The organism is Pseudomonas sp. C321 (assembly GCF_055407105.1).
In genome coordinates, this window is record NZ_JBUZRB010000001.1 from 1,080,505 (window position 1) to 1,193,536 (window position 113,032).

General features: G+C 58.4%; 110 protein-coding genes and 3 pseudogenes (2 of these 113 running past the window's edge). 53 read left to right on the forward strand and 60 right to left on the reverse strand.

Going from position 1 to position 113,032, the window contains the following annotated elements; genetic code table 11:
* The 4 genes in view from ACZRJ6_RS05115 to lnt are tightly spaced (at most 43 nt apart) and all read left to right on the forward strand, a layout consistent with a single transcriptional unit that may run on beyond the window.
* Window positions 1-677, forward strand: partial view of a PhoH family protein gene (locus ACZRJ6_RS05115; protein ID WP_463967316.1) — the 3' portion only. 325 nt of this gene lie to the left of the window's left edge; the window shows 677 of its 1,002 coding nt (coding positions 326-1,002); the start codon falls outside the window, past its left edge; the stop codon is at window positions 675-677.
* On the forward strand, window positions 670-1,128 hold the full coding sequence (gene ybeY, locus ACZRJ6_RS05120) for an rRNA maturation RNase YbeY (protein ID WP_463967317.1): 459 nt from the start codon (window positions 670-672) through the stop codon (window positions 1,126-1,128). Before ACZRJ6_RS05115 ends, ybeY begins: the two co-directional genes overlap by 8 nt.
* A 43-nt stretch (window positions 1,129-1,171) precedes the next feature.
* The gene (locus ACZRJ6_RS05125; RefSeq protein ID WP_005791724.1) at window positions 1,172-2,011 is read left to right on the forward strand and encodes an HlyC/CorC family transporter; all 840 of its coding nucleotides are present in this window, start codon (window positions 1,172-1,174) and stop codon (window positions 2,009-2,011) included.
* Window positions 2,012-2,019: 8 nt separating this feature from the next.
* On the forward strand, window positions 2,020-3,543 hold the full coding sequence (gene lnt / locus ACZRJ6_RS05130; RefSeq protein ID WP_463967318.1) for an apolipoprotein N-acyltransferase: 1,524 nt from the start codon (window positions 2,020-2,022) through the stop codon (window positions 3,541-3,543).
* A 104-nt stretch (window positions 3,544-3,647) separates the two neighbouring features.
* On the opposite strand, the gene ACZRJ6_RS05135 is transcribed toward lnt, so the two are convergent.
* Both ACZRJ6_RS05135 and ACZRJ6_RS05140 read right to left on the reverse strand, forming a co-directional pair.
* Window positions 3,648-4,409 (reverse strand): YdcF family protein, encoded by a 762-nt coding sequence (locus ACZRJ6_RS05135; RefSeq protein ID WP_463967319.1) that lies wholly within the window; start codon window positions 4,407-4,409, stop codon window positions 3,648-3,650.
* A 120-nt stretch (window positions 4,410-4,529) separates the two neighbouring features.
* Entirely contained in the window at window positions 4,530-4,847 is a 318-nt protein-coding gene (locus ACZRJ6_RS05140) for a hypothetical protein (RefSeq protein WP_463967320.1), read from the reverse strand.
* A 261-nt stretch (window positions 4,848-5,108) separates the two neighbouring features.
* On the opposite strand from ACZRJ6_RS05140, the gene leuS reads away from it, so the two are divergent.
* The 5 genes from leuS to ACZRJ6_RS05165 all read left to right on the forward strand — a co-directional run bounded on the left by leuS (window position 5,109) and on the right by ACZRJ6_RS05165 (window position 11,173).
* The gene (gene leuS, locus ACZRJ6_RS05145) at window positions 5,109-7,715 is read left to right on the forward strand and encodes a leucine--tRNA ligase (RefSeq protein WP_463967321.1); all 2,607 of its coding nucleotides are present in this window, start codon (window positions 5,109-5,111) and stop codon (window positions 7,713-7,715) included.
* Between the two features lie 89 nt (window positions 7,716-7,804).
* Complete coding sequence (locus ACZRJ6_RS05150) at window positions 7,805-8,410, forward strand: LPS-assembly lipoprotein LptE (protein ID WP_133100057.1); 606 nt, start codon at window positions 7,805-7,807, stop codon at window positions 8,408-8,410.
* 39 nt (window positions 8,411-8,449) lie between these two features.
* Entirely contained in the window at window positions 8,450-9,487 is a 1,038-nt protein-coding gene (holA, locus tag ACZRJ6_RS05155; RefSeq protein ID WP_463967322.1) for a DNA polymerase III subunit delta, read from the forward strand.
* Between the two features lie 134 nt (window positions 9,488-9,621).
* Window positions 9,622-9,786, forward strand: a complete 165-nt coding sequence (gene arfA / locus ACZRJ6_RS05160) for an alternative ribosome rescue factor ArfA (protein WP_056744572.1) — start codon at window positions 9,622-9,624, stop codon at window positions 9,784-9,786.
* Window positions 9,787-9,847: 61 nt separating this feature from the next.
* Complete coding sequence (locus ACZRJ6_RS05165; RefSeq protein ID WP_463967323.1) at window positions 9,848-11,173, forward strand: lytic murein transglycosylase; 1,326 nt, start codon at window positions 9,848-9,850, stop codon at window positions 11,171-11,173.
* A gap of 76 nt (window positions 11,174-11,249) precedes the next feature.
* Here the strand turns inward: ACZRJ6_RS05165 and ACZRJ6_RS05170 are convergent, their stop codons facing one another.
* From ACZRJ6_RS05170 to ACZRJ6_RS05230, 13 genes are all read right to left on the reverse strand, one after another.
* The gene (locus ACZRJ6_RS05170) at window positions 11,250-12,170 is read right to left on the reverse strand and encodes a S66 peptidase family protein (protein ID WP_463967324.1); all 921 of its coding nucleotides are present in this window, start codon (window positions 12,168-12,170) and stop codon (window positions 11,250-11,252) included.
* 2 nt (window positions 12,171-12,172) lie between these two features.
* On the reverse strand, window positions 12,173-13,192 hold the full coding sequence (gene lipA, locus ACZRJ6_RS05175) for a lipoyl synthase (RefSeq protein WP_463967325.1): 1,020 nt from the start codon (window positions 13,190-13,192) through the stop codon (window positions 12,173-12,175).
* 2 nt (window positions 13,193-13,194) lie between these two features.
* A complete protein-coding gene (gene lipB / locus ACZRJ6_RS05180) occupies window positions 13,195-13,842 on the reverse strand; it encodes a lipoyl(octanoyl) transferase LipB (RefSeq protein ID WP_463967326.1) in 648 nt (215 codons plus the stop codon).
* Complete coding sequence (locus ACZRJ6_RS05185) at window positions 13,842-14,117, reverse strand: DUF493 domain-containing protein (RefSeq protein WP_133100063.1); 276 nt, start codon at window positions 14,115-14,117, stop codon at window positions 13,842-13,844. The genes lipB and ACZRJ6_RS05185 overlap by 1 nt, the downstream gene beginning before the upstream one ends.
* Window positions 14,118-14,202: 85 nt before the next feature.
* The gene (locus ACZRJ6_RS05190; protein ID WP_463967327.1) at window positions 14,203-15,360 is read right to left on the reverse strand and encodes a D-alanyl-D-alanine carboxypeptidase family protein; all 1,158 of its coding nucleotides are present in this window, start codon (window positions 15,358-15,360) and stop codon (window positions 14,203-14,205) included.
* Between the two features lie 183 nt (window positions 15,361-15,543).
* A complete protein-coding gene (locus ACZRJ6_RS05195) occupies window positions 15,544-16,545 on the reverse strand; it encodes a septal ring lytic transglycosylase RlpA family protein (RefSeq protein WP_463967328.1) in 1,002 nt (333 codons plus the stop codon).
* Entirely contained in the window at window positions 16,545-17,555 is a 1,011-nt protein-coding gene (gene mltB, locus ACZRJ6_RS05200; RefSeq protein WP_463967329.1) for a lytic murein transglycosylase B, read from the reverse strand. The genes ACZRJ6_RS05195 and mltB overlap by 1 nt, the downstream gene beginning before the upstream one ends.
* A gap of 17 nt (window positions 17,556-17,572) precedes the next feature.
* Window positions 17,573-18,676 carry a rod shape-determining protein RodA gene (gene rodA / locus ACZRJ6_RS05205; RefSeq protein ID WP_463967422.1) on the reverse strand — a complete coding sequence of 368 codons (1,104 nt, stop codon included), beginning with the start codon at window positions 18,674-18,676 and terminating at the stop codon, window positions 17,573-17,575.
* 31 nt (window positions 18,677-18,707) lie between these two features.
* Window positions 18,708-20,603, reverse strand: coding sequence for a penicillin-binding protein 2 (mrdA, locus tag ACZRJ6_RS05210; RefSeq protein ID WP_463967330.1), 1,896 nt, complete (start codon window positions 20,601-20,603; stop codon window positions 18,708-18,710).
* Window positions 20,604-20,618: 15 nt separating this feature from the next.
* On the reverse strand, window positions 20,619-21,086 hold the full coding sequence (gene rlmH, locus ACZRJ6_RS05215) for a 23S rRNA (pseudouridine(1915)-N(3))-methyltransferase RlmH (protein ID WP_463967331.1): 468 nt from the start codon (window positions 21,084-21,086) through the stop codon (window positions 20,619-20,621).
* A gap of 9 nt (window positions 21,087-21,095) precedes the next feature.
* Window positions 21,096-21,590, reverse strand: a complete 495-nt coding sequence (gene rsfS / locus ACZRJ6_RS05220; protein ID WP_463967332.1) for a ribosome silencing factor — start codon at window positions 21,588-21,590, stop codon at window positions 21,096-21,098.
* Window positions 21,591-21,660: 70 nt separating this feature from the next.
* Window positions 21,661-22,305, reverse strand: a complete 645-nt coding sequence (nadD, locus tag ACZRJ6_RS05225; RefSeq protein ID WP_149414753.1) for a nicotinate-nucleotide adenylyltransferase — start codon at window positions 22,303-22,305, stop codon at window positions 21,661-21,663.
* On the reverse strand, window positions 22,305-23,570 hold the full coding sequence (locus ACZRJ6_RS05230) for a glutamate-5-semialdehyde dehydrogenase (RefSeq protein WP_463967333.1): 1,266 nt from the start codon (window positions 23,568-23,570) through the stop codon (window positions 22,305-22,307). The genes nadD and ACZRJ6_RS05230 overlap by 1 nt, the downstream gene beginning before the upstream one ends.
* Before the next feature lie 176 nt (window positions 23,571-23,746).
* On the opposite strand from ACZRJ6_RS05230, the gene ACZRJ6_RS05235 reads away from it, so the two are divergent.
* Both ACZRJ6_RS05235 and ACZRJ6_RS05240 read left to right on the forward strand, forming a co-directional pair.
* Window positions 23,747-24,430 carry a DNA-3-methyladenine glycosylase gene (locus ACZRJ6_RS05235; protein WP_463967334.1) on the forward strand — a complete coding sequence of 228 codons (684 nt, stop codon included), beginning with the start codon at window positions 23,747-23,749 and terminating at the stop codon, window positions 24,428-24,430.
* Between the two features lie 74 nt (window positions 24,431-24,504).
* Entirely contained in the window at window positions 24,505-25,821 is a 1,317-nt protein-coding gene (locus ACZRJ6_RS05240) for a bifunctional DedA family/phosphatase PAP2 family protein (RefSeq protein WP_463967335.1), read from the forward strand.
* Window positions 25,822-25,879: 58 nt separating this feature from the next.
* Here the strand turns inward: ACZRJ6_RS05240 and ACZRJ6_RS05245 are convergent, their stop codons facing one another.
* The 3 genes from ACZRJ6_RS05245 to ACZRJ6_RS05255 are packed head-to-tail and all read right to left on the reverse strand — an operon-like array spanning window position 25,880 to window position 27,567.
* A complete protein-coding gene (locus ACZRJ6_RS05245; protein ID WP_463967336.1) occupies window positions 25,880-26,470 on the reverse strand; it encodes an LON peptidase substrate-binding domain-containing protein in 591 nt (196 codons plus the stop codon).
* A gap of 21 nt (window positions 26,471-26,491) precedes the next feature.
* Window positions 26,492-27,208, reverse strand: coding sequence for an LrgB family protein (locus ACZRJ6_RS05250; RefSeq protein ID WP_463967337.1), 717 nt, complete (start codon window positions 27,206-27,208; stop codon window positions 26,492-26,494).
* A complete protein-coding gene (locus tag ACZRJ6_RS05255) occupies window positions 27,205-27,567 on the reverse strand; it encodes a CidA/LrgA family protein (protein WP_133100077.1) in 363 nt (120 codons plus the stop codon). The genes ACZRJ6_RS05250 and ACZRJ6_RS05255 overlap by 4 nt, the downstream gene beginning before the upstream one ends.
* 177 nt (window positions 27,568-27,744) lie before the next feature.
* Here ACZRJ6_RS05255 and ACZRJ6_RS05260 point away from each other — a divergent pair, with 177 nt between their 5' ends.
* The 3 genes from ACZRJ6_RS05260 (at window position 27,745) to ACZRJ6_RS05270 (ending at window position 30,813) form a co-directional block, all read left to right on the forward strand.
* Complete coding sequence (locus tag ACZRJ6_RS05260) at window positions 27,745-28,200, forward strand: MaoC family dehydratase (RefSeq protein ID WP_463967338.1); 456 nt, start codon at window positions 27,745-27,747, stop codon at window positions 28,198-28,200.
* 218 nt (window positions 28,201-28,418) lie between these two features.
* Window positions 28,419-30,143 carry a C13 family peptidase gene (locus tag ACZRJ6_RS05265; RefSeq protein WP_463967339.1) on the forward strand — a complete coding sequence of 575 codons (1,725 nt, stop codon included), beginning with the start codon at window positions 28,419-28,421 and terminating at the stop codon, window positions 30,141-30,143.
* 28 nt (window positions 30,144-30,171) lie between these two features.
* On the forward strand, window positions 30,172-30,813 hold the full coding sequence (locus ACZRJ6_RS05270) for an oxidoreductase (RefSeq protein ID WP_463967340.1): 642 nt from the start codon (window positions 30,172-30,174) through the stop codon (window positions 30,811-30,813).
* Between the two features lie 61 nt (window positions 30,814-30,874).
* Here ACZRJ6_RS05270 and ACZRJ6_RS05275 read toward each other — a convergent pair whose 3' ends face one another.
* From ACZRJ6_RS05275 to ACZRJ6_RS05290, 4 genes are all read right to left on the reverse strand, one after another.
* Window positions 30,875-31,159 (reverse strand): YceK/YidQ family lipoprotein, encoded by a 285-nt coding sequence (locus ACZRJ6_RS05275; protein WP_463967341.1) that lies wholly within the window; start codon window positions 31,157-31,159, stop codon window positions 30,875-30,877.
* A complete protein-coding gene (gene ubiX, locus ACZRJ6_RS05280) occupies window positions 31,152-31,781 on the reverse strand; it encodes a flavin prenyltransferase UbiX (RefSeq protein ID WP_149413579.1) in 630 nt (209 codons plus the stop codon). The genes ACZRJ6_RS05275 and ubiX overlap by 8 nt, the downstream gene beginning before the upstream one ends.
* Window positions 31,778-33,127, reverse strand: a complete 1,350-nt coding sequence (gene mpl / locus ACZRJ6_RS05285) for a UDP-N-acetylmuramate:L-alanyl-gamma-D-glutamyl-meso-diaminopimelate ligase (protein ID WP_463967342.1) — start codon at window positions 33,125-33,127, stop codon at window positions 31,778-31,780. Before mpl ends, ubiX begins: the two co-directional genes overlap by 4 nt.
* Window positions 33,128-33,198: 71 nt before the next feature.
* Window positions 33,199-35,109, reverse strand: a complete 1,911-nt coding sequence (locus ACZRJ6_RS05290) for a sigma-54-dependent Fis family transcriptional regulator (protein WP_463967343.1) — start codon at window positions 35,107-35,109, stop codon at window positions 33,199-33,201.
* Window positions 35,110-35,415: 306 nt separating this feature from the next.
* On the opposite strand from ACZRJ6_RS05290, the gene exaC reads away from it, so the two are divergent.
* From exaC to ACZRJ6_RS05340, 10 genes are all read left to right on the forward strand, one after another.
* Window positions 35,416-36,936, forward strand: coding sequence for an acetaldehyde dehydrogenase ExaC (exaC, locus tag ACZRJ6_RS05295; protein WP_463967344.1), 1,521 nt, complete (start codon window positions 35,416-35,418; stop codon window positions 36,934-36,936).
* A 213-nt stretch (window positions 36,937-37,149) separates the two neighbouring features.
* Window positions 37,150-38,592 carry an ethanolamine permease gene (eat, locus tag ACZRJ6_RS05300; RefSeq protein WP_463967345.1) on the forward strand — a complete coding sequence of 481 codons (1,443 nt, stop codon included), beginning with the start codon at window positions 37,150-37,152 and terminating at the stop codon, window positions 38,590-38,592.
* 51 nt (window positions 38,593-38,643) lie between these two features.
* Window positions 38,644-40,038, forward strand: coding sequence for an ethanolamine ammonia-lyase subunit EutB (locus tag ACZRJ6_RS05305; RefSeq protein WP_463967346.1), 1,395 nt, complete (start codon window positions 38,644-38,646; stop codon window positions 40,036-40,038).
* Window positions 40,035-40,889: an ethanolamine ammonia-lyase subunit EutC gene (gene eutC, locus ACZRJ6_RS05310; protein WP_463967347.1), complete on the forward strand. Its 855-nt coding sequence runs from the start codon at window positions 40,035-40,037 to the stop codon at window positions 40,887-40,889. The genes ACZRJ6_RS05305 and eutC overlap by 4 nt, the downstream gene beginning before the upstream one ends.
* Before the next feature lie 91 nt (window positions 40,890-40,980).
* Window positions 40,981-41,439: a GNAT family N-acetyltransferase gene (locus ACZRJ6_RS05315; protein WP_463967348.1), complete on the forward strand. Its 459-nt coding sequence runs from the start codon at window positions 40,981-40,983 to the stop codon at window positions 41,437-41,439.
* 246 nt (window positions 41,440-41,685) lie between these two features.
* Entirely contained in the window at window positions 41,686-42,342 is a 657-nt protein-coding gene (locus tag ACZRJ6_RS05320; RefSeq protein WP_463967349.1) for a DedA family protein, read from the forward strand.
* A 6-nt stretch (window positions 42,343-42,348) separates the two neighbouring features.
* Window positions 42,349-43,161 (forward strand): M90 family metallopeptidase, encoded by an 813-nt coding sequence (locus ACZRJ6_RS05325; RefSeq protein ID WP_463967350.1) that lies wholly within the window; start codon window positions 42,349-42,351, stop codon window positions 43,159-43,161.
* Between the two features lie 111 nt (window positions 43,162-43,272).
* Window positions 43,273-43,800 carry an inorganic diphosphatase gene (gene ppa, locus ACZRJ6_RS05330; protein ID WP_048724712.1) on the forward strand — a complete coding sequence of 176 codons (528 nt, stop codon included), beginning with the start codon at window positions 43,273-43,275 and terminating at the stop codon, window positions 43,798-43,800.
* Window positions 43,801-44,629: 829 nt separating this feature from the next.
* The gene (locus tag ACZRJ6_RS05335) at window positions 44,630-45,799 is read left to right on the forward strand and encodes a DNA methyltransferase (protein ID WP_463967351.1); all 1,170 of its coding nucleotides are present in this window, start codon (window positions 44,630-44,632) and stop codon (window positions 45,797-45,799) included.
* A 12-nt stretch (window positions 45,800-45,811) separates the two neighbouring features.
* Window positions 45,812-46,735 (forward strand): Bpu10I family restriction endonuclease, encoded by a 924-nt coding sequence (locus ACZRJ6_RS05340; protein WP_463967352.1) that lies wholly within the window; start codon window positions 45,812-45,814, stop codon window positions 46,733-46,735.
* Between the two features lie 458 nt (window positions 46,736-47,193).
* On the opposite strand, the gene ACZRJ6_RS05345 is transcribed toward ACZRJ6_RS05340, so the two are convergent.
* The 7 genes from ACZRJ6_RS05345 to ACZRJ6_RS05375 form a co-directional block, all read right to left on the reverse strand.
* On the reverse strand, window positions 47,194-48,030 hold the full coding sequence (locus tag ACZRJ6_RS05345; protein WP_463967353.1) for a hypothetical protein: 837 nt from the start codon (window positions 48,028-48,030) through the stop codon (window positions 47,194-47,196).
* Between the two features lie 113 nt (window positions 48,031-48,143).
* Window positions 48,144-48,800, reverse strand: coding sequence for a helix-turn-helix domain-containing protein (locus tag ACZRJ6_RS05350; RefSeq protein WP_463967354.1), 657 nt, complete (start codon window positions 48,798-48,800; stop codon window positions 48,144-48,146).
* A 2-nt stretch (window positions 48,801-48,802) separates the two neighbouring features.
* On the reverse strand, window positions 48,803-49,384 hold the full coding sequence (locus ACZRJ6_RS05355) for a recombinase family protein (RefSeq protein WP_338574860.1): 582 nt from the start codon (window positions 49,382-49,384) through the stop codon (window positions 48,803-48,805).
* 203 nt (window positions 49,385-49,587) lie between these two features.
* Window positions 49,588-49,938: a recombinase family protein gene (locus tag ACZRJ6_RS05360; RefSeq protein ID WP_463967355.1), complete on the reverse strand. Its 351-nt coding sequence runs from the start codon at window positions 49,936-49,938 to the stop codon at window positions 49,588-49,590.
* A complete protein-coding gene (locus tag ACZRJ6_RS05365; RefSeq protein ID WP_122210010.1) occupies window positions 49,935-50,201 on the reverse strand; it encodes an AlpA family transcriptional regulator in 267 nt (88 codons plus the stop codon). Before ACZRJ6_RS05365 ends, ACZRJ6_RS05360 begins: the two co-directional genes overlap by 4 nt.
* Before the next feature lie 106 nt (window positions 50,202-50,307).
* Window positions 50,308-50,955 (reverse strand): hypothetical protein, encoded by a 648-nt coding sequence (locus tag ACZRJ6_RS05370; protein ID WP_463967356.1) that lies wholly within the window; start codon window positions 50,953-50,955, stop codon window positions 50,308-50,310.
* Window positions 50,956-51,004: 49 nt separating this feature from the next.
* On the reverse strand, window positions 51,005-52,222 hold the full coding sequence (locus ACZRJ6_RS05375; RefSeq protein WP_289140245.1) for a tyrosine-type recombinase/integrase: 1,218 nt from the start codon (window positions 52,220-52,222) through the stop codon (window positions 51,005-51,007).
* Window positions 52,223-52,576: 354 nt separating this feature from the next.
* On the opposite strand from ACZRJ6_RS05375, the gene ACZRJ6_RS05380 reads away from it, so the two are divergent.
* Window positions 52,577-53,806: a tyrosine-type recombinase/integrase gene (locus tag ACZRJ6_RS05380; RefSeq protein WP_463967357.1), complete on the forward strand. Its 1,230-nt coding sequence runs from the start codon at window positions 52,577-52,579 to the stop codon at window positions 53,804-53,806.
* Between the two features lie 60 nt (window positions 53,807-53,866).
* Window positions 53,867-54,727: a hypothetical protein gene (locus ACZRJ6_RS05385; RefSeq protein WP_463967358.1), complete on the forward strand. Its 861-nt coding sequence runs from the start codon at window positions 53,867-53,869 to the stop codon at window positions 54,725-54,727.
* 2 nt (window positions 54,728-54,729) lie between these two features.
* On the opposite strand, the gene ACZRJ6_RS05390 is transcribed toward ACZRJ6_RS05385, so the two are convergent.
* Window positions 54,730-55,827 (reverse strand): YagK/YfjJ domain-containing protein, encoded by a 1,098-nt coding sequence (locus ACZRJ6_RS05390; RefSeq protein ID WP_463967359.1) that lies wholly within the window; start codon window positions 55,825-55,827, stop codon window positions 54,730-54,732.
* A gap of 285 nt (window positions 55,828-56,112) precedes the next feature.
* Window positions 56,113-56,343, reverse strand: a complete 231-nt coding sequence (locus ACZRJ6_RS05395) for a helix-turn-helix transcriptional regulator (protein ID WP_463967360.1) — start codon at window positions 56,341-56,343, stop codon at window positions 56,113-56,115.
* Window positions 56,344-56,873: 530 nt separating this feature from the next.
* On the opposite strand from ACZRJ6_RS05395, the gene ACZRJ6_RS05400 reads away from it, so the two are divergent.
* The 3 genes from ACZRJ6_RS05400 (at window position 56,874) to ACZRJ6_RS05410 (ending at window position 58,946) form a co-directional block, all read left to right on the forward strand.
* Window positions 56,874-57,209 (forward strand): hypothetical protein, encoded by a 336-nt coding sequence (locus ACZRJ6_RS05400; RefSeq protein WP_463967361.1) that lies wholly within the window; start codon window positions 56,874-56,876, stop codon window positions 57,207-57,209.
* Window positions 57,210-57,351: 142 nt separating this feature from the next.
* Complete coding sequence (locus ACZRJ6_RS05405) at window positions 57,352-58,320, forward strand: DUF932 domain-containing protein (RefSeq protein WP_463967362.1); 969 nt, start codon at window positions 57,352-57,354, stop codon at window positions 58,318-58,320.
* Between the two features lie 128 nt (window positions 58,321-58,448).
* On the forward strand, window positions 58,449-58,946 hold the full coding sequence (locus tag ACZRJ6_RS05410) for a JAB domain-containing protein (RefSeq protein WP_073452050.1): 498 nt from the start codon (window positions 58,449-58,451) through the stop codon (window positions 58,944-58,946).
* 188 nt (window positions 58,947-59,134) lie between these two features.
* Here ACZRJ6_RS05410 and ACZRJ6_RS05415 read toward each other — a convergent pair whose 3' ends face one another.
* The 5 genes and pseudogenes from ACZRJ6_RS05415 to ACZRJ6_RS05435 form a co-directional block, all read right to left on the reverse strand.
* Window positions 59,135-60,643, reverse strand: coding sequence for an Hsp70 family protein (locus tag ACZRJ6_RS05415; protein WP_463967363.1), 1,509 nt, complete (start codon window positions 60,641-60,643; stop codon window positions 59,135-59,137).
* A 333-nt stretch (window positions 60,644-60,976) separates the two neighbouring features.
* A complete protein-coding gene (locus ACZRJ6_RS05420) occupies window positions 60,977-62,158 on the reverse strand; it encodes a GIY-YIG nuclease family protein (protein ID WP_463967364.1) in 1,182 nt (393 codons plus the stop codon).
* The gene (locus tag ACZRJ6_RS05425; RefSeq protein ID WP_073452048.1) at window positions 62,151-64,268 is read right to left on the reverse strand and encodes a DEAD/DEAH box helicase; all 2,118 of its coding nucleotides are present in this window, start codon (window positions 64,266-64,268) and stop codon (window positions 62,151-62,153) included. The genes ACZRJ6_RS05420 and ACZRJ6_RS05425 overlap by 8 nt, the downstream gene beginning before the upstream one ends.
* Window positions 64,265-64,529: pseudogene (locus tag ACZRJ6_RS05430) on the reverse strand (PDDEXK nuclease domain-containing protein); the annotation flags it as partial. The pseudogene ACZRJ6_RS05430 and the gene ACZRJ6_RS05425, both read right to left, overlap by 4 nt.
* A 27-nt stretch (window positions 64,530-64,556) precedes the next feature.
* A complete protein-coding gene (locus tag ACZRJ6_RS05435) occupies window positions 64,557-67,349 on the reverse strand; it encodes a class I SAM-dependent DNA methyltransferase (RefSeq protein WP_073452044.1) in 2,793 nt (930 codons plus the stop codon).
* A 916-nt stretch (window positions 67,350-68,265) separates the two neighbouring features.
* Here ACZRJ6_RS05435 and ACZRJ6_RS05440 point away from each other — a divergent pair.
* The 11 genes and pseudogenes from ACZRJ6_RS05440 to ACZRJ6_RS05490 all read left to right on the forward strand — a co-directional run bounded on the left by ACZRJ6_RS05440 (window position 68,266) and on the right by ACZRJ6_RS05490 (window position 79,081).
* Entirely contained in the window at window positions 68,266-68,988 is a 723-nt protein-coding gene (locus ACZRJ6_RS05440) for a hypothetical protein (protein ID WP_463967365.1), read from the forward strand.
* Window positions 68,989-69,234: 246 nt separating this feature from the next.
* Complete coding sequence (locus ACZRJ6_RS05445) at window positions 69,235-69,879, forward strand: NAD(P)H-dependent oxidoreductase (protein ID WP_463967366.1); 645 nt, start codon at window positions 69,235-69,237, stop codon at window positions 69,877-69,879.
* Window positions 69,818-70,210 (forward strand): MerR family transcriptional regulator, encoded by a 393-nt coding sequence (locus ACZRJ6_RS05450; RefSeq protein WP_463967367.1) that lies wholly within the window; start codon window positions 69,818-69,820, stop codon window positions 70,208-70,210. The genes ACZRJ6_RS05445 and ACZRJ6_RS05450 overlap by 62 nt, the downstream gene beginning before the upstream one ends.
* A 146-nt stretch (window positions 70,211-70,356) precedes the next feature.
* Window positions 70,357-72,177, forward strand: a pseudogene (locus tag ACZRJ6_RS05455) (DUF6531 domain-containing protein); the annotation flags it as partial.
* Between the two features lie 29 nt (window positions 72,178-72,206).
* A complete protein-coding gene (locus ACZRJ6_RS05460) occupies window positions 72,207-72,275 on the forward strand; it encodes a hypothetical protein (RefSeq protein ID WP_463967423.1) in 69 nt (22 codons plus the stop codon).
* Complete coding sequence (locus ACZRJ6_RS05465; protein WP_463967368.1) at window positions 72,272-72,682, forward strand: Imm50 family immunity protein; 411 nt, start codon at window positions 72,272-72,274, stop codon at window positions 72,680-72,682. Before ACZRJ6_RS05460 ends, ACZRJ6_RS05465 begins: the two co-directional genes overlap by 4 nt.
* A 675-nt stretch (window positions 72,683-73,357) precedes the next feature.
* On the forward strand, window positions 73,358-73,831 hold the full coding sequence (locus tag ACZRJ6_RS05470) for an RNA polymerase sigma factor (protein WP_463967369.1): 474 nt from the start codon (window positions 73,358-73,360) through the stop codon (window positions 73,829-73,831).
* A gap of 36 nt (window positions 73,832-73,867) precedes the next feature.
* A complete protein-coding gene (locus ACZRJ6_RS05475; RefSeq protein ID WP_003176346.1) occupies window positions 73,868-74,110 on the forward strand; it encodes an exodeoxyribonuclease VII small subunit in 243 nt (80 codons plus the stop codon).
* The gene (gene ispA, locus ACZRJ6_RS05480; protein WP_463967370.1) at window positions 74,107-74,994 is read left to right on the forward strand and encodes a (2E,6E)-farnesyl diphosphate synthase; all 888 of its coding nucleotides are present in this window, start codon (window positions 74,107-74,109) and stop codon (window positions 74,992-74,994) included. Before ACZRJ6_RS05475 ends, ispA begins: the two co-directional genes overlap by 4 nt.
* A 110-nt stretch (window positions 74,995-75,104) precedes the next feature.
* Window positions 75,105-77,003, forward strand: coding sequence for a 1-deoxy-D-xylulose-5-phosphate synthase (gene dxs, locus ACZRJ6_RS05485; RefSeq protein ID WP_463967371.1), 1,899 nt, complete (start codon window positions 75,105-75,107; stop codon window positions 77,001-77,003).
* A gap of 155 nt (window positions 77,004-77,158) precedes the next feature.
* Window positions 77,159-79,081: a TonB-dependent receptor plug domain-containing protein gene (locus tag ACZRJ6_RS05490; protein ID WP_463967372.1), complete on the forward strand. Its 1,923-nt coding sequence runs from the start codon at window positions 77,159-77,161 to the stop codon at window positions 79,079-79,081.
* Here the strand turns inward: ACZRJ6_RS05490 and ACZRJ6_RS05495 are convergent.
* The 12 genes and pseudogenes from ACZRJ6_RS05495 to nrdR form a co-directional block, all read right to left on the reverse strand.
* Window positions 79,078-79,878, reverse strand: a complete 801-nt coding sequence (locus ACZRJ6_RS05495; protein WP_463967373.1) for a cobalamin-binding protein — start codon at window positions 79,876-79,878, stop codon at window positions 79,078-79,080. The genes ACZRJ6_RS05490 and ACZRJ6_RS05495 overlap by 4 nt on opposite strands.
* A complete protein-coding gene (locus ACZRJ6_RS05500) occupies window positions 79,878-80,297 on the reverse strand; it encodes an MFS transporter (RefSeq protein ID WP_149413600.1) in 420 nt (139 codons plus the stop codon). The genes ACZRJ6_RS05495 and ACZRJ6_RS05500 overlap by 1 nt, the downstream gene beginning before the upstream one ends.
* Window positions 80,294-80,911, reverse strand: coding sequence for a GTP cyclohydrolase II (ribA, locus tag ACZRJ6_RS05505; protein WP_463967374.1), 618 nt, complete (start codon window positions 80,909-80,911; stop codon window positions 80,294-80,296). Before ribA ends, ACZRJ6_RS05500 begins: the two co-directional genes overlap by 4 nt.
* Window positions 80,912-81,059: 148 nt before the next feature.
* Window positions 81,060-81,788, reverse strand: coding sequence for a substrate-binding periplasmic protein (locus ACZRJ6_RS05510; protein WP_463967375.1), 729 nt, complete (start codon window positions 81,786-81,788; stop codon window positions 81,060-81,062).
* A 61-nt stretch (window positions 81,789-81,849) separates the two neighbouring features.
* Window positions 81,850-82,023: pseudogene (locus tag ACZRJ6_RS05515) on the reverse strand (phosphatidylglycerophosphatase A); the annotation flags it as partial.
* Window positions 82,020-82,985 carry a thiamine-phosphate kinase gene (gene thiL, locus ACZRJ6_RS05520; RefSeq protein ID WP_463967376.1) on the reverse strand — a complete coding sequence of 322 codons (966 nt, stop codon included), beginning with the start codon at window positions 82,983-82,985 and terminating at the stop codon, window positions 82,020-82,022. The gene thiL and the pseudogene ACZRJ6_RS05515, both read right to left, overlap by 4 nt.
* 18 nt (window positions 82,986-83,003) lie before the next feature.
* Entirely contained in the window at window positions 83,004-83,504 is a 501-nt protein-coding gene (gene nusB / locus ACZRJ6_RS05525) for a transcription antitermination factor NusB (RefSeq protein WP_133103443.1), read from the reverse strand.
* Window positions 83,501-83,977 carry a 6,7-dimethyl-8-ribityllumazine synthase gene (gene ribH / locus ACZRJ6_RS05530; RefSeq protein ID WP_133103444.1) on the reverse strand — a complete coding sequence of 159 codons (477 nt, stop codon included), beginning with the start codon at window positions 83,975-83,977 and terminating at the stop codon, window positions 83,501-83,503. Before ribH ends, nusB begins: the two co-directional genes overlap by 4 nt.
* 90 nt (window positions 83,978-84,067) lie before the next feature.
* Window positions 84,068-85,159 carry a bifunctional 3,4-dihydroxy-2-butanone-4-phosphate synthase/GTP cyclohydrolase II gene (ribBA, locus tag ACZRJ6_RS05535; RefSeq protein ID WP_463967377.1) on the reverse strand — a complete coding sequence of 364 codons (1,092 nt, stop codon included), beginning with the start codon at window positions 85,157-85,159 and terminating at the stop codon, window positions 84,068-84,070.
* Between the two features lie 15 nt (window positions 85,160-85,174).
* Window positions 85,175-85,837 carry a riboflavin synthase gene (locus ACZRJ6_RS05540; protein ID WP_463967378.1) on the reverse strand — a complete coding sequence of 221 codons (663 nt, stop codon included), beginning with the start codon at window positions 85,835-85,837 and terminating at the stop codon, window positions 85,175-85,177.
* 34 nt (window positions 85,838-85,871) lie between these two features.
* The gene (gene ribD / locus ACZRJ6_RS05545) at window positions 85,872-87,008 is read right to left on the reverse strand and encodes a bifunctional diaminohydroxyphosphoribosylaminopyrimidine deaminase/5-amino-6-(5-phosphoribosylamino)uracil reductase RibD (protein WP_463967379.1); all 1,137 of its coding nucleotides are present in this window, start codon (window positions 87,006-87,008) and stop codon (window positions 85,872-85,874) included.
* Window positions 87,005-87,475 (reverse strand): transcriptional regulator NrdR, encoded by a 471-nt coding sequence (nrdR, locus tag ACZRJ6_RS05550; protein WP_178114500.1) that lies wholly within the window; start codon window positions 87,473-87,475, stop codon window positions 87,005-87,007. The genes ribD and nrdR overlap by 4 nt, the downstream gene beginning before the upstream one ends.
* A gap of 139 nt (window positions 87,476-87,614) precedes the next feature.
* On the opposite strand from nrdR, the gene ACZRJ6_RS05555 reads away from it, so the two are divergent.
* The 3 genes from ACZRJ6_RS05555 to trxA are packed head-to-tail and all read left to right on the forward strand — an operon-like array spanning window position 87,615 to window position 89,654.
* The gene (locus ACZRJ6_RS05555; RefSeq protein ID WP_463967380.1) at window positions 87,615-88,070 is read left to right on the forward strand and encodes a hypothetical protein; all 456 of its coding nucleotides are present in this window, start codon (window positions 87,615-87,617) and stop codon (window positions 88,068-88,070) included.
* Window positions 88,067-88,747 carry a class I SAM-dependent methyltransferase gene (locus ACZRJ6_RS05560; RefSeq protein ID WP_463967381.1) on the forward strand — a complete coding sequence of 227 codons (681 nt, stop codon included), beginning with the start codon at window positions 88,067-88,069 and terminating at the stop codon, window positions 88,745-88,747. The genes ACZRJ6_RS05555 and ACZRJ6_RS05560 overlap by 4 nt, the downstream gene beginning before the upstream one ends.
* A 34-nt stretch (window positions 88,748-88,781) precedes the next feature.
* Window positions 88,782-89,654, forward strand: a complete 873-nt coding sequence (gene trxA / locus ACZRJ6_RS05565) for a thioredoxin (RefSeq protein ID WP_463967382.1) — start codon at window positions 88,782-88,784, stop codon at window positions 89,652-89,654.
* A gap of 4 nt (window positions 89,655-89,658) precedes the next feature.
* Here trxA and ACZRJ6_RS05570 read toward each other — a convergent pair whose 3' ends face one another.
* Window positions 89,659-90,006 (reverse strand): hypothetical protein, encoded by a 348-nt coding sequence (locus tag ACZRJ6_RS05570; RefSeq protein WP_463967383.1) that lies wholly within the window; start codon window positions 90,004-90,006, stop codon window positions 89,659-89,661.
* A gap of 133 nt (window positions 90,007-90,139) precedes the next feature.
* On the opposite strand from ACZRJ6_RS05570, the gene ACZRJ6_RS05575 reads away from it, so the two are divergent.
* From ACZRJ6_RS05575 to ACZRJ6_RS05595, 5 genes are all read left to right on the forward strand, one after another.
* Window positions 90,140-90,754, forward strand: coding sequence for a DUF2796 domain-containing protein (locus tag ACZRJ6_RS05575; protein ID WP_463967384.1), 615 nt, complete (start codon window positions 90,140-90,142; stop codon window positions 90,752-90,754).
* A gap of 6 nt (window positions 90,755-90,760) precedes the next feature.
* Entirely contained in the window at window positions 90,761-91,471 is a 711-nt protein-coding gene (locus ACZRJ6_RS05580) for an ABC transporter ATP-binding protein (RefSeq protein WP_463967385.1), read from the forward strand.
* Window position 91,472: 1 nt separating this feature from the next.
* The gene (locus ACZRJ6_RS05585; RefSeq protein ID WP_463967386.1) at window positions 91,473-92,738 is read left to right on the forward strand and encodes an ABC transporter permease; all 1,266 of its coding nucleotides are present in this window, start codon (window positions 91,473-91,475) and stop codon (window positions 92,736-92,738) included.
* Between the two features lie 11 nt (window positions 92,739-92,749).
* Window positions 92,750-93,268: a DUF3299 domain-containing protein gene (locus ACZRJ6_RS05590; RefSeq protein ID WP_463967387.1), complete on the forward strand. Its 519-nt coding sequence runs from the start codon at window positions 92,750-92,752 to the stop codon at window positions 93,266-93,268.
* A gap of 114 nt (window positions 93,269-93,382) precedes the next feature.
* Window positions 93,383-94,081, forward strand: coding sequence for an OmpW/AlkL family protein (locus ACZRJ6_RS05595; protein WP_463967388.1), 699 nt, complete (start codon window positions 93,383-93,385; stop codon window positions 94,079-94,081).
* A gap of 54 nt (window positions 94,082-94,135) precedes the next feature.
* On the opposite strand, the gene ACZRJ6_RS05600 is transcribed toward ACZRJ6_RS05595, so the two are convergent.
* Both ACZRJ6_RS05600 and ACZRJ6_RS05605 read right to left on the reverse strand, forming a co-directional pair.
* On the reverse strand, window positions 94,136-95,020 hold the full coding sequence (locus ACZRJ6_RS05600) for a sugar nucleotide-binding protein (RefSeq protein WP_463967389.1): 885 nt from the start codon (window positions 95,018-95,020) through the stop codon (window positions 94,136-94,138).
* A 162-nt stretch (window positions 95,021-95,182) separates the two neighbouring features.
* A complete protein-coding gene (locus ACZRJ6_RS05605) occupies window positions 95,183-97,285 on the reverse strand; it encodes a mechanosensitive ion channel family protein (protein WP_463967390.1) in 2,103 nt (700 codons plus the stop codon).
* A gap of 371 nt (window positions 97,286-97,656) precedes the next feature.
* Between ACZRJ6_RS05605 and ACZRJ6_RS05610 the strand changes: the two genes are divergently transcribed.
* Genes ACZRJ6_RS05610 through ACZRJ6_RS05620 form a run of 3 tightly spaced genes read left to right on the forward strand, consistent with a single transcriptional unit; the run spans window position 97,657 to window position 100,686 of the window.
* Entirely contained in the window at window positions 97,657-98,436 is a 780-nt protein-coding gene (locus ACZRJ6_RS05610; protein ID WP_463967391.1) for an endonuclease/exonuclease/phosphatase family protein, read from the forward strand.
* Window positions 98,433-99,740 carry a cardiolipin synthase ClsB gene (gene clsB, locus ACZRJ6_RS05615; RefSeq protein ID WP_463967392.1) on the forward strand — a complete coding sequence of 436 codons (1,308 nt, stop codon included), beginning with the start codon at window positions 98,433-98,435 and terminating at the stop codon, window positions 99,738-99,740. The genes ACZRJ6_RS05610 and clsB overlap by 4 nt, the downstream gene beginning before the upstream one ends.
* Window positions 99,718-100,686 (forward strand): lysylphosphatidylglycerol synthase domain-containing protein, encoded by a 969-nt coding sequence (locus ACZRJ6_RS05620; RefSeq protein WP_463967393.1) that lies wholly within the window; start codon window positions 99,718-99,720, stop codon window positions 100,684-100,686. Before clsB ends, ACZRJ6_RS05620 begins: the two co-directional genes overlap by 23 nt.
* Before the next feature lie 2 nt (window positions 100,687-100,688).
* On the opposite strand, the gene ACZRJ6_RS05625 is transcribed toward ACZRJ6_RS05620, so the two are convergent.
* The 3 genes from ACZRJ6_RS05625 to ACZRJ6_RS05635 form a co-directional block, all read right to left on the reverse strand.
* Complete coding sequence (locus ACZRJ6_RS05625) at window positions 100,689-101,444, reverse strand: alpha/beta hydrolase family protein (protein ID WP_463967394.1); 756 nt, start codon at window positions 101,442-101,444, stop codon at window positions 100,689-100,691.
* Window positions 101,434-102,543, reverse strand: a complete 1,110-nt coding sequence (locus ACZRJ6_RS05630) for a DUF3182 family protein (protein ID WP_463967395.1) — start codon at window positions 102,541-102,543, stop codon at window positions 101,434-101,436. The genes ACZRJ6_RS05625 and ACZRJ6_RS05630 overlap by 11 nt, the downstream gene beginning before the upstream one ends.
* Before the next feature lie 273 nt (window positions 102,544-102,816).
* Window positions 102,817-103,809: a GlxA family transcriptional regulator gene (locus tag ACZRJ6_RS05635; RefSeq protein WP_463967396.1), complete on the reverse strand. Its 993-nt coding sequence runs from the start codon at window positions 103,807-103,809 to the stop codon at window positions 102,817-102,819.
* A 96-nt stretch (window positions 103,810-103,905) separates the two neighbouring features.
* On the opposite strand from ACZRJ6_RS05635, the gene ACZRJ6_RS05640 reads away from it, so the two are divergent.
* A complete protein-coding gene (locus ACZRJ6_RS05640) occupies window positions 103,906-104,466 on the forward strand; it encodes a cysteine hydrolase family protein (RefSeq protein WP_463967397.1) in 561 nt (186 codons plus the stop codon).
* A 23-nt stretch (window positions 104,467-104,489) separates the two neighbouring features.
* Here ACZRJ6_RS05640 and tam read toward each other — a convergent pair whose 3' ends face one another.
* From tam to ACZRJ6_RS05655, 3 genes are all read right to left on the reverse strand, one after another.
* Window positions 104,490-105,254 (reverse strand): trans-aconitate 2-methyltransferase, encoded by a 765-nt coding sequence (gene tam, locus ACZRJ6_RS05645; RefSeq protein WP_463967398.1) that lies wholly within the window; start codon window positions 105,252-105,254, stop codon window positions 104,490-104,492.
* A gap of 146 nt (window positions 105,255-105,400) precedes the next feature.
* Complete coding sequence (locus ACZRJ6_RS05650) at window positions 105,401-105,925, reverse strand: single-stranded DNA-binding protein (protein WP_133103468.1); 525 nt, start codon at window positions 105,923-105,925, stop codon at window positions 105,401-105,403.
* A gap of 9 nt (window positions 105,926-105,934) precedes the next feature.
* Complete coding sequence (locus tag ACZRJ6_RS05655; RefSeq protein WP_463967399.1) at window positions 105,935-107,329, reverse strand: MFS transporter; 1,395 nt, start codon at window positions 107,327-107,329, stop codon at window positions 105,935-105,937.
* Window positions 107,330-107,504: 175 nt separating this feature from the next.
* Between ACZRJ6_RS05655 and uvrA the strand changes: the two genes are divergently transcribed.
* Window positions 107,505-110,339: an excinuclease ABC subunit UvrA gene (uvrA, locus tag ACZRJ6_RS05660; RefSeq protein ID WP_463967400.1), complete on the forward strand. Its 2,835-nt coding sequence runs from the start codon at window positions 107,505-107,507 to the stop codon at window positions 110,337-110,339.
* Between the two features lie 65 nt (window positions 110,340-110,404).
* On the opposite strand, the gene bfr is transcribed toward uvrA, so the two are convergent.
* The 3 genes from bfr to rplQ form a co-directional block, all read right to left on the reverse strand.
* Window positions 110,405-110,869, reverse strand: a complete 465-nt coding sequence (gene bfr, locus ACZRJ6_RS05665) for a bacterioferritin (protein WP_133103471.1) — start codon at window positions 110,867-110,869, stop codon at window positions 110,405-110,407.
* A 149-nt stretch (window positions 110,870-111,018) separates the two neighbouring features.
* Window positions 111,019-112,473 (reverse strand): catalase, encoded by a 1,455-nt coding sequence (locus ACZRJ6_RS05670; protein ID WP_463967401.1) that lies wholly within the window; start codon window positions 112,471-112,473, stop codon window positions 111,019-111,021.
* A 246-nt stretch (window positions 112,474-112,719) separates the two neighbouring features.
* Window positions 112,720-113,032, reverse strand: partial view of a 50S ribosomal protein L17 gene (gene rplQ / locus ACZRJ6_RS05675; RefSeq protein WP_133103473.1) — the 3' portion only. Its footprint extends 74 nt past the window's final position; the window shows 313 of its 387 coding nt (coding positions 75-387); its start codon lies beyond the right edge, outside the window; the stop codon is at window positions 112,720-112,722.

A 113,032-nucleotide genomic window follows, 5' to 3' on the forward strand; every position in this document is an offset into this window, starting at 1 on the left:
AAAAAGGCATGATTCGCCCTCGCGGCTTGAATCAGCAGCGCTACGTCAAAGAGATCCTCGGTAACGACATCAACTTTGGCGTAGGCCCCGCCGGTACCGGCAAGACCTATCTGGCTGTGGCCTGCGCGGTAGATGCCCTGGAGCGCGAACAAGTGCGACGCATCCTGCTGGTGCGCCCGGCGGTGGAAGCCGGCGAGAAACTGGGCTTTCTGCCCGGCGACCTGGCACAGAAAATCGACCCGTACCTGCGCCCGCTCTACGACGCCCTCTACGAAATGCTCGGTTTCGAATACGTGGCCAAGCTGATCGAGCGCCAAGTGATCGAGATCGCTCCGCTGGCATACATGCGCGGGCGCACCTTGACCAACAGCTTCATCATTCTCGACGAAAGCCAGAACACCACCGTCGAACAGATGAAAATGTTCCTGACCCGTATCGGCTTCGGCTCCACGGCGGTGATCACCGGTGACATCACCCAGGTTGACCTGCCCAAGGGCACCAAGTCGGGCCTGAGCCAGGTGATCGAAGTGCTCAAGGACGTGCCAGGTATCAGTTTCACCCACTTCTCGCCCAAAGACGTGGTGCGCCACCCACTGGTCCAGCGCATCGTCGAAGCCTACGAGCGCTTCGAACACCGCGACGACGCATTGTCCAAGGACACTCGCCACGATGCTTGAGCTTGATCTCCAACTGGCTACCGAAGCGACCGCCCCCAGCGAAGAACAGTTTCGTCAATGGTGCGCACTGGCCCTGCGCCAGCGCACCGCCGACTCGGAACTGACCATTCGCCTGGTGGATGAGCCCGAAGGCCGTGAACTGAATCACACCTGGCGCCAAAAAGACTACGCGACCAACGTGCTGTCGTTTCCCGCCGATGTGCCGGACGAGTTCCTGGATATCCCGCTGCTGGGGGATCTGGTGATCTGCGTCGAAGTGGTAAAGCGTGAAGCGGCGGAACAAGGCAAGGAACTTGAGGCCCACTGGGCCCATCTAGTCATCCACGGCTGCTTGCATCTCTTGGGTTACGACCATATAGATGATGAGGAGGCCGAGGAAATGGAAGCTCTGGAACGAACGTTGCTTGCTGAACTGGGTCATCGTGACCCGTATGCAGACGACGAAAACTGAAACAACACTTAACTGAAACAACAAAGGATTTAGAGTAATCGCTATGAGCGAAGACCGATCGAGCAACGGGCAAAAGTCATGGCTGGGGAAACTCACCCAGGCCTTTGCCCACGAGCCGAAAAACCGCCAGGAGCTGCTGGAGCTGCTGCGCGAGGCCCATCAGAACAAGTTGCTGGACAGCGAAGCGCTGGCCATCGTCGAAGGCGCCATCCAGGTCGCTGACCTGCAAGTACGGGACATCATGGTCCCGCGCTCGCAGATGATCAGCATCAAGGCGACCCAGACCCCCCGGGAATTCCTCCCGGCCGTCATCGATTCGGCGCACTCGCGCTACCCGGTGATCGGCGAAAGCCACGATGACGTCATGGGCGTCCTGCTGGCCAAGGACCTGCTGCCGCTGATCCTCAAGGAGAACGGCGACAGCTTCAACATCAAGGACCTGCTGCGTCCTGCCACTTTCGTTCCCGAATCCAAGCGCCTGAATGTGCTGCTGCGCGAGTTTCGCGCCAACCACAATCACATGGCCATCGTCATTGACGAATACGGCGGCGTCGCAGGTCTTGTGACCATTGAAGACGTGCTGGAACAGATCGTCGGCGACATCGAAGACGAGCACGACGTCGAAGAAGACAGCTACATCAAACCTCTGCCCAGCGGTGATTTCCTGGTCAAGGCCCTGACGCCCATCGAGAACTTCAACGAGTTCTTCGACAGCGAATTCTCCGACGATGAATTCGACACCGTCGGTGGCCTGGTGATGAGTGCGTTCGGGCACCTGCCCAAGCGTAACGAGACCACTGAAATCGGCGCCTATCGCTTTCGCATCCTGAATGCTGACAGCCGCAGGATTCATCTGATTCGCCTGACACCTATTGCCCGCTAAGGAATGACATGCAGCGCCTAACCCGCCCCGGCTGGCCCGGTAATTTGCTGGCCGTGGTGGCCGGTGCTATCACCACACTGGCGCTGGCGCCGTACGATATCTGGCCGCTGGCGCTGCTGGCGGTGGGGTTCTTCTATGCAGGGCTGCGCACACTGACGCCGCGTCAGGCCATGGGCCGAGGCTGGTGCTTCGGTTTTGGCCTGTTCGGCGCGGGCACCAGCTGGATCTACTACAGCATTCATCACTTCGGCGGCGCTTCGGTGCTGTTGGCCGGGCTGCTGATGCTGGCGTTTACCGCCGCAATTGCCTGGTTCTTTGCCTTGCCCGCCTGGCTATGGGCGCGCTGGCTGCGTCGCAACGAAGCGCCGCTGGCCGATGCCCTGGCCTTTGCTGCGCTGTGGGTGGCCCAGGAAGCCTTTCGCGGCTGGTTCCTCACCGGTTTCCCGTGGCTCTATTCCGGTTACAGCCAGCTTGACGGCCCCCTCTCCGGCCTCGCGCCGATGGGTGGGATTTGGCTGATTTCCTTTGCCCTGGCGCTGACTGCGGCGCTGATCTGCAACCTGCCGCGCTTGCTGGTCGCCAAACGTAATGCGTTTATCGGCGCGGGCCTGGTACTGCTGGTGGCTCCGTGGGCGATTGGCCTGGCACTCAAACACCATGCCTGGACCAGCCCGGCAGGCCCGGCGCTGACAGTGGCGGCGCTTCAGGGCAATATCGAACAAAGCATGAAGTGGGACCCCGAGCAGCTCAACGCACAGCTGGCGCTTTACCGCGATATGAGTTTCACCTCCAAGCGTGTCGATCTACTGGTCTGGCCGGAAACCGCAGTCCCGGTGCTCAAGGAATCCGTCGAAGGCTACCTGGGCATGATGGGCAAGTTCGCCGCTGATCGGAATACTGCGCTGATCACTGGCGTACCTATTCGCCAGGAACTGCACGGTGAAAAGCGCTACTTCAATGGCATCACCGTGGTCGGCGAAGGTGATGGCACTTACTTGAAGCAAAAACTGGTGCCCTTTGGCGAATACGTGCCGCTGCAAGACCTGCTGCGAGGCCTGATTGCCTTCTTCGACTTGCCGATGTCAGACTTTGCCCGCGGCCCTGCTGACCAGACGCTGCTGCAAGCCAAGGGCTATCAGATTGCGCCGTACATTTGCTACGAAGTGGTCTACCCAGAGTTCGCCGCCAGCCTCGCGGCCCGCAGCGATCTGTTGCTGACCATCAGCAATGACACCTGGTTCGGCACCTCTATCGGGCCGTTGCAGCACCTGCAAATGGCCCAGATGCGCGCCCTTGAAGCCGGTCGCTGGATGATTCGCGCCACCAACAACGGCGTCACTGGCCTGATCAACCCGTTTGGCCAGATCACCGAGCAGATCCCGCAGTTCGAGCGCGGCATTCTCTATGGCGAAGTGGTGCCGATGCACAACCTGACGCCGTACCTGCAATGGCGGTCGTGGCCGCTGATAATTGTGTGTCTGGGATTGTTTGGCTGGGCGTTGTTGGCTGGTCGGATGTCAAAGACCGTGTAGGAGCGAGCTTGCTCCGGACAGCGTTCCGACGAGAAACCTGAGGGCCCCGCTGGGTGTCAGGTTTCCCGCGTTATCGTTAACGACCATCACGAGCAAGCTCGCTCCTACCGGTAAAACAACCGATAGCCCACTTGCCCCACCGCCTCATTCATCAGTTGCCCGCTCTGCCACACCGACTTGAATTCCGGCATCCAGCCACCCAGCGGCCTGGCATTGTCCACGCCGAGAAAGCCCACTGGCGCGGGCACCACGGTGAAGCCCGCTTTTTCAAAGCTCCAGCGCGAACGGGGCATGTGCCAGGCCTGGGTCACGACCACTACCCGTTTGATCCCCAACGGCAACAACACTTCGGCGCTCATCCGGGCATTTTCCCACGTGGTGCGGCTGCGCTCTTCCTTCCAGTGCACGGTCACGCCAAAGTCATTCAACATCGACTCGGCCATCAACGCCGCTTCGCTGGGCGGCGTGCCGTAATGCAGGCCACCGCTGGTCAGCACCGGCAAGCCCGAAGCCTTGGCCAATCTCGCGGCGTAGCGTTCCCGCTCAAGGCCAATACCGGTCGGCTGATCGGAGCCCCAGGCCGGATCATCCCGTTCACGCCCCGAACCCAATACCACAATGGCATCGGCTCGCTGCGCCAGGGCTGCCCAGCTATCCAGGGCCAACGGCGGCTCGGTTTCCAGGGCTCTCGCGCTCCACTCCACGACTACCGGCAAACTCATCAGCCACATCCCGCCCAGCCCCAAGGCAAAACACGCCCCGGCCAGTCGCGGGCGGCTGCGTCGAAACCACCAGGCAAGCGCCAACAACAGCAAGAGAATGCCGGGCGGCAACAGCAACTGTTTAATGAAATAACGAATAGGCATCGAGCATCTCCAAAGATGCCCGAAGCCTAAGGTGTAACAGGGTTTAACGACAATCTTTACAAGAGCAAAACAGTGACAATTGCGAGGTAACGCTGATCAAACGACACATGACGACGCACGTTACTTGAACCGCACGGACCGGAGTTTTTCCGGGCCACGGCCAGCCGACAAGTCCTTGAGCCACACCACCTTGGCCGATCGCGCGGGTTCCCTGGATGGCGGGGGAGCCACCCATTGCGGGGCCGTACGCTCGCTCAAGTCCAGATAGGCCTTGATCACTTCAAACTCCGCAGGGCTCAAGCCCCGCAGTTCCAACTCCTCGGGCCGTTCATCACGCAACCGAGCTGCTGTCCTTGCCACATCTAGTGCACGACCCAAACGGTCGATCAGTCCTTCATAAACTTCCGGTTTCGTTAACATTCGCTGCGAATCAACCATCCCCTCACCTCATTGAAGATAAGAATCACTCCCCACTAAACAGCGTAGCTGCGCTGGCGAAACCAATCTGGCGCCGCGACCAACGGCCAGCGGGGCGCAATCAGGGTTTCCCTCGATAGAGTGGGGTCATGTATGCTACGGCGCTTCCTGTAACTCCACTTCCAGCAGGGTTTGGGCATGGACGCGCCGTTTTTGGTGTCGATCAACCCGAGCAGTGCATTGAAGAGGATTAGGCCACCCCTATTCAGTTCAAAAGTAGCCATGCACGAACATTACCAGCCCCGTGAAATAGAAAATGCCGCCCAGTCATTCTGGGACGAGCAAAAGTCCTTTGAAGTCAGTGAACAGCCAGGCAAGGAGACTTTCTATTGCCTATCGATGTTCCCTTACCCCAGCGGAAAGCTACACATGGGGCACGTGCGTAACTACACCATCGGCGACGTGATCTCCCGCTACCAGCGCATGCAAGGCAAGAATGTCCTGCAACCCATGGGTTGGGACGCCTTCGGCATGCCGGCGGAAAACGCCGCGATGAAAAATAACGTGGCCCCCGCCAAGTGGACCTACGAAAACATCGCCTACATGAAGACCCAGCTGCGCAGCCTGGGCCTCGCGGTGGACTGGTCCCGCGAAGTGACCACCTGCAAGCCCGATTACTACCGCTGGGAACAATGGCTGTTCACTCGCCTGTTCGAAAAAGGCGTGATCTACCGCAAGAACGGCACCGTCAACTGGGACCCAGTGGACCAGACCGTACTGGCCAACGAACAGGTAATCGACGGTCGCGGCTGGCGTTCCGGCGCGCTGATCGAAAAGCGCGAAATCCCGATGTACTACTTCAAGATCACCGCCTACGCGGATGAACTCTTGTCGAGCCTCGACGACCTGCCGGGTTGGCCCGAGCAAGTCAAAACCATGCAACGTAACTGGATTGGCAAATCCCGTGGCATGGAAGTGCAGTTCCCTTACAACGTCGATTCCATTGGCGAAGCGGGCGTACTGAAAGTCTTCACCACCCGTCCAGACACCCTGATGGGCGCGACCTACGTCGCCGTGGCCGCCGAACACCCGCTGGCCACCCTCGCCGCGCAAAACAACCCTGAGCTGCAGGCGTTCATCGCTGAATGCAAAGGCGGCAGCGTCGCCGAAGCCGACGTCGCCACCCAAGAGAAAAAGGGCCTGCCGACCTCGCTGTTCGTCGAGCACCCGCTGACCGGCGAGAAGCTGCCGGTGTGGGTCGCCAACTACGTGCTGATGCACTACGGCGATGGCGCCGTAATGGCAGTGCCAGCTCACGACGAGCGTGATTTCGAATTCGCCACCAAGTACAGCCTGCCGATCAAGTCGGTGGTGCGCACCAGCTCCGGCGACACCAACCCGGCCCCGTGGCAGGACGCCTATGGTGAACACGGCGAACTGATCAACTCCGGTGAGTTCAACGGCCTGGACTTCGAAGGCGCCTTTGACGCCATGGAAGTCGCGCTGATCAAGAAAAACCTCGGTGCCTCGCGCACCCAGTTCCGCCTGCGCGACTGGGGCATCAGCCGCCAGCGCTACTGGGGCTGCCCGATCCCGATCATCCACTGCGAAACCTGCGGTGACGTGCCGGTGCCGGAAGACCAGTTGCCGGTAATATTGCCGGAAGACGTGGTACCGGATGGCGCCGGTTCGCCGCTGGCGCGCATGCCCGAGTTCTACGAATGTGCTTGCCCGAAATGCGGCGCGCCTGCCAAGCGTGAAACCGACACAATGGACACCTTTGTCGAGTCCTCGTGGTACTACGCCCGCTACGCCTCGCCACATTATGAAGGCGGCCTGGTAGAAAAATCCGCGGCCGACCACTGGTTGCCAGTGGATCAATACATCGGCGGCATCGAACATGCGATTCTGCACCTGCTGTATGCGCGCTTCTTTCACAAGCTGATGCGTGACGAAGGCCTGGTCAGCTCCGACGAGCCGTTCAAGAACCTGCTGACCCAAGGCATGGTGATTGCCGAGACTTACTACCGTCGCGAAGCCAATGGCGCCTACACGTGGTTCAACCCGGCGGACGTCGAGTTGGTGCGTGACAGCAAGGCCAAGGTTATCAGCGCCAAGTTGATCTGCGACGGCCTGCCGGTGGAAATCGGCGGCACCGAGAAGATGGCCAAGTCGAAGAACAATGGCGTCGACCCGCAGTCGATGATCGACCAGTTCGGCGCAGACACCTGCCGCCTGTTCATGATGTTCGCCTCACCGCCTGACATGAGCGCTGAATGGTCCGACTCCGGCGTCGAAGGCTCCCATCGCTTCCTCAAGCGCGTCTGGCGTCTGGCCCATGCCCACGTCAGCCAGGGCTTGCCGGGCAAGCTGGACCTGAACAAGCTCAACGATGAACAGAAAGCCATTCGTCGCAGTACCCACCTGGTCATCAAGCAAGCAAGCCAGGACGTTGGCCAGCACCACAAATTCAACACCGCCATCGCCCAGGTGATGACGCTGATGAACGTGCTGGAAAAAGCACCTCAGGTCACTGCACAAGATCGCGCCCTGATACAGGAAGGCCTGGAAACGGTCACCCTGCTGCTGGCACCGATCACTCCGCACATCAGTCATGAGTTGTGGAGCCAATTGGGCCACAGCGACGTAGTCATCGACGCCGGCTGGCCGGTGCTGGATGACAGCGCGCTGGTGCAAGACACACTGCAGCTGGTAATTCAGGTCAACGGCAAACTGCGCGGCCAGATCGACATGCCTGCCAGCGCCAGCCGTGAAGACGTTGAAGCCGCCGCTCGCAGCAATGAAAACGTGCTGCGCTTTACCGAAGGCCTGACTATCCGCAAAGTGATCGTCGTGCCCGGCAAACTGGTCAACATCGTCGCTAGCTAATCGGATCGGGCGCCAGGGCATGCACCTGGCGCCGAACAAAACCTCCAGGGCCTCGATAAGGCCCACATGGTTTCAAGGGGAGCAACAAAATGATCAAACGCAATCTGCTGGTTATGGGCCTTGCCGTGCTGCTGAGCGCTTGCGGCTTCCAGCTGCGCGGCACCGGCACCACTGAACTGGCGATCAAGGAACTGGACCTCAGCGCCCGCAACGCCTACGGCGATACCGTGACGCAACTGCGCCAGGTGCTGGAAAACAGCGGCGTCAAAGTCTATACCGGTGCGCCTTACAAGCTGGTCCTGGTCAACGAGCAGGAAACCCAGCGCAACCTCAGCTACGCCAGCGCCGGCCGTGCGTCGGACATCGAACTGAGCACCGTGCTCAACTTCGAGATCCAGGGCCACGACAACCTGCCGTTGATGGGTGACAAACTGCAAGTGCAGAAAGTCGTAAGCCACGACGGCAACAACCTGGTGGGTTCGGATTCAGAAACCATCCAGGTTCGTAAGGAAATGCGTCGCGACCTGGTCCAGCGCATGGTTCTGCGCCTGCAACTGCTGAGCCCGGCACAACTGGATGCCCTGCAGCAGACCGCTGACGCCAAGGCCAAGGCTGACGCCGATGCGCTGAAAGCCGCGCAAGAGTACGAAAACAGCACACCGAAGCAGTCGCCAATCGAAATCCCTGCCGAGTAAGCCACACGGGGCGCGTCACGCGCCCCGTTTGCCCCGCCTATGAAACTCGCCCCCGCCCAACTCGCCAAACACCTGCAAGGCAGCCTTGCGCCCGTCTACATTGTCAGCGGTGATGATCCGCTGCTGTGTCAGGAGGCTGCGGACGCCATTCGCGCCGCCGCACGCCAGCAGGGCTTCGACGAGCGCCAGGTGTTCAGCGCCGATGCCAGCTTTGACTGGGGCACGCTGCTGGAAGCCGGTGCGAGCATGTCGCTGTTTGCCGAAAAACGCCTGCTGGAACTGCGCCTCCCTTCGGGCAAGCCCGGCGACAAAGGCGCGGCGGCGTTGATGGAATACTGCGGGCGTCCAGCCGAAGACACGCTGTTGCTGATCAGCTTGCCCAAGCTCGATGGCAGTGCGCAGAAGACCAAGTGGGGCAAGGCATTGGTGGAGGGTCAGCAGACCCAATTCATCCAGATCTGGCCAGTGGACAGCAATCAGCTGCCGCAATGGATTCGCCAGCGCCTGTCGCAATCCGGGCTGTCCGCCAGCCAGGACGCGGTAGAGCTGATCGCTGCTCGGGTCGAAGGCAACCTGCTGGCTGCCGCGCAAGAAATCGAAAAGCTCAAGCTGATGGCCGAAGGTGGGCAGATTACCGTCGAAACCGTGCAAGGTGCGGTGGCTGACAGTGCGCGCTTTGACGTGTTCGGCCTGGTGGACGCAATCCTCAATGGCGAAGCCGCCCACGCTCTGCGCATGCTCGAAGGCCTGCGGGGCGAAGGCGTCGAGCCTCCGGTGATTCTCTGGGCTCTGGCCCGTGAGTTGCGGTTGCTGGCCAATATTGCCCTGCAATACAGCCAGGGCATACCGCTGGACAAGGCCTTCAGCCAGGCCCGACCGCCGGTGTGGGACAAGCGCAAACCCTTGATTAGCAAAGCCCTGCAACGACACTCGGCGCAACGCTGGGCGCAGTTGTTGCTGGAAGCGCAGCGCATTGATGCTCAGATCAAGGGGCAGGCAGCAGGCTCGCCGTGGATGAGCCTGAGTCGTTTGTCACTGCTTATGTCAGGACAACGCCTGACGTTACCCGCCGAATAACACCACTCTTTGTAGGAGCGAGGGGCTCCTACAGGGCACGACGCATTTACTGACACCTCGCCGGGCTGGACAGAATCCAAACTTCGGCCGATGATTCACACCGCATCATCCCACCCTAAACGAGAGTACCCATCATGAGCAAAAAGCCATCCAAGCATGGCCCCAACAAGGCCAAATCCATCATCGCCCAGCCCCTGTTCCGCAGTCGTCAGGAACCCGCCGGCAAGGGCAAAGGCAGCTACCGCCGCGAAGCCTTCCAGTCTAATAGCTGGGAGGCTTCTTACTTTCTGGCTGCCTGAAGGCAACTGCCCCTCTGGCATGATAAGGTCTGCATCTGATTCGTATTTTCTGGACCTGTGCATGCCCTCTAGTCTTTCCCGTCGTTGGCACCTTCGCCAACTGATCGCTGCCTCCAGCCTCATTCTGTTAGTCGCCTGCGCGGAAAAACCTACCGCCGCCGACGCTCAACCCCTGCCCCCGCTCCAGACCGCACCGGTGACCGCCCCTGCCGTGGTTGCGCCGCTGGCGGTGGACAATCTCGATATCCAGCCGACCCAGACCTTCGCCGAATGGCAGGCGGGTTTCCGTGCTGAAGCCTTGAAAGCGGGTATTACCCCTGCGGTATTTGATACTGCGTTTGCCAACGTCAGCCCCGACATGGCGGTGATCCGCGCCGATCGCAGCCAGCCGGAATTTTCCCGACCTGTGTGGGAATACCTCAACGGTGCGCTGTCGCCGCTGCGGGTGCGTAACGGCCAGGCCTTGCTGATCAAGCACGCCGATATCCTGCAAAGTATCGAGCAGCGCTATGGCATCGACCGCCAGGTATTGGTCTCGGTGTGGGGCATGGAAAGCAACTTTGGCCAGTTCCAGGGCAATAACTCGGTGATCCGCTCCCTGGCGACCCTGGCCTATGAAGGCCGCCGGCCAGCGTTCGCACACGCGCAATTGCTGGCGGCCCTGCAAATCATCCAGCACGGCGATATCCAGGCCGACCAGATGCTCGGTTCCTGGGCCGGGGCCATGGGCCAGACCCAGTTCATCCCGACCACCTACAACACCCATGCGGTGGATTTCGACGGCGACGGTCGCCGCGACATCTGGAACAGCTCGGCCGATGCCCTCGCTTCCTCCGCGCACTACCTGCAAAGCTCCGGCTGGCAGAAAGGCCAGCCGTGGGGGTTTGAGGTGCAGCAGTTGCCCGCAACCTTTGACTACGCACTGGCTGATGGCGTAGTGCGCAAACCGGTTGGCGAATGGTTGAAACTGGGGATTCAGGTGCCTGCAGGCGCCAGCGTCCCGCCCAACGTGGACCAGCTTTCCGCCGCGCTGTTGCTGCCGGCAGGCCATCGCGGCCCGGCGTTCCTGCTGCTGGATAACTTCCGCGCGATCCTCAAGTACAACAACTCGTCGTCCTACGCCTTGGCGATCGGCCTGCTGTCCGAGCGGTTTGCGGGGGGCGGGGTGATTCGTGGGGAGTGGCCAAAAGACGAACTGCCGTTGACCCGCTCCCAGCGCATTGAGTTACAGACGGTACTCAGCGCCAATAACTACGCTGCGGGCAACCCGGACGGAATCATTGGCGCCAATACGCGCAAGGCGATTCGGGCCGCACAGCAGGCGCTGGGCTGGCCAGCGGATGGGTATCCGACGGTGAAGCTGCTGGAGACCTTGCGTAACAAATAGACCGTTATGCGGCGACTATCGCTATCGCGGGCAAGCTTGGCTTGCCCGCGATGGACCTTCACTGGCGATAAGAATTTCAGCCCTTAAAGACCACATCCTGCTCCAACACCAACGTCCTCTCCCCCGCATCCAGCCGCACCCACGCGCCCATCGGCAACGTCAGGTTCGGATCGCAATGCCCGCTGCGCCAACCCGACAGTACTGGAATGCGCAACGGTTCAAAGGTTTGCTTGAGCAAGCGTTCGAGCGCAGCGCTTTCGACACCCGCCACATCCCCCACCAACACCCCGGCAACCTGAGCCAGCTTGCCTGCCAACCGCAAATGGGTAAGCAAACGATCAATGCGGTACAGCGGCTCATTGATGTCTTCGATAAACAGGATGATGCCCTTGGCATCAAGTTCGTAGGCCGTGCCCATAGTCGCAGCGATCATTGACAGATTGCCACCCAGCAGACGCCCGCGAGCGATGCCTGGCTCGATTGTCGTCAACGGGAAGGCCACCGGGTGGATCAACGCACTACCGGCCTTCAACTGCCCACGCAGCAGGCTGAACAGCGACGACTCGGTAGGCTGCTGCTTTTCACCGAGCAGGTCGGCATTGAGCATCGGCCCGTGAAAAGTCACAAAGCCAGCGTAGCGGTTGATCGCCACGTGCAGCGCGGTGATATCGCTATAGCCTACAAACGGTTTGGGGTTGGCCTGCAGCAGGTCAAAATCCAGGCGATCCAGCAGACGCGGAGTGCCGTAGCCACCCCGCAGGCAAAAAATGGCATCGATGGAAGTGTCGGCAAAGGCCTCATGCAGATCGTTGAGCCGAACGTCATCGCTGCCTGCCAGGTAGCCATCACGCTGCCCCACACCGGGAAAAACACGCAAGGTATAACCTCTGGCGTCCATCCACCGACGTGCCTTATCGACATCCAGCGCTGCGGGCCCTGCAGGAGCGATCAGTCCGATCACCCCCTCGGCACGCAAGGCCGGCACCGCCTTGCTCATTCTCAGGAAACCAGGCTGGCCTTGACCAGTTTTGCCTGTTCGTCGGCATGGTACGAAGAACGCACCAGCGGGCCCGACGCAACGTTCTTGAAGCCCATCTTGTAGCCTTCTTCGGCAAACCAGGCAAACACGTCCGGGTGCACGAAGCGCTGGACCGGCAAGTGGCTGCGGGAAGGTTGCAGGTATTGGCCGATGGTCAGCATGTCGATGTCGTGTTCGCGCATACGCTTCATGACTTCGATGACTTCTTCGTCGGTCTCGCCCAGGCCGAGCATCAGGCCGGACTTGGTAGGAATGTGCGGCATCATCTGCTTGAATTTTTGCAGCAGGGTCAGCGACCACTGGTAGTCCGACCCCGGACGCGCAGCCTTGTACAGGCGCGGTACAGTTTCCAGGTTGTGGTTGAACACATCTGGCGGCTCGGCGGCGGTGATTTCCAGGGCGACGTCCATGCGGCCGCGGTAATCCGGGACCAAGGTCTCCAGCATCACGTCCGGCGACAGCTTGCGGATTTCGCGGATGCAGTCGGCAAAGTGCTGGGCACCGCCGTCACGCAGGTCATCGCGGTCCACGGAGGTGATCACCACGTACTTGAGTTTCAGGTCGGCGATGGCGATGGCCAGGCTTTGCGGCTCGTTGACGTCCAATGGCTTCGGACGGCCGTGACCGACGTCGCAGAACGGGCAACGACGGGTGCAAATGTCACCCATGATCATGAAGGTCGCGGTACCGCCGGAGAAGCACTCACCCAGGTTCGGGCAGGAGGCTTCTTCGCAGACGCTGTGCAGCTTGTGTTTGCGCAACAGGGCCTTGATTCGATCGACTTCCGGCGAGATCGGGATACGTACACGAATCCAGTCGGGCTTTTTCGGCAATTCGGTGGTCGGGATGATCTTCACCGGGATGCGTGCAACCTTCTCGGCGCCGCGCAGCTTGACGCCAGCTTCCACCTTGGCACGCGGGGCCGGACGCTCGGTGATGTCCAGCGTCGGGATCATGGTTTGCACAACATCAGTAGTCATAATCAGTCGATTCCGCCCGTTAGGGTCGTCTGCTCAGCATAGTCGAGGTGTTTGACGAGCTGCGCGCGCAGCCGGGCACTTACCTCGGCAAATTCTATCGGTCCTGCGTGCTCGCCCAGCTGCGTCATGGCCAGCCCGGCGTAACCACAGGGATTAATCCGTCGAAACGGTGCCAGATCCATGTCCACGTTCAGGGCCAGGCCATGAAAGGAACAGCCGTGGCGAATTCGCAGACCCAGGGAGGCGATTTTCGCGCCGTCAACATACACCCCCGGCGCATCAGGCTTGGCTACGGCAGTCACACCGTAACTGGCCAACAGCTCGATCAGGCATGTCTCCATGCGACTGACCAGCTCACGCACGCCAAAACCCAGCCGGCGCACATCCAGCAACAGGTACGCCACCAATTGGCCAGGGCCATGGTAAGTCACCTGCCCGCCGCGGTCGACCTGCACCACCGGGATTTCTCCCGGCAGCAGCAGATGCTCGGCCTTGCCGGCCTGGCCCTGGGTGAAAACCGGCGGGTGCTCCACCAGCCAGATTTCATCCGGGGCTTCGGTGCCGCGCTCGTTGGTGAACCGCTGCATGGCGTGCCACACCGGCTCGTATGCCATTTGGCCGAGCTCGCGAAAGCCCAGAGTCTGTGACATCACAACACCATATGCACGAAGCCGGTGGCCCGCAGATCACTGTTGATGTCGTACAGCTGGTCTTGCCCGGTGGCAATGATGTGCAACTGGATAGTGGTGTACTTGCCGTTGGTGCTTTGACGTTCGGCCAGGGTCTTGTGGTCGACGGTGGCGTGCTTCTCAAGGATCTCGATAATCTTGTCCTTGAAACCCACGCCGGTATCGCCGATTACCTTAATAGGGTAATCCGCGCAGGGGAATTCGATCTTTGGCGCCTTTACTTCGGTATCGGTCATGGCGTAACGGCCTCGTAAGCGTAAGCCGTGGCGACGGGCATGACCTGCGCGCCGGATCAGCGCGAGGTCATGCAGGTGCACACTATCAGTTGAACAAGCCGTAGAAGAATAGACGGATGCTATCCCACACGCGGCGGAAAATACCACCTTCGTCGACAGCGTCGAGGGCGATCAGGTCGGCGCTGTGCACCACTTTGTCGTCCAGCTTCACTTCGACTTTACCAATCACATCGCCCTTGGCGATTGGCGCGACCAATTGAGGGTTCATGGTCATGCTGGCAGCCAGCTTCTTCAATTGGCCTTTAGGCATGGTCAGAGTCAGGTCTTCAGCCAGGCCTGCCTTGATTTGATGCTCAGTGCCTTTCCATACCTGGGCCTGGGCCAGTTCGGCGCCCTTCTGGTAGAAGGTCTGGGTTTCGAAGAAGCGGAAACCGTAGGTCAGCAGCTTTTGCGTCTCGGCCGCACGGGCCTGCTCGCTGTTGGTACCGAACACCACGGCGATCAGCCGCTGGCCGTCACGCACGGCCGAGGACACCATGCAGTAACCGGCTTCGTCGGTGTGACCGGTTTTCAGACCGTCGACGGTCTTGTCGCGCCACAGCAGCAGGTTGCGGTTAGTCTGCTTGATGTTGTTCCAGAAGAACTCTTTCTGCGAGTAGATCGCATAGTGCACCGGGTCGACACGAATGATCGCGCGGGCCAAGACCGCCATGTCGTGAGCCGACGAGTAGTGCTCAGGGTTCGGCAGGCCAGTCGGGTTCATGAAGTGGCTGTTGGTCATGCCCAAGTCAGTCACGGTTTTGTTCATCATGTCGGCGAATGCGTCTTCGCTGCCGGCGATGTGCTCGGCCAGGGCGACGCTGGCGTCGTTACCGGACTGGATGATGATGCCGTGCAGCAGGTCGCTGACAGTCACCTGGGTGCCGACTTTGATGAACATCCGCGAACCGCCGGTGCGCCAAGCGTTTTCGCTGACGGTCACCGGATCGCTTTCACCGATCTGGCCGCGACGGATTTCCAGGGTGGCGATATAAGCAGTCATCAGCTTGGTCAAGCTGGCCGGTGGCAGGCGCTGGTCACCGTTGCCCTCGACCAGCACGTTGCCGCTGGCGGCATCCATGAGCACCCAGGATTTGGCGGCAAGTTGCGGTGAAGCCGGCACCATTTCGGCCGCCCAGGCGGCAGGTGTGATGATCAGCGGGACAAGCAGGCACAGGCGTTTGGCTAAGGTGGTGATGTTCATCCGTCTCTCGAAATTACTTATGGAAACTTGCCCTCGCGGGCAAAACTATTCAGACAGCCCGTTACCAGACTGTCGCGTGTTCAGTTGCCTGCTCACCCCTTGCCTTCGGGTTTTTATTATTCCAAGAGCCAACAACCAGGGTCCTGGCCCGCAAGCGAGCCTGAACCATCAATCCGATATCACTTATTCCGCGCTGACCACACTGGGCTGCCCCAGGTTGGCCAGCCGCACGCTGTTCTGCACTTGCGCGATCTCACCTGGCGTACCAATTGGCCCCAGGCGAACCCGATGCAGGGTCTGCTGATTACGCACGATAGAGCTGATAAAGACCGGCGCACTGACCATCCCGCTGAGCTTGGACCTTAACAGCTCTGCCGCGTCCGGGTTGGCGAAAGCGCCGACTTGCAGGTACTGCCCGGCCGCCGTCTGGCCACCAGGCGCCGCTTGCGGCACGGCCACCACAGGCGCGGCGTGTTGCTGCGGTGGTGGCGTCCATTGTTCGACCTTGCCGGCCGATGCGGTGATTTGTGGCTGCGGGGTTTGCGGTTCGTTGAGCATCAACGGTGCCGGCTTGCCACGCTGGGCCCAGTACTGTTGTGGATCGATACCTTCGACCTTGACCCGCGCGGTGCCGGTTTCGGCGTAGCCGAGTTTCTTCGCGGCAGCGTAGGACAAGTCGATGATCCGATCCGAATAGAACGGCCCGCGATCGTTGACCCGCAGGATCACCGTGCGGTTGTTGTCCAGATTGGTCACCTTGACGTAGCTGGGCAGCGGCAAGGTCTTGTGGGCCGCGCTCATACCGTAAAGGTCATAGACCTCGCCATTGGCGGTGTTCTGGCCGTGGAACTTGGTGCCGTACCAGGAAGCGGTACCCGACTGCACGTAAGTCTTGGACTCTTGCAACGGGAAGTACGACTTGCCCAGCACCGTGTAAGGGTTGGCCTTGTAGGGGCCGGTGTGCAGGGTTGGCGTGGCATCCGGGATGCGCGAGACATCAACGTCCCACCAGGGCGCGCCGTCTTTGTGGGCGCGATTGATGTCCAGGCCTGGCGCAGAGCGCACGGCAGCCCCGGATTTCTGGGCAGGCGCGCGACTGGTGCTGGTGGAGCAACTGGCCACCATCAACGACAATGCGGCAAGCGCCACCAGCTTCAGGGGTTTATTGATCGGCAATACCCGCATTACTTGACGCCCCGTGCTTGGACCAGCATATCTGACAGCTGATGTACGGCCATGGCGTACATCACACTGCGGTTATAACGCGTGATTGCGTAGAAATTCTTCAGGCCCATCCAGTATTCAGGGCCATTTTCGCCTTCGAGGCGAAATGCAGTAACCGGCATATCATCGCGCAGCGCATCATGACTTGACCAGCCCAGCGCCCGCAACTCCCCGACGGTCTTGACCGGCTCGATGCCTTGGGTCAGGCCTTCGTCGGCGCGATCTCCCCTGACATCGGCGCGAATCACCACCGGTTCACCACCGACCCAGCCGTGACGTTTGAAATAGCTGGCCACGCTGCCAATGGCATCATCGGGGTTGCTCCAGATATTGATATGGTTGTCACCGTCAAAATCCACGGCGTAGGCGCGAAAGCTGCTCGGCATAAACTGCGGCAGGCCCATGGCCCCGGCATAGGAACCCTTGAGGGTCAGCGGATCGATCTGTTCTTCACGGGCCAGTAGCAGGAACTCACGCAGTTCCTTGCGGAAGAAGTCGGCGCGCGGCGGGTAATCGAAACCCAGGGTCGACAAGGCGTCGATCACCCGGTAGCTGCCAGTGTTGCGGCCATAAAAGGTTTCAATCCCAATGATCGACACAATGACCTGCGCCGGCACGCCGTACTCCTGCTCGGCGCGGGCCAGCACCGCTTCGTGCTCGCGCCAGAAGTCCACGCCCCGTGCCACGCGGGCATCGGTGAGGAACATCGGCCGGTATTCCTTCCACTGCTTCACGCGCTCGGCGGGACGGGAGATGGCATCGAGAATCGACTGTTTACGCTGGGCTTCACGAAACACGCCCATCAGCTGTTCACCAGCGAAACCATAGTCACGGGTCATCTCGCCGACAAATTCGGCGACCTGGGGCGAGCCGTCGTAGTCGCCGGCCAGCACTTGCTGCGTGATGCCCAGAAGGCCCACCAGGCCTACACAGGTCGCGTGCCGGGCAGCCCAGCCGCGCATTACTTGCATTGACATCTTCACCTTATTCAAACCTGCGCGATCCACTTACGATGGGTATGGATCGACATCAAAACCCCAAACGCTGACAGCAATGTCACCAGCGAAGTTCCGCCGTAGCTAATAAACGGCAACGGCACCCCAACCACCGGCAACAGGCCACTGACCATACCGATGTTGACGAAAACGTAAACAAAAAAAGTCATTGTCAGGCTGCCGGCAAGCAATTTGCCGAACAGCGTCTGCGCTTGCGCGGTGATCACCAGGCCGCGACCGATCAACAGCAGATAGATCAGCAACAGCGCGCAAATGCCCACCAGGCCGAACTCTTCGCCCATCACCGCGATAATAAAGTCGGTGTGGCTTTCCGGCAAAAAGTCCAGGTGCGACTGGGTGCCCAGTAACCAGCCCTTACCAAATACACCGCCGGAACCGATGGCGGCCTTGGACTGAATGATGTTCCAGCCAGTGCCCAACGGATCGCTTTCCGGGTCAAGGAAGGTCAGGATTCGCTGTTTCTGATACTCGTGCATGAAAAAGAACCACATGGCCACGGCCACCGGTATCGCCGCCGCCAGCACGCTGAGAATCCAGCGCCAGCGCAGGCCGCCCATGAACAGCACGAACGCACCGCCGGCGAGGATCAGCAGCGAAGTACCGAGGTCCGGCTGACGCACGATGAGAACAAAGGGGATGCCGATCAGCATCAGGCTGACCCCCACATGCTTGAGCTGCGGCGGCAAAGTGCGCTTGGACAGGTACCAGGCGATGGTCGCTGGCATCAGGATCTTCATGAACTCCGACGGTTGGAAGCGAATCACCCCCGGAATATTGATCCAGCGGGTGGCGCCCATGGCGTTGTGGCCCATGACGTCCACCACCACCAGCAGCAAAACGCCGGCGACGTAGCCCAGTGGCACCCAGCGCGCCATGAAGCGCGGCTCCAACTGGGCAATCACCACCATCGACAACAGGCCAAGCCCGAACGACGACGCCTGCTTGATCAACAAATCCCAGTTCTTGCCGCTGGCCGAATACAGCACGAACAGGCTGCCGGCAGCCAGGGTCAGCAGCAGAATCAGCAACGGGCCATCAATGTGCATGCGCTGCAGCAAGGTGGCGCGACGACGCATCACATCCTCGCTGGAGAGGATGCGGTCAAAATTACTCTTCACGGGCCGTAGCCTCCGCGCTTGAAGGGTTGGCGTACTCAGGCTTGAGCTTGCCGTCCTGATCCAGCAACCAGGCGTCCATGATCTGGCGCACCACCGGCGCAGCCACGCCGGAGCCGGACTCGCCGTTCTCGACCATTACCGCCACGGTGATCGTCGGGTTGTCGGCCGGAGCAAAACCAACAAACAAGGCGTGGTCGCGGTGGCGCTCCTGAACCTTGGAGCGGTCATACTTCTCACCCTGCTTGATCGCCACCACCTGGGCGGTACCGCTCTTGCCGGCAATCCGGTACTGCGCGCCGGCCGCAGCCTTGCGCGCGGTGCCACGGGCGCCGTGCATCACTTGCTGCATGCCGTGGTTGACCTTGGTCCAGTCGGACGGGTCGCGCAGGACGATGTCCGGAATCGGGTTTTCATCGACAGGCTTTTGACCCTCGATGGTCCTGGCCAGGTGCGGGCGGATCCACTTGCCCTTGCTGGCCACCAAAGCGGTGGCCTGGGCCAATTGCAGAGGGGTGGCCTGCATATAGCCCTGGCCGATCCCGAGAATCAGCGTTTCACCGGGAAACCAGGCCTGACGACGGGTAGCGCGCTTCCATTCCCGGGACGGCATCAAGCCTGGGGATTCCTCGAACATGTCCAGGGACACTTTCTGACCGAGGCCGAACTTGCCCATATAGGTCGACAAACGATCGATCCCCAGCTTGTGGGCCAGATCATAGAAGTAGGTGTCATTGGAGCGCATGATCGCCGTGTCCAGGTCCACATAGCCGTCGCCGGTGCGGTTCCAGTTACGGTATTTGTGATCGTAGTTGGGCAGCATGTAATAACCAGGGTCGAATACCCGGCTGGAGGCGGTAACAACACCGGAATCCAGGCCGGCAATTGCCACTGCCGGCTTGATGGTCGAGCCCGGCGGATACAGACCGCGCAGCACCCGGTTGAACAGCGGTCGGTCGATGGAATCGCGCAGCTCGGCGTAAGCCTTGAAGCTGATCCCGGTCACGAACAGGTTCGGATCGAAGCTCGGCTGACTGACCATTGCCAGTACTTCGCCAGTGTTCGGGTCCAGCGCCACCACCGCACCACGACGCCCGCCCAGGGCCATCTCTGCGGCCTCCTGCAATTTGATGTCCAGGCTCAGGACGATGTCCTTGCCGGGAATCGGGTCGGTACGCTTAAGCACTCGCAACACCCGGCCACGGGCGTTGGTCTCGACTTCTTCGTAACCCACCTGGCCGTGCAGTTCCGGCTCGTAGAAACGCTCGATGCCGGTCTTGCCGATATGGTGGGTGCCGCTGTAGTTGACCGGATCGAGGCCCTTGAGCTCTTTCTCGTTGATCCGCCCCATATAGCCGACCGAGTGGGCAAAGTGCGCACCTTGCGGGTAATGGCGCACCAACTGCGCCACCACTTCCACACCCGGCAGGCGGAACTGGTTCACCGCGATACGGGCAATCTGCTCTTCGGTCAGCTCAAACAGGATCGGCACCGGCTCAAACGGCCGTCGTCCCTGTTTCATGCGTTTCTCGAAGATCACCCGGTCTTCCGGCGTCAGCTGCAACACTTCGACGATGACATCGAGAATCTGCTGCCAATCGCCGGAGCGCTCGCGGGTCATGCTCAGGCTGAAACTGGGCCGGTTATCCGCCACCACCACGCCGTTGCGGTCGAAGATCAGGCCACGGGTCGGCGGAATCGGCTGCACATGCACCCGGTTATTTTCCGACAACGTGGAGTGATAGTCATACTGGATCACCTGCAGGAAATACAGGCGGGCGATCAGCACGCACATCAGAACGACCACCATAATGGCGCCGAACACGACCCGAGCGCGTACCAGACGTGCGTCTTTCTCGTGGTCCTTGATGCGGATCGGCTGGGTCATCAGGCAGGGCGCAGATTATTTGTGATAAGGGTGCCCGGACAGAACTGTCCAGGCGCGATACAGCTGTTCACCGATCAGAATCCTTACCAACGGGTGTGGCAGCGTCAGCGGCGACAGCGACCAGCGCTGATCGGCACGCGCGCAGACTTCCGGCGCCAACCCCTCGGGGCCGCCGACCATGAAGTTCACCGTGCGAGAATCCAGGCGCCAGCGATCCAGTTCCACCGCCAACTGCTCGGTGCTCCAGGGTTTGCCATGCACTTCGAGGGTGACAATCCGCTCATTGGGGCCGACCTTGGCCAGCATGGCTTCGCCTTCCTGACGGATAAAACGCGCCACGTCGGCATTCTTGCTCCGGGTATTGAGCGGTATTTCCACCAGCTCCAACGCCAGCTCGGATGGCAGACGCTTGGCATACTCATGCCAGCCTTCTTCCACCCACTTGGGCATGCGTGAACCGACAGCGATCAGACGCAGGCGCACAGCCGGCCCTTATTCCTGGTCTTTGTTGAGCTTGGTGAAATGCTCGTGACCGACTTCAGGGCTGTGGTGCTTGCCATCGGCGGCACGGCTCTGCTCGGCACCTTTCCACAGGCGCTCCAGGTCGTAGAACTGGCGAGCGTTGGAGGTCATCATATGGACGATCACGTCGTCCATGTCCAGCAGCACCCAATCGCTGTCGCCCTTGCCTTCTTCGCCCAGTGGCTTGACGCCCTGCAGCTTGACCATCTCGCGGACCTTATCGAGCATCGCGCCGATCTGGCGGTTGGAGGTACCGGTAGCGATGATCATGTAGTCAGTGATGCTCTGCTTGTCACGGACATCAATCACCAGCACGTCCTGGGCCTTGACGTCTTCCAGGGCCGCTACAGCGACCTTGACCAGTTCGTCACCCTTGAGGGGCTCGTTACTAAACACCACTTCCGGCAGCGGGGCGCTCTTGAATGTGCCTTTGCGCTTAACTTTGCTTACGTCTTTGTTCGTCATATAAAACTCGTTTTGCTCGTATGTTCGGGCGCTTCAATACACGACTATTCGTGCCTTCAAGCGCGCCTTTTCAGTTCGACGCACGGTAAAGCCCGTGCGCATCGATGTAGGCCAAGACCGCGTCAGGCACCAGGAAACGTACCGACTTCCCGCTGGCCAGCAGTTGACGGATCTGGGTGGCAGACACCGCAAGCGGGGTCTGCCAGACGAATGCAATATTCCCGCTCGGCCCGGTCAGGGCCTGCGGGTCACTTACCGACCGCGCTGCCAGCAGGTTGCGCAAGGCATCCGGCGGTTCGCTGTCGGCATCCGGGCGTTGCAGCACCAGGATGTGGCAATGCTGGAGCAACTCTTCCCAGCGGTGCCAAGTGGGCAGGCCGCAAAATGCGTCCCAGCCCAAAAGTAGAAACAACTGGTCATCAGCGGCCAGTTCGGCCCGCGTCAGTTCCAGGGTGTCAATAGTGTAGGACGGTTTGTCGCGTTTGAGTTCGCGGTCGTCCACCACCAGCGGTGAAATACCGGCAACGGCACACTGGACCATCGCCAGCCGGTCAAGCGGTGAAACCTGAGGCGTGTCCCGATGGGGCGGCCTGGCATTCGGTGTCAGGCGCAGTTCATCCAGCCCGAGAGCGTCTGCGACTTCCAGGGCACTGCGCAAATGGCCGATGTGCACGGGGTCGAAGGTGCCGCCGAGCAGCCCGATGCGTTTACCCATCAAGTGCGCACATGACCATCGCCGAAGACCACGTACTTCTCGCTGGTCAGGCCTTCGAGGCCAACCGGACCGCGGGCGTGGAGCTTGTCGGTGGAAATGCCGATCTCCGCCCCCAGGCCATATTCGAAACCGTCGGCAAAGCGCGTCGAGGCGTTGACCATCACCGAAGCGGAATCCACTTCGTTGAGGAAACGCCGGGCATCGCTGAAATGCTCGGTGACGATGGCGTCGGTGTGCTTGGAGCCGTAGGTATTGATGTGTTCGATGGCCTGATCCAGGTCGTCGACGATGCGGATCGACAGGATCGGCGCCGTGTACTCGGTGTACCAATCCTGCTCGGTGGCTTCGATGATGTCGGCGCCAAGCAAGGCGCGGGTGCGTTCGCAACCGCGCAACTCCACGCCCTTGTCACGGTAGATGGCGGCCAGCGGCGGCAACACGCGCTCGGCAATCGCCACGTGTACCAGCAAGGTTTCCATGGTGTTGCACGGAGCGTAACGGTGCGTCTTGGCGTTGTCGGCAATGCGGATGGCCTTGTCGAGATCGGCAGCGACATCTATATAGACGTGGCAGACGCCGTCCAAGTGCTTGATGACCGGCACCTTGGCATCGCGGCTGACCCGCTCGATCAGGCTCTTGCCACCGCGCGGGACGATCACGTCGACGAACTCGGGCATGGTGATCAAGGCACCGACGGCGGCGCGGTCAGTGGTTTCCACCACTTGCACCACTTCGGCTGGCAACTCGGCCACCGCCAGACCCTGCTGGATACAGGCGGCAATGGCACGATTGGAATTGATCGCCTCGGAACCGCCCCGCAGGATGGTGGCGTTGCCAGACTTGAGGCACAGGCTGGCGGCGTCGATGGTCACGTTCGGACGGGACTCATAGATGATGCCAATCACGCCCAGGGGCACGCGCATCTTGCCAACTTGGATTCCCGACGGCATGTAGCGCATGTCGCGGATTTCACCGATGGGGTCAGGCAGCTTCGCCACCTGACGCAAACCTTCGATCATTTCGTCGATGCGTACCGGCGTAAGCGCCAGGCGATCCAGCAATGCCGGTTCCAGACCAATGGCCCGGCCGTTGGCCAGGTCCAGCTCGTTGGCAGCGCTGAGCTCGGAGCGCGAAGCATCCAGGGCATCGGCAGCGGCCAGCAGCGCACGGTTCTTCTGCGCGGTGCTCGCACGGGCGATCAACCGCGAGGCCTGACGGGCAGCGCGACCCAGGCGGGTCATGTAGTCAAGAACGGACTCAGTCATAGTCTGGTGGGGTCTTGGCAAAGAGGAAAGCGGCAGATTATAGCTGTCGCGCCCGTCCACGGACAGCGGTGAGGGGCGGATGGTTGAAATGAACTGTAAAAAACCGACGTTCAGCCGTGATTAAGGCTGAAGTTGTTATCATCCTGTCACATTTAGTCGCCTCAACCCTTTATGCCATGTCCAACTTTCCACCCTTGATCCCCGCCAACGCCCTGCCCGACGGCTTCTTCGATCGCGATGCGCAACAGCTCGCGAAAGATTTGCTGGGCAAAGTCATTCGCCATCGGGTTGGCGATTTGTGGCTGTCGGCGCGAATCATCGAGACCGAAGCCTATTACGAGGCCGAAAAAGGCAGCCACGCATCCCTCGGCTACACAGAAAAGCGTAAGGCTTTGTTTCTGGATGGCGGCCATATCTATATGTACTACGCCCGTGGCGGCGACTCCCTGAACTTCAGCGCCCAGGGGCCGGGTAACGCGGTGTTGATCAAATCTGGCTATCCGTGGGTCGATGAATTATCGGGGCCGGCGAGCCTGGCACAAATGCTGTTGAACAACCCGGATGCCAGCGGCCGGCCGCGCCCATCCCAGAAGCTGTGCGCCGGGCAGACCCTGCTATGTAAGGCCCTGGGCCTGAAAGTGCCGATGTGGGACGCCAAACGTTTTGACCAGGAGCAGCTCTACGTCGAAGACGTGGGGCTGGTTCCGGCGCAGATTATCCAGACCACCCGCCTGGGGATTCCCAACGGGCGGGATGAACACTTGATGTATCGCTTTGTCGACGGCGGCTATTCGCCCTACTGCACACGGAACCCGCTGCGCCGGGGCCAAGTCGAAGGCCGCGACTACTTTTTGATTTGAAAGATATAAGCCCACCCACTGTAGAAGCGAGCTTGCTCCTACAGAGGACTGTGAATACCAATGGAGTTGATTTTATGGGCCCATGGCTCGATGGCATTACCGGCTGGCTGACCCTCAACCCCCAATGGCTGGCGGCGGCGGTGTTTATCGTGGCCTGCGTGGAATGCCTGGCAATCGCCGGCTTGATCGTACCGGGAACTGTTTTGCTGTTCGCCATTGCCGTATTGGCAGGTAGTGGTGCGCTGTCACTGGGGGAAACACTATTACTGGGCTTGCTCGGCGGGCTGTTGGGCGATGGCATTTCCTACTACCTCGGCCGGCATTTCCACCAGAATATCCGCCGCCTGCCCGGCCTGCGCCATCATCCGGAATGGATGAATGGTGCCGAGGCCTACTTCCACAAGTACGGCATCGCCAGCCTGCTGGTAGGACGCTTCATCGGCCCGCTACGGCCGATGCTGCCGATGGTTGCCGGCATGTGCGACATGCCCTTCCCGCGTTTCGCCGCCGTCAGCGTGCTGGCGGGGGCCGGCTGGTCGGTGGCGTACCTGTTGCCGGGCTGGGCCACGGGCGCAGCGTTTCGCCTGCCGCTGCCCGAAGGTTTCTGGCCCGAGGCCGGAGTCGTCGCTGCGTGCCTGGCGGTCTTGCTGGGAGTAAGCCTCAACAGCAGCCTGCGCGGTCATCGACGGGCCACGCTGTGGATGGGTTGCGCCAGCCTGACGTTGTTGATCGCCCTGTTTATCGGCTATCCGTACCTGAACCACTTTGACCAAGGCTTGATGGCCCTGATCCAGGAGCACCGCGGCCCGGCGATGGACCAGGCCATGGTGATGATTACTCAGTTGGGTGAGTTCAAGAAAATGTTCGTCGCCAGCGCGGTGCTGACCGGGCTGCTGCTGCTGGCTCGGCAATGGCGCCAAGCGATTTTCGTCGGCGCCACCCTGCTCGGTGCGGCGCTGATCAACACCGGCACCAAGCTGTTTTTTGCCCGTGGGCGCCCGGAAATACTGACCGACCCGCTAACCAGCTTCAGCATGCCCAGCGGCCACGCCTCCGGCTCGTTTGCGTTTTTCCTGGCCCTGGCAGTGCTCGCAGGCCGTGGTCAACCCACGCGCATGCGCCTGACATGGCTGTTGCTGGGCTGCATCCCCGCCGCGACCATCGCCCTGTCGCGGGTGTACCTGGGCGCCCACTGGCCGTCCGACATTCTGGCCGGCACCTTGTTGGCGATAACGGTCTGCGCCTTCAGCCTGGCCCTGAGTCAGCGCCAGACGCTTCTGCCGCCGATGTCACCGAAGGTCTGGTGGCTGATCTTGCCGGCCTGTGTGGCAGTGTTGGGGTTTTTTGCATTTAGCGGCAGCGCCCACGCTCTGCTCAGGTACGCCTACTAGAGTGGACCGACGAATACTCTGAAAGCAGAGACGGACGATTCCGGGCACACAAGGCGGTTCAGGTAAACAGCTCACCTTGCAGCTCATCAAGCAACAACTGGATCGCATCCAGGCGCCGTTGCGGGTCGTCCAGTTGCAGCAGGTCAACCTTGTCGGCCTCGGTAAAGGGCAGCAAATACGCCAGTCGATTACCCAGCACCTGCTGACCTCCGGCGTCGGCGCCCATATCCAGAGAAGCGACCATTGGGTGCTCGGCAAGTGCCTGGAGCAGCGCCAGCAGGTCGGAGTCCTCTTCGTCCAGGGGCCGCTCGGGGTGCTCTTCCAACCATTCGACTTCAGCGAGCAGTAACTGATCGCGCTGCACATCCGCCTCCAGCACGCGGAACCGCCGGCCACCTTCAACCCGAATCCCCAGCAGGCCATTATCCTGCTGCTTGAAGTCGCGGATCAGTGCTTCGCAACCAACCAGCGCGTAGCCATCGGGAGCCATCCCGACTTCCTTGCCATCAAGGATGCACACCACGCCAAAGCTTTCGCCCTTTTTCATGCAGCGGCTGATCATGTCCAGGTAGCGCGCCTCGAACAGTTGCAGATCGAGGGTGCAACCGGGAAACAGCACAGTATTGAGCGGGAAAAGCGCCAGACTCATATAGGTTTCCTTAAACCCGACTTAAACAACCAGCGACACAGCCAACGGCAGGAACACCGCCGTGGCCACGCCCATCAAACTCATCGCCAGCGCCGCAAAGGCGCCGCACTCTTCACTTTCCTGCAAGGCCACCGAGGTGCCGACGGCGTGGGCAGTCATGCCCAACGCCATGCCGCGCGCCTCCGGGCTATGAACCCCCAGGCGCGACAAATAAGCCGGCCCGATCATCGCCCCGATCACCCCGGTGATCAGCACAAACACTGCCGCCAGCGCCGCCACACCACCGATCTGCTCGGCCACCAGCATGGCAATCGGCGAGGTCACGGACTTGGGCGCCATGGTCATCAACATCATGTGTTCGGCACCGAACCACCAGCCCAGCAGCACACACAGGCCGGTCGCCAGTACACCACCCACCACCAGCGTAGTAAAAATCGGCCAGAACAGCTGGCGAATTCGTCGCAGGTTCAAGTAAAGCGGCACCGCCAGGGCCACCGTCGCCGGGCCCAGCAGGATGCTCATGATCTCGGTACTTTTACGATATTCGGCGTAGGTCAGGCCGCAGCCCAGCAGCACGCCGATCACCAGCAGCATCGACACCAGCACCGGCTGCAGGAAGATCCAGCGGGTTTTTTCGAAGCCTGCCAATACCAATTGATAGGCGCCCAAGGTGATGCCAATGCCAAACAACGGATGATGGATCACCGCTGCCCACGCGCCTTGCCAGTCGAAGGTCATTGCCCCTCCTCCCGCCGCGCCTGACGTTTGACCAGCCTTTGCATCAGCACGCCAACAAAGCCCATGGCAATCACCAACGACAGCACCAGCGCACCGACGATGGCCCAGAAGTCGGCGGCAATGTCCTTGGCATAAACCATCACGCCCACGGCCGGCGGCACCAGCAGCAACGGCAAGTAACGCAGCAAACTGCTGGCGGCCAGGCTCAGGGGCTCGGCCACCTCGCCGCGCCACACCAGATACGCCAGCATCAGCAGCAGACCGACAATCGGCCCCGGCAACACCGGCAGGAACAAGTGATTAATTGCCGTGCCAAGCAATTGAAACAGCACCAGCCATGTCAGACCGCGTAACAGCATCCGTTCTCTCCCCCAAAAAGCGCGCTGGCCATTATAAGCACGCTGGACCTATGGACCGGAATTCACCAAAAATATGGAGGGTTGACCAAGCCGATTGCCCATGATGATCTAAGGTGGTTGTCAGGGCTTCGCCCCACACATGAACAATAAAAACCGATGAACCCAAGGAGAGTCACAATGCCCTCAGTACCCGTAGCGCAACTCAAAGATTATGTCGGCAAGGAACTGGGACGTTCCGCATGGCTGACCATCGACCAGGAGCGCATCAACCTGTTCGCGGAAGCCACTGGCGATCATCAGTTCATCCACATCGACCCGGTGAAGGCCGCCCAGACCCCGTTCGGCAGCACCATCGCCCACGGTTTCCTGTCGTTGTCGCTGATACCCAAGTTGATAGAAGACATCCTGATCATGCCCGAGGGTTTGAAGATGGCGGTCAACTACGGCCTGGACACCGTGCGCTTCATCCAGCCGGTAAAGGTCAACTCCAAGGTGCGCCTGGCCGTCACCCTCACCGACGCCACTGAGAAAAAACCCGGCCAATGGCTGCTCAAGGCCACCTGCACCCTGGAAATTGAAGGCCAGGAAAAACCCGGCTACATCGCCGAGTCGCTGTCACTCTGTTTCGTCTGAAATAATTATGTAATCAAAGGCTTACCCGTAGCGAGCGGGTTTGCCCGCGCTGGGCCTCGAAGCGGCCCTAAAACCTGCAACCTGATTTTACCTGAAGGAATGCAGTGTCTTTATTGGGGCGGCTGCGCCGCCCAACGCGGGCAAGCCCGCTCGCCACAAACTCATGTATAGATCTCACAGCTGCGGCATACTCGGCGCTCAATTATCCGGATCCCGCTATGCGCCCACTCGCTCCCCTTACCCTTGTCCTGGCCCTTTTGCTCTCCGCGTGCGGCGATGGCGAATCCCTGTTGCCGCCCGACGCAAGGCTGCCGGACGGCGGGCGTTACCGTGGCGATGTGGTCAATGGCCTGCTGCAAGGCCAGGGACGCGTGGATTACCCCAACGGCAGTTGGTACGCCGGCCAGTTCGACAAGGGTCAGTGGCACGGCCAGGGCGAATGGCACGGCAGCAACGGCGAAGTCTATAAAGGTCAGTTCCAGCAAGGCTTGTTCGACGGCCAAGGCAACCTGACTACTGCGGGCACCCGTTACGTTGGCGGCTTCAAGCAAGGCCGGCGCAATGGCGAAGGCACCCTCAAAGAGGGCCAGATGACCTATCGCGGCGAGTTCAAGGACGACCAGTACTCCGGCCTCGGTCGCCTGGAGCTGGCCGACGGCAGCCAATACCAGGGCCAGTTCACCCACGGCAAACCCAACGGTGAAGGCCAGCGCAACGACGACAGCGGCAACCAGTTCAGCGGCCACTTCGTCAACGGGCAATTGGAAGGCAACGGCACCTTCAATAGCGCTGACGGCGACATGTACGTCGGCCACTTCAAACAAAACCAGCTCAACGGCAAGGGCCGCTACGAAAACGCCGACGGCGATGTGTGGATCGGTGAGTTCAAGGAAGGCGCGCTGAACGGCAAGGGCGAATTGATTGGCGTCGACGGCAGTCACTACGTCGGTCAGTTCAGTGACTGGCGCTTTACCGGCGAGGGTCGCCTGAACCTCACCGACGGCAGCTTCTATGTGGGCGGTTTCGACAGCGACAGCTACCAGGGCAAAGGCACTCTGGTGCTCACCGATGGCACCGTGCAAGCCGGGACGTGGGTCAACGGCATGCGTGTGCGCAATGCCGACGGCCACCTGCTGCCCGATGCGCTGGAAGTCGGCGTGCTGGCCCAGGGTCGCCTGCTCGACCAGGCTCTTGCCGCTGTTCCCGCCTCAACTGCAGCGGTTGAGCTGTACACCCTGGTGCTGGCGGGTGATGGCAAGCAAAGCGTGTTTCTGCGTGAAGCCGACTACGTCAGCAACCTGCTGGCCACCCGCTTCGGCGCCCAAGGTCAGATACGCCTGGTCAACCACCGCGACCATATCGCCGACCGCCCCATGGCCACTCGGGAAAGCCTGCGCCGCGCCGTGCAGACCCTCGCCGAGCGCACGGGCCCGGAGGATCTGGTGTTCATCTATATGACCAGCCACGGCACCCATGAGCATGAACTGGTACTGGACCAACCGCGCATGGAGCTGGCCGACCTGCCGGCCGATGAGTTGGCCGCCGTGCTCGCGCCACTGAAAAAACGCGACAAGATCATCGTCATCTCCGCGTGCTACTCCGGTGGTTTCATCCCGGCGCTAAAAGACGAACGCACTCTGATCATGACGGCTTCGCGAGCCGATCGTGTGTCGTTCGGCTGCTCCGAAGAGGCAGACTTCACCTACTTTGGCGACGCGCTGTTCGCTCAGGCATTCAACCAGACCGACGATTTGCAGCAAGCCTTCAAGCTGGCGCAACTGCATGTGACCGAGCGCGAGATGGCGGACAACTTCGAAGCCTCCGAACCCCAGATCTGGGCACCCAAAGGCGTGATCACCCGTTGGCAACTATTACGCAAGCAGCAGGCACGAAAAGCGCTCGAAAGCGTCTCTATGAATAGCAAGGAAGCCAAGAGCAACTAAGCTGAAACAGTATCAAGGGGGAAACATCATGTACTTGACGCCTCAGCATATCTTGCTTGCCGGAGCCTCGGGATTGACCGGGGAACATCTACTGGACCGCCTGCTCAACGAGCCCACCGTGACCCGCGTACTGGCGCCCAGCCGAAAGCCTTTGGCCGAGCATCCGCACCTGGAAAACCCGGTGGGCGACCCGGCGGTGTTCCTGCCACAACTCAGCGGGCGGGTGGACATCGCTTTCTGCTGCCTGGGCACCACCATCAAACTGGCAGGCTCCGAACAAGCCTTCCGTGCCGTCGACCTGGACATGGTCGTGGCCTTCAGCAAGCGGGCGCGGGAAATGGGCGCACGGCACCTGATCGTGATCAGCGCGATTGGCGCCGATCCGAAATCCTCGGTGTTCTACAACCGGGTCAAAGGGGAAATGGAACAGGCCTTGAAGGCCCAGGACTGGCCGCAATTGACCATCGTCCGGCCTTCGCTGCTGCTGGGGGAGCGGCTGGAAACAAGACTGGTGGAAAAACTGGCGGGGCCCCTGTCACGACTGGTTCCTGGCAAGTATCACGGCATTGAAGTCTGCGAACTGGCCCGGGCGATGTGGCGGCTGGCACTGGAAGAACAAGATGGGTTGCGGATTGTGGAGTCGGATGAGTTGCGTAAGCTCGGCAAGTAACTAACGCTCTTGAGAGCGACAATTACTGTGGCGAGCGGGCTTGCCCACTCGTCACAGGTTATTAGAGCCCGCCCGTCGCGTTAAACCCTACTCCCAGCACCGTCAACGCCGACAGCGGCAATAGCAGCGTATCGAGCAAGGCGCTGGCCGGCAGGTCTACGCCGGGGTAGCTTGGGGCTTCGGCGCCGAAACGGTCCATTGCACAACAGCCGCCCTGCATCGCATACAGGTCCAGGCGCGTGCCGGCATATACCACCGGCGCACCCGGTTTCGCCGCATCCAGGGTGCGCACAGTGGCGCAACCGGTCAGCTGTAGCGCCAGCAATACCAGCAGCGCTTTATTCATCACTGCTCAAATGATGCTCGCCCCAACGCGGCAACATGTCCTGAGGAATGTTCAGCAGGTTGAGAATCCTCGCCACCACAAAGTCCACCAGGTCATCGATGGTTTGCGGCTGATGATAAAAACCTGGGGACGCCGGCAGGATGGTCACACCCATGTTCGACAGCTTGAGCATGTGCTCCAGATGGATACTCGAATACGGCGCCTCGCGCGGCACCAGAATCAACTGGCGACGCTCCTTCAAGGTCACGTCTGCCGCCCGCTCAATCAGGTTGTTGCAAGCGCCCGTGGCAATCGCCGACAAGGTTCCGGTGGAACACGGCACCACCACCATCGCCGCCGGCGCGCCGGAACCAGAGGCCACCGGCGACATCCAGTCTTCCTTGCCATAAACCTTGATCTGCCCCGCCGCCGCTCCGGTGTATTCGGTGAGGAAGGCCTGCATCATCTGCACCTTGGGTGGCAGCGTGACATCAGTCTCGGTCGCCATCACCAACTGCGCGGCCTTGGAGATCAGAAAGTGCACCTCGCGGTCTTCGCGTACCAGGCAATCCAGCAGGCGCAGGCCATAAGGTGCGCCAGACGCGCCGGTCATCGCCAGGGTGACACGCTCCGGCCCGCTCATTGCAGTGCCTCGGCCAGTTTGCCGTGCAGACCGCCGAAGCCGCCGTTGCTCATGATCACCACATGGGTACCGGGCTTGGCCTGGCTTTTCACGCGTTCGATGATGCCTTCCAGGGAATCGCTGACAATCGACGGCACCGTGCACAGGTTCGCGACAGCCGCCAGATCCCAGCCGAGGTTGGCCGGCGCATACCACACCACCTGGTCGGCATCGACCACGCTTTGCGGCAAGCCATCGCGATGGGCGCCGAGTTTCATGGAGTTGGAGCGTGGCTCGATGATGGCGATTATCGGTGCATCACCCACGCGCTTGCGCAAACCGTCGAGGGTGGTGGCAATCGCCGTCGGGTGGTGGGCAAAGTCGTCGTAGATGGTAATCCCATTCACTTCAGCAACCTTTTCCATGCGCCGCTTAACGCTCTTGAACGCGCTCAACGCGGCGATGCCCATGGACGGGGCCACGCCGACATGACGGGCGGCGGCCAGGGTAACCAGGGCATTGGCAACGTTGTGCTGGCCGGTCATATCCCAGTCGACCACGCCTTGGGCGACGCCTTCGAACAACACCTCGAACCTGGAACCGTCCTGGCTCAGCAACTTGACCTGCCACTGCCCGCCGGCACCGGTGGTTTGCACCGGGGTCCAGCAGCCCATCTCGATCACTCGCTGCAAGGCAGGCTCGGTGGTCGGGTGGATCACCAGGCCTTCGCTGGGGATGGTGCGCACCAGATGGTGAAACTGCCGCTCGATGGCTGGCAGATCAGGGAAGATATCAGCATGATCAAACTCCAGGTTGTTCAGGATCGCCGTGCGCGGGCGGTAGTGAACAAACTTGGAGCGTTTGTCGAAGAAGGCGCTGTCGTATTCGTCGGCTTCGATGACGAAGAATGGCGTGTCACCCAGACGCGCCGACACCGAGAAGTTCTGCGGCACACCGCCGATCAGGAAGCCCGGGCTCATGCCGGCATGCTCCAGGACCCAGGCCAGCATGCTGCTGGTGGTGGTTTTGCCATGGGTGCCGGCGACGGCCAGCACCCAACGGCCTTGCAGCACATGGTCCGACAGCCATTGCGGACCGGAGACATAGGGCAGGCCTTTGTTCAGCACGTATTCGACCGCCGGGTTGCCACGGGACATGGCGTTGCCAATCACCACCAGGTCCGGGACCGGGTCGAATTGCGCCGGGTCGTAGCCTTGGGTCAACTCAATGCCCTGGGCCTGCAGTTGCGTGCTCATGGGCGGATAAACGTTGGCATCAGAGCCGGTGACATGATGGCCCAACTCTTTGGCCAAAACCGCCATCGAGCCCATGAACGTGCCGCAAATACCGAGAATATGAATGTGCATAGTCGACCTCGTAAAACATCGAGGCAGGTTAGCGCAGGGTGGGAGAAATCGCACTCTTTAGCTGCAGGATCTCAACGGGCGATGCCATGCTTACGCAGCTTTCTGTAAAGCGTATTACGGCTGACGCCCAACTGCCCGGCGGTATGGGTCATGTGCCAGCGTTGTTGCTCCAGGGCGTTGAGCAACGCCAGGCGCTCGGCATCGTCCAGGGGTGAGTCCGTAGGCTCATCCACTGCGACCGGCTGCGCTCGAGCCTGGCGAATTATCGCCGGCAAGTCCTCAAAGCCGACCCGCCCTTCGTCACACAACGCCGCCAACGTGCGCAACACTGTGCGCAGCTGCCGCACGTTGCCTGGCCAAGCGAACGCCAGCAGCGCCTGGCGTGCCGCACCATCGAGCAGCACCGGCTGATCGCCCGCCTCTTGCGCCAGCAGGAAGTCCAGCAACTGCGACTTGTCGCTACGCTCACGCAATGGCGGCAAGGAGATTTCCAGGCCGTTGAGCCGGTAGTACAGATCTTCGCGGAAGCTGCCGTCCTGCACCCGCTCCAGCAGGTTACGGTGGGTGGCGCTGATGATGCGCACGTTCACCGCTTGTGGTTCGCCACCGATAGGCACCACCAGACGATCCTCCAGCACCCTTAATAGCCGGGTTTGCAACGCCAGGGGCATGTCGCCAATTTCGTCGAGGAACAAGGTGCCGCCGTCGGCCTGTTGCAACTTGCCGCGCATGCCTTCCTTGCGCGAGCCGGTGAAACTGCCGCCGCGATAGCCGAACAGTTCACTTTCGATCAGGCTTTCCGGGATCGCCGCACAGTTGAGGGCGACGAAGGACTTTTCTGCCCGTTGACTGGCGTGGTGCACGGCCTTGGCGAAGGCCTCCTTACCGGAGCCGGTTTCGCCGTTGATCAGCAGCGGCACGTCACGCTCGAACACTCGCAGTGCCTTGCGAAAATCGCTTTGCAGCGCCGCATCTCCCAGGCAAATACTCGGCAGGCGCGGCCGCTCCACCTGCGGCGGCGCTTGTACCACCGGGCTCGGCACACTACGGGGCTGGCCGCGTAATACCGCGAATACATTGCGCCCATCGCGGGTGCGCAGGGGCCAACTGGCGCTGGCATGGACGCTGGCACGACCGAGTAGTTCATCCAGGGAACAATCGAAAAACATCTCCACCGGCAGCCCCAGCAAACGCCCACGGGCTTCGCCCAGCAGGTTCAGCGCGCTCTGGTTGAGGGCGCAAATCCGCCCTTCGCCATCAAACGCCAGCAAGCCTTCGCTGAACAGGCCCACGGACTCGGCCTGCAAGTGGAAGCGCAGCAGCCAGTGACTCTCAAAATAACGCAGGAAGTAGCAGCTCTCGATCATCTTCGCCGAGAGGTTGACCAGGGCCATGGTGTGGAACTGGCTCTGGCGCGAGACCGCTTCCCGTGCCGAGGACACATCGAGCACCGCCAGCAGCTCGCCATGGGGATCGAACACCGGGCTGGCGGAGCAGGTCAGGCCGGTATGGCGGCCACGGAAGTGTTCATCGCGATGAATGGTCAGTGCCTGGCGCTCCACCAGGCAGGTGCCAATACCGTTGGTGCCTTCGCAGGCCTCGCTCCAGTCGGCGCCAAGCCACAGCCCGGCGCGCTCGAAAATCTTGCGTTCGCTGGGGGCGGTGACGCAGTTGAGGATCACCCCACGCGCATCGGTCAGCAGCACCGCGTGGCCCGCGCCGGAAAGTTGCTGGTGCAGGCTGTTCATTTCATTGCCGGCGATGCGCAACACCTGTTGCAGGCGCTCACGACTTTCCAGCAGGCGACCATGTTCCAGCACCGTGGGGGCGATGGTCAGCGCGGGGTCGAGGTGATAATCCTCCAGGCAACGCAGCCAGGAGCGGGCAATAGACGGATCGCTGCCCGGACCGTGCTGTGGGTCTTGGCCACGGGTTACGGTCAGCACTTGCTGGGCATGGCGACTGAAATCATTGTTGTGCATGTTCTTATTATTCTCCTGCTGCGTGAGACACACCGCGGACCGGGACGCCCAGCATCCTCCAGGCTCTTGCTCATTGCAATCGCGGTTCGACCCGTGGGTCACAGGGCGTATCGCTTATGGCACAAACTGTCACGAAGGCTGTATCACTCCTGTCACAACGAACGCCTGTAAAAAATCGCAAGCCCTTGATTTACCTAGCCTGCAAGGCACTGGCCCGACCTTTGCTCTACGCTTATACAAGCGCAGCTGCCTATGCATGCAATGTGCTGCACTCCAAATAAACATAAAAGCCAGGAGATACCCACCATGCGTTACGCACACCCCGGTACTGAAGGCGCTATCGTTTCGTTCAAGGCCAAGTACGGCAACTTTATCGGTGGCGAGTTTGTTGCGCCGGTCAAAGGCAACTACTTCACCAATACCTCGCCAGTAAACGGCAAGCCCATCGCCGAATTCCCACGCTCTACTGCCGAAGACATCGACAAGGCCCTGGACGCCGCCCACGCCGCCGCTGACGCCTGGGGCAAGACCTCGGCCCAGGACCGCTCGCTGGTGCTGCTGAAAATCGCCGACCGCATTGAACAGAATCTGGAACTGCTGGCCATCACCGAAACCTGGGACAACGGCAAAGCAGTTCGCGAAACCCTCAACGCCGACATCCCCCTGGCCGCTGACCACTTCCGTTACTTCGCCGGTTGCATCCGCGCCCAGGAAGGCAGCAGCGCCGAAATCAACGAACACACCGCCGCCTATCACTTCTACGAACCGCTGGGCGTGGTCGGGCAGATCATCCCGTGGAACTTCCCGCTGCTGATGGCTGCCTGGAAACTCGCGCCGGCCCTGGCCGCCGGTAACTGCGTGGTGCTCAAGCCCGCCGAGCAAACCCCGCTGGGCATCAACGTGCTGATGGAACTGATCGGCGACCTGCTGCCGCCAGGCGTGCTGAACGTGGTGCATGGCTTCGGCAAAGAAGCCGGCGAAGCCCTGGCCACCAGCAAGCGCATCGCCAAGATCGCCTTTACCGGCTCAACGCCAGTGGGCTCGCACATCATGCATGCGGCCGCCGAGAACATCATTCCCTCCACCGTTGAGCTGGGCGGCAAATCGCCGAACATCTTCTTCGCCGACATCATGAAAGCCGAACCGCAGTTCATCGAGAAGGCCGCCGAAGGCCTGGTGCTGGCGTTCTTCAACCAGGGCGAAGTCTGCACCTGCCCATCCCGTGCATTAGTGGAAGAGTCGATCTACGACGATTTCATGAAAGTGGTGATGAAAAAGGTCGAGCAGATCAAGCGCGGCGACCCGCTGGACACCGACACCATGGTCGGCGCCCAGGCTTCCGAGCAACAATTCGACAAGATTCTTTCCTACCTGGAAATCGCCAAGGCTGAAGGCGCCGAGCTACTGACCGGCGGCAAGGTTGAGAAGTTGACCGGCGATTTGGCCACCGGCTATTACATCCAGCCAACCCTGCTCAAGGGCAACAACAAGATGCGGGTGTTCCAGGAAGAAATCTTTGGCCCGGTGGTGAGCATCACCACCTTCAAGGATGAAGCCGAAGCGCTGGCGATTGCCAACGACACCGAGTATGGCCTGGGCGCTGGTTTGTGGACCCGCGATATCAACCGCGCTTACCGCATGGGTCGGGCGATCAAGGCTGGTCGTGTCTGGACCAACTGCTATCACCTGTACCCGGCGCATGCTGCGTTTGGCGGTTACAAGAAGTCCGGTGTGGGCCGTGAAACTCACAAGATGATGTTGGATCACTATCAGCAGACCAAAAACCTGTTGGTGAGCTACGACATTAATCCGTTGGGCTTCTTCTAAGCACTTCTGTGCGGGCAACCCACTCCCATATTTGAAACGCCATCAAGTGTGGGAGCCGGGCTTGCCCGCGATGGCGGCGTGTCATTTAACAAATGATGTTTGCTGAACTGCCGCTATCGCAGGCAAGCCCACATTTGATCTTCGCAAGTAGCTGCTACCCCATCCGGCTCAAGAAAGCCGGGACAAAACAATAAGAATAGAAGGTGCTTCATCATGCCTAGCGAACCTAGCGGCACATCCGGCTCCTCCGTCGACTTCGAAAAGGTCGGCTCCGAATACTTCCAGCAACGTGAACTGAAAAAAGGCGCCGCCGGCTGGGTGCTTTTGGTCGGCCTCGGCGTTGCCTACGTGATCTCCGGCGACTACGCCGGCTGGAACTTCGGCCTGGCCCAAGGCGGCTGGGGCGGGATGTTCCTCGCCACACTACTGATGGCCACCATGTACTTGTGCATGTGTTTTTCCCTGGCCGAACTGTCCTCCATGATTCCGACCGCCGGCGGCGGCTACGGCTTTGCCCGCAGCGCATTTGGCCCCTGGGGCGGATTCCTCACCGGCACGGCGATCCTGATCGAGTACGCCATCGCTCCGGCCGCCATCGCAGTGTTTATCGGCGCCTATTGTGAGTCGCTGTTCGGCATTGGCGGCTGGATGATTTATCTGGCGTTCTACATCATCTTCATCGGCATCCACATCTTTGGTGTTGGTGAAGCGCTGAAGTTGATGTTCGTCATCACTGCCGTCGCCGCCATTGCGTTGGGCGTGTTCCTGGTGGCGATGGTGCCGCACTTCGATGTTGCCAACCTGCTGGACATTCCGGTAACTGAAGCCAAAGGCGCCAGCAGCTTCCTGCCGTTTGGTTATGTCGGCGTGTGGGCAGCGATTCCTTACGCGATCTGGTTCTTCCTCGCCGTCGAAGGCGTGCCACTGGCCGCCGAAGAAACCAAAAACCCGAAACGCGACCTGCCCCGTGGGCTGATTGGCTCCATTGTGGTGCTCACCAGCTTCGCCCTGCTGATCCTGGTGATTGCACCGGGCGGTGCTGGCACCCTGGCGCTGGTCAAATCCGGCAACCCGCTGGTCGAATCCCTGGCCCTGGCCTACGGCGGCTCGACTTGGATGGGCAGTTTCGTCAATCTGGTGGGTCTGGCTGGGCTGATCGCCAGCTTCTTCTCGATCATCTACGCCTACTCGCGGCAGATCTTCGCCCTGTCCCGCGCCGGCTACCTGCCGCGCAAACTGTCCCAGACCAACAAAAGCAAGGCGCCAGTCCTGGCGCTGATCATCCCCGGCATCATCGGTTTTGGACTGTCACTGACCGGCCAGGGTGACTTGCTGATCCTGGTGGCGGTGTTCGGCGCGACCATTTCCTACGTGCTGATGATGGCCGCGCACATCACCCTGCGTATCCGCCGCCCCAAAATGGACCGTCCGTACCGCACACCGGGCGGCATCTTCACCTCAGGCCTTGCCCTGGTACTCGCCTGCATCGCTGTCGTGGCGGGCTTTCTGGTAGATCCGCGGGTGGTGATTGGCGCTGCGATCATCTATGGAGTATTAATTGCTTACTTTGCTTTCTACAGTCGGCATCACTTGGTAGCAGGCACGCCGGAAGAAGAGTTTGCGGCCATTCAAGCCGCAGAAGCTGCCTTGCACTAACGCCGTAAACCACGGCGCGGGCCAACACCCGCGTCGTCATGGAGAGTCTGTATGGCAAGCTTTTCCCATTCGGTCGGCGCACTGACCTACCGCTTCGACAGCCTCAAAGACGTGATGGCCAAGGCCAGCCCGGCGCGCTCCGGAGATTTCCTCGCCGGTGTTGCGGCACAGAACGACGGCGAACGGGTCGCGGCGCAAATGGCCTTGGCCAATATTCCCCTGAAGCACTTCCTTGAAGAAGTGTTGATCCCTTATGAAAGCGACGAAGTCACCCGACTGATCATCGACACCCACGACAAACAGGCGTTTGCCGTGGTCAGCCACCTGACCGTCGGCGGCCTGCGGGACTGGCTGCTCAGCGACGCGGCCGACGAGCACAGCCTACGAGCCCTGGCGCCGGGGCTGACACCGGAAATGGCCGCCGCCGTGTCGAAGATCATGCGCGTGCAGGACCTGGTGTTGGTGGCGCAGAAGATCCGCGTCATTACCCAATTTCGCGGCACCATGGGCCTGCGTGGGCGCCTGTCCACGCGCCTGCAACCCAACCACCCTACCGATGAACCGGCGGGCATCGCCGCGAGCATTCTCGATGGACTGCTCTATGGCAACGGCGACGCGATGATCGGCATCAACCCGGCCACCGACAGCATCGCCTCGATCTGCGCCATGCTGGAAATGCTCGACGCGATCATCCAGCGCTATGAAATTCCCACCCAAGCCTGTGTGTTAACCCACGTCACCACATCCATCGAGGCTATCAACCGGGGCGTGCCGCTGGACCTGGTGTTCCAATCGATTGCCGGCACCGAAGCGGCCAACGCCAGTTTCGGCATCAATCTAAATGTGCTGCAGGAAGGTTACGACGCGGGCTTGAGCCTGAATCGCGGCACCCTGGGGCAGAACCTGATGTACTTCGAGACCGGCCAGGGCAGCGCCCTGTCGGCCAATGCGCATTTTGGTATTGACCAGCAAACCTGCGAAACCCGCGCCTATGCTGTGGCGCGGCACTTCAAGCCGTTCCTGGTGAACACCGTGGTCGGTTTTATCGGCCCGGAGTACCTGTACAACGGCAAGCAGATCATCCGCGCTGGCCTGGAAGATCACTTCTGCGGCAAGCTGCTGGGGGTGCCGATGGGTTGCGATATCTGCTACACCAACCACGCCGAAGCCGACCAGGACGATATGGACACCCTGCTGACCCTGCTGGGCGTGGCCGGAATTAACTTCATCATGGGCATCCCCGGCTCCGACGACATCATGCTCAACTACCAGACCACCTCGTTCCACGATGCGCTGTACGCCCGACAAACATTGGGTTTAAAACCAGCGCCGGAGTTTGAACAGTGGCTGGCGAAAATGGGTATCTTCACGCAAGCCGATGGCAAAGTGCGTTTTGGCAACAGCCTGCCGCCAGCCTTCCGCCAAGCCTTGGCGCAATTGGGATGAAGGAACCTCCAGTGCATATCGATACCCCTGAGATCAGCACCGAGCCTGTGGATAATCCCTGGCTGGAACTGCGCCGTCTGACCCCGGCGCGGATTGCCCTGGGCCGCACCGGCACCAGCATTCCCACGGGCGCACAACTGGACTTTCAGTTCGCCCACGCCCAGGCCCGGGACGCGGTGCACCTACCGTTCGATCACGCAGGCTTGAGCAGTCAAATGGCCGAACGCGGCCGCGACAGCCTATTGCTGCACAGCGCTGCTATCGACCGCCACAGCTACCTGCAACGCCCGGATCAGGGACGGCGCCTGAGTGATGAGTCGGCGCAGATCCTGCGGGACTACGCCGAGGCCAACCCAGGCGGCGTCGACTTGGCAGTGGTGGTGGCCGATGGCCTGTCGGCGCTGGCGGTGCATAAACATACGTTGCCGTTTCTGACACGAATGGAAGAGCAGACTCACGCAGAAGGCTGGTCGCTGTCGCCGGTGATTCTGGTGGAACAGGGCCGTGTGGCGGTGGCCGACGAAATAGGCCAATTGCTGGGCGCAAAAATGGTGGTGATCCTGATCGGCGAACGGCCGGGGCTCAGTTCACCGGACAGCCTCGGGCTGTATTTCACCTACAACCCCAAGGTCGGCCTGACCGATGCATACCGAAACTGTATTTCCAATGTTCGCCTGGAGGGCTTGAGCTACGGCATGGCGGCTCACCGCCTGCTGTACTTGATGCGCGAAGCCTGTCGCCGGCAACTGTCGGGGGTCAACCTCAAGGATGAAGCCCAGGTTCAGACACTGGAATCAGACGATCCTGCGATGATGAAGCGCAACTTTCTGCTCAGCCCGCCGGAGGATTGATTCTGCACGATTGCGATTTTTTCCGACTTTAGGCAGCATCAAACCACGGCCGCTCGCGTCGTCGTCCCCTATTTGGAAGTTGAGGCCTAGCATGCGGATTACTCAAGCGACCCTGGAACACCTGGACCTGCTGACCCCGTTATTCGTCAAATACCGCGAATTTTATGGCGCGCTGCCCTTTCCTGATTCATCCCGGGCCTTCCTGGAGAAGCGTCTGCGGCGCAAGGAATCGGTGATCTACCTGGCCCTGCCGGATGACGACGACGACAAACTGCTTGGCTTTTGCCAGCTGTATCCGAGCTTTTCGTCGCTGTCCCTCAAGCGCGTGTGGATTCTCAACGATATCTACGTTGCCGAAGATGCCCGGCGCCAGTTGGTGGCCGATAACCTGATGCGAACGGCGAAGAAAATGGCCAAGGAAACTCACGCCGTACGCTTGCGGGTGTCCACCAGCAGCGACAATAAAGTGGCTCAAAAGACCTATGAGTCGATCGGGTTTCGTGAAGATACGGAGTTCAAGAACTACGTGTTGCCGATCAGCGACGAATAGCCCCGCTAAAGGCAGCACAAACCTATGGCAAGGGAGATTTTCTCCCGCTGGGCTGCGCAGCAGCCCCATAACCTGCCCAGCTACCCTCTGCGACATCCCCCGCTACAAAACCAACACGCTTTTCACCACTCAGTCCGTATAATGCCGACGTTTCGGGTCGTAAGAAAATCGCCACAACCTTGTAGCCTTATTACCCGAAGCCTTCGCACGCCCCGCTGAGTCGGGTCATTCACACAGGTGCCATCCATGGATTTCAACCCGCTCGACCTTATCCTGCATCTCGACGTGTATCTCGACCTGCTGGTAACCAACTACGGGCCGTGGATCTACGCCATCCTGTTTCTAGTGATCTTTTGCGAAACCGGGCTGGTGGTCATGCCGTTCCTGCCGGGTGACTCGCTGCTGTTCATCGCCGGCGCCGTAGCCGCGGGCGGCGGCATGGACCCGGTCCTGCTGGGCGGCCTGTTGATGCTGGCGGCAATCCTCGGCGACAGCACCAACTACGTGATCGGACGAACGGCTGGGGAGCGTTTGTTCAGCAACCCCAACTCGAAAATCTTCCGCCGCGACTACCTGCAGAAAACCCACGACTTCTACGACAAGCACGGTGGCAAAACCGTGACCCTGGCGCGCTTCCTGCCGATTCTGCGGACCTTCGCGCCGTTCGTCGCTGGCATCGCCAAGATGCCGTACCCACGCTTCTTCGGTTTCAGTGTTTTCGGCACCATCCTGTGGGTTGGCGGCCTCGTCACCCTGGGCTACTACTTCGGTAACGTACCGTTCATCAAGAAAAACCTGTCGCTGCTGGTGGTGTTTATCATCCTTCTGTCCCTGGTGCCGATGATCATTGGCGTGTTCCGTAGCCGCTTTGGCCGCACCTCGTCCGAAGCCAAACCGCACTGACCGGCGATGTGGTCCCTCAGCGCCTGGCGTCGCCGGCGCATCCTGGCCAAGTATCCCGTTGCCGATGACACCTGGCAGCGGGTGCGCCATCACCTGACCTTTCTCGACGGCATCAGCGCCGAACAAGACCAGTGGCTGCGTGAAGCCTGCGTGATGTTTCTCGCGCAAAAACACCTCACCGCCCTGCCCGGCGTGGAACTGCACCAGGAACAACGCCTGCTGCTCGCCGCCCAGGCGCAACTGCCGTTGATGCACCTGGGTGATTTGGAGTGGTATCAGGGTTTCCACGAAATCGTCCTGTACCCCGACGACTTTGTCAGCCCGCAGCGCCATCGCGACGCCAGCGGTGTCGAGCACGAGTGGGATGGCGAACACAGCGGCGAAGCCTGGCAGCAAGGCCCGGTGATTCTCGCCTGGCCCGGCGTGCTGGCCAGCGGCAACTGGGAAGGCTACAACCTAGTGATCCACGAACTGGCCCACAAACTCGACATGCTCAACGGCGACGCCAACGGCCTGCCGCCGCTGCACAGCGACATGCGCGTACAGGAATGGGCGAATGTGATGCAAAGCGCCTTCGACGACCTCAACCGCCAACTCGACCACAACCCCGATGCCGAAACCGCCATCGACCCCTACGCCGCCGAAAACCCGGCAGAGTTTTTTGCTGTCACCAGCGAGTATTTTTTCAGCGCCCCGGATTTGCTGATCAGCAGTTACCCACAGGTCTACGAGCAACTGAGCCACTTTTACCGCCAAGATCCACTGACGCGCCTTACACAACTACAAGCCAGCGACCCGCGCTATCAGACTGAAGGCTAAGTACCGTACGACGTCTGGCGCGTGGCATCGGCCTCGGAATATGCCTATAATCGCCGCCACTTTTAGGCCAATCCGGCCAAGTTTCTTGGCCAACTACGGGGGCAACGCCCAATGAGCTACAGCAAGATTCCGGCTGGCAAAGACCTGCCGAACGACATCTACGTCGCCATCGAGATTCCGGCCAACCACGCGCCGATCAAATACGAAATCGACAAAGACAGCGACTGCCTGTTCGTTGACCGTTTCATGGCCACCCCGATGTTCTACCCGGCCAACTACGGTTTCATCCCCAACACCCTGGCTGACGACGGTGACCCCCTCGACGTGCTGGTCGTGACCCCTTACCCGGTCACCCCAGGCTCGGTCATCCGCGCTCGCCCGGTCGGCATCCTGCACATGACCGACGACGGCGGCGGCGATGCCAAAGTCATCGCAGTGCCACACGACAAACTGTCCCAGCTGTATGTCGACGTGAAGGAATACACCGACCTGCCGCCATTGCTGCTGGAACAGATCAAGCACTTCTTCGAGAACTACAAAGACCTCGAAAAAGGCAAATGGGTGAAGATCGAAGGTTGGGGTAACGCAGACGCCGCCCGTGCCGAGATCATGAAGTCGGTAGCCGCCTACAAAGGCTGATACCCGCGACTCATTGCCCAGGCAATCCAAAAAGCCCCGATTAATCGGGGCTTTTTTATGAGAGTGTTTTGGTGGTACACCCTCAATAATCGAAGGCCACCGGTGCCGCTGGATGAACATTTACTGAGCTAAAAAGGCTCTAAAACGGACGCGAAGCTGGGAAGTTGAGGGGGATATGGGTATCATGCGCGGCACATTTGGTAGGGGGTTGGCTTAACGCTCGCCGCCCTGCCTGGCGATGCGGAGGAGTTCCCGCTGATGCCCCTATCAGCCAGGTGAAAGCCTGGCTGAACGATTTGAAGGCTGGTGAGGTTTACCAAAAATAAGCTGAACCCGTCCCCGAGAAGCCGGCCACAAGCCGGCTTTTTAATGCCTTACAACCTCGTAATATCGAGCCTAAAAAAGCGCTGCCCACCCCAGCCCATACCTCAGCCCATACCCGTTAGCCAAGCTTGCTCTCTACCCAGAAATGAGCCTGAAAAGCTGACTAGAGCACCCTCAAACAAGGCTCACTACGCTTAATCCGATAAGTGAAGAGAAGCGCCTTCTGAAAGCGTCGAGCCATTAGCAATGGCAATGGCAATGGCAATGGCAATGGCAGCCGGACGCTAGCACTTGATACTGCAACATTGTTGAGGGAGAAGCCGCCTTAGCTGTTTTGGCGCGTCACGACCATTTCCCAGTGATGCTGCGGCGCGTCCTTGCTGGCCTTGGGGTCAGCAGGATTGTAAGATGGATTCCGCGTAGGCGCCCCCCACGCAAACGCCCTAGGTCATAACGATTTTTAACGGACCTTTGAGTACGCACCCTCCCTAAGTTTGAGATGTCAATGACTTCAGCTACAAAATTCTCCCTTGACGGTGTTTTCCTCCAGCCAAGGCTCAACATTGAAAACAAATCTAGGACCAGTCGTCTTCCTTGGCGAGGGCAGTTCTCTCCAGAGTTTGTGGAGTACCTTTTAGAAACTGCGCTATTAGACGCAAAGCATATTTTTGATCCGTTCTGTGGTAGTGGCACGGTGATTTATGAGGCGGCCTTCAAAGGGCGCACCGCAGTAGGTACCGAGGTTAACCCTTCAGCATGGCATCTCGCTGCGCTGGCTTCTTTGGCAAGCTCTGCGTCGATCAGCATTGATGCCATATGTTCCGAACTAGATAGAGTAATTCTTGAACTGTCGAGCTCTGGCTATTCCCAGAGTGCTGTGCGCGACGCATTGTTGTCCCCCACCATTCTTGAAGATACAAAAAAGTGTTTGACTGCGTGCGTTCTTCTCGGGATGAAAAACAGTGCTGAGCTGAACGAAAAAACAGTTCAGTATGGCGCTAAGATTGTAAAAAAAGTCCTCAGAGAGGTCGGGCTTTATAAGGGCGGTGGAGAGTGTCTTTTAGAGGATGCAAGATATACCTCCCTCGATGCTGGCACTATCGACGGTGTCATTACGTCACCGCCGTACATAAATGTCTTCAATTATCACCAAAACTACCGGCCAGCTACTGAGTTGCTCGGCTGGAATCCGTTGAGTGCTGCCAAATCCGAGATCGGAGCTAACCGTAAGCATCGACAGAACCGATTCCTGACCGTCGTTCAGTATTGCCTTGACATGGCGATGGTCATTGATGAACTGGCTAGGGTTTGTAGAGCAGACGCCGTTGTTGTGATGGTAGTAGGTAGGGAGTCTAATATTCTTGGGACTTCTTTTTTGAACTCTGAACTAATCACAAAGCTATTCGACGAGAGTCACGCCTTCATCTTCACAAATAAGGCAGAGCGGGTATTTACCAATCGGTTCGGTCAAGAGATATACGAAGACATTCTTGTTTTAAAATGTGTGGGTAAGAACAGCATACCGCAGGATGGCGCCAGAGCCATAGGTGTCGAGGCTCTGTTAGGGGCACTCAGTACCGCGCCTCAGAGCAGCGCAGACCTGCTACAGCTTGCTATCAAGTCTGCTGAAAAAGTATTGCCGTCCCCAAAGTTAGATTTAAAAAAACCGTATTAATAGGATATTAATGTGAAGGTTTCTCACCCGGAAACGCATGGCAGTAAATTAAAAGCATTAGCAAATAACACTAGCCTGCCACCTGGCGACAGACAGAGGGTAGCTGATGCCATTGATAGGTATGAAGAGTGGCGCTCGGCTCTATCAGAAATGTCTGGAGAGGGGAAAGAGCTGCTGGGTAGCCTCGTCGCGCTTCTTAATGATTACAAGAACTCGATTGATCTTGATCTGATATTCGGTTCGCAGGGGGACTTTCTATACCGCCAGAATGGCCAATTGAAACTTTCGAATAGCATACTGGAGGAGTTTTTGCCCTATGTATTCGATGAGCGCATGGTTCCGGGCTTTAAGCGATTGTCCAATGTGATATGCGGCCCCCAGTCATCATTCGCAGGTCTCAGTTTTGGATCTCCATTTCTAGATCTGGATTCTGGTGGTGTTTACCTTAAAAATAAAGATCAAGATTTTTCGGTTGCTAAAACGCACCGCATCACTATCAGTGATTTTCCTGTCACTGACAAATCGTACACAGCAAAGTTTTGCGTTTCGCATTTTGCCACTGAGATAAAAACCAACTTAGATAAGACAATGTTTCAAGAAGCATCTCAGACGGCGAATGAACTCAAGAAGGCAGTTCCTGGATCAAAGTACATTTTGCTTTGCGAATACCTGGATATGACACCCATTACAACAAAGCTAACCTCCATTGATGAAGTGGTTGTACTGCGGAAAGCTAAGCGTCTTGCATCGAATGTGCGCAAGGCGTTTAGTACGTACTCTGGCAGGCAAAACAGTTTGGCTGCATACACAAAATTCGTGCACGACAATCCAATCCATCTTTCAAGCTTCGAGCGCTTTCTCGCACACTTGGATGAATGCTTTCCAGAGGCTGGGGATGACACTGTTGATACCGTATTAGAGCGCGGGTATTTTTAAAAAGCACTAATGATCATATTTGTTTTCTTGCAAGGCCCGGTTCTGGTCCGGGCCGTCTCGTATCATTGGTATCCATCAGCTAATTATTCACTGAAGCGTGGACTGAATTCTCTTCACAAGACGCGCCTCCAGTTCTATCAAGCATTCTCCGTTGTTTAGGTAGGGTAAGTAGCGCAAATGTTTCCGATCAAATGGAACATTGTCTCCATCGCAAGGAATTCCTCATATAGAGAATGCGCTGGCAGCAAAAAAGCCATTAGCCAGTCTAGCGTTACGCCATGCTGTCGTGTCCGACTTACCCGTCTGGTGGTGAGGATGACTCTATGACAGGCAGCGCCAGCGAACAGTCTCGTCGCGCCAGAGGCAATGGCCGGGATAGCCCTGGGAGCTTGCTGGCGCTTTCAAAGCAGTTGTTTGGGAGAGACTCGGTATTGGCAGCAGCGGTTGCTAGGCGAACTCTAGGAGCGCAGCCAAACCCGAATCGCTTCATAGCGCTCTCTGCCTGCCGTGGTCGCTGATCGGCTGGCGTATCCCGGATTGGATTGCAAGCTGTGGGCGGTAAAGTCGAACTCTTTACCGCTGTAGGATACCCACGTGCCCGGAGTCTGAAGCTCAGTCACCGCAATGGCCTTATTGCCCCAGCGTTGGCGATAACCCCTTGTCGGAGGTGATGCGCCCAGATCTGGTTCCGGTGCAAGTAGCTCTCGGATGGCTTGTGGAGCGAGGGCAGCCGAGATGCAGGCGATTCCATGAAGGTGCAAGGGATGGTTTTCTTCGCTGTCACTGCTGGCAAGCTCCAAGACAAAAACCAGGTCTACGATACCGATTGTTCTGAGGAGTGCTGAAAGGTAGTCGGTCGGTCCTTTCTTGGCTGACAAGGCGGCTTCAGCTACCTCGTGGCCTAGACGGAAATTTATTACCTGAGCGTCAGGCTTCAGTGTGAACCCTAGAAAGCTGAAAGCGCGCTTTGTATCAGCCGGCAACCTTCGTTTCCAGTCTTGAAGAAGTACGTCAGAAGCGTAGTCCTGCGCGATTGCTTTTAGGTGATTGTTGTTGGCTTTCAGCCTGTCTATGCGTGCTTGGTCTTTCGTTTCCTGAAGCTCTAATTCCCCTAATACTGCTAGGTTCTTCATATGGGACGTATAGAAACCCGCCAAGCCCCCCGCGATAGCTGGTGTGCAGCGCTTTTTTCCTGGTGGCGTAATAGCAGCCTTTTTTGGAAAAGGGCCGCTCGCCTTGATTGCGTCTCCCTCAACAAAATCGCTCGTGCTGAGGTCCGTGTGTTGGTACTTCATGACTTAACTCGGCACCGATCCAATATATTGGATTTTCAAAATGGTCATCCCGGCAGAGGCGCCAGGGTGTTCGATACTTACACTAGTTTCTAGGGGTTTGACGAATGGCCGGGTCAAGTTCCGGTCATGAGTGAGTCAACCCCCTCACACACAATGTCGTCTTCATCCGTCTGATCTAGTTGCGCTAGGCGCCTACTCCCCATCCATCGCAGGTTTTCCAATTCATCTTGAGTGCCTTGAGTATCTCCACTGATCTCAGCTTCCTCTAGCCGCTGCTTTGCCCGCATCTCCGCCACGTCCTGCTCGGTCATGATGTGAATTTGTAATACGGGAAGCTCTTCGAACTCCGAAGCTTGATTGAGCTTCTCGATGGGAAGTGAGCGCCGGGTTACGTCTTGCGTTAGCTTGAGTGTCGTAGAAGCAGCGGCAAGTCCTCTGAAGGCAACCGGATCAGTCGGGTCGAGGGCTTCCAAGGCATTTGCTAGTTTTGTTCTGATCTGCTTACTCAGCGCCAGCTCATCCGTCACAAGTGCCGCTACTGTCTGCTGTACAGCTTCCAATGAAAAAGCTGACGTGAGCAGTTCCTCTCTGGCTCGCTCGATGAGAGCCTGTGTCCCAGCTCCAGCCACGGCGTTGTTCTTCTTCAGCAGACGCTGGACGGTGCTCACACTGATCGAAAGACGTTCTGCAATTGCGGACACTGTCCACCCGGCCTCACACAGTATTACTGCCTGTACAGCTTGGTCTGGCGTTTTCTGTTTACCTGCCATAGTCATTCCCCTTGAACGCTGACTGCGGATTTGCTGGCGCAGGCTCGTTTGACTGCGGCAATTGAAATCCCGAACTGGTGCGCCGTCTCCTGGATGGTGGCTTTTTGGGCTCTGCGCCACTCACTTACGGCGGCGTCATCAATCTTTTTGGGCGCGCCAAGCTTCTGCCCAGCCGCCCGAGCGCGTGCGATACCGGCCATCTGTCGAGCTTTGATGTTGGATCTCTCCAACTGCGCAACGGCGGCCAGCATTGCAAGCATCGCTTTTCCGACTGGAGATGAGAGATCAAAGCCCTCTCGCATTGATAAGACCGTCACACCTTTGGCCTCTAGCGCCTGGACAGTTACAAGCACATCGATAGTGTCGCGTCCCAGGCGGTCGATTGCCGATACAACCAAAGTGTCGCCTTTACGAGCAAACTTAAAGAGGTCTGTGAAGCCGGGACGTTCAAGGGCTTTCGTTCCTCCGGTAGTAGCTTCATCGGCGAACCAGTGCTCGACGTTGTGCAGCACAGCAATCGAGTGACGCTGTGCGTCAGTGCTCTGATCATCTGTGCTGACTCGGACGTAGGCTAGAACTGTCATAGGGGCGTTCACTCGATAGCTCAAAAGTATGGCTCAGAATATATCGAGTAGCTCATAACAAATCAACACATTTGAGCCATCTTGGCGCCCAGCGTTTTTGCAGAGCGGACCAAGCATATTTTGGGGCTCAAGAAGTACACCCTTTGAGCCAGTGAATTTCATGACAATTTGTTAGCTGGTTCGCTCGAAGCACATCTCGCACGTCAGAGCTTTTCCAACAGCGCTTTATCTGCCGTTCCTTGGTGGATAGACAAATGGAGGTTTTCTTGGGTTGAGATCACCGCTACACCCTTCTCATTGAGCGTCTGGAGAACCTCAATCAACTCCGTGACGCTTGCGCCTAAGCAGTCGAGCGACGAAACGACCATGACATCCCCTTTTTTTGCAAGCCGGCGTAGCTCACCGAAGCCGGACCGCTCTAAAGCTGGGGTCGATCTGCTGGACGTCATATCGGCGAACCAATGACCCACCTCGTGCGCCTGCTCAATCGCTCCAAGCTGAGGCTTGGCCTCTTGGCCATCAGCGCCAACAAGGAAATAGGCGAGCATGGTCATAGGCCTTCTCCTACTGCATTGGAACGGTAAGTAGCGTCACCGGAGATGCGATCTTCGACCCATTTTTCGATAGCAGTAGAGTCCCAGCCGACAGCCCTCGTGCCCAGACGAACGGATTTCGGAAATCGTCCTTGAGTCATGAGACTGTAAATGTGGGCGCGTTTGAAGCCGGTTAGAAGCTCGACATTTGGCAGCCTGAGTATGCGACGGCCTGAATAGCCAGAGGGGGCCGGGAGCGAACGATTTGAAGTAGTGTTTTGCATCGTGGAGTTCCTTGGTGCGTTGTGGACTGGTGGGAGCCATTCAATCCGCTAGCGCCAAGGAAGTCATTTCAACTGCAATTTCAACCATTGCAGTTGCAATCGTCGATCACCACATTTTGGCGTCTTTCGCCCGCCCGTTTGAGGCGGCAAATATTTTCTGAAGATTGCTTAGACTAAGGCCATGAGCTGGGTACCGATCAAGTATCTCTGCGATGACATCGGCTTGGTTATAAACAGGGCGCCCTGGCTTGAGCACCAAGTCCAGAAGAGCGGCTATTGTCAGATATTGGGATGGTTTCACTGCGCCCGTTGATGAGGCGCCGCTGGCGAAAGATTGACCCAATTCTTCAATCTCCTCAGTTTTGAAGAGCAGATGGCACTCGGCATGCGAGACTTTGGTAGTCCAGTCGATGCTTTGATAGACCTCAGCCTCGGCGCGCTCGATTTCACGTACCTCACCTGAAATTTCAAGTGTTATCTCGGGCTTACCAGCTGCCTCTATTATTGCTCTCGGATTTATGATTTGTCCTTTGCCTACTCCGTAGACATCAAAGAATCGCTCACCCATCTCATCCATAAGTCCTTCAACGCATTCGCCTTTCAACCTGTCAACATTGAGGTATGCGGCACATCGGCCAGCATCGCACTGCGCCAGTAAATCCTCCTTCAGAAGCGGGAAGCCACCCTTTTCCTTCAACCAGAGCAGCGCCTGCTCCAAGCTAAGCCACTGCAAGCCACGTAGATCTGCCCGCATGTCGGGTCACCTCATCGAATGATGGAAAAAGAATCGAAGCCTACAGCACTTAATCCGTAACATTCGAGGCCAACGCATAGTCCGCCCACTCCTGCATCAATGGCCGGCGCTTTTCGAGAAAGTCAGTACGAGAATATGCCCCTTCAGTTTGATCACGCTCGTCGTGTGCAAGCGCCATCTCACAAACCTCGCGAGTGTGTTCTGTATTTTCCGCAGCCCAGTCCCGGAACGTTGATCTAAATCCGTGACGGGTAATATCAGCGCGCCCTAAACCATGTAGGAGGTTGCGCACCGCATTTGCATGCATAACCCCACTCTTCCCTCGCCCTGGAAACAGGAATGGGCTCCCTTCGACTCGTGGGATCTTGGCTAGGATGCCTATTACCTGTTCGGCGAGAGGGATGACAAAGGCCTTCCGCGCCTTCATGCGCTCAGCCGACAGCAGCCAGATCTTCGAGTCAAAATCGAACTCCTCCCAACGTGCAAACCGGACCATATGCGCGCGGGCGCCAGTCAAAATAAGTAACTGAGCCGCAAACGACGCGAGCGTTTCATTCCCTCGCAGATTCGCCATCAATCCAGGCAACTCTGCCCACTTCAGGGCAGTAAAATGCTGGCGTTTTCGGGCCGCCTTCTTCGCATCCCTAGAAAGGAGATGCTCCAAATTACCTCGCCAACGGGCCGGATTTTCACCCACACGTAACCCGCGTGCTTTTGCCGCGTCCAACACCTGTTCGATCTGCCCGCGAACCTCGTCCGCCGTGCGAGTTTTCTCCCCCCATATGGGGTTCAAAATCTTTTGCACATGACCAACGTCAACTGCCTCAGCAGGAAGGTCACCGATTGACGGAAACGCATACTTCTCCATTTTTCGCACCCAACCCTTTCGCCACTTCTCAGAGTGCTTGCCGCTATGAGCTTGGTGGTACTCAAGGGCGAGGCTTTTGAACGAGTGACGCTTGGCCTCAGCAGCTAGCTCTAAAGCTCTCTGAGCTTCGCGAGCGGCTTCTCGGTCCGAAAGAGGGTCAACACCCGCATTCAACATTCGGCGAGCCCCTAGGGCATCTGTACGGGCGTCAGACAGGCTGATGTCTGGGTAAGCGCCCAGCCCCATATCACGAGACTTTCCATTCCACTTGTAGCGAAAAATCCAGCTTCCTTTGCCATCCGCGCTGTACTTGAAATACAGGTTTCCTCCGTCACCGGCGTAGCCTCGTTTACCAGACTTCAACAACCCGGCGATTCCCTTCACTGTCAGCTTGACCATATCCCCACCAAAACTACAGCCCATACGCAGGCCCATACCCAGAACGGTAGATGATGTTGGCGGGCACTGGCAAGCAGTAGACACTAGATAGCGTTTTACCCAATGTACAAGGGCTGTTCCCTCGATACACGTAGACGAGCCCGGACTTTATTGGACGCAGGAAAAGCCGCCCACAAGCCGGCTTTTTAATTGTCCAAAATAATCCTATCCCGTCCGAGAATCTTCCTGATAGCTTAGCTATTCCGGGGGGTTCAGGCATTCCCCTGTCCGATGGTGTTTAACGCCATCTGACCTCATCCGACGATGAAGTGGGGGGACAGGTGGGGGGACAAAAGGGACGACAGGGGAAATCCAATGGGTAAGCTGAATCCGAAACAAGTCGAAAACCTAACCGAACCCGGCACCTATGAAGATGGTGATGGGCTTCGCTTGGTCGTCAAACCTACCGGGCGTAAATCCTGGCTACTTCGCTTTCAACTGGCGGGGCGCCGTAGGGAGATGGGCTTGGGCTCATTCCCTGAAGTAGGTCTAAAGAAAGCAAGACAGGACGCCAGCGCCAAACGCAGCCAATTGAGCGACGGTATAGATCCTCTAGCCGCTCGCGACATCGAACGCGCGGCCCAACGTGAAGCACAACGTACTAGCGAAGCGAAACAGCTGAAGTTCGAGACACTCGCGAAGGAATACTGCGAGGCACACGGAGGCACCTGGTCAGATAAGTGGCGTAAAGGCTGGCTACGGAAGCTGGAGCTGTATGCGTTTAACCATATCGGCAAGCTGTCAGCCGAGGAGATCGGTACTCCTCAGGTGCTCAAGGTGCTGCAACCTATCTGGGCCACCAAAACCAGAACTGCCGACGAGGTACGCGGGCAAATTGAACAGGTTCTGGACGCAGCCAAGGCACGCAATTTACGAGAGGGCGAAAACCCTGCTCGCTGGCGCGGACATCTGGACAACCTTCTGAGTCGTGCTGAAAAGAAGAAGGCTCGAAAACGCGAGCACTTTGAAGCGTTGCGCTGGCAGGACGTGCCAGCCCTAATGGGCAAACTCAGCGCGAACGCCACACCCGCCTCCTTGGCCGCTCAACTGCTGATCATGACCAGCGCACGTGCCCACATGGTGAGGTTTGCTCGTTGGGATGAGTTTGATTTGGAAGCTGGCAATTGGTCTCTGCCGGATGAACGCATGAAAATGCGCGTGGCCTTTGTCGTCCCGCTTGCCGATGAGGTCATAAGGCTGGTGCGAGGTATCCCGCGAGCTGAAGGAAGCCCCTATCTGTTCCCAGGCCAAGGGAAGTCAGGAGTGATGCACACAAATGCCATCCGCACGCTTCTGCACAGCATGAAGTATGAACACATTACTCGACATGGCTTTCGCTCTTCATTTCGTGACTGGGCGGGTGAATGCACACACTACCCACGAGAGGTTTGTGAAATGGCACTCGCACATGACGAACGCGACCAAACTGAAGGGGCGTACTCTCGCTCCGATTTCCTCGACAAGCGACGGGCACTCATGACAGATTGGGCTAAATTCATATGCAAGCCGCTGACTGAGAACACCCAAGCAACTAATTCAGTTTAAAAACATAAGCAGTTCCTTCGAAGGAGCTGCCTCAACGACCGATTCAAGGACGATGAAATTTTGCAGATTCAACGCAACAAATTAAGAGTTACTACACGTACAAGTAACGACCCCAAAATAAAAAGTCACTTCTCCATAGAGATCTCTCTAGACCTCGATAATTGGACTGCAACCCAAAAAACCAAACTAGAGCTCATAATCGAGCAATCTCCCCCCAAAGAAAAACCCTTCCTACCAAACCTAGCAGACTACCCCGAATACAAACACCTAGTCCTCCTTAACATAGAGAGCGCAGCAAATGAAGTGTTTGAAATAGTAATAAAACGATACATGATGCTTCGTAGAACCATTTCGAACGAAAACAAAATCAATCTTGATAAAATATTAGTAGAGCGCACGAATACACACTCACACAACAACAAGGAACTAAAAAATAAATTAAAACCAATTCTAACAAAGGAAAAAAGCGCTGCCTTCCAACATATAAAAAACGCTTACTCAAGCATATTCATCGCGATAGATTACTACCAAACACGCGGAGCAGATATAGGAATAAAGATTTTATCTTGCGGCCTGCATATGCTTTATTCAGGCGACCAACGATACTTTAAAGAGACAATCAAAACACGATCAGAGGTTGCGACAGAAGGAGGCCTTGCTCGCAAGGAGCACTACTTGGCCACCAAACAAAAAATTTGCGACCTTATTAACACACTAGCTCCGCACGAAGGCTGGACTCAAGAGTTAGATGCTTACAAAGCAATATTACCAGAAATAAAAAAATACATGGTAGAAAACAACGTAAGGCGTCCCGCTCTGAGCAGCATCGAAAAGACATTGAGACGCTGGATAAAAAATGATCCTATCGTCTCCGCTGCCGTTAGGATCGCCAAACCTCCAACTCATTACATCTCTGATTGATATTAATGCTCTCTCGGCCGACCAACTGATCGCTCGCCAACCTTTGGAGAGTTCCCCTTACCAAATGTTCTTTTGTTCCCAGGCATGCAAGCACTTACATATCGATCCGCTTTGGTAAGGTAGATTGCTGCCATCTCTTTAAGACTGCTCAGCTTTTCCGCCTCACTGTAGTGAATCATCCCCACACCACAGTGCCTGTACCTCGATTTATTTCCATTGCAGTTATAATAAACGCCCTTCCCCTGAGTGATCACATTATTCCAGTACTCACCTATCAGCTTCGCAATGACAATATCCTGCCGCACCTTCGCCCCATCTAAAAAGAACATCATGTGGTAATGATGGCCTTTCTCCCTACCGTACTCAAGCTTCCATACGTATCCCACCATCCCCAGATCAGGGCACTTGTTTTTCAGATAGTCGATAAGCTCTATTCGATGCTGAACAATTTGCTTCGTAACAATACCTAGAGCGTCCAACCTATCACTCGACCGGCTATAATCTTCAACTTCAAGCTTCCCCTTTCCGTATGAGAAATCAACTCTTAAAACCAAAATTCTAGAATAACGCGCAAACAAAGAATCTATGTAACTCAAGAGACCTGAATAGTTCTTATTAGCTGCCCGCATATGCGCGGACATCTCCCGCTTGAATGCTCCACCAGAAACACACTCTCTCACCGCATTAACAAACCGATTTAGCCCATGAAAACATTCAGGCAACTCCGACTTCTCCAGCCTGTATGGACTTGTAGGATTTATTTTTCTATAGCACTCATAAAAGACACTAACATAAGGATTCACCTTAAAGAGGACCATTCCTCTTTCAAGCTCAACATAGTTAATTGTAACCGCCATAACAATACTTGTCTCTTCTTTACTTAACACCAGCTCACCTCGATGCTTGAGCGACGACAAACTAAATATATCTCCTGTCGCCTTCTCCATCACACTTACAGCCCTCATGATCCTGCTAACAGAATCAAACAGCATACCGTCCCCACTAAAACACGAGTACCCCTCCTCCTTTATTGGATCATAAAACTCCTCAACAACCTTTTCCTTATAAGCATCAATAAATTCCAACTCATTAAAACTCATAACCACACCACATCCACAATCAATATAAAATTTTAATCACATTTACGACCTGTCATTCAGACAGGTCACTCAACGCCCTACACACCATCAAACAACTCAACACCCTCTAGTTATTATCTAATAACATATAAACCAATATCCACACACCCTCTTCAGACCAGAGATACCACAAATAAAACTCAACACACCGCCTAGATTGAGCCATAACAAACTCAACCATTTTCTTAAGTTAGTACGCGAAGAACAGATCTCTAGATGGGCTTATCCTGAACTTTTATTCCAAGCTCACTTTCCTCTCAAAGTATTATTAACCAGTGATTCAATCCACTTGTTAATGCTCGATTCCAACCAGCCTACCGCTGAACTACCAATTTTCATCGGTTTGGGGAACGAGTCGTCGTAGCGCGGTGACGCAGGGTTCATCCGGTCATAAATCGTTGAACGCGACAAACCCACACGATCGAGCACCTGTTTAAGGCGTAAAACTCTGGGATGGGTAGTGCTGATTTCTGCCATTTCGTAAGCTCCAGACTGCGTTGGTACGCGATGGGACTACTCTAAAGGGATTCCCTCGTCCGGAAAATTACCTGTGCTTTCGTAGAAGTTTTACAGAAACGCGTCAACACGCCAGGCGGGTGCCCACTGCTGTTTACCTCGCGCGCGTGCGCGTATGCAGGCACGTGCATGCGTGCCCGCATTGACTCGTCCTAGAGTTAGTTCTTAGACAAGCGACTTAGTTCTCATGTCAATTACCAGTAGAAAATGTCTTTCCCTCATCTTGTCCAACCCGATCTGAGCCAGTCCTGAAAGATCCGAACAGATTCCAGAGCGTCACTCATAAGCATAATTCGAGCCATAAGCGAGATTGAAAATTCATCAATACTTAGTCAACGAAATTTCAGTCATACATCACAACCCTGTACCTCTGTGCATAAAGCATCCCTCCACACTCGAGAGCTCATCAAGCGGATTGCCTAGGCAATCCGCTTGATGAGCTCTATGCCCGTGTAATGACTTCATCGCGACTCTCTACAGGAACCCTGCACATGACCACTCAATGCCCACGCTGTCACTCCAGCGCTGTCATCACCAAGGATTTCGCCAGGAAAGTCGGCGCCCTTATCGGCACCGTCGGTGGCACCGCCCGAGGTGCCACAGCCGCTATGGGCGGTGCCGAGGTTGGCGCTGTCATCGGCGTCGTAGCCGGTCCCGCTGGTGTCATTGCTGGCAGTATGGCCGGGGCCATTCTCGGCGGATTAGCCGGAGCGGCGACCGGCTGCATCGCGGGCGCCAAACTCGGCGAAGTCATCGATGAGCGGGTTTTGGACAATTACGGTTGTCTCAACTGCGGACTGTCATTTAGCAGCCGTCATTCCGTTTGAATTGTTCATCTCCCGTTTCACGCAACTGCTGGTCCCCATCTGATCCATCACCACCCCCTCTCCAATACCATCCCGCACGCTGACTGATCCCTGCTGAACGCTCAGCGGCCTCGTCGCGCGCCTATGAAATGGAATCACTCGCATGGCTCATCTCGTCGAACAAATGGCCTACGTTGGCGCTACCCCTTGGCATGGCCTGGGTAACCGCCTGACGCAAAAACAACCGCTGGATGTCTGGCAGCGCGAAGCCGGCATGAACTGGCAAATCCAGGACAGTCCAGTTCATTTCAAATCAGACACAATCGGCACTCTGGGCTCGATCCACTCCTTTCCGGAACAAAGGGTGCTGTACCGCTCCGACACCAAAGCGCCGTTATCGGTGGTCTCTAATCGCTATCAAGTGGTGCAGCCGCGTGAAGTCCTGGAGTTCTACCGAGACCTCACCGAGGTCTCAGGGTATGAGCTGGAAACCGCCGGAGTACTTAAAGGTGGGCGCAAGTTCTGGGCGCTCGCCAGGACGGGCCAAGAGACTGCGCTGAAGGGGAATGATCAAGTGAGCGGCTATCTGCTATTGGCCACCTCCTGTGACGGCACACTAGCCACCACCGCGACCCCGACCACCGTGCGTGTGGTTTGCAACAACACCCTGTCCATCTCCCTGAACGCCGCTACCCGCGCAATCAAGGTTCCACACAACACGCGGTTTGATTCGCAGGCAGTAAAAAAACAACTAGGCATCGCCGCCTCGCAATGGGACGAATTTATGTATCGGATGCACGCACTCGCGGAACGTAAGGTTCAGTGGACTGAGGCCATGAGCTTCTTCATGGACGTGCTGTGCGACACCAGCGCGCATGACCCCATTCCCAATGTACTGCCCAACAAACGAGCTATGGAGAAGGTACAAAACCTGTACGAAGGTAAAGGCCGAGGGTCTGATATGGCGTCCGCTCGCGGAACAGCATGGGGCTTGCTGAACGCCGTGACTGAATACGTGGATCATGAAAGACGCGCGAGAAGCTCTGAGTATCGAATGGATTCGGCATGGTTTGGTCAAGGTGCAGTTATTAAACAGAAGGCACTCGATGCAGCCTTACAACTCGTTGCATGAACCATCGAGCCAAATCACTGCCGAGCGCTCTCACCTACTGGGGCGTTCGGAATCATTTAATCCCACACTTCTAGTAATTGTGCCACCCATCCTCCAGTGCTTTCACGCGTTCCGATAGGAATACCAGCATGAAATATCCCAAGCTCAAAGTCGGTGAAACGCCCGACACCTATGTCGTGGAATCGCCGGTCACTGAAGCCGACATCCTGCAGATGGCTCAACAACTCGCGATGTATCGTCTGTCTAAAGGACGGGCGTTGACCGAGCGTAGACTCGTCTTCAGCCATCTACAAACGCTGCTGCAATTCCATGATTACGAAGTCTTTGCTTTGTTACTGCTCGATATTGAGCACCGAGTTATTGGCTTCAGAGAACTATTCAGGGGGGCATTGGAAGTTGCTTGTGTGTCCCCTCGGGAGGTGATCAGGATCGCCCTTGAACATAACGCAGCAGCCGTAATCCTAGTGGAATACCATCCTTCTAACCATTACGAGCCCAGCCAAGTCGGTTGCGCACTGACCACAACCCTCAAGAATGCTCTAAACATGATTGGTACCCAAACATTGGATCATGTCGTCGTAGGCCATGAAGGCTGCGTATCGTTGGCTGAACGAGGTTGCCTATAACTCCTAGATCCACACCGCAAGATTGACTGCCCTGGCTGATGCTAGGGCGGACATCGCCAGGTAACTACCCCCCCACACTTATTTTTTGTAATGATTCCGCGCTGTAATCAGCCACTGCGATAGCCAAACTAATTGAAACAAATGGGTCACCCATGACGCTCCTTGGTCATTTGGAGGGTATTGGGTATTCAGACATGCTCGGGGGCCCGGGCATCCCGGGTTAGTGAGGCGTATACCGACAACCCATCGACGACTCCTAGAGAGGCTTCGCTCGGGGCTATATCGCAGTGCGGAAAGGCCTGCTTTACCGCTTCGATCACGTAGGGCGCACGGGACATGCCACCGGTTAGGAACAGCGTCGGATTATAGTTCTGGATCTCGCTAGCGACTTGCGCGAGAAGCGCTTGAAAGGTGCGCATGAAACTCTCGGCGGCCAATGCCAAGTGGCTATCGGTCGCTTGCACTACCAGGTTCTGCTCAATGTAATCCAGTGAACGTTCGCTCTGCGCAGTTTCGCTGAGTTCGATCTTTAGCTTCTCCACATCACGGTTTAGGCGCACGGGGATGCCCGGCTTCTGTAGCTGCGCCAGTCGGTATGCGTAGGGAAGTGGGGTATGGGGGAAGCTGAGACCGCGGAAGGTTTTTTGCCGATTGAGGTCACTCACCGACACGGCGTCCATAAACACCGGTGCTAACAACTCGGGGCATACCCCCTTGCCGAACAATGGCATTACGGAGCGGAGCGAGAGACCGAGATCAATATCGGTACCGCCCTTGGGTTCGCCCCATGTGTTCAGAATATTAGGTTGGGTGTCCCCGGTACCGACTTCAGCCAATGCGATGTCGGTGGTTCCACCCCCGATATCGACGATCAAAGCATGGTGCGCAATGACTGAACTGGTGTGGTACGCCACAGCAGCGGCAGAAGGCTCATGTAGAAAGTCGATTGCTTCGAAGCCGGCGGCAAGGGCTGCTTCGGTGAGGATGGCAATGGCTTGCGCCCCTCCGTCCGGCCCTATGGAGCTGCGAAATTTCACAGGTCTTCCCAGAGTTGCATACCTGACTACTTGTCCGAGCTGCAAGCACGCTTGTTCTCGGATGTGCTTGAGAATACGCGTCACAATACCGGTGATGTAGCCACGTTGGGCCTGCCCTAGGCGGAAGCCCAGCATCGATTTTGGAGACTGGACCAGGCGACCAGACTCGTAGATGAATAGGGCATCAATGGCTTCCTCACCAAAGATCGCGGCATCAAGGCGAATGTCGGCCTCTTTGGCTTTCACGATCTCATCGCTCAGCCAACGACGTTTAATTGCATTGATGGCCGACTCGCGAAGGTCCTGATCGCTGCTCAGGAAAGGCTTTGCGATCATGGTGCGGCGCTCAGCTTTTTCCTCCTTGGTCATCGGATTATTATTGCGAGCGGCGGCTCGAATTCGCGCCTCTATCGCTGCCATATCCTCGTTGTACTTAGTAACCCGCTTGGCGTAAGAGGACTTGGCAGCGCGAATTCCGTCACTGATCTCCTGCTCATGGGAGACGGTAAGCTCAAACCCGGAAATGTCGACTGCACGGTCGGGGAAAAATACCGACGTCCGAAATTGCGGCTGGCCATTGAACAGGATGTGTTCGATACGGCCGTTGCAAAACGCTGCCGCGCTGGAGTAACTGGTGCCAAAATCAATGCCAATTTTCATCTGCGGTCCCTGCCGTGGAGGAGCAATACGAGAGGAATCTATAGAAGACTGAAGAGGTTGTCAGCGGTGTAGTGGCAAAATGAAGCCGTTTCCGCAAATACTTGATTTCGGTTGCAAAGTATTATGAATGACGCTGGATTGAAGGCCGGGTTATTAGAAGTTCGTCGGCGCATTACGATGCGCTATGTGTGGCTAAAAATGGTGACCAACTATCAGGGTGGACACCATCGTCCTAAGCAATTGAATCCGGAAGGTCTGATGCCCGATTGCATAGCGAGCTCTAGCGTGGAGACGTGGGCTTTTTTACAGAACCTCGTAACCTCTCCATCCCACCTAGCTGACCAAGCGAGCAGTTTGTGGATCGTAGATCACTTCGGTAATAGATCCATTTCGAATGCGCTCAACCGCTTCGTCAATCACATGGAGCGGTACTAGGAACCACTCTCTCGGTTTGACCGGATTTCCGAAGCGGTCTTCGATAGTTAGATCAAGCTGTACTGCGCCAAATAAGCGGTGGAAGATATTCTCTAGCCTAGTCCGATTCAGGTTGTGCAGCGTGTAGGCGGCGACCACCTCCACGCCAGCCAGCATATAGGTGGCGTCTTTTTCCGCGCCTGCGATACGGGTTTCCACCTTGCCGCCAGTCACGCCGATTTTGTGGATCAGCTCGCGATGCTCAGCTACGAATGGGTGACTAGACAAGCTCCGCAGTACGTAGATAGTCCCGCTCTCAATATCGTCAGGCTCTGGAGCATCGCCAAACAATGGTCCCATGTCCGGATCGGTCAGTCGGCGACCAGTATCGTCCTTGTAAAGAGCTCGTTGCAGCGAACGACGCAGCAGGTTGCTTTCGGTACCGTTAGCGTAAATAACACGCAGACGCGCATCGCTTTCGCCATTAGGAGCTTTGATGGCTTCGCCTATTTCGGACACATAGGCAAGCTGCCCACCTACGATAAAGTAGTGACCTGTTTCAATGCTGGTATCGCGCCCAAAACGTAAGGTTTTGCGAACCCCAGACTTCAACTCTCTCTCGACCAACTCGAATAACGGCTGGAATTTTTCAAAGTCTGCACATCGAGTACGGTCCGCAACTTCTTCGGCTGCGCGTTTTTCAGTGCTCGAACGTACATGGCGCAGCACCGTGATGTCGGCCTGATCAGCGGACTCACCGCCGAGTCCCAATTCGGCCAGCAACGCGTCCTCATCCAGCTCATCCCCATCCGCTGGGGAAGCTAATGCACCAGTCAGCAGGCCGAGGCCATCCAACTCAGCCAGCAGAGTTTGCGCTTCCGGCAATGTACGTAACTGATCTAGGCGCACGGCATACAAACGCTCAAATATGTCGCGGTGTTCACCATGTAACGGTGCACGACCGTGGAGCTGACAAAAGCGCAGAATATCCTCGAAGCCAGCGATGATGCGCTCCTCTCCAGGGGTCCGACTGGCAACTTTGAGCGGAGCGATTTCAAGGCCAAGATCTGCGAGCAGTTCGTCTTCGTCAATCTCAGCCATTGATCACCCCACTTTGTTGCGCAGCCATCTCCTGAGCCTTGAAGCGCATGAACGCGGCCACCCCTTCGGCAATGCGTTTTTCCCAGGGATCAGCAGAGTTGATGTCAGGAAGACGGCCTCGCTCCCGTTTGAAAGTTCTTGCGCGATTGGTCAGTTCAACCGCCTCATCACGAGGAATACTCACTTTCTTGACGGCGATACTGGCTTGCACCTGCCGCAAAGATTTTTCATCCATCGTTTTTGCCAACACCGCATAAGCGGCATCAAATGGGTTGATGCGGTCGATCAGGTCAATATCCAGCTCGCGTACGTTGACAAACTTACGCACCCCATCCAGCAGCGCTGTGCTTCCTTGTACCGTGTCACCATTGCCTGTATCGACTTGGGCCAAGGCCAGCTTGGCCTGCTGGGTAATATTCATTGTAGCAATGGCGTGCTGGCGGACGGCTTCCTGATCAGCCTCGCTCAAATCTGGGTAACGCTCGCGTACGATCTTTCCCATACGCAACTGGGTCAACTCTTCGGGCAGAGTGTTTTCCTTATCGAAAAGGCCGCGCTCCAGCACGGTTTTATCCTGCAAGAAGTTGGTCACCACTTCGTTCAAATCCTCTTTGCAGATGCGCGTAGCTTCTGCGCTTTGAGGCGTAACCAGCCCCTTGATTTCGACATGATACTGACCTGTGGTTTCATTCACCCCTAAATTGATCCCACCTGGTTGATAACCTTCAGCCCCGTAATTGAACCCCTCTTTCGGCCCTGTATCTTTCGGGGTGAACTCATAGCGTGGAGCCAGCACTTGCTCCATCAGCAAGCTAGCGGAAATAGCCTTGAGCATATCGTTCACCGCCTCAGCAACAGAGGCTTGATCGGCTGCGGGTTCAGCGATCAGGTTGGTAAAGCGTGAGCGCTCCTTACCCTCTGCATCACGTGTTGCGCGACCAATGATCTGCACGATTTCAGTCAAGCTGCTGCGGTAACCAATGGTTAGTGCATGTTCACACCAGATCCAGTCAAAGCCTTCCTTCGCCATGCCCAGAGCAATGATGACATCCACATTATCGCGGTTGTTCTTCTGCGCCGGATCTTTCAACGCACTGAGCACTTTGGAGCGTCTAGTCGCGTCGCTATCATCCACCAAGTCGGCTACTTTCAACGTGCGCCCGTCTTTGACTTTGATGAGGTGAAAGCCGGTCGCAGGGTCGACACCCTGCCAATCGCCCAGCGCACTCATGATTTCGTTTACCTCCCGCTCCTTGTCTTTGAGGCTTTCACGAGCATTTACGTTGGGAATATGGACGATGGTTTTCAGTGCAGGGTCTAGTACCTTGGCGATGGCATCCACATACTTACCTGTGTAGAAGAAGTAGCCGATGTCCAGTGACTTGAGCCAGCGGTAGCCATTGAGCTGTTCGTAGTATGTGTAGGTCACCGTTTCAAACTTGGCTTCTTCCGCAGGGGCCAGCACGGCCTCACTGTCACCGCGAAAATAAGAGCCCGTCATGGCTACCAGATGTACTTTATCTCGCCCGATAAAAGCGCTCAGCTGACCGCCCAACTTGTTATCCGGGTTGGCGGAAACGTGATGGAACTCATCGATGGCAATAAGACGGTTGTCGAATGCCTCGATTCCCAATTCCTCTACAGCAAAGCGAAAGGTGGCATGAGTGCAGACCAGCGTCTTATCTGCACTTTTCAGGAAGGAGCGCACAGCTTCGACCTTGGATTTGGCAACGCGCGGCTCGTCGATGCCTGGGGCATTGCATAGGTTCCACTGCGGAGCCACTTGCCAGTCCCAGTAAAAACCAGAAGAGCTAAGCGGTTCATCTGCGAAGCTCCCGCCAATGGAGCGCTCCGGCACTACGACGATAGCCTGTTGCAGTCCTTGATTATGCAGCTTATCCAGCGCGATAAACATTAAGGCTCGGGACTTGCCCGATGCGGGAGGCGACTTGATCAACAGGTATTGCTCACCACGCTTGGTATAGGCACGCTCCTGCATGGTACGCATACCCAACTCATTGGCTTTGCTGGAAGCCCCGGTGTGTGCCGTGGTAATAGATACGGAAGGCAGCGTGTAGGTGTTCGTGGGGTTCTGAGTCTGTTCGGTCATTGCGAGTCGTCTTCCATGGATGCGTCATCACTTGCCGGTTCGCGTTCGATCTGTTCGATGCTAGGCAGGCTGGTTTTCAGCCTTTGCCGGCAGGGAGTCCACCAGTTGATATTCGGCCACACCGATGGGGCGGGCGTTATCACGCAGGGCGTATTCGGCCACTATCTTGTTCTTACTCTTATACAGCAGCATGCCAATGGCTGAACCGCCCTCTGGATGCTTGATCTGAGCATCCGCAGCAGTGAAGTAAAAACTCAACTGACATACTCAGACTAACCGGGACATCGCTCATTCTTTTTTCCCTCGTATTTTTTTCGGCGCCGCCTTCACTGTACTTGCAGCCATCTTGGTGTAGAGGTCAAACAGCTTTTCCAGTCGCTCGGTATCGTTTCTAAACCAACGGCCAATATAGATACGCTCCAGCACTTCATCATTGCGTTCGTGGGCGCGGCGCAGGTTGTCCGGCATTCTGTCTGGCGCATACAGGTCAGCGATGGTCGCGGGGAAATGCGCTTCGCGAGCCAGCAAGATGTTCTCGGCGCAGGCGGTCAAATCGGCCTTGTTTTGCTCGGTCAGTAGCGGTACGGGGAAGGTGTTCCAACCAAGGGTATTCGAATAGCGATAGCGTGTTTCCAGTTTTCCGCAGACAGTAGCCACCCAGATAAGGTGCATTCTAGAAGCGATAAGTGCCAGGTTCCATAGAGGCGCGTCATACAACGCAAAGGCATTATCGGAAACCACTGAGTGAGCTGTCAGCAGGCCTACGGGGAGGAAATCGCGTGATTCCGACGAGACCTTAGGCACTACGATTGACGATGTCAGTCCACGTCCTTGAATCTGTTTGAAACGATGCGGGCGATCTGCATAAGCGCGGGTTGACTCTGCGTCACTAGCTAGACGCATTGCGCGTACACCCTCTAAACGGGCTGCCACAATGGATATGCGCTTAGCTTCCTCGACCTGCTCGTCGTCAATCCAAAGGCATTTACGAACAATACCTTTGACAAACTCCTGTGAGCCGACAAAGTCGAAGATGTATTTGGCGATAGCTGGCTCGGACCTCACCGCCTCATCGGCTTCGGCGCCTGAAAGTAGAAGGTGGCCTCCATCCTTGGGCATGTTCCCTAGATCCATATAGGAACATCCAGACATCGATTTACGCAACGGCTGAACAACGAGGTCAGGACCTGGCACTAGGTACGCGTTAATGTTGAGAACTTGCTTCGCGCTTACTTCGTTCCTTCCCACCGCAGAAAACAGAATTCTTGGGCGCGCAACATTCCTTGAAATGCCGACGATTGCGACCGTAACTCCAGCGTTATGACTGGCGAGATTCGCCCACTTGAATGATGTGTGAGCAAAAATAATCTCATGGCCCGTTGCAAATATAAGCGGCCAAAGGGTAGGAACCTGTACCCCTTGGCATATGGAGTTCGTTGATACTAGCGCCGTCATTGCAGAAGTCTTTGATCCATAGTCGGCAGCCTTCATAAACCAGCCTGCGACATAATCAAGCGTCTTCCATCCAGTACCATGGCCCGCGAATACTGCAGCCAAGTCAGATTTCTGCTCCTCCGATTGCCATTTGCTTCCGAGATAAGGCGGATTACCACAGATGTAGGTTTCGCCTCCTTCGTTCTCAAAGTCAATTTCCGCCTGATTCAGCGGCGTGCCGAATAAATCATCAGCTACGACCTTTACGCAAGTGCCTGTAGGTGGGCAAATACTCAGCCAATCCAGCCGCAGCGCATTGCCACACACAATCCAGTTCTGCGCATTCAGCGGCAAAAACTCGGCAAGTGCATCCTGTTGCCCGCGATACAGAACGTCGCACTGAAACTCGGCAATGATCAATGCCAGACGGGCAATTTCTGCCGGAAAGTCGCGCAGCTCAATGCCGCGAAAGTTAGTCAGTGGGATTTCTGACCTATTGTTAGCCTCGTCACGGCGGCGGTTGATTTCGGCTTCAATCTCGCGCATTTGCTTGTAGGCGATTACCAGAAAGTTGCCGGAGCCGCAGGCTGGGTCAAATATCCGGACACGCGCCATACGTTTACGCAGATTCAATAGTTTGGCTTTATTGTCGCCAGCCGCCTCCAACTGCGCGCGCAGATCATCCAGAAACAGCGGATTTAATACCTTAAGAATATTGGGCACACTGGTGTAGTGCATGCCCAATGAGCCGCGCTCTTCATCATCAGCCACGGCCTGTATCATACTGCCGAAGATATCGGGATTGATTTTCTGCCAGTTCAGTTTGCCCGCGTGTAGCAGATATGTGCGTGCCATACGAGTGAACCGTGGCACCTCCGTGCTGCCCGAAAACAAGCCGCCATTCACATACGGAAAGCCGTTAGCCCAGCTCGGCAAGCGAGGCTCAACAATCTCTCGCTCGGTCTGCTTAATATTCATGGCGCGAAAAATTTCAGACAGCACCTGGTGGGTATTTGAGCCACCGTGCTCGCTGTACTGCTCAACAGTTTTGGTGAAAAGGCCATCACCATTAAAAATGTCGGTGTCTTCAGCAAAAAAACAAAACACTAACCTAGACATGAAGTGGTTCATGTCATGACGGCGCTCGGCCCTGGCCCAATCCGGGTTCTCATTTAACAGTTCGACGTACAGCTTGTTCATCCGGCTGGTGGCGCGCACGTCGATGGGGTTGTCTTTAATCTCCTTGATTGTGGAGATCCCAGCCAACGGCAGCAGGAAGCCGAAGTGATTGGGGAGGTCCTGGTAATCACAGGTGATGGTTTCACCCGTGATGAGCTCTTCGGCCTCCAGCGTTTGTCCGTCGGTGGCAAGAATGAACTTGGCTTTGGCTTTTGTCGTTGCAGGGCTGGCACGCAATGAATTAAGCGTTTCGCCTACGGCGCCGGGCTCACATGCGGCAATATGAATATTGCTGCGGAGCAGCACGCCACCTGGTACGTCAGAAGCGTTGTTATTACCGGCACGCAGTCGCCTGAGAGCGGTTTCCTTGTTGCCAAAAGCAGCCAGGAAGACGAACGGGAATTCAGCCACATCAAAAGGTTCAAGGACCAGATCCGAGATTGCGGACTCAATTTCTACTGCGTTCATGGTTTACCAATTCCAATGCACTCACAAGCGAGTGGGGCGACTTCATCTGTTAATTTTGATGGTTATTGCTAGCGCTCAGAGGGCATCTGCTCTCATGCCGCCCAAGTGGCTGTGTACCATTCCGATAACCTCGAACGGCGGAAATCGCGTGCGGGGAGCCGTAGTCCCCCTGACAGCGATAATGTCTCCATGGCATTTGAGTCACACTGCATCAGTTCTATGCTGAGGGACTCTACCAATAGTGACTAAAAAACCGATTCGATTTTCCAGATGCAGTTTTAGCCAATCCACGGCGCAGCAGATTGTAAAGGAAGGCTCTTCCTGATGGTGAACAACCTTGAGCATCCACCGCCAGCACTGGGCCACTGCACGCGGTGATATTTGCTAGTATCGGTCGAGGGGTTTCAATGCCAAGAGCTCACTCGCGCCCCGAGTGGGGGGATAAATGGGGGGACAGAAATTGAAACCACCATAGAACCCAGCAAAACAAGGAAAAAACCAAACAATAACGCCGCCCACAAGCCGGCTTTTTAATGCCCTATCCTTTTGTAAAATACGACTTTTTCAGTCAAGCATCGAGCCAGCCCATACTTCAGTCCATCCCCCGACACCTTGGTGCGGGCTGGTTGATATCTCTAAGTGGGCGCTGATTGAGAACTGACCCACCGGGGTCAGTTTTCGGTCAGCGGCAACACACGCTGCTCTGCATGGATTTTTTACACGTCCGAACCATGCAGTGCCGGGTCTTCCGGTGCTATGCAGGCAGTAATGGCACTACAGCATCATTGTCCATTCAATGAATCCATCTCGATGCCGATAAACCTTCCCAAGCACTGCGCGGCTGCGTCAGAGCGACTCTCTATTAGCCCGTGGATTCACCGGCACGGCTCGCCAATACCAAACAGGAAGTTTTTGTATGACCGACGAAACGAAGCCAGAAAACGAGTCACGCCTGCTCAAGGCTGTAGAGTCGATCGCCATCAGCCCAAAGGATGCCCAGGCATTAGTCTCGCAGTACAGAATTCAAGTGAAGGCATCTAAACCTAATGCTTCAGAGCATGAAGTTCAGGCACTGGTCGCGAAGAAAATCATCAGTCGCTACTCAAAAATGTCAGCCACCAGCGGTGGAGTTACGGCTTTGGCCGGCGTCATACCGGGCCTGGGCACTGCCGTCGCGATGGTAGGCGGCGGACTAACCGACGCTACAATCGGTATGAAATTTCAAGTCGATATGTGCATGTGCCTGGCTGATGCCTTTGGCTGGGATCTCACAAGTGAGGATGCCCGGCAACTGGCATTTATGATTGCAGCAGGAGGATCGCTGGAGAAGTTTGGCGTGGAAGTTGGTACCGCATTCGCCTCTAAGGCTGGCGTAAACATGGTACGCCAGTATCTGAAGGGAGCAGCATTGCGGGCAATCAAGGAAATGTTCAAACGCATAGGCATCACCTTCACTCGAAAAGCATTGGAAAAGGCAATTCCATTCGGCATTGGCGTAGTGATTGGCTCCACAGCCAACTATGCACTAACGAAATATGTCGGAAATACTGCTTTGGGCTGGTTCACAACTGATCGTGATATGGGTAACGAGCCAATCGTCGTGAAGGATGAGCTGATGGTAGATGCTGAGCCGACATGACCCTACCTGGCCTTGTCGCAGCATGGCCAGTCTTTGAGTATGAGAGGAGTTACCCTCATCGAATCCCGGTGCCTGGAAAGCCTTTAAATGAACAGAAGTGGATATATCTGCTCGCATTCATGAGCATCAGGACACCCTCTGCCGCCCAGAGACACAATGGTCGACGCTTCTGGGCCGGCGCTTCTGCTTGACTCTCCCCCTAAGGTCACACCTCACCCTGAGGCTTATTTTTCAGGATCTACCTCCATGAACCAACGAATCCTGGTCATCCTCGGCCACCCCTCCCGCACCAGTTTCTGCTCTGCCCTCACCAATACCTACATCGCATCCGCCAAATCCGCCGGCCATGACGTACGCCTCCTGCACCTGGCCGACCTGGCCTTCGACCCCATCCTGCACAACGGCTACACCCAGATCCAAACCCTCGAACCTGATTTGCTGAAGGCTCAATCCGACATTCTCTGGGCCGAGCATCTGACGTTTGTTTTCCCCATCTGGTGGGGTGGCATCCCGGCGTTGATGAAGGGTTTTATCGACCGGGTTTTCCTGCCGGGGTTTGCCTTTAAATATCGCGAGGGCAAGGCGTTCCCGGACAAGCTGCTGAAGGGGCGAACCGCACACTTACTGGTGACCCTGGATACGCCGCCGTGGTATTACAGGTGGTTCTACCGCATGCCTGGGCTGCATCAGATGCGCAGGACGACCCTTGAGTTTTGCGGCATCAAGCCGATCAAGTCGTTGATGTTCGGGCCGGTGCTGGGTTCAACGGTGCAGCAGCGGGACAGGTGGTTAAAGCAGGCCGGTGCCCTCTTCGGAAAAAGGACGTTTCATGTACATCGGCAAAGCCGCACTACTGTCGGGCACAACGATCAAAGCGATTCGTCACTATGAGGACATCGGTCTGTTACCGCCGCCGCAGCGGGAAGGTCGCTACCGGGTTTATTCAGCACAGAGCGTTGAGCTGCTGATGTTTATCAAGTGTGCGCAGCAGCTGGGGTTCAAGCTCAAGGAGTTGCAGGCGATTCTCGGCGGGCATCACGGTGGCGGGTTGCCCTGGGAACTGGCGGACAAGGCGATCGCCAACAAGAAGCAGGAACTGGTAAACCAAATTGAGGCGTTGCAGAAGATGCATGGCGGACTGGTCGAGTTTGAGGTCAGCCTCAAGAATGCTCAGGGTCAATGCAGCGCACAGGTGAAAACGCCATTTCCTTCAATGAGCTGAATCTCTGTTTTATGTAGTGCTGGGCAGCAGTTCAGCACGGAAAAAATCTCTCTTCTTGTAATCCAAATCTGATTTTTTGGACCACTCGTCCAGCCCTCTTTTGCTGTTGCAGACTCCGACGCCTTGCCCCTGCTGAGACGTCACGGATGACTGCTTCTTCGTCCCACATTGCCCATATCGAACACGAACTAGATGGCTTTCATCAGAGCCTGGCCGTGTATCGCCAGCAAGTGGGCGCCTGGTACTCGCAGGCGCTGGACAAGGTAAGCCATACCGCAGATTTGCCGTCGTTGCTGGGCATGGACCGGGTCATTCGGGCGGGGAATTCGAGCAAGTCGGTGAGCATGACAGATGACAATTTCTCGACAGTGACAAGCTGCCAAGTGGGCGGTGTGCTGCAGATCGAGAGCAAGTTCGAGTCGGTGTATGACGTGCCACTGGGGAACATACCGGTTGAGGTGATTGGGCTGGATGACGGCAGTTCTAGGGTCGTCATGCTCGATGAACAGGGCAAAGGTTCTCACCTCTGCGCGGCGGGCGAGCGCTATCAGGTTCGGGTGCAGGGCGGGGTTTCAGCGGAGCAGGTGGAAGCGCTGTTTTCATCCTATGACGGGCTGACGGCGGATCTAGAAACCTGGCTTCGCCAGCAGTGGGATGGTTTTAAACCACATTGGGAGCAGTCGACGTCGAGTGCGATTGGCATTGGGCTATTGGCCGGAGGTTGGTCAGCGATTACCGGGGTATGGGACAGCATTTCGCTGATTCAGGACATTCTTAAAGACCCGGAAAAACACATCGAGCGATTGGGCGCGCAGGCCAGCGAATTGGCTGAGTTAGCCTGCACCGCGCCTCAGGTGATGGAACAGGCCATGCTGTTGGCCAGTGACGAGGCGGCGCTGTACTTGATGTTGCGTACGGCGATGGTTTGGTTGTCGGCGCTGCCGCCTAGCCAAGTCGCCGGCAAGACGGCCGAGATCGTCGCCGGGGTTGTAGTGTCGCTGCTGATTGACCTGTTAATCGCAGTGGTGCTGACCATTGCCCTACAAGGTGCAGGCATCGCCTATCTGGGGCTGCGTCTGGCCAAGTACGGCACGCAGCTTGTTGAAGCTGCCATCGATTTTGTTAAAGGCATCTTCACCATCATCAAAAGCTTCATGGGGGCAGTGAGTCGCTACAAGGCGGTGGCTGTTCGTGGAGCGGTGGGCGGCCTGAAAAAAGGCAGGATGCAAATGCGCTGGGGGGCGCGGCAGAACACGGTGTTGCGGCAGGAAGCGCATGTCGACGATGTGCCCTCTTCTGCGAAAAACCCTAACGGCGATGCAGCAACCAGTGCCGATAAAACCGCCACCAACGGTTGCCCAGTGTCGATGGTTACCGGTGAGGAGCTGCTGACCCTCACCGATGGCGAGCTGGACGGGCTTCTGCCGTTTGCCTGGACAAGGGTGTATCGCACCAGTGCCGTGGAAGTGGATTGTGGGTTGGGGTTTGGCTGGAGCCATTCGCTGGCCCAGCGGCTTTATGTGATTGGCGAGTCGGTGGTGTGGACCGACCATGAGAACCGCAGCACAACGTTTGTACTGCCTACCGTTTCGCGGCCGGCGATCAGCAATAGCTTGGCGGAGGCGGCGATTTATCTAGGCTCAGTGCCGGATGAACTGGTGCTGGCTCAAGACTCCCGTTTCTATCATTTTCGCGACGGTTTGCTGACATCGATCAGCGACGCGTATGACAACCGCCTGCGTATTTCCCGCGACTACTCAGGACGGATTCAGCGGATCGATAACGGCGTGGGTCGCTCGTTACTGCTGCGCTATGACCGCGGGCATATCGTTGCAGTCGACTATCAGCTGCAGCGTGCTGAGCAGTACCAGGAGTTCGTCTGGGTTACCGAGCAGAGCGTTGTTTCCTACCGCTATGACGACGCTTGGCGGCTGATTGAGGCAACCAATGCTGTAGGCGAAAGCGAGACCAAGGAGCACATTTCAACTTACGCCCAATCGAAAAGCCCCGGAACGGTAAAGTCCCGGGAACAAAGGAACACTATAACTTCAAGGGAAAAAAATGAAATACTGGAACGAGCTAGATGAAAGCGTATTTCTTGGGAAGGTTTTTAGCCATTCAGTCGAAATTAGTAAAATTGCTCTTTTTTCACTGCAGATTGAAAATGATCAACCTTCTGTAGGCCTAGGCTTCGACATTCCAGAGTTTCCAGATAACCTGCCGGAAAAATGGAAGAACAAAGGATTCAATACTTGCAGAATCGGCCTCACTTGCTCAAATATTAGCGACTTAAAAATCAATAACATCCCAACCAAAGAAATCTTCTCTGTAACCATAGCAGAAGAAAACGGCCTTCTTATATTTCAAGCCACCACCAAAAACTCCCTAATAGAATTCAAAGCCAAATTCATATCTCTAAGCGGCCCCTCGGTTTACATAAACGGCCCTGAGGATGATGGAGTTTTTAATTAAACCCAGACACATCTAAAGAGGACAACTCCACTCGCGCAAGAATTGAGCCCCTGGAAAAACGAAATCGATAAAATATTAAAACATCATTATCACGAAGAAACATGGGCTCTTGAGTTTGAAACCAAGACGATGAACGTGGACAACGCAGTAGTCAGAGCCCACTTACTGAAGAGATAGAATGATTGTAAAAATAGCGGACGTATCTTCAAAAGACGGTGCCTTGCATGTGAGTTTTCACTCACCTGCCGGCAACGGGGTAGCAGTGTGGATTGGAAGCGCTCCGGAGGTAGGCCAACAATGCGACGTTGAGTTAAATCTGGATGATGTTTTTTACTGGGGAGAAAATATAAACCCCGCAGACAAAAACGTTGATCTCTTTTACTCAGTGAATGGAAAAACGCACTTAGTGTGCCGAGTTAATCTCTGTCGATGACGATAATTGCGCCGCTATAAGAATTAACGGTTCTATTGCTCTTATTGAAATCGATAAGACACCAGCCCAAAAACCAAGCCATGTGGATTTAACAACAACCGTAATCCACCTCCACCCAACAAACGTTTAAACAAAACAAGGATTTCCCAGCAAAATGGCCTTATCAGCAAGAAGCACCTTCTTGCGACAAACTCTCACCCCTCTACCATCCCCACCTGAACCACTCCCCCAAAAGCGCCGCCATGCCCGGCTCCCCTGGCAACCGCAACCTCGGCCCGCTCTACCGCCGTCACCGTAGCGAACTCCTGGCCTACCTCACCCACCGGGTAAACTGCTGCGAAAACGCCAATGACCTCCTGCAAGACGCCTTCATCCGCCTGATGAACAGTGAAGTCGCCAAGATCGGCAACGCCCGCGCTTTTCTCTACCGCATCGCCAATAACCTGAGCATCGACCACGCCCGACGCAATCGCGCACGCGGCATCAACGATGACCATGAACTGCAAACCCAGACCGGCGACCCGCAAAACAGTGCCATCGCCGGCAATAAGCCTTCTATTCGGCTGACACACCGAGCACGCCTCCATGGATCACCTGTACTGGATCTTGGCTACCCGGCGACGGTCGTAGCACCCGTTACCAAATCAACCCCCAAGGTGACTGATTTCCAAGGCAAACCCTCCCCCTCATTTGCCCCACCCCCCCATGTCTGCTAGTGTCGCGCCCGTTTACCGTCAACCGGAATAGCCGCCATGGCCCGCAAAAAAGTTGCACTCGATTTCGAACAATCCCTCGCTGACCTGCAAACCCTGGTCGAGCGTCTGGAGAACGGCGAGCTGTCGCTGGAAGACTCGTTGACGGCGTTTGAGCAAGGCATCGGCCTGACCCGCGATTGCCAGAGCGCCCTGGCGCAGGCCGAGCAGAAGGTCCAGGTATTGCTGGAACGTGATGGGGAGTTGGCCGAAGAGCCTTTCGACGCGGAACAGCCTGAATGATCGTTGCCTATCAGGCCAGCAGCCAGGCCCGGGTCAATGCTGCGCTGGACACCCTATTTGTTGCGCCAAGCCCCGAACTGAACCGCTTGTATGAAGCCATGCGCTACAGCGTGATGAACGGCGGCAAACGCGTGCGTCCGTTGCTCGCCTATGCGGCCTGTGAGGCTCTGGGCGCGCAAGCGGAACAAGCCAACGGCGCAGCCTGTGCGGTGGAGTTGATTCACGCCTACTCACTGGTCCACGACGATTTGCCAGCGATGGACGACGACGACCTGCGTCGCGGCCAGCCCACCACCCATAAAGCCTTTGATGAAGCCTGTGCAATTCTGGCGGGTGATGGCCTGCAAAGCCTGGCGTTCAGCGCCTTGCTGGACCCGACGCTGAGCAGTGTGAACACCGAGATCCGCTTGCGCATGGTCACCGCCCTGGCATTGGCCGCAGGCCCGGCCGGCATGGTCGGCGGCCAGGCGATTGACCTAGGCTCAGTCGGCCTGAAGCTTGATCAGCAAGCCCTCGAATACATGCACCGCCACAAGACCGGCGCGCTGATTGAAGCTGCCGTGCAACTCGGCGCTCTGGCCAGTGGCCGCGCCGAAGCCGCGCACTTGGCAGCGCTGAAGACTTATGCGCAGGCCACCGGCCTGGCGTTTCAGGTGCAGGACGACATTCTCGACGTTGAAAGCGATACCGCGACCCTCGGCAAGCGCCAAGGCGCTGACATTGCCCGGGACAAGCCGACGTATCCGTCATTGCTCGGCCTGGAAGCCGCCAAGGCCTACGCCCTTGAGCTACGGGACCAGGCCCTGGACGCCCTGCGACCTTTCGACGCGGCGGCCGAGCCCCTGCGTGATCTGGCGCGGTATATCGTTGAACGGCGCCACTGATAAGTCCGGCAGTTTCCCCCGCATATCGGCCAAGTTCGGCGCTCTGCGTGGGCAGTTTGCGATGCTTGAGGTAAACTGCCGCCTCTTCTATACCTATAACGATTCGCCTGATGCCCACGACGTTCCAAGAGATTCCCCGCAAGCGCCCGTCCACGCCCCTGCTCGACCGTGCTGACACGCCGGTCGGCCTGCGCCGTTTGGGTGAAGCCGAGCTGGAAACCCTGGCCGATGAGTTGCGCCTGGAGTTGCTCTACACGGTCGGCCAGACCGGTGGGCACTTCGGTGCCGGCCTGGGCGTAATCGAGCTGACCATCGCGCTGCATTACGTCTTTGACACCCCGGACGACCGGTTGGTGTGGGACGTGGGTCATCAGGCTTATCCGCACAAAATCCTCACCGGACGCCGCGAGCGCATGGCGACCCTGCGCCAGAAGGACGGCATTGCCGCCTTCCCGCGCCGTAGCGAGAGCGAGTACGACACCTTTGGCGTCGGCCACTCCAGCACCTCGATCAGCGCTGCGCTGGGCATGGCGATTGCCTCCCGCCTGCAAAATAGCGAGCGCAAGACGATTGCCGTGATCGGTGATGGCGCGCTGACGGCGGGCATGGCCTTCGAAGCGCTGAACCATGCGCCGGAAGTGAACGCCAACATGTTGGTGATCCTCAACGACAACGACATGTCGATCTCGCGCAATGTCGGTGGCTTGTCCAACTACCTGGCGAAAATCCTTTCCAGCCGCACCTACGCCAGCATGCGTGAAGGCAGCAAGAAAGTGCTGTCGCGCCTGCCTGGTGCGTGGGAAATCGCCCGCCGCACCGAAGAGTACGCCAAGGGCATGCTGGTACCGGGCACCCTGTTCGAAGAGCTGGGCTGGAACTACATCGGCCCGATCGACGGCCATGACCTGCCGACGCTGATCGCTACCCTGCGCAACATGCGTGACCTCAAAGGCCCGCAGTTCCTGCATATCGTCACCAAAAAAGGCAAAGGCTTCGCTCCGGCAGAAGTCGACCCGATTGGTTATCACGCCATCACCAAGCTCGAACCGGTGGACGCGCCGGCCGCTGCGCCGAAGAAAGCCAGTGGGCCGAAGTACTCTGGTGTGTTCGGTGAGTGGCTATGCGACATGGCCTGCGCCGATCCGCGTCTGGTGGGCATTACTCCCGCGATGAAGGAAGGTTCCGACCTGGTGGCGTTCAGCGAACGCTTCCCGCTGCGCTATTTCGACGTCGCCATCGCTGAGCAACACGCAGTGACTTTCGCCGCGGGCATGGCCTGCGAAGGCGCCAAGCCGGTGGTGGCAATCTACTCCACCTTCCTGCAGCGCGGTTACGACCAGCTGGTGCATGATGTGGCCGTGCAGCACCTCGACGTGCTGTTCGCCATCGACCGTGCTGGCCTGGTAGGCGAAGACGGCCCGACTCACGCCGGCAGCTTTGACTTGTCTTACCTGCGCTGCATCCCCGGCATGCTGGTGATGACCCCGAGCGACGAGAACGAACTGCGCAAGATGCTCAGCACCGGTCACCTGTACAACGGCCCGGCTGCCGTGCGTTATCCGCGCGGCAATGGCCCCAATGCAGTGATCGAGAAAGACCTTGAGCCTATCGAGATCGGCAAGGGCATCGTCCGCCGCCAGGGCAGCAACGTTGCTCTGCTGGTGTTTGGCGTGCAACTGGCCGAAGCCCTGAAGGTTGCCGAGAAAATCGACGCCACCGTGGTGGACATGCGTTTCGTCAAGCCTCTGGACGAAGCCCTGGTGCGCGAAATGGCCGGCAGCCATGAGTTGCTGGTGACCATTGAAGAAAACGCCATCATGGGCGGTGCCGGTGCAGCAGTCAGTGAGTTCCTGGCGCGGGAGAACATCCTCAAGTCGGTGCTGCACCTGGGCTTGCCGGATGCGTACGTCGAACACGCCAAGCCGGCGCAGATGCTGGCCGAGTGTGGGCTGGATGAGGCGGGGATTGAAGCCTCGGTTCGTCAGCGCATGACGCTCCTGGGGCTCTGACCCAACTCCCCGGTTAAAACCGGATCAAATGTGGACGCTGGCTTGCCTGCGATAGCAGTGAGTCAGCGGCCCCCTCATCAACTGAACCACCGCTATCGCAGGCAAGCCAGCTCCCACATTAGCTCTGCGTAATCCTTGGGAGCTATGGACTGCCCATGAACCGCCTTCGTTTCGCTCTGCCCCTGCTGTTATTGCCCGCCACCGACCTGCTCGCCGACAGCTTTGAGCGCGACCAGGCCCTGAAACTTCCTGACGTGGTCATCAGCGCCAACCGCCAGGTCCAGGCCCGCAACGACAGCAGCGCGGCCAACACCGTATTCACCCGCGACGACATCGACCGCCTGCAACCCTCCAGCGTGACCGACCTGCTCAGCCGCGTGCCTGGGGTGCAAGTGGCACAAACCGGTGGACGTGGCAGCCTGCCGGGAATTTTCATTCGCGGTACCAAGGCTGCGCAAAGCCTGGTGTTGGTGGACGGCCAACGCATCGCCAACGCCACCTCCGGCGACAGCGGCCTGCAATACCTGAGCATCGACCAGATTGAACGGGTTGAAGTGCTGCGCGGTTCGCGCTCGGTGATTTATGGCAGCGATGCCATTGGCGGGGTGATTCAGATATTCACTCGGCGCAATGCGCAACCCGGTGTGCATCCACGCTTGCATATGGGGTTTGGCAGCAACAAGACCTGGGAGCGCAGCCTTGGGCTGTCCGGAGGCGATGAGCGCACCCGTTTTAATCTCGGTGCCAGCCTGGATGAGACTCAAGGGATCAACTCGACGCGTGAGTCATTTGCCGCCGATAACGATCACGATGCCTACCGCAACAAATCCTTGAGCCTGAATCTCAGCCACGCGCTGACCGACGACGTTGAGGTGGGCTTCAACCTGTTGGATGGTCGGGGCAAGTCAGAGTACGACAACCCGTACGGACGTTGGGACAATAGCCTGTTGAAAAGCGTCGGCCAGCAGCCCTACACCGATTACACCGTGAGCAGCGTCAGCAGCTACATCGACGCCCAGCTCAACGAACGCTGGCAAACCCGCGTGGAGCTGGGCCACAGCGAGAACCGCGACACCAAACGCGACAGGCTCAGTGATGACTTCAGTGCGTTCAACACCTACCGCGATTCGATCAACTGGCAAAACGACCTGACTCTCAACGACCAGAACAGCCTGATCCTCGGCGGTGACTGGTACGAAGACAGGGTTCGCAGCGACTTTGATTATTTCTTCCAGCGTCGCGGCCTGGATGAAACCAGCCGCTGGAATCGCGCAGCCTTTATTCAGCATCGCTTCCAGTCGGATGCTTTCTCCACCGAACTGGGTCTGCGCCACGACGACAACCAGCAATACGGCAGTCAGAACACTTGGAGCGGCACCTTCACCCTGCCACTCAACCCCAATAACGAGATACTGCTGTCCTATAGCGAAGGCTTCCGAGCGCCGACCTTCAACGACCTGTATTACCCCGGCAGCAGCAACCCGGACCTCAAGCCCGAACACTCGAAAAGCTACGAGGTGCAATGGCGCAGCCAGCTGACTGACAGCACACGCCTGGAAACCTCGCTGTACCGCACCGACCTCAAGGACGCGATTGTCGCCCGCCAAGAAAGTTACTACGTGCCATACAACGTCGCCTCGGCACGCATCAACGGCTTCGAAGCCGCCCTTAAGCAAGAGCTGTTCGGCTGGCAGGCCAATCTGGGGCTGGCGATTATTGATCCACGGGATCGCGACAGCGGCCACACCCTGGCCCGCCGCGCCCGCCGGACCTTGAGCCTGGACCTGGATCGGCAATTCGACCGCTTGGGCGTCGGCGCCAGTTGGCAAGCGGTCAGTGGCAGTTATGACGATGAAAAAAACAAAAACCGTCTCGGCGGTTATGCGCTGCTCGGACTGCGCAGCAGCTGGGCGCTGAACCGGGAAGTGTTGCTGTCAGTGAAGCTCGACAACCTGCTGGACAAGACTTACGCACGGGCGCGCTACAGCTATGAAGAGCCAAACTTCGAGAACAACCATGACTATCGGGAAGAAGGTCGGACTTGGATGGTTGGAGTGACGTGGACGCCAGAGATCTAGTGGGTGCTGGCTGCAATCACCTGACATAACCTGGCCACCGCCTCCAACATCTGCCCACTGGGCCGCTCAAGGCCTTTGTCCGGCACCACCAGCAAGCGCCCCTGGGCCACCGCCGCCACCTGGGGCCAGGCCTTCCAGGCATCCAGCTGGGCTTGGTCACCCGCCAGAATCACCTCGGGATTGCGCTGCAGCACCGACTCGACACTGACTTGGGGCGCCGGCAGTTTCAGGTCATCGAACACATTACGCGCGCCGCACACAGCCAGCGCATCACTGATGATCTGCCCGCCGCCCACGGTGTACAGCGGTTGATTCCATACCTGATAAAACACCCGCAACGGCTCGGCCCGGTGATAGCGCTGGCGCAACTCGGTCAAGCGCTGACGCAACTGCGTGGCCAACTGGCGGCCACGCTCGGGCCGATCCAATTGCAGGGCAATGGCTTCGACCTGGCTGGTCAGTTGTTCAAGGCTATGGGGTTCGGCCACGTAGGTCGGGATATTCAGGCGTTTGAGCTGTTCGTGCTGGGCCGGGCCGATGCTGCCAGGCCACAGTAATATCAAATCCGGTTTGAGGCTGAGCAATTGCTCCATGTCCAACTGGCCGTAACGCCCCACCGACGCCACATTCGCCAATGGCGCTGGCCGCTCACCGCCGTCGAGCACACCCACCAGCAAATCGGCAGCGCCCAGCTCAACGACGATTTCAGATAAGGAGGGGGCGAGGCTGACCACCCGCTCGACCGCCATTGCCTGGACACTGGCGGCCAGCAGCAAAACCGCCAACCAGGCGCGCATCAGCCCAATTGACGCGGAATGCGGTAGAGGTAGAACAGCACCATCGTCGACAGCGCCAGCAGAAACAGCGGCACCGCTTCCAGGCCGACAAACACCGCCAGTGCGCCGATCCAGGCGGGCAAGGAAGCCGCCAGCAGCGCCAGGCGCCGCCGGGCCGCAAGGGTGATCCAGGCAGCGGATTCTTCAGGGGTATCGAGGGCTTTGCCGGTGGCGATCAGGGCGTGTTTGTAGCCATGGAAGTAACGCAGGCTGGCAAACATCGAGGCGGTGCCAGCGATAAAAAACGGCATGGCCAACACCGGTAACAGCGGCTCGGCCTTGCCGAACACCAGATTGATCACGAATAACGGCAACAGCGCCAGGGCAAGGTATTGCCACCAGTTGAACGACAGTCGCCGCTTGACCTGACCACGGGTCACGCCCGGTCAGCCTCGCTCTGATGCTCGTTGCCCATCATATGGTCGAGCTTACTGGCCTTGGTAGCCAGATAGAGCTTGTTGTGCGGGTTGTGGCCAGTATGCAGCGGCACGCGCTCGGCGACGGTGATACCCATGTCGACCAAGGCCTTGACCTTGCGCGGATTGTTGGTCATCAGCCGCAGGGACTTGATTCCCAAATGTTCCAGCATCGGCAGGCACATGGCGTAGTCGCGCTGGTCGGCAGCGAAGCCCAGGCGCTCATTGGCTTCCACGGTATCGGCGCCGCCGTCTTGCAGTTCGTAGGCACGGATCTTGTTCAGCAGGCCAATGCCACGGCCTTCCTGGCGCAAGTACAACAACACGCCACGGCCTTCGCGAGCGATGGCCTGCATCGCGGCTTCCAGTTGCGAACCGCAGTCGCAGCGCTGGCTGAACAGGGCGTCGCCGGTCAGGCATTCGGAGTGCAAACGGCCGAGAACCGGCGCGCCGTCAGCCACATCACCCAGGCTAAGCACGACATGTTCGCGCCCACTGGCTTGCTCAAGAAAGCCATGCATGGTGAATTGGGCAAAAGGGGTAGGCAGCTTGGAAGCAGCGACGAAAACGACGGGCACCGTGTGCTCCTGATTTCAAATTACACGAGGCGGGCATTGTAACAGCACGTTCCTACAGACGCTTAAGCTGAATTATCGCTGATAAAGATCAATAGGTTCGATTGGCCTTTGCCTTGGTTCTATGGGCCACCTCTACTGTAGGAGCGGGTCAAAAAGGATACGGCTGGTGCCAGCGCTCGAAAATTGGCTTCAGCTCACCGTTTTTCACCAAAGCGTCCATGCGCTGATCAAACAGCACCATCAGTGCCCGACCCCGCTCATTGTCGGTAAAGCCCAGGAACAGCGGCAGTTCGGCAAGATGGGTGAGCTTGAATAGCGAAGGGTCCGGCGCTTGATCCAGGGTGTAACGTGCCTCGGTCAGGGCGTCGATGTAGAGGTCGGCGCGCTTGTGCTGCAGCATCGGCAGGATACCGTCGCGGCGCTCAATCTGATTGAAGGTGTGGATATTGGGCAAGTAGGTGTCGTACTTGTAGCCACGCACCCATGCCAGACGGTAGTTGCCCAGCGTGGCCAGGGTCGGCGCCGGCGTACTTGCCAGCCCCAGTGCATAGATATGATCGGAATCGTAGTGCCAGCGCGCGTACAGCACGCCCTCGGTTTCATCACGGTAGGCACCGACCCAGGCATCGACCTCGCCGCGCTGGGCCAGGCCAACCGAACGGGTGTAAGGCACGCTGCGGGTTTTGACCTTGACCCCGACCGGCTCGAAAACCTGTCGCAACACGTCCCAAGCCAGGCCACTGCCGTCTTCGTTGGTGTAGTTTCTCCAGGCCTCACTGGCCAGGCGAATCTGATCGGGAACCGTCGGAATGTCATCCGCCCGAACCGAAAACGCTAATGCACACAGCAGTACCAAGAGCCAGCGGCGACCATCCATAACGACGACCTCTAATAAAATCAGCTCACGTCAAACACCACACTATCGGCCAGTAGCCTCAGTCTGGCAAAGGCTGCCACAACGGGGTAAAGGGTAGCGCAACCAGCGAGTCCCAAATGCCCAGCGCCTTGGGCAAGGAGCCCGAACCAAAGCCGAACGCGAGAAAATGCCAGAGATTGCACCACACCGATGGCGGCACAAACTCGGCCGGGGCCTGTCGAGGGTGATCTGTCACGGCGTATCCCGAAAGTGTTGATAACCCCGGATCACCGGGGTGATGTCCTGCCCAGTGGCGTCCAGCAGAACCACGCCCTGCCCCTGCGCCACCCGACCGATCACATGGATCGGCCAGCCGGCGGCCAGCAATGGCGCCAGCTCGACAGACGGCAAAGTGAACGCCAATACATAGTCGTCGCCACCGCTCAACGCGGCGGATCGGGCATCATCGTCGCCGAGAAACGCCAGCAGGGCCTCCGACAACGGCAGCGTTTGCCGTTCGATCAACAAACTGACAGCTGAAGCCTTGGCAATATGCCCACAATCGGCCAAAAGGCCGTCGGAAATATCCATGGCAGACGTAGCCTTGCCCCGCAACGCCAGGCCCAGCGCCAACTGGGGCTGGGGCGACCAGTAATGGGCCAGCAGCGGTTCGGCAATGGCGGCAGGCGCAGTGCGTTGGCCCAACACTAGTGGCAAGGCTCCGGCGGCGTTGCCCAGCGCTCCTCCCACACACAGCAAATCCCCAGGTTGCGCACCGCTGCGGGTCAAGGCCAGGCCTGCCGGCACCCGACCAAAGACGGTCAGGGTCAGGCTCAACGGGCCACGGGTGGTATCACCGCCCACCAGGCCCACGCCACAGCGTTGAGCCATGACGTTCAAACCCTGGGCATAGCGTTGCAACCAATCGGCATCCACCGTCGGGGTAGTCAGGGCAAGGGTAAACGCAAGAGGGTTGGCGCCCATGGCCGCCAGATCGCTGACCGCCACGGCCAGCGAGCGCTGGCCGAGCAGGAACGGATCGCAGGGGTCGGCAAAATGCACGCCGGCCACCAGGGTATCGGTGGAAATCGCCAGCTGTTCCCCTGAGGGAACCGCCAGCAAGGCGCAGTCGTCGCCGATCCCCAGGGCAATGCCCTCGCCGCCTTGCGCACAGGGCGCGGCGGCAAAGAACTTACGGATCAGTTCGAACTCGCCCATGGCGCAAGCAAGCGCTGATTAGCGCTTGAACGCCTTCACTTCGGCTTCACGCAGGCGCGGAGCCAGCTTGTCGAGCACGCCGTTGACGAACTTGTGGCCGTCGGTGGAACCGTAGACTTTCGCCAGTTCGATCCCTTCGTTGATCACCACGCGGTACGGTACGTCGACGCGCTTGAGCAGTTCCCAGGTCGACAGGCGCAGTACGCACAGTTCAACCGGGTCCAGCTCGTCGATGGTCAGGTCCAGGCACGGCGTCAGCGCAGCGTCGATTTCGGTCAGGTTAGCCGGGACGCCGTGCAGGATCTCGTGAAAGTAGCTGGCATCGACATCACTGAAATCGTTGTCGACGCGAAACTGCGCTTCGATTTCGTTCAGTGATTGCTTGGCCATATGCCGCTGGTACAGCGCCTGGGTCGCGAGCTGACGGGCCTCCCGACGCTTGACGCTCTTGGAAGGTTTGCCGGCATCCGCAGGGCGCGGGTCACGGGGGTTGAAACGATCGCTTTCGTCGCTAATCACTTGGCCTCCAACTGTGCCAGCAGGCTGACCATTTCCAGGGCAGACAGGGCAGCTTCGGCACCTTTGTTACCGGCCTTGGTGCCGGAACGTTCGATGGCTTGCTCGATGGAATCAACGGTCAGCACGCCAAACGCGACGGGAACGCCGAACTCCATGGACACCTGGGCCAAGCCCTTGGTGCATTCGCCAGCCACGTATTCGAAGTGCGGAGTACCGCCTCGAATGACCGCGCCCAGGGCGATGATCGCCGCGTATTCGCCTTGTTGGGCAACTTTCTGCGCAACCAGTGGAATCTCGAAGGCGCCAGGGGCGCGGATAATAGTGATGTTGCTTTCGCTCACACCGTGGCGAACCAGGGTATCCACGGCACCGCTTACCAGGCTTTCAACGACGAAGCTGTTGAAGCGGCCAGCCACCAGAGCATAGCGGCCTTTGGGGGCGATGAAGGTACCTTCGATGGTCTTCAGGGTCATTCGACAAATCTCTTAAAGAGCCGGGACGCGTTCATTACGCGTCCCTCAGTGATATTTGAACCGCGAACAAGGGGCGAAAAACGCCAGCCTTTATTCGGAGGGCACGTATTCTACAACTTCCAGGTCGAAACCGGATATCGCATTAAATTTCATTGGCGCACTCATCAGGCGCATTTTGCGCACGCCCAGGTCACGCAAAATCTGCGAACCGGCACCGACGATGCTGTAGGTGGTCGGCGTTTTGAGCGGAATTTGCTCGGCGGTTTCGCGAATATTCGTCAGCAACACGTCACCATCCACCGGGTTGCCAAGCAGCAACACCACACCGCTACCGGCCTCGGACACCGCAGCCATCGCGGCCCGCAGGCTCCAGCGGCCCGGCTGCTTGACCATCAACAGGTCCCGCAGCGGGTCCATGTTGTGCACGCGAACCAGGGTCGGGTCTTCAGCGCAGATGTTGCCCAGGGTCAGGGCCATGTGCACGTCGCCTTCCACCGAGTCACGATAGGTCACCAGGTTGAACTGACCCAACTCGCTGTCCAGAGGCTGCTCGGCAATCCGCTGAACGGTACGTTCGTGGATCATCCGGTAGTGAATCAGGTCGGCGATAGTGCCAATCTTGATGTCGTGTTCGGCGGCAAAGACTTCCAGTTCGGGACGACGGGCCATGGTGCCATCGTCGTTCATTACTTCGCAGATCACCCCGCTCGGTTCGAAACCGGCCATGCGCGCCAGGTCGCAAGCAGCCTCGGTGTGGCCGGCACGGGCCAGGGTGCCGCCAGACTGGGCCATCAGCGGGAAGATATGGCCGGGGCTGACGATGTCTTCGGCCTTGGCGTCTTTTGCAGCAGCCGCTTGCACGGTGCGGGCGCGGTCAGCGGCGGAGATGCCGGTGGTCACGCCGGTGGTCGCTTCAATCGACACGGTGAACTTGGTGCCAAAACCCGAACCGTTGCGCGGTGACATCAGCGGCAACTTGAGCAGTTCGCAGCGCTCGCGACTCATGGGCATGCAGATCAGACCACGGGCGTGCTTTGCCATGAAGTTGATGTGTTCAGGCCGGCACAGTTCGGCGGCCATGATCAGGTCTCCTTCGTTCTCACGGTCTTCGTCATCCATGAGGATGACCATCTTGCCTTGGCGGATGTCTTCAACCAGTTCTTCGATGCTATTGAGCGCCACGTGGCACCCCCTTGGTCAGGATTTGAGATAGCCATTGGCGGCTAGAAAACTTTCGGTGATGTTCCCTGCAGCAGGCTCTGCGGCCTTGTCGCCCAACAACAGGCGTTCCAGGTAACGGGCAAGCAAGTCGACTTCCAGGTTCACCCGGCGACCTGGCAGGTACGACGCCATGATGGTTTCGCTCAGGGTGTGGGGAATGATGGTCAGTTCAAATTCAGCGCCATTGACGGCGTTCACGGTGAGGCTTGTGCCGTCGACGGTGATCGAGCCTTTGTGGGCGATGTACTTGGCTAGCTCTTTGGGCGCACGGATGCGGAACTCCACGGCGCGGGCATTTTCGCTGCGCGCTACCACTTCGCCGACGCCGTCGACGTGACCGCTGACCAGATGCCCACCCAGGCGAGTGGTCGGGGTCAGGGCTTTTTCCAGGTTGACCGGGCTGCCGGCCTTGAGGTCGTTCATCGCGGTGCAGTCCAGGGTTTCCCGGCTGACGTCAGCGGCAAAACCGTTGCCAGGCAACTCGACGGCGGTCAGGCACACGCCATTGACGGCAATGCTGTCGCCCAGCTTGACGTCGCTCAGGTCGAGCTTGCCGGTTTCAACCAGCACCCGCACGTCACCGCCTTTGGGGGTCAGTGCACGGATGCTGCCGATGGATTCGATAATGCCGGTGAACATGGAGTCCTCCTGGGGGCTTGGCGCAGGCCGGGAATTATACGCTTGCTGGTGGGACGGGAATGGCAGTGACTCGCCAGTCGTCGCCTACAGCACGCATTTCAATGATCTTGAGTTGGGGTGCGTCGGCCAGCTTCGCCAGAGGCCAGTCCAGCAACGGCCGGGCGGCTGAACCGAGGAACTTGCCGGCGACGAAAATCACGTACTCGTCCACCAAGCCCTGCTGGGCGAAGGCACCGGCCAGGCTCGGGCCGGCTTCCACCAACACCTCGTTGACGCCACGGGCCGCCAGCGCCACCAGCGCCGAACGCAGGTCGACCTGACCTTCGACACCCGGCACTACCAGGCACTCGGGGCCGGTGGGGTACTGGTTTTCCGGCGTCACGCAAGTGATGACCAGCGCCGGGCCAGCCTTGAAGAACGGCGCATCCAGCGGCACCCGCAGGCGACCGTCGATCAACACCCGCAGCGGCGGCCGAGACATGGCCAGGGCGGTGGTTTCTTTATCCAGGCCCAGCTCGGCAGCGCGCACGGTCAGGCGCGCGCCGTCGGCCAGCACCGTGTCGGCGCCGGTCAGCACCACGCTGGCCTGGGCACGTAACCGCTGCACATTCGCTCGTGCCGCCGGCCCGGTGATCCACTGGCTTTCGCCGCTGGCCATCGCCGTGCGCCCATCCAGGCTCATCGCCAGCTTGACTCGCACGAATGGCAAACCGTGTTCCATGCGTTTGAGGAACCCCTGGTTGAGGGCCCGCGCATCCGCCTCAAGCACACCGCTGTGAACCGCGATCCCGGCCTGGGCCAGGCGCTGCAGGCCACGGCCGGCAACTTCGGGGTTGGGGTCCTGCATGGCGGCGACCACCCGGCCTACGCCGGCGTTGATCAACGCATCGGCGCAGGGCGGCGTATGGCCGTGATGGCTGCAAGGCTCCAGCGTCACATAGACGGTGGCGCCCCGCGCCTGAGTGCCGGCTGCACGCAGGGCGTGGACTTCGGCGTGGGGTTCGCCGGTGCGTACGTGCCAGCCTTCGCCGACCACCTGCCCGTCACGGACAATCACGCACCCGACCCGAGGGTTGGGATGGGTGGTGTACAGGCCTTTGCGTGCCAGTTCCACGGCGCGAGCCATGTAATGGGCGTCGAGGATGGTTTGCTCTACTGACGGTGGGTTCATTCTTTGATCGGCTCACGGGCCAGGCGGTCGATCTCTTCGCGGAACTCATTGAGGTCCTGGAAGCGTCGATACACCGAAGCGAAACGGATGTAGGCAACTTCGTCGAGCTTTTGCAGCTCGCCCATCACCAGTTCTCCAACCACCAGGGACTTGACCTCGCGCTCGCCGGTCGCCCGCAGCTTGTGCTTGATATGCGCCAGCGCAGCTTCCAGCCGCTCGACACTCACCGGGCGTTTTTCCAGGGCGCGCTGCATACCCGCGCGCAGTTTTTCTTCGTCGAAGGGCTGGCGACTGCCGTCGGTCTTGATCAGACGTGGCAATACCAGTTCGGCGGTTTCGAAGGTGGTGAAACGTTCACCGCAGCCAGAGGCCAGGCATTCACGCCGGCGACGCACCTGTTCGCCCTCGGCGACCAGACGCGAGTCAATGACCTTGGTGTCGTTGGCACCGCAGAAGGGACAGTGCATGGTGGCAGGCAACAAAAAATGGGAGGGCCATGGTAGCGCATCCCCGTGGCAAGACAAGCCATAGCCTTTACGGTATATAGGCTGACTATTATGTTTCTTATCTTTAAGTCACGGATTTTCGCCCTTTTTGGAGCCGTACATGTCGCTACGACCACTCGTTTTGCTCACTTTGTTCAGTTTCCTGGTGGCCTGCAGCAGCGAAGCGCCAAAACCGGCCGCCCCGCAACCGACGCCACAACAACAGAAAAAAATCCCCGGCGTGGAAGAACTCGGCCCGCTGCCGGCCTATCAGCGTGAAGTGAGCGGCACCCTCAACGGCGTGCCGGCCGGCGCTGAAGTCGAGTTGGCGCTGCTGGTGATCGATGACCGCAGCCGCCCACAGCAATTGTTGGCCAGTAGCATATTGATCGGTAACAACAAGTCGTTGGCGTTCCGCTTGCGCTTCAACCCCCAGGCATTCCCAGCCGGGGCCCGCGTTGAATTGCGCGGTCGCGCCAGCCAGTCCGGCCAATTGATCCTGCACTTGCCTGCGGTGCGCATCGAACAAGCGATCACCCAGGCCACTGGCCCCCTGCAACTCGTCAAGGCGCCATGACACCACCGCTGGACCTGCAGCGGGCCTTGAGTGAGCTGATTGGCGATGCGCAACTGGTGCCCTCCCCGCTGCCAGGCACCGAGCTGTCACTGTGGCTGCTGGACGCCGACAACATGGAGCGCGCCTTCAGCCCGGAAGAAACCCAGCGCATCCTCCATGAACCGCCGTACTGGAGTTTTTGCTGGGCCAGCGGTTTGGCGCTGGCACGGTATCTGGCAGCCAATCCTGGATGGGTCGCAGGCAAACGGGTGCTGGACTTTGGCGCTGGTTCAGGGGTGGCCGCAATTGCTGCCGCCAAAGCTGGGGCGCTGGAAGTGCTGGCCTGCGATCTCGATCCACTGGCCCTGGCGGCGTGCCGGGCAAATGCCGAACTCAATGGCGTTACGCTGGGTTATTCAGCAGACTTTTTCGCCGAGGCGGATCGTTTTGATCTGATCCTGGTGGCGGATGTATTGTATGACCGGGCGAACTTGCCGCTGCTGGATCAATTCCTCACCCGTGGCCGGGAGGCATTGGTGGCGGATTCACGGGTTCGCGACTTCCAGCACCCGGATTATCAGCGCTTGGAAATCCTGGATGCACTGACCTTGCCCGACCTGGCCGAGCCTTGGGAGTTTCGCAAGGTGAGCCTGTACCATTCGCGGCGCGCTTCCAGCCAATCCCGCCAGCCCTTATAGTTGCCCCCATCCCACGCTTTGTTCGAGATACCCCATGAGTGAGCCCACCCCGTACATCTTCGACGCCACCACTGCCACTTTCGACCAGGCGGTGATCGAGAATTCGTTCCACAAACCCGTGCTGGTGGACTTCTGGGCCGAGTGGTGCGCGCCGTGCAAGGCGTTGATGCCGATGCTGGCGCAGGTTGCCGAGAGTTATCAGGGCGAGTTGCTGCTGGCCAAGGTTGATTGCGATGCCGAGCCAGACGTGGTCTCGCGCTTTGGCATTCGCAGCCTGCCAACGGTGGTGCTGTTCAAGGACGGCCAGCCGGTGGATGGTTTCTCCGGAGCGCAGCCGGAGTCAGCGGTGCGAGCGATGCTTGAGCCGCATGTGCAAATGCCGCCCCCCGCCGAGGCTGATCCGCTGGTGCAGGCCGAGGCGCTGTTTGCCGAAGGTCGCATCAGCGATGCCGAAGCGGTGCTGGTCACTTTACTGGGCGAAGACAACACCAACGCCGCCGCGCTGATTCTCTACGCGCGCTGCCTCGCCGAACGCGGTGAGCTGGGCGAAGCGCAGACCGTGCTCGACGCAGTAAAAAGCGACGATCACAAGGCCGCACTGGCCGGCGCCAAGGCGCAAATCACCTTCCTGCGCCAGGCCGCTGACCTGCCTGACGCCGCCGAACTGAAAGCCCGCCTGGCGCAAAACCCTCAGGATGACGAAGCGGTCTATCAACTGGCCGTACAGCAACTGGCTCGCCAGCAATACGATGCCGCGCTGGATGGCTTGCTCAAGCTGTTTATCCGTAATCGCAGCTACAGCGAAGGCCTGCCCCACAAAACCCTGCTGCAGGTGTTTGAGTTGCTGGGCAGTGATCACCCGCTGGTCACGGTCTATCGGCGCAAGTTGTACACCGCGTTGTATTGATCGGTTATTCGATCCAACTGTACAGCGGCGTATCGCCGCCGCTACTCACCTTGACCTTGGCGCAATGGCGCAGGCGCACCAGCAGGCGCTTGCCCGCCGAGGCGCTGCCGGCCAATCCTTCAAGCTGATCCGCCAACTCAAGGCCACTCATCTGCCCGGCCTTGCGCAGCAGGTCCTGGGCGTTCTGCCACAGCGTGTTGTCCTGATTGACGGGTGCCGCCGGAGCAACAGGTTCCGCGCTCGACGGTTTGACCGTCTGCAATTGCGCGCCCAGTTGCGCCCAATCGCCGTCATCCATCTCCAGTGTCAGGTCAACCGGCAGGTCGCCGATGGTTCCACGAATTCGCAACATCGCTCTCACTCCCGCACTTTTCCGACCAGCATGCTCCCATGCGTCTTGCGCAACACCAAGCGGGCGGTCAAACTCTCGCCATAATTGTTATAAGATCACATAACAGAACATTCATCTTGCCCCGGAGTTCGCCATGCGCCGCCTGTTGCTCGCTTTGCCGTTTACCCTGTTGCCACTGACCATCGCCCAGGCCGCTGACGAGCACGCCCATACCCAAGAGCATGACCATGAACACGGCAGCCTTGGCGCCCACGAGCATGGCGTCGGCCGCCTCAACGCGGTGCTCGACGGTCAATCCCTGGAGCTGGAGCTGGAAAGCCCGGCGATGAATCTGGTGGGCTTCGAACACCTGGCCACCACCGATGCCGACAAGGCCAAGGTCGCCGCCGCCCGCAAACAGTTGGAACAGCCTCTAGTACTGTTCAGTCTGCCAAAGGGCGCCGGTTGTGTGGTCAGCACCCAGGAACTGAACAGCCCGCTGTTCGGCGACAAGCCCGAAGCCGATCATGATGACGACCACGCCACCGACGGCAAAGGCGCTGCCGCCCACGAGCATCATCATGACCACAGCGAAATCCACGCCCACTACCAGTTCACCTGCGCCACGCCGACCGCACTGAAGAGCCTCGACCTGACGCAGATCTTCAAGACCTTCCCCTCCACCCAGAAAATTCAGGTACAACTCATTGGCCCGGGCGGCCAGCAAGGTGTTGAAGCGACAGCCGCAGCAGCCACCTTGAAATTCTGAGTTCACATGACCCAAGCACTTATCGAACTGACTGACCTGGGCTTTAACTGGCCCGGTCACCCACCGTTGCTGGACATCCCGGCGTTTCGCCTGGAACCCGGCGAAACCCTGTTCCTCAAGGGCCCCAGCGGCAGCGGCAAGACCACGTTGCTGGGCCTGTTGGGCGGCGTGCAAAAGCCCAGTCGCGGCAGCATTCGCCTGCTGGGCCAGGAACTGACCGAGCTGTCGGCCGGTGCCCGTGACCGCTTTCGCGTCAATCACACCGGCTACATTTTCCAGCAGTTCAACCTGCTGCCGTTTCTTTCGGTGCGCGAGAACGTTGAACTGCCTTGCCACTTCTCCAAACTGCGCGCCCAACGGGCAGTGCAGCGCCACGGCAGTGTCGACCAGGCCGCCGCTACCCTGCTCGCCCACCTGGGTTTGAAGGACAAGGACTTGCTGGAGCGCCGCGCCGACTCCCTGTCCATCGGCCAGCAACAACGGGTGGCCGCTGCCCGAGCGCTGATCGGCCAGCCGGAACTGGTGATCGCCGACGAACCCACATCAGCACTGGACTACGACGCCCGGGAAGCTTTCATCCGGCTGCTGTTCGCCGAATGCCGCGAAGCCGGCGCCAGCCTGTTGTTCGTCAGCCATGACCAGAGCCTGGCGCCGCTGTTCGACCGTAACCTATCGCTGGCCGAACTCAATCGCGCCGCCACGCCCGCAGAGGTTTGAGATGTATTTGTTTCGTCTAGCCATGGCCAGCCTGGCTAACCGCCGCTTTACCGCGATCCTCACCGCCTTTGCCATCGCCCTTTCCGTGTGCCTGTTATTGGCGGTGGAACGGGTGCGCATCGAAGCCCGCGCCAGCTTTGCCAGCACCATCAGCGGTACCGACCTGATCGTCGGCGCCCGTTCCGGCTCGGTCAACCTGCTGCTGTATTCGGTGTTTCGCATAGGCAATGCCACCAACAACATCCGCTGGGACAGCTTCGAGCACTTCGCCGCCAGCCCCCAGGTGAAATGGGCGATCCCGATTTCCCTCGGTGACTCTCATCGCGGCTACCGGGTGATGGGCACCAACGAAACCTATTTCGAACACTATCAATACGGCCGCAAACAGAACCTGGAACTGGCCAGCGGTCGCGCCTTCGCCACCGACCCTTTCGAAGTGGTGCTCGGCGCCGAGGTGGCCGATGCGCTGCATTACAAACTCGGCGACAAGTTGGTACTGGCCCACGGCGTAGCGGTGGTCAGCCTGGTCAAGCACGATGACAAGCCGTTTACCGTCGTCGGAATTCTCAAGCGTACCGGCACCCCGGTGGACCGCACGCTGCACATCAGCCTCGGCGGCATGGAGGCGATCCATGTCGATTGGCACAACGGCGTGCCCGCCCAAGGAAAAGGCCGGATCAGCGCCGATCAGGCGCGCAACATGGACCTCACGCCCCAGGCCATCACCGCGTTCATGCTGGGTCTGAACAACAAGATCTCCACATTTGCCCTGCAACGGCAGATCAACGAATTCCGTGGCGAACCGATGCTGGCGATTCTGCCGGGTGTGGCCTTGCAAGAACTCTGGAGCATGATGGGCACCGCCGAAAAGGCGCTGTTCGTGATTTCGCTGTTCGTGGTGCTGACCGGCTTGATCGGCATGCTCACGGCGATCCTCACCAGCCTCAACGAGCGCCGCCGGGAAATGGCGATCCTGCGTTCGGTGGGCGCGCGGCCCTGGCACATTGCGACGCTGCTGATTTTCGAAGCATTCGCCCTGGCATTGTCCGGAGTGGTCGCAGGCACGGCGCTGCTGTATGTGTGCATCGCCGCCTCACGCGGGTATCTGCAGGCCAACTACGGTTTGGATCTGCCGCTGTCCTGGCCAAGCGAATATGAGTGGACGCTATTGGGCGGTATCCTCGTCGCGGCGCTGCTAATGGGCAGCGTGCCAGCGTGGCGCGCCTATCGACAATCACTGGCCGATGGCCTGTCCGTACGTTTATGAGGAAGGCTTCGATGCACCGTTTCCTGCTTGCGCTGTTATTGCTGGTGGCCCTGCCCTCCTCGGCCGCCGAGCCCAAGGACCTGTCGTGGCAGGAAATGATTCCGCCGGACGCGCCGCCGGAAATCCCCAACATGAAACCGCTGCACGACCTGTCGAACATGGCCGATGCGCTATCGGCGCAGGCAGCACCGGCGGCCAAGCAGGACTTACCCGATGCGCCGGTAGTGCAGAAGCTCGACGGCCAGCACATCCGCCTGCCGGGCTATATCGTGCCGCTGGAAGTCAGCGAGGAAGGTCGGACCATTGAGTTTCTGCTGGTGCCATACTTCGGTGCTTGCATCCATGTGCCGCCACCGCCGTCAAACCAAATCGTCCACGTTAAAAGCGAGATCGGCGTGAAACTGGAAGAGTTGTACCAGCCGTACTGGATTGAGGGCCAGATGCAGGTCAAACCGTCCACCAGTGAACTGGCGGATGCGGGCTATCAGATGGATGCCGAAAAGATTTATGTGTATGAGTTGCCGCAATAGCTGTTTTGTAGGCGCGCGGTGATAACTATTTCATTGAGCTGAGTCAAAGGCTCGAACGTTACGATCGTTACCATTGGACACAGCCAACTAATAAAACGTCCTTTGGAGCCTCTCATGCACAAGTCCCTGCTCAGCGCGTCCCTCTTCGCACTTGCACTCGCCGCACCACTCGCCCACGCACACGAAGCGGGTGACATCCTCATTCGCGCCGGTGCCATCACTGTCAACCCAAAGGCCGACAGCGGCAGTGTAAAGGTTGATCAGGGCCCGAAGGCCGGTACCAACCTGGGCGGCAAGGCGACCATGAGCAGTGACACCCAGCTGGGTCTGAACTTCGCTTACATGATCACCAACCACATCGGTATCGAGCTGCTGGCAGCCACGCCGTTCGAACATGACGTGAAGATCAAGAACACCGGCCTGGGCGCCGCCAACGGCAAGCTTGGCAGCCTGAAACACCTGCCACCGACCCTGAGCGTTGTGTACTACCCGCTGGACAGCAAGTCGGCGTTCCAACCGTATGTCGGTGCTGGTATCAACTACACCTGGATCTACGACGAGCACGTCGGCGGGCGCGCCAGCGATGTCGGCTTCAGCAACTTCAAGGCCGAAAACTCCTGGGGCTGGGCCGCGCAGATCGGCGCCGACTACATGATCAACGACAAGTGGATGATCAACGGCCAGGTTCGCTACATCGACATCAGCACCAAAGCCACCGTCGACAACAACACCCTGGGTGCCGGCACTCGCGCCAAGGTCAATGTGGATGTTGACCCAATGGTTTACATGGTCGGCATTGGCTACAAGTTCTAAGCCCAAGCGGCCACACATAAAAAAGGCGCCTGTTTCAGGCGCCTTTTTTTATGCTCAGTTATGTCGGTAAAACCGATCCAGCAACGCCGGTAACCCGGCACGCCAGGCGCGGGGTTTGATACCGAAGGTGTGAAGGATTTTCTTGCAGGCCAATACCGCATGCTGCGGCTCATCAGCGGCATCCGGCCGTGCCGCGTGGGCCTGGGCGGTGGGGGCTTCGACGGCCAGCGTATGGAAGTTACGCGCTTCGGTAAGAATCGCCTGCCCCAGCGCCAGCGGCGTGGTCGCCTCGTGCCCGGCATAGTGGTAAGTGCCCCACAACGGCGCGGAGCAATCGAGTTGCTTGAGCACGGAAATAATCACCCGCGCCGCATCGTCCACCGGCGTCGGATTGCCGCGCCGGTCGTCGGCCATCAGCAACTCTTCAGGTTTTTCGGCCCGACCCAGGAAGCGCCCGAGGGTGCCGTCGATGCTGTCATCCAACAGCCAGCCAAAACGCAGCAGCACATGTTGCGGGCAGGTGGCGCGCACACTCTGTTCAATTCGCCACAACGCCTGGCCCCGCAGACCCAACGGCACCGGTTCGTCTTTTTCGCTGTAGGCGGTGGCGCGGGAGCCGTCAAACACCCGATAGCTGGAAGGCTGCAACAGGGTGATGTTGTGGTGCTGACACAATTCGGCCAGCCGCTCGATGGCAAATTCCTGCCCGGCCAAGCGAGCCTCGCTAACCGTTTCCGCCTGAAACCAGTCGAAATAGTAGGCAAGGTTGATCAAGGCATCGGGACGGGTGTCGTCGAGCAATTGGGTGAGGCTCGCGGCATCCCAGCCGTCTTGGGGCGGACGGGGGGCGAGGAAACCGACGTCTTCCTCCGCTCCGAGGCGAATCAGCGCCTGCCCGAGGGCATTCCCGCCGCCCAGTAACATAAGGCGCATTCGCATAGATTAAGCAGGCCCGGTCTGTTTGGAACGATGGCTATTATCGACAGGCTTGGTAGCCATGTCGCTGGCATTTGCCAGAATCGTTGCATTTTGCGGGTTTGTAGCGCAACCGTCACTTATAAAGTGCGCCGCCCTGCAATGGGCCCGGCATAACCTGCATAGTCATTGGGTTCGCGGCTGCTCCGTCAGCGCCGGCGGCGTCCCGTCATCTTCCGGCTCATCCACCTGCGCAACTCGCTGAGGCACCATCACCTGCTGTGGATAAGTTTGTGCGAAGTGCACCCACGCGCAGTTATCCACAAGCTTTTTCAGCCGCTGGTTAAACGCCCGGCTGACCGCGTATTGCCCACCCGACACCGTGCGGAACTGTGCCGTCAGCACCACGCCGTTGAGGTCCATCTTCTCGACGCCAAACACCTCCAGCGGCCCTTGCAGGTTGTATTTGAGGAATACGTCGTCGCGGATCGACTGCCCGGCCTCGCGGATCAGCTCCACGGCCTGGTCGACATCGGTGTCGTAGGTGAATTGCACCGAGAAGAACGCATAGGCAAATTGCCGCGACTGGTTGGTGACCGCCTTGATCTGGCCGAACGGCACCGAATGCACAAAACCCTTGCCGTCCCGCAGGCGCAGGGTGCGGATGGTCAGGCCTTCGACGGTGCCGGCGTGACCGGAGTCAAGCACCACCCAATCGCCGATGGACAGGGTGTCTTCGATGATGATGAACAGCCCGGTGATCACATCCTGCACCAGTTGCTGGGAGCCAAACCCGATGGCCAGACCAACCACCCCGGCACCGGCCAGCAGCGGCGCGACGTTTATGCCCAGGTTGGCCATGGTGGTAATCGCACAGATCACCACCAGGATGATCTTCACCGCATTGCGCAGCAGCGGCAGGATGGTTTTCACCCGCGTGCTGGGCTGGCGGCTGGAGCGCTTGTTAACCGGCGGCTTCAACGCTTCCTGGATCGCCGTGTCGAGCACCACCCAAAACAGCCAGGTCATCAGCAGGATCAAGCCGATGCTGCTCAACGAATCGCTGATGGCCCGGCCTACGGCATTGCGCTGAGCGAATTCGAACAGCGACACGCCCCAGATCCGCCCGAGGACTTCGATAAAGGCGATGGCCATGGCAATGCGCAATACCGCATGCAACAGGCTAAGGAAACGCTCCTTGTAGGCGCTGCTGCGCTGGATAGCCACGGTGCTGCGAGATTTGAACAGGTGTTGCAGCACGGTACTGAGGAACACCGTGCCAATCAGCAGAATCGTGGTGAACAAGGCGCAACGCAGGGCTTTCTGGCTGTCTTCGCCGGCACCGATCAGATTAATCGCCGAGACCAGCACCATCAGCAGGATCGGCCAGAACCACAACCCGGAAAAAATTCGCAACGATTGCTGCAAGGCCGGATGCTTCAGGCGCTGCGTCAGGGCACGGTTGCGGATCAAATGCGCCACCGGGCGGCGTAGGCGGATCACCAGCAGGCCGAAAATCACCGAGGCAAACAGCCCGGTAAATACCGCGACGCTGCTGGTGATGTTGCCACCCAGTTGGCGGGCGATCTGCGGGCTGGTCAGGGCATCGCTGAGGGCGGCGAGGAAGCCAATCAGGAACAGCGGCCTGGGGCAGTAGTCGCGAATAATCTGTACCGCCGGGCGCTTATGGCCGACGCTGAACATCACGATCACGCCCAACAGCACCGACGTGGAGAAAATACCGCTGCTGGTGGCGTAGGCAAAACACAGCGCCAGCGCGCGGCCTACGGAGGTCGGCAGGAAATGGCTGGCGTAAAGGGTCAGCGGCAGGCAGATCAACGCCGGGATCGTGTAGGGAATCAGGTAACCGAGCAGAGCCTGGAGCCGCTGCCGAGGCTGGATAACGCGGTGATGGCTAAGGCGACTGACAATCAATCGGCCCAGCAGGGTCAATAGCACAAAGGCACCGACCCACACGCCGGACAACATCAGAAAATCCCCGGCCACGCTCCACGGTGATCGCTCGGAAGGCCGGTTGAGCAGACGCTCCACCTCATCTGCCGCGCGGTCAGTGCGCAGGCGCCATGCGTCGACGAGGTTTTGGTTGAGGTCGAGCGTCTCCTGCACCTCGTCAATGCTGGAGCTGATGGCGCCGAGCAGGCCGCCTTCGACCAGCAACTCCGGCTTGGCCGGTGCCTCGGGCTCAGGCGCTGGATCGGCGGCTTGCAGTGCGCCACTGCCGAAAAACAGCAGCGTACCGAGCAGAAGTGCAGCCTTAAAGTTCAACAAAACACCGGACTCCTTCACAAAGGGCTGTAAGGAACTGACGGGGTTGGGGCCTGATCGTTCCCACGCAAACGGTTCGACGTGGGAACGTTCTGTGCTTGCAAGGCAAATATCAAATGCCAATACCTCTATTTTTTCGCATAAGCCAAACCTCGACACTGCGCTCCTGATTGAAACTCTCCGGAGTTGCAACCATGCCCATTGCCTTGCTCGCGCTGACCCTCAGCGCTTTCGCCATCGGGACGACCGAGTTCGTCATCGTTGGCACACATTGGATGTGTGCCGTCTGTAGGACCGTCGAAACTTTCTCTGGAAAATCACAGTCACCCTAGAACGGAGGTCATCAAAAACATCACTCACGCACGGGAGAAACCATGGCCGCGATTCCAGAATGGGTGCCCGTCACGCCCGCCGCCGCCATCACTCGCTTCACAGTGCTGACGGTCAACACCCACAAGGGTTTCACCGCCCTCAATCGGCGTTTCATCCTGCCAGAGTTGCGCGAGGCAGTGCGCAGCGTTGCCGCCGACGTGGTGTTCCTCCAGGAAATCCACGGCACCCACGAGCGCCATCCCAAGCGCTACAGCAACTGGCCAACCATGCCTCAGTACGAATTTCTCGCCGACAGCATCTGGCCGCAATTCGCCTACGGTCGCAACGCGGTGTACCCCGATGGCGATCACGGCAATGCCTTGCTGTCGAAATTCCAGATCATCCGCTACGACAACCTCGACATCTCCCAGAGCGGCCACGAAAGCCGTGGGTTGTTGCATTGCGTGTTGCGCCTGCCCGGCAACGCCCAGGACGTACACGCGATCTGCGTCCACCTCGGCTTGCGCGAGGTACATCGCCAACAGCAGTTGAAGCTGTTGGCGCAGCGCATCGCCGAGATTCCCGCCGACGCACCGCTGATCGTCGCTGGAGATTTCAATGACTGGCGCCAGCAAGCCGATCTCAGCCAAAGCGGGCTGCGGGAAGTGTTCGTCGAAGCTCACGGCAAACCGGCCCGCACTTTCCCGGCGCGCCTGCCGTTGCTGCGGCTGGACCGCATCTATGTGCGCAATGTGAAGGCACACCAACCTCAGGTGCTGAGCACCCGGCCCTGGTCCCATCTGTCAGATCACGCCCCGCTGTCGGTGGAGATCGAGTTATGAGCAGCGCCCCGGTGGAAAAAGTCGCGGTGCAACACATGGCTACCGACCAACCGCTGGACGATTCGGCGGCCTGGGATCTGGACTATGGCTGGCAACGTGGTAACCAGGTTGAGCTGCTGGAAAACGGCGAGGCCTATTTCCCCAAGGTCTTCGACGCGTTGCGCCAGGCCCAGCGAGAGATTCTGCTGGAGACCTTTATCCTCTTCGAAGACAAGGTCGGCCATGAGCTACAAGGAATCCTGATCAAGGCGGCGCAGCGCGGGGTCAAGGTGGTGGTCAGCCTTGATGGTTTTGGTTGCGGCGAGCTGAGTGCGGCGTTTCTCAGTGAGCTGGCCGAGGCTGGCGTGACTGTGCAGATATTCGACCCCGCATCCAAGACTCTGGGTTTTCGCACTAATTGGTTTCGTCGCCTGCACCGCAAGATCGTGGTGGTGGACGCTACCGTGGCGTTTATCGGCGGGATCAATTTTTCGGCCGATCACCTGGGGGATTTCGGCCCCGAGGCCAAGCAGGATTACGCAGTGCAAGTGATAGGCCCGGCGGTGGCCGACCTGCATCACTTCGCCCTGGCGCAAAGCGGTCGCCAAGTGCGCACCCGACGAGGCTGGCGCCGGCGCGAACAACAGCCTTCGTCGTGGGAGTCGGGAGTCGCAGACGGCATGGTGCGGCTGATCTACCGCGACAATCTGCAACACCGTTCAGACATTGAAGAGGCCTACCTGCACGCTCTGCGCAAGGCCCAGCGGCGGGTGGTGATCGCCAACGCCTACTTCTTTCCCGGCTACCGCCTGCTGCGGGAAATCCGCAACGCCGCCCGGCGCGGGGTGCAGGTGCAACTGATCATGCAGGGCCAGCCGGATGTGCTGATGGCCAAGCTGGCAGCCCGCATGCTCTATGACTACTTGCTCAAGGATGGCGTGGTGATCCACGAGTATTGCGACCGCCCGCTGCACGGCAAGGTGGCGCTGGTGGACGAGCAATGGAGCACCGTGGGTTCAAGCAATCTTGATCCGCTGAGCCTGTCGCTGAATCTGGAAGCCAACGTGCTGATTCATGATCGAGTGTTCAATCAACAGCTGTTCGAGCGCCTGCAAGTGCTGAGCAAAAATCACTGCACGACCATGCCGGAAAACCGTACGCCGCGCGGCTGGCTATGGCGGGTGACGGTGGGTTTCATGGTGTTTCACGTGCTGCGCCATTTCCCGGTGTGGATCGGCTCGCTGCCAGCTCACAAGCCACGCTTGAAACCTTTCGTCCATGAACACACCGGGAGCCAGGACCATGACTCAAGCCCACGCGGCTGATACCGGCCGACACGGTTTCAAGCGTTGGAAGAAGCCACTGACGGTGGTGTTTTTCCTGCTGCTGATCGTGCTGTTTACCCTGCTCGCCCGGCGCATAGACTGGAGCGAAGTGTTCGACACATTAGGCGATTTCAAGCTGCGCACCTTGTTGATTGCGGCCGGGCTGACCCTGTGCAGTTTCCTGGTGTATGCCTGCTTCGACCTAATCGGCCGCACCTACATCCGCCAGCCGTTGCGCTGGAAACAGATCCTGCCGGTGGGAATCATCAGCTACGCGTTCAACCTCAATCTCAGCGCCTGGGTCGGCGGTATCGCCATGCGTTATCGGTTGTATTCGCGGCTTGGGGTGAGCAACGGCAATATCGCGAAAATTCTCGGTTTGAGCTTGGCGACCAATTGGTTCGGCTACATGGCGCTGGCCGGCGTGGTGTTCAGCAGCGGGCTGGTGACGTTGCCGCCGGGGTGGAAACTCAGCAGCGGTGCGCTGCAAGGGGTGGGGGTGCTGCTGTTGCTGGTGAGTGCGGGTTACCTGGCGGCGTGCCGGTTTTCCCAGCGGCGGGCGTGGTCGGTGCGGGGGATTGAAATCAACCTGCCGTCGCTGCGCATGGCGCTGTTGCAACTGGTACTCGGCACGTTGAACTGGTCGCTGATGGCGGCGGTTATTTTTACCTTATTGCCCAAGCAACTGGAGTATCCGGTGGTACTCGGCGTGTTATTGATCAGCAGCATTGCCGGGGTAGTGACGCACATCCCGGCCGGGCTTGGGGTGCTCGAAGCGGTGTTTATCGCGTTGTTGCAGCATGAAGCGTCGCGAGGCAGTTTGCTGGCTGGGTTGATCGCCTACCGAGCGATCTATTTTATTTTGCCGCTGCTGGTGGCCCTGGTGATGTACCTCGGCGTGGAGGCAAAGGCCAAGGCGTTGCGGGTGAAGAAGACGCCCCCATAAAGTCATCGGGACTGAATGATGCTGAGCCGCTCACCCACCACCATCTCGGTAATCCAGTCCACCAGGATTGAGGTGTAGGCCTGCTGCGATACCGGATCGCTCAACGAATGGTCGGCACCGTCGATAATCCGGTGGGTCAGCGAGTGAGTCTGCTGGCAGGCCGCCCGGTAGCTCATGATGGTGGCGTGGGGCACATGGTCATCGGTTTCCGACTCGACAATCAGCACATCTCCGGTAAACGCCGCGCAGGCATGCAGAGCGCGATTGGTCTGGGCGTGCACCAGGGCGCTGCGGTAATCCAACAAGTCGGCCTTGTCCAGATCGCGCTTGGGCATCAGCCATTCCTCGTCGCGGTACAACGCCGGTACCCGCAGCGCCAGCCAGCGCACCGGGCGCAGCGAGGTGAGAATCGCGGCCAGGTAGCCGCCATAGCTGGTGCCCACCACCGCCACTGCCGAGGTGTCGATGGCCGGGTGCGCCAACAATCGGTCGTAGGCTGCCAGTAGGTCGCGCAGGTTGTCTTCACGGGTGACCCGCGATAATGGAATGCCGTTATCGGCGTGCCCGCGCAGATCAAAGGTCAGGCACACGCAACCGAGGCCGGCGATGCCTTTGGCCCGCTCCAGGTCACGCTCCTGGCTGCCGCCCCAACCGTGGACAAACAACACCCCCGGTACTTTCGATTTGGGACTGAGGAATGTCCCGCTCATCTGTTCATCGTCGATATCGATCGCAATGGTTTCGCTTCTAGCCGTCATAAGATTTGACCGTTACGTACTTCAGAAGAAAGGCGCTGTTTTCCGCCGGCCCGCGATAGACCTCGATGGCATCGGCGGGTAGCGCTTGATCAGTGTAGGTTTCCACGGATGACACACGAATCACCCGCAGGTCGGGGTGCTTGATAAAGCTTTGCAGCGCCGCGACTTCCGCGCTGCTGGCCCCGCCCATACGCCAGGATTGTTCCAGCACACCGCTGCGTTGTTTACCTTCGCTGTCCAGCCCCTGGGCAATGTCGTAATTACGCCGCGAGGCATAAAAACCGGGATAGGCCTCGTCTGCGGCGTTATCGAAGGTTTGCGCCTGCTCGATAGCCAGGCGAATGTCATCGGGCAGGTCGAGAGCGAGCAAGTCTTCGTAATAGCCCTGGACCACCAGCAGGTTGGAGCCGCCGTAGACCGCTTCGCCCTGCCCGTCCTCGGTCAAGTATTGATCGCCGCAGTAACTGAAGACGTGATCGCCGATAAAACTCTGGCCGACACTGTGGGTGATCACATCGCGCAAGTCCTGCTCCAGCACTACGCCTTCGGTAAACAGCTTCGCTGCATTGGGCCGGGCCAGAATCGCGTCGAATTGGTCGATGTTCTCGAGCACTTCCTGGCCGCGGCCGGCGCAGGCGTGCACCGGTTTGAGACGAACCGGGCCGCTGCGCAGCAAGTGGGCGGCGGCTGGTCGCGCGTCCTCTAGGGCAAATACGCTCAGGCCCTCCAATACCACAGTGCGAACGCGCTCCGAGAACAACTGCGACCAGCCTTCAGGGATAAACGCGTCCTTGCTAGGCAGGCCGTGGCTGATGGCCTTGGTGCAAATAAAGTCATGGTCGACGTAACCGCCCCACAAGTCTTCGGGGCCTTTGATGCCCAATTTCAGCGCCTGGGCAGGCCCCACCAAGGTTTGCGTCGGCACTAGGTACAGGTTGCGCCCGCTGTGACGCTCGGGGTCATAGCTGCCGCCGAACTCCCATCCCAGTATCTGCGCCAGCCAGCGGGCCAGGGCCTGATTGGTCTCGACCTCGTGCTGGGGCGCCGAGGGACGCGTCGAGTGGGCGACCACCAGTTTTGCCGGGCTGTTTCGGGTCATGGCTCTCCCCTTCGGTGAGTCCTGCAATGGACTCGAAGGTGCAGGGATCGCGCCAACCGGGCAAGCCGACCATTCGCGGCAGACGAATGGGTTTGGCGGCGTTTATTTTGCACGATCACAGATTATGCGCCGCGCATTTTGCACGAGCACTGTTACTGGGGATTGTCGAAAAAGCGCTTCGAACCTGCCCGGCTTATCCGATTCGGCGGCAAGGCCTGTACCAAGACCGGCAACCTCACCCTCTGCCGTGGCGTGATCGACAACAACGCTTAATCAAACCCTGACGCTGGCGGGGTTCACACCAAAGCGGTTGCGGTAATCGCTAGGCGCCAATCCGGTGATTTTCTTGAACAGGGCACGAAAGGTGCTGGGGTCTTGATAGCCCACGGTCCAGGCGATGTGGTCGAGGGTAGCGTTGGTGAATTCCAGCATCTGCCGCGCCTTGCCGACCCGCAGGTGCTGGCAGTATTCGGTGGGTTTCAAACCAGTGGCACTGCGAAATCGCCGTAGAAACGTGCGCTCTTCCAGGCCAGCCTCTTGCGCCATCGCTGCTAAAGAAACATCCACCGCACCGCTGGCCTGCAACCAATGCTGCACCTTGAGAATCGCCCCATCACCATGGCTGAGGATCGGCGCAAAGTTGCTGCCGCACTGGCTGGCGCTGTCGCTGTGCTCGATCACCAAGAAACGCGCAGTGCTGGCGGCAATACTCGGGCCGAGCAGGCGGTCTACCAGGCGCAAGCCCAGTTCGGACCAGGCCATCAGCCCGGCGGTGGTAATCATGTCGCCGTCGTCGACGATGGGCTTGTCGGCTTCCAGGCGAATCGCCGGGTAACGGGCAGCAAAGGACTTGGCCGAAGACCAATGGGTGGTCGCGCTACGACCGTCCAGTAAACCGCTTTTAGCCAACAGAATCGAGCCGATGCACACACCGCCAAGGACCGTCCCGCCAGCATGTTGCTGGCGGAGCCAATCAATCAGTTGCGGCGGCCCCTGCTCTTCGGAAAACTCGCCAATCGAGGGAGGGATCAACACCGCCATCAAGTGCTGGCCTGGGCCCGGTAAGCTGTCGAACACACGGCTTGGCACCTCGCTGGCATCGGCCCGCCAATGGCTGACGCGCAGTAATGGCAACTGCTCGGACTGATGCTCGGCGGCGATACGGTTGGCCACGCCAAACAGGTCAGTCAAACCATGTACGGCAGCCATTTGCGCACCGCTATAGATCAGTACGCCCACCTCGACGACCGCGCGTTCCAAAGCCATTGTCAGTTTTCCCCCTGCTATTGTCGGTGCGGCCAATCCCCGGACGGCTCACCAGCCACGATACTGGACGCCACAGTTATTCACGAGGAAACAACCATGACCCAGCAAGCGCTCATCCTAGTCGATATCCAGAACGACTACTTCCCCCAAGGCAAGTGGCCACTGAGCGGCGTCGAAGCGGCGGCAGACAAGGCGGCGCAGGTGCTTGAGGCGTTTCGCCAGGCCGGTAAGCCAGTAATCCATATTCGTCACGAGTTCACCAACGAAGATGCGCCCTTCTTCACACCGGGTTCCGAAGGCGCACACCTGCATCCCAAGGTGCTGAATCAGGCCGGCGAACCTGTCGTGCTCAAGCACTTCGTCAATTCCTTTCGCGAAACCAACCTGAGGACACTGCTGGAGCAGCGCAGCATCACCGAGTTGGTGGTGGTCGGCAGCATGAGCCATATGTGCATCGATGGCGTGGTGCGTGCAGCAGCAGATTTGGGCTACAGCGTGACAGTGATCCACGACGCCTGCGCCACCCGCGACCTGGAGTTCAACGGTATGACCGTGCCAGCGGCTCAGGTGCATGCTGCCTTCATGTCATCATTGGGGTTTGCGTATGCCAGCGTGGTGTCGACAGGTGAATTCTTGCAGGCTCAAGCGCCAGCGTGACCGCCACTTGATCGTTTGAACACTTACCGAGTGGCAATGATGAACAGCCGCGGAAAGGGCAGCAATACGGTGCCATCGGCCAAGGCCGGATACGCTTGAGTGATCCGCGCCAGGTAAGCATCGAGGAAAGCGCTTTTCTCAGCCTCGTCCAACGGCGCCAGGAACGGACGCAACGCCGACGCCTTGAACCACTCCACCACGGCGCCATGACCGCCGGCCAGCGGGTGGTGATAGGTGGTGCGCCACACATCGACGGTGCTGCAATGCTTGCTAAGCAGCTCGTAATAGAAGCTCGCCGTATGACGCTCGTTGTGCTTGACCGTGCCGATCTTGCCTGCCCATGGACCGTCCGCTGCTACTTCACGGGCAAGGCGATGGGCCGGCTCATCAAGGTTGTCCGGGGTCTGCACCGCCAGGGTGCCTGCGGGCGTCAGTTGGTTCACCAGATGCGGGTAAAGCGCGGCGTGGTCCGCCAGCCATTGCAGCGACGCATTGGCGAGGATCACATCGTATTGCTGGTTCGGGCTCCATGCGCCAATGTCCGCCAGTTCGAAGTTCAGCGCGGGCAACCGCTCACGGGCATTGACCAGCATGTCATCAGAGCTATCCATGCCGGTGACCACGGCGGCAGGAAAACGCTCGGCCAGCACTTCAGTGGAGTTGCCCGGGCCGCATCCCAGGTCGACAGCCGTGCGCACGTCAGCATCCGCAATGGCTGCGACCAGGTCACGGACGGGACGTGTGCGCTGTTGTTCGAACATCGAATACTGCTTGGCTGACCAGGTCATGGGCTTTCCTTCATCTTTGATGGGGGCGCAGATAGCCTAAATCTTGTGAGCCATGAGGACAAATGCTGGCGCCCAATAAAAAACCCCCGAAGCCGATGGCTGCGGGGGTTTTGGGTGTTGCTCGATAATCCAGGTCTCAAGAGACCCTAGAACGGAATATCGTCATCAAAGCTGTCGAAGTCAGCTGCCGGTTGCGGGGCGGCCTGCTGTGGCGCTGGACGCGACTCACGCTGTGGCTGCTGAGGCTGCTGGCTTGGCTGCGGACGGGACTGCTGTGGACGTGGCGCCGAGTTGGACATGCCGCCCTGGCCCTGTTGGTCGCCCTGTGGACGGCCGCCCAGCAGTTGCATGGTGCCTTGCATGTCGACCACGATTTCAGTGGTGTAACGCTTGATACCGTCTTTTTCCCACTCGCGGGTCTGCAGTTTGCCTTCGATGTAGACCTGCGAACCTTTGCGCAGGTATTCACCGGCGATCTCTGCGACCTTGCCGAACATCGACACACGGTGCCATTCGGTTTTCTCGACCTTCTGGCCGGTTTGCTTGTCGGTCCACTGTTCGCTGGTCGCCAGACTCAGGTTGGTCACGGCGTTACCGTTAGGCAAGTAGCGAACTTCGGGATCCTGGCCGCATGTACCGACCAATATGACTTTGTTAACCCCACGGGCCATAACGTTCTCCTAAGCTGGGCGCGCTGTTGGCACTGGATTGACCAGTTGCTCAAGCGTCGCGCGATCCAATAATTCGGTGTCCAATTTGATGTAAATGGCGGCTTCTTCAGCCACCACGACTGCATCCGTTACTCCGACGACGGCCTTCAGGCGCTCTACCAGACCGGCTTCACGAATCGCTTCGGGCGATAACGGCAGGCGCAGGCTTGTGACGTATGGAGGTTCGCGCATGGTAACAGCAAAGACCAGCCAAAGTGCAGCCAGCCCGGCGCATCCAAGGAACACAACCGACAAACCGCCATGCTGGTACATCCAGCCACCCATGATCCCACCGAGTGCCGAACCGAGGAACTGACTGGTGGAATACACCCCCATTGCCGTGCCCTTGCCGCCGGCCGGTGAAACTTTACTGATCAGCGAAGGCAATGAAGCCTCCAGCAGGTTGAACGCGGTAAAGAACACCACCGTGCCAATCACCAACGCCCGGAGGCTGTCGCCGAACTGCCAGAAGAATAGCTCAGTGAGCATCAATGTCGCGACGGAGCCCAGTAGAACTCGTTTCATTTTGCGTTTCTTCTCGCCATAGATGATGAACGGGATCATGGCGAAGAATGAAATCAGCAGCGCGGTGAGGTAAACCCACCAGTGCTGCTCCTTGGGCAGCCCGGCTTTTTCTACCAGGGCCAGGGGCAAGGCGACGAAGCTGCACATCAGCATTGCGTGTAATACGAAGATACCTAAATCCAGGCGCAGCAGGTCCGGGTGCTTGAGTGTGGGCAACAGCGCCTCGCGGGCGACGCCTGACTCGCGATGCTGCAACGGGCCGGCGGAGCGCGGAACCATGAAGGCAACGATCAGGATGCCCACCAGGGCCATGCCGCCCGTGGCCAGGAACAACCCCGACAAGCCGAAGGCACGGGTCAGCAACGGGCCGACCACCATGGCCACGGCGAACGACAGCCCGATGGTCATGCCGATCATGGCCATGGCTTTGGTACGGTGCTGCTCGCGGGTCAGGTCAGAGAGTAGCGCCATGACGGCAGCAGAAATCGCCCCGGCACCTTGCAGGACGCGTCCGGCGATCACGCCCCAGATCGAATCGGCATTGGCCGCCAGCACGCTGCCGAGGGCGAAAACGATCAGCCCGAGGTAAATCACCGGCCGGCGGCCGATGCGGTCGGAAATGAACCCAAACGGAATCTGAAAAATCGCCTGGGTCAGGCCATAGGCCCCAATTGCCAGGCCGATGAGGGCCGGGGTCGCGCCTGCGAGGTCCATTCCATAGGTCGCCAGGACCGGCAACACCATAAACATGCCAAGCATACGGAAGGCGAACACCAGGGCCAGACCGCTTGCCGCGCGGGTCTCGCTGCCACTCATGCGTTCGCTGTGGGGATCGTGCATGGAAAAACCTCGTGTGAACCGGCGGCGATTCTATCAGTCCCATCGTTTGAGAGGGTATATGCGGCGCTTTGCCGCGCAGCTTTCATGTAAGGCTGCGCCGGGTGACTTGATAGTGTGTATTCATCCAGTATTTAACCGTATACTCCTGCGTTTACGCCCGCCGTGCGAGGCCACTTTGGACAAGATCGTGATTCGTGGGGCTCGAACCCACAACTTGAAGAACATCGACCTGACCCTGCCACGGGACAAACTGATCGTTATCACCGGCCTGTCCGGGTCCGGCAAGTCGTCCCTGGCGTTCGACACGCTGTATGCCGAAGGCCAGCGTCGCTATGTGGAATCGCTGTCGGCCTATGCCCGGCAGTTTTTGTCGATGATGGAAAAACCAGACGTCGACACCATCGAAGGCCTGTCGCCGGCGATCTCCATCGAACAGAAGTCGACTTCCCATAACCCGCGCTCCACCGTGGGCACCATTACCGAAATCTACGATTACCTGCGCCTGCTATATGCCCGCGTCGGTATTCCGCGCTGCCCGGATCACGACATCCCGCTGGAAGCCCAGACCGTCAGCCAAATGGTCGACCTGGTACTGGCCCAGCCGGAAGGCGCCAAGCTGATGCTGCTGGCACCGGTGATTCGCGAGCGCAAGGGTGAACACCTTTCAGTGTTCGAAGAGTTGCGCGCCCAGGGTTTCGTTCGGGCGCGGGTCAACGGCAAGCTCTGTGAGTTGGACGAGCTGCCCAAGCTGGATAAACAGAAGAAGCACTCCATTGATGTGGTCGTCGACCGCTTCAAGGTGCGTGCCGATCTGCAACAGCGCCTGGCTGAGTCGTTCGAGACCGCGTTGAAACTGGCGGACGGTATCGCCCTGGTGGCGCCGATGGACGACGAGCCCGGCGAAGAAATCATCTTCTCCGCGCGCTTTGCCTGCCCGATCTGCGGCCATGCCATCAGCGAGCTGGAACCCAAGCTGTTTTCCTTCAACAATCCGGCCGGCGCTTGCCCGACCTGTGATGGCCTGGGGATTAAGCAATTCTTCGACATCAAGCGTCTGGTCAACGGTGACCTGACGTTGGCGGAGGGTGCGATACGCGGCTGGGACAGGCGTAACGTCTATTACTTCCAGATGCTCGGCTCATTGGCCTCGCACTATAAGTTCAGCCTGGAAGTGCCGTTCAACGAACTGCCGGCCGAGCAGCAGAAAGTCATCCTGCATGGCAGCGGTTCGCAGAACGTCGACTTCAAGTACCTGAACGACCGGGGCGACATCGTCAAACGCTCCCATCCGTTCGAAGGGATCGTGCCAAACCTGGAACGGCGCTACCGCGAGACCGAGTCGGCCAGTGTGCGCGAGGAACTGGCCAAGTTCCTCAGCACCCAATCGTGCCCGGATTGCCGGGGCACCCGCCTGCGTCGCGAGGCGCGGCATGTGTGGGTTGGCGAGAAGACGTTGCCGGCAGTGACCAACCTGCCGATTGGCGATGCCTGCGAATACTTTGGCACGCTGAAATTGACCGGTCGTCGTGGGGAAATTGCCGACAAGATCCTCAAGGAAATTCGTGAGCGCCTGCAGTTCCTGGTCAACGTTGGCCTGGATTATCTGTCACTGGACCGCAGCGCCGACACCCTTTCCGGTGGTGAAGCGCAGCGGATTCGCTTGGCGAGTCAGATTGGCGCCGGCCTGGTAGGAGTGCTGTACATCCTCGATGAGCCGTCCATCGGCTTGCATCAGCGCGACAACGACCGTTTGCTTGGTACGCTGAAGCACCTGCGGGACATCGGTAACACCGTGATCGTGGTCGAGCATGACGAGGATGCCATTCGTCTGGCCGACTATGTCGTCGACATCGGCCCCGGCGCGGGCGTGCATGGTGGGCATATTGTTGCCGAGGGCACGCCAGCGCAAGTCATGGCTCATCCTGACTCGTTGACCGGCAAGTACCTGTCAGGTCGGGTGAAGATTGCCGTGCCAGCCGAACGCACCCCACGTAACAAGAAGATGGCGCTGCACCTCAAGGGTGCGCGTGGCAACAATCTGCGCAATGTCGACCTGGAGATTCCGCTGGGCCTGCTGACGTGCGTGACCGGCGTGTCCGGATCAGGCAAATCGACTCTGATCAACAATACGCTGTACCCCTTGAGCGCTACCGCACTGAACGGCGCGACCACCCTGGAGGCCGCGGCTCACGACAGCATCAAGGGCCTGGAGCATCTGGACAAGGTGGTCGATATCGACCAGAGCCCGATTGGACGTACACCGCGCTCCAACCCGGCGACCTACACCGGACTGTTCACGCCGATTCGCGAGTTGTTCGCTGGCGTACCGGAGTCCCGCTCCCGTGGTTACGGCCCGGGGCGGTTTTCCTTCAACGTCAAGGGCGGACGCTGTGAGGCTTGCCAGGGCGATGGCCTGATCAAGGTAGAGATGCACTTTCTGCCGGACATCTACGTGCCGTGCGATGTATGCAAGAGCAAGCGCTACAACCGTGAAACCCTGGAGATCAAGTACAAGGGCAAGAACATCCACGAAACGCTGGAAATGACTATTGAAGAAGCGCGAGTGTTCTTTGATGCGGTCCCGGCACTAGCGCGCAAGCTGCAGACGCTGATGGATGTCGGCCTGTCGTACATCAAGCTGGGGCAATCGGCGACTACCTTGTCCGGTGGCGAGGCACAGCGGGTGAAACTGTCCCGTGAGCTGTCCAAACGCGATACCGGCAAGACCCTGTATATCCTTGATGAGCCGACCACCGGTCTGCACTTCGCTGATATCCAGCAGTTGCTGGACGTGCTGCATCGCTTGCGCGACCACGGCAATACAGTGGTAGTGATTGAACACAACCTGGACGTGATCAAGACTGCCGACTGGCTGGTGGATCTCGGCCCTGAGGGCGGCTCCAAAGGTGGGCAGATCATTGCCGTCGGTACACCGGAAGAAGTGTCGGAGATGAAGCAGTCTCACACTGGCTTCTATCTCAAGGCATTGTTGGCTCGCGACAAGGCCTGATCCAGGCTTATGAAAAAGCCCCTGTCACCGTTGAGGTGACAGGGGCTTTTTTGATGCCGGCGGAATCAGAACTGCGATTGCAGGTAGTTTTCCAGACCGATCAACTTGATCAGACCCAACTGCTTCTCCAGCCAGTAAGTGTGATCTTCTTCAGTGTCATTCAACTGCACCCGCAGGATTTCCCGGGTGACATAGTCGTTGTGCTGCTCGCAGAGCTCAATGCCCTTGCACAGTGCAGCACGGACCTTGTACTCAAGGCGCAAGTCGCTGGCGAGCATGTCAGGCACCGTGGTGCCGGTATCCAGATCGTCGGGACGCATACGTGGCGTACCTTCGAGCATCAGGATGCGGCGCATCAGCGCGTCAGCGTGCTGTGCCTCTTCTTCCATTTCGTGGTTGATACGTTCGTAGAGCTCAGTAAAGCCCCAGTCTTCGTACATCCGCGAGTGAACGAAATATTGGTCACGAGCTGCCAGTTCGCCCGTCAGCAACGTGTTGAGGTAATCGATTACGTCGGGGTGACCTTGCATCGCCCTACATCTCCCTGCTTGAAAGGCTGTAGTTTGAACCATGATGACCTGCAGGTCACGGGACCAACGGCAGAAAAGCGATGATATTCAGAGAAAATCAGCTGAAATAACGCAAAAACCGCCCAAATGAGGGCGGTTCTGCTTATCACTTAGAGTTGGTTAAGCGATACACCCAGTGCAGATGCGACACCTTCTCCATAAGCAGAGTCGGCCCTGAAGAAATGCTGCAATTGGCGCTGGACTACATCGCTGGAAACTCCGGCCATTGCCCCGGCGATGTTGTTGATCAGCAGGGCTTTCTGCTCATTGTTCATCAGGCGGAACAGCGCACCAGCGTGGCTATAGTAGTCAGTGTCTTCACGGTGATCGTAACGGTCAGCCGCACCGCTCAGGGCCAGGGCAGGCTCGGCGAACTGCGCAGCTTGCTTCGGCGCGTCGGCGTAGCTGTTTGGCTCGTAGTTGGGAGCCGCGCCGCCGTTGCTACCGAACGCCATTGAACCGTCTCGCTGGTAGCTGTTGACCGGACTGCGTGGCGCATTCACCGGCAGGTGCTGGTGATTGGTGCCGATACGGTAGCGGTGAGCATCGGCGTAAGCGAACACACGGCCTTGCAGCATACGGTCTGGCGACAGGCCTACACCTGGGACCATATTGCTTGGACCAAACGCGGCCTGCTCTACTTCAGCAAAGTAGTTCTGCGGGTTACGATTCAGCTCCAGCTCACCCACTTCGATCAGAGGAAACTCTTTTTGCGACCAGGTCTTGGTCACGTCAAAGGGGTTCTCATAGTGAGTATTGGCCTGAGCTTCGGTCATGATCTGGATGCAGACGCGCCATTTCGGGAAATCACCGCGCTCAATAGCTCCGAACAGGTCGCGCTGGGCGTAATCAGGATCGGTACCGGCCAGCCGTGCTGCGTCAGCAGGCGCGAGGTTCTTGATGCCCTGTTTGGTCTTGTAGTGCCACTTCACCCAGTGCCGTTCACCCGTGGCGCTGATGAGGCTATAGGTGTGGCTGCCGAAGCCGTGCATGTGACGGTAGCCGTCCGGGATGCCTCGGTCCGAAAACAGGATAGTGACCTGGTGCAGCGCCTCAGGGGAGTGGGACCAGAAGTCCCACATCATCTGCCCACTCTTCAAATTGCTTTGCGGCAGACGTTTTTGAGTGTGGATAAAGTCAGGGAATTTCAACGGATCACGGATGAAGAACACCGGAGTGTTGTTGCCGACGATGTCCCAGTTGCCTTCTTCGGTGTAGAACTTCAAGGCGAAACCACGCGGGTCGCGCTCGGTGTCAGCCGAACCGCGTTCGCCGCCAACGGTGGAGAAGCGCAAAAAGGTCGGCGTTTGTTTACCCACAGACTCGAACAGCTTGGCGCTGGAGTACTGCGTAATGTCTTGAGTGACGGTGAAGGTACCGTAGGCACCCGATCCTTTGGCGTGTACGCGACGCTCCGGGATGTTTTCACGGTTGAAGTGCGCAAGCTTCTCGATCAGGTGAAAGTCGTCGAGCAGCAGCGGGCCACGGGGGCCTGCGGAACGGGAATTCTGATTGTCCGCAACGGGCGCGCCGCTGGCGGTGGTAAGGACTTTAGTTTGGCTCATGCTCAATCTTCCTCAGGTCAGTCTTGGAACTGCCGGCTAATCGGCTGGGAGGGAGTATTGACCATCAGAATGACACCATCAAATTCAATAAATCATGGTCTTTGATAGAGAATAACTAACGATCCATCGGAGCACATAGCTATTGCCTTGATTGTGGAGGTGGCAGTGACTCAAAAATATAGACGCCTTTTTTCCAGGCACAAAAAACCGGGCGCTAGGCCCGGTTCTTCGTTACAGACTGACGTCTTACTCAGCGGATACAGCTTCACCGCCAACTGGACGATCGATCAGCTCAACGTACGCCATAGGCGCGTTGTCACCAGAGCGGAAACCGCACTTGAGGATGCGCAGGTAGCCACCCTCACGGGTAGCGTAACGCTTGCCCAGGTCGTTGAAGAGCTTACCAACGATAACTTTCGAACGAGTACGGTCGAAAACCAAACGGCGGTTAGCCAGGCTGTCTGTCTTGGCCAAAGTGATCAGCGGCTCAGCAACGCGACGCAGTTCTTTAGCTTTCGGCAGTGTAGTTTTGATCAGCTCGTGCTCAAACAGCGACACC

Bases quoted from the DNA above. Each gene is read 5' to 3' on its own strand.
- ACZRJ6_RS05670 (WP_463967401.1), bottom strand. From the start codon at position 112,473: ATGAGCCAAACTAAAGTCCTTACCACCGCCAGCGGCGCGCCCGTTGCG.
- ACZRJ6_RS05435 (WP_073452044.1), bottom strand. From the start codon at position 67,349: ATGAACGCAGTAGAAATTGAGTCCGCAATCTCGGATCTGGTCCTTGAA.
- ACZRJ6_RS05555 (WP_463967380.1), top strand. From the start codon at position 87,615: ATGTCGCTACGACCACTCGTTTTGCTCACTTTGTTCAGTTTCCTGGTG.
- ACZRJ6_RS05375 (WP_289140245.1), bottom strand. From the start codon at position 52,222: ATGGTCAAGCTGACAGTGAAGGGAATCGCCGGGTTGTTGAAGTCTGGT.
- ACZRJ6_RS05580 (WP_463967385.1), top strand. From the start codon at position 90,761: ATGACCCAAGCACTTATCGAACTGACTGACCTGGGCTTTAACTGGCCC.
- arfA (WP_056744572.1), top strand. From the start codon at position 9,622: ATGAGCAAAAAGCCATCCAAGCATGGCCCCAACAAGGCCAAATCCATC.
- ubiX (WP_149413579.1), bottom strand. From the start codon at position 31,781: ATGAGCGGGCCGGAGCGTGTCACCCTGGCGATGACCGGCGCGTCTGGC.
- eutC (WP_463967347.1), top strand. From the start codon at position 40,035: ATGAAGGAACCTCCAGTGCATATCGATACCCCTGAGATCAGCACCGAG.
- mpl (WP_463967342.1), bottom strand. From the start codon at position 33,127: ATGCACATTCATATTCTCGGTATTTGCGGCACGTTCATGGGCTCGATG.
- ACZRJ6_RS05395 (WP_463967360.1), bottom strand. From the start codon at position 56,343: ATGGCAGAAATCAGCACTACCCATCCCAGAGTTTTACGCCTTAAACAG.
- ACZRJ6_RS05190 (WP_463967327.1), bottom strand. From the start codon at position 15,360: ATGAACATCACCACCTTAGCCAAACGCCTGTGCCTGCTTGTCCCGCTG.
- ACZRJ6_RS05540 (WP_463967378.1), bottom strand. From the start codon at position 85,837: ATGTTCACCGGCATTATCGAATCCATCGGCAGCATCCGTGCACTGACC.
- ispA (WP_463967370.1), top strand. From the start codon at position 74,107: ATGATCGTTGCCTATCAGGCCAGCAGCCAGGCCCGGGTCAATGCTGCG.
- ACZRJ6_RS05270 (WP_463967340.1), top strand. From the start codon at position 30,172: ATGTACTTGACGCCTCAGCATATCTTGCTTGCCGGAGCCTCGGGATTG.
- ACZRJ6_RS05420 (WP_463967364.1), bottom strand. From the start codon at position 62,158: ATGGCTGAGATTGACGAAGACGAACTGCTCGCAGATCTTGGCCTTGAA.
- ACZRJ6_RS05290 (WP_463967343.1), bottom strand. From the start codon at position 35,109: ATGCACAACAATGATTTCAGTCGCCATGCCCAGCAAGTGCTGACCGTA.
- ACZRJ6_RS05305 (WP_463967346.1), top strand. From the start codon at position 38,644: ATGGCAAGCTTTTCCCATTCGGTCGGCGCACTGACCTACCGCTTCGAC.
- ACZRJ6_RS05590 (WP_463967387.1), top strand. From the start codon at position 92,750: ATGCACCGTTTCCTGCTTGCGCTGTTATTGCTGGTGGCCCTGCCCTCC.
- ACZRJ6_RS05245 (WP_463967336.1), bottom strand. From the start codon at position 26,470: ATGAGTCTGGCGCTTTTCCCGCTCAATACTGTGCTGTTTCCCGGTTGC.
- ACZRJ6_RS05360 (WP_463967355.1), bottom strand. From the start codon at position 49,938: ATGACCATGCTCGCCTATTTCCTTGTTGGCGCTGATGGCCAAGAGGCC.
- trxA (WP_463967382.1), top strand. From the start codon at position 88,782: ATGAGTGAGCCCACCCCGTACATCTTCGACGCCACCACTGCCACTTTC.
- ACZRJ6_RS05250 (WP_463967337.1), bottom strand. From the start codon at position 27,208: ATGACCTTCGACTGGCAAGGCGCGTGGGCAGCGGTGATCCATCATCCG.
- ACZRJ6_RS05235 (WP_463967334.1), top strand. From the start codon at position 23,747: ATGTCCAACTTTCCACCCTTGATCCCCGCCAACGCCCTGCCCGACGGC.
- ybeY (WP_463967317.1), top strand. From the start codon at position 670: ATGCTTGAGCTTGATCTCCAACTGGCTACCGAAGCGACCGCCCCCAGC.
- thiL (WP_463967376.1), bottom strand. From the start codon at position 82,985: ATGGGCGAGTTCGAACTGATCCGTAAGTTCTTTGCCGCCGCGCCCTGT.
- ACZRJ6_RS05585 (WP_463967386.1), top strand. From the start codon at position 91,473: ATGTATTTGTTTCGTCTAGCCATGGCCAGCCTGGCTAACCGCCGCTTT.
- clsB (WP_463967392.1), top strand. From the start codon at position 98,433: ATGAGCAGCGCCCCGGTGGAAAAAGTCGCGGTGCAACACATGGCTACC.
- eat (WP_463967345.1), top strand. From the start codon at position 37,150: ATGCCTAGCGAACCTAGCGGCACATCCGGCTCCTCCGTCGACTTCGAA.
- ACZRJ6_RS05510 (WP_463967375.1), bottom strand. From the start codon at position 81,788: ATGGATGGTCGCCGCTGGCTCTTGGTACTGCTGTGTGCATTAGCGTTT.
- leuS (WP_463967321.1), top strand. From the start codon at position 5,109: ATGCACGAACATTACCAGCCCCGTGAAATAGAAAATGCCGCCCAGTCA.
- rodA (WP_463967422.1), bottom strand. From the start codon at position 18,676: ATGCGTCGTCGCGCCACCTTGCTGCAGCGCATGCACATTGATGGCCCG.
- nadD (WP_149414753.1), bottom strand. From the start codon at position 22,305: ATGGGTAAACGCATCGGGCTGCTCGGCGGCACCTTCGACCCCGTGCAC.
- ACZRJ6_RS05240 (WP_463967335.1), top strand. From the start codon at position 24,505: ATGGGCCCATGGCTCGATGGCATTACCGGCTGGCTGACCCTCAACCCC.
- ACZRJ6_RS05335 (WP_463967351.1), top strand. From the start codon at position 44,630: ATGACTTCAGCTACAAAATTCTCCCTTGACGGTGTTTTCCTCCAGCCA.
- ACZRJ6_RS05490 (WP_463967372.1), top strand. From the start codon at position 77,159: ATGAACCGCCTTCGTTTCGCTCTGCCCCTGCTGTTATTGCCCGCCACC.
- ACZRJ6_RS05630 (WP_463967395.1), bottom strand. From the start codon at position 102,543: ATGACCCGAAACAGCCCGGCAAAACTGGTGGTCGCCCACTCGACGCGT.
- ACZRJ6_RS05255 (WP_133100077.1), bottom strand. From the start codon at position 27,567: ATGCTGTTACGCGGTCTGACATGGCTGGTGCTGTTTCAATTGCTTGGC.
- ACZRJ6_RS05275 (WP_463967341.1), bottom strand. From the start codon at position 31,159: ATGAATAAAGCGCTGCTGGTATTGCTGGCGCTACAGCTGACCGGTTGC.
- ACZRJ6_RS05355 (WP_338574860.1), bottom strand. From the start codon at position 49,384: ATGACAGTTCTAGCCTACGTCCGAGTCAGCACAGATGATCAGAGCACT.
- ACZRJ6_RS05195 (WP_463967328.1), bottom strand. From the start codon at position 16,545: ATGCGGGTATTGCCGATCAATAAACCCCTGAAGCTGGTGGCGCTTGCC.
- ACZRJ6_RS05390 (WP_463967359.1), bottom strand. From the start codon at position 55,827: ATGAGTTTTAATGAGTTGGAATTTATTGATGCTTATAAGGAAAAGGTT.
- exaC (WP_463967344.1), top strand. From the start codon at position 35,416: ATGCGTTACGCACACCCCGGTACTGAAGGCGCTATCGTTTCGTTCAAG.
- rsfS (WP_463967332.1), bottom strand. From the start codon at position 21,590: ATGACGAACAAAGACGTAAGCAAAGTTAAGCGCAAAGGCACATTCAAG.
- ACZRJ6_RS05595 (WP_463967388.1), top strand. From the start codon at position 93,383: ATGCACAAGTCCCTGCTCAGCGCGTCCCTCTTCGCACTTGCACTCGCC.
- ACZRJ6_RS05650 (WP_133103468.1), bottom strand. From the start codon at position 105,925: ATGGCCCGTGGGGTTAACAAAGTCATATTGGTCGGTACATGCGGCCAG.
- ACZRJ6_RS05415 (WP_463967363.1), bottom strand. From the start codon at position 60,643: ATGAAAATTGGCATTGATTTTGGCACCAGTTACTCCAGCGCGGCAGCG.
- ACZRJ6_RS05495 (WP_463967373.1), bottom strand. From the start codon at position 79,878: ATGCGCGCCTGGTTGGCGGTTTTGCTGCTGGCCGCCAGTGTCCAGGCA.
- ACZRJ6_RS05125 (WP_005791724.1), top strand. From the start codon at position 1,172: ATGAGCGAAGACCGATCGAGCAACGGGCAAAAGTCATGGCTGGGGAAA.
- ACZRJ6_RS05410 (WP_073452050.1), top strand. From the start codon at position 58,449: ATGAAATATCCCAAGCTCAAAGTCGGTGAAACGCCCGACACCTATGTC.
- ACZRJ6_RS05185 (WP_133100063.1), bottom strand. From the start codon at position 14,117: ATGACCGATACCGAAGTAAAGGCGCCAAAGATCGAATTCCCCTGCGCG.
- ACZRJ6_RS05655 (WP_463967399.1), bottom strand. From the start codon at position 107,329: ATGCACGATCCCCACAGCGAACGCATGAGTGGCAGCGAGACCCGCGCG.
- nrdR (WP_178114500.1), bottom strand. From the start codon at position 87,475: ATGCACTGTCCCTTCTGCGGTGCCAACGACACCAAGGTCATTGACTCG.
- ACZRJ6_RS05560 (WP_463967381.1), top strand. From the start codon at position 88,067: ATGACACCACCGCTGGACCTGCAGCGGGCCTTGAGTGAGCTGATTGGC.
- ACZRJ6_RS05230 (WP_463967333.1), bottom strand. From the start codon at position 23,570: ATGACTGAGTCCGTTCTTGACTACATGACCCGCCTGGGTCGCGCTGCC.
- lipB (WP_463967326.1), bottom strand. From the start codon at position 13,842: ATGTCACAGACTCTGGGCTTTCGCGAGCTCGGCCAAATGGCATACGAG.
- ACZRJ6_RS05640 (WP_463967397.1), top strand. From the start codon at position 103,906: ATGACCCAGCAAGCGCTCATCCTAGTCGATATCCAGAACGACTACTTC.
- ACZRJ6_RS05260 (WP_463967338.1), top strand. From the start codon at position 27,745: ATGCCCTCAGTACCCGTAGCGCAACTCAAAGATTATGTCGGCAAGGAA.
- holA (WP_463967322.1), top strand. From the start codon at position 8,450: ATGAAACTCGCCCCCGCCCAACTCGCCAAACACCTGCAAGGCAGCCTT.
- ACZRJ6_RS05325 (WP_463967350.1), top strand. From the start codon at position 42,349: ATGTGGTCCCTCAGCGCCTGGCGTCGCCGGCGCATCCTGGCCAAGTAT.
- bfr (WP_133103471.1), bottom strand. From the start codon at position 110,869: ATGCAAGGTCACCCCGACGTAATCGATTACCTCAACACGTTGCTGACG.
- lipA (WP_463967325.1), bottom strand. From the start codon at position 13,192: ATGACTACTGATGTTGTGCAAACCATGATCCCGACGCTGGACATCACC.
- ribD (WP_463967379.1), bottom strand. From the start codon at position 87,008: ATGAACCCACCGTCAGTAGAGCAAACCATCCTCGACGCCCATTACATG.
- ACZRJ6_RS05575 (WP_463967384.1), top strand. From the start codon at position 90,140: ATGCGCCGCCTGTTGCTCGCTTTGCCGTTTACCCTGTTGCCACTGACC.
- ACZRJ6_RS05570 (WP_463967383.1), bottom strand. From the start codon at position 90,006: ATGTTGCGAATTCGTGGAACCATCGGCGACCTGCCGGTTGACCTGACA.
- ACZRJ6_RS05135 (WP_463967319.1), bottom strand. From the start codon at position 4,409: ATGCCTATTCGTTATTTCATTAAACAGTTGCTGTTGCCGCCCGGCATT.
- ACZRJ6_RS05150 (WP_133100057.1), top strand. From the start codon at position 7,805: ATGATCAAACGCAATCTGCTGGTTATGGGCCTTGCCGTGCTGCTGAGC.
- ACZRJ6_RS05465 (WP_463967368.1), top strand. From the start codon at position 72,272: ATGAAATACTGGAACGAGCTAGATGAAAGCGTATTTCTTGGGAAGGTT.
- ACZRJ6_RS05400 (WP_463967361.1), top strand. From the start codon at position 56,874: ATGACCACTCAATGCCCACGCTGTCACTCCAGCGCTGTCATCACCAAG.
- ACZRJ6_RS05635 (WP_463967396.1), bottom strand. From the start codon at position 103,809: ATGGCTTTGGAACGCGCGGTCGTCGAGGTGGGCGTACTGATCTATAGC.
- ACZRJ6_RS05345 (WP_463967353.1), bottom strand. From the start codon at position 48,030: ATGAAGTACCAACACACGGACCTCAGCACGAGCGATTTTGTTGAGGGA.
- dxs (WP_463967371.1), top strand. From the start codon at position 75,105: ATGCCCACGACGTTCCAAGAGATTCCCCGCAAGCGCCCGTCCACGCCC.
- ACZRJ6_RS05315 (WP_463967348.1), top strand. From the start codon at position 40,981: ATGCGGATTACTCAAGCGACCCTGGAACACCTGGACCTGCTGACCCCG.
- ppa (WP_048724712.1), top strand. From the start codon at position 43,273: ATGAGCTACAGCAAGATTCCGGCTGGCAAAGACCTGCCGAACGACATC.
- ACZRJ6_RS05380 (WP_463967357.1), top strand. From the start codon at position 52,577: ATGGGTAAGCTGAATCCGAAACAAGTCGAAAACCTAACCGAACCCGGC.
- ACZRJ6_RS05370 (WP_463967356.1), bottom strand. From the start codon at position 50,955: ATGCGGGCAGATCTACGTGGCTTGCAGTGGCTTAGCTTGGAGCAGGCG.
- ACZRJ6_RS05365 (WP_122210010.1), bottom strand. From the start codon at position 50,201: ATGCAAAACACTACTTCAAATCGTTCGCTCCCGGCCCCCTCTGGCTAT.
- ACZRJ6_RS05350 (WP_463967354.1), bottom strand. From the start codon at position 48,800: ATGGCAGGTAAACAGAAAACGCCAGACCAAGCTGTACAGGCAGTAATA.
- ACZRJ6_RS05450 (WP_463967367.1), top strand. From the start codon at position 69,818: ATGTACATCGGCAAAGCCGCACTACTGTCGGGCACAACGATCAAAGCG.
- mrdA (WP_463967330.1), bottom strand. From the start codon at position 20,603: ATGACCCAGCCGATCCGCATCAAGGACCACGAGAAAGACGCACGTCTG.
- ACZRJ6_RS05405 (WP_463967362.1), top strand. From the start codon at position 57,352: ATGGCTCATCTCGTCGAACAAATGGCCTACGTTGGCGCTACCCCTTGG.
- ACZRJ6_RS05320 (WP_463967349.1), top strand. From the start codon at position 41,686: ATGGATTTCAACCCGCTCGACCTTATCCTGCATCTCGACGTGTATCTC.
- ACZRJ6_RS05425 (WP_073452048.1), bottom strand. From the start codon at position 64,268: ATGACCGAACAGACTCAGAACCCCACGAACACCTACACGCTGCCTTCC.
- ACZRJ6_RS05140 (WP_463967320.1), bottom strand. From the start codon at position 4,847: ATGGTTGATTCGCAGCGAATGTTAACGAAACCGGAAGTTTATGAAGGA.
- ACZRJ6_RS05620 (WP_463967393.1), top strand. From the start codon at position 99,718: ATGACTCAAGCCCACGCGGCTGATACCGGCCGACACGGTTTCAAGCGT.
- ACZRJ6_RS05265 (WP_463967339.1), top strand. From the start codon at position 28,419: ATGCGCCCACTCGCTCCCCTTACCCTTGTCCTGGCCCTTTTGCTCTCC.
- ACZRJ6_RS05610 (WP_463967391.1), top strand. From the start codon at position 97,657: ATGGCCGCGATTCCAGAATGGGTGCCCGTCACGCCCGCCGCCGCCATC.
- ribH (WP_133103444.1), bottom strand. From the start codon at position 83,977: ATGACCCTGAAGACCATCGAAGGTACCTTCATCGCCCCCAAAGGCCGC.
- ACZRJ6_RS05475 (WP_003176346.1), top strand. From the start codon at position 73,868: ATGGCCCGCAAAAAAGTTGCACTCGATTTCGAACAATCCCTCGCTGAC.
- ACZRJ6_RS05165 (WP_463967323.1), top strand. From the start codon at position 9,848: ATGCCCTCTAGTCTTTCCCGTCGTTGGCACCTTCGCCAACTGATCGCT.
- ACZRJ6_RS05625 (WP_463967394.1), bottom strand. From the start codon at position 101,444: ATGACGGCTAGAAGCGAAACCATTGCGATCGATATCGACGATGAACAG.
- ACZRJ6_RS05470 (WP_463967369.1), top strand. From the start codon at position 73,358: ATGCCCGGCTCCCCTGGCAACCGCAACCTCGGCCCGCTCTACCGCCGT.
- ACZRJ6_RS05445 (WP_463967366.1), top strand. From the start codon at position 69,235: ATGAACCAACGAATCCTGGTCATCCTCGGCCACCCCTCCCGCACCAGT.
- ACZRJ6_RS05600 (WP_463967389.1), bottom strand. From the start codon at position 95,020: ATGCGAATGCGCCTTATGTTACTGGGCGGCGGGAATGCCCTCGGGCAG.
- lnt (WP_463967318.1), top strand. From the start codon at position 2,020: ATGCAGCGCCTAACCCGCCCCGGCTGGCCCGGTAATTTGCTGGCCGTG.
- ACZRJ6_RS05440 (WP_463967365.1), top strand. From the start codon at position 68,266: ATGACCGACGAAACGAAGCCAGAAAACGAGTCACGCCTGCTCAAGGCT.
- mltB (WP_463967329.1), bottom strand. From the start codon at position 17,555: ATGCAAGTAATGCGCGGCTGGGCTGCCCGGCACGCGACCTGTGTAGGC.
- ACZRJ6_RS05170 (WP_463967324.1), bottom strand. From the start codon at position 12,170: ATGAGCAAGGCGGTGCCGGCCTTGCGTGCCGAGGGGGTGATCGGACTG.
- tam (WP_463967398.1), bottom strand. From the start codon at position 105,254: ATGACCTGGTCAGCCAAGCAGTATTCGATGTTCGAACAACAGCGCACA.